This is a genomic window from Promicromonospora noduliphila (assembly GCF_056951025.1).
The window spans coordinates 3,141,855-3,253,786 of the sequence record NZ_CM167806.1; the positions used below are offsets into that span (position 1 = coordinate 3,141,855).

General features: G+C 73.3%; 106 protein-coding genes (2 of these 106 cut by a window edge). 54 read left to right on the forward strand and 52 right to left on the reverse strand.

Features of this window, described 5'->3' with window-relative positions; genetic code table 11:
- From AC0QU1_RS13755 to AC0QU1_RS13765, 3 genes are all read left to right on the forward strand, one after another.
- On the forward strand, positions 1-171 hold the 3' portion of the coding sequence (locus AC0QU1_RS13755; protein ID WP_483569938.1) for a DUF6841 family protein. It extends 225 nt beyond the left edge of the window; the window shows 171 of its 396 coding nt (coding positions 226-396); the start codon falls outside the window, past its left edge; the stop codon is at positions 169-171.
- A 240-nt stretch (positions 172-411) separates the two neighbouring features.
- Entirely contained in the window at positions 412-1,056 is a 645-nt protein-coding gene (locus AC0QU1_RS13760; protein WP_483569940.1) for an SRPBCC family protein, read from the forward strand.
- Positions 1,057-1,626 carry an ArsR/SmtB family transcription factor gene (locus AC0QU1_RS13765; protein WP_483569942.1) on the forward strand — a complete coding sequence of 190 codons (570 nt, stop codon included), beginning with the start codon at positions 1,057-1,059 and terminating at the stop codon, positions 1,624-1,626.
- Between the two features lie 157 nt (positions 1,627-1,783).
- On the opposite strand, the gene AC0QU1_RS13770 is transcribed toward AC0QU1_RS13765, so the two are convergent.
- Positions 1,784-2,890 carry a glycerophosphodiester phosphodiesterase family protein gene (locus tag AC0QU1_RS13770; RefSeq protein WP_483569944.1) on the reverse strand — a complete coding sequence of 369 codons (1,107 nt, stop codon included), beginning with the start codon at positions 2,888-2,890 and terminating at the stop codon, positions 1,784-1,786.
- Between the two features lie 299 nt (positions 2,891-3,189).
- On the opposite strand from AC0QU1_RS13770, the gene AC0QU1_RS13775 reads away from it, so the two are divergent.
- Together AC0QU1_RS13775 and AC0QU1_RS13780 are read left to right on the forward strand one after the other, a co-directional pair.
- Positions 3,190-3,654, forward strand: a complete 465-nt coding sequence (locus AC0QU1_RS13775) for an HtaA domain-containing protein (protein ID WP_483569946.1) — start codon at positions 3,190-3,192, stop codon at positions 3,652-3,654.
- Positions 3,655-3,706: 52 nt separating this feature from the next.
- The gene (locus AC0QU1_RS13780; protein WP_483569948.1) at positions 3,707-5,914 is read left to right on the forward strand and encodes a serine/threonine-protein kinase; all 2,208 of its coding nucleotides are present in this window, start codon (positions 3,707-3,709) and stop codon (positions 5,912-5,914) included.
- A 38-nt stretch (positions 5,915-5,952) separates the two neighbouring features.
- Here AC0QU1_RS13780 and AC0QU1_RS13785 read toward each other — a convergent pair whose 3' ends face one another.
- The 5 genes from AC0QU1_RS13785 to fabG (AC0QU1_RS13805) all read right to left on the reverse strand — a co-directional run bounded on the left by AC0QU1_RS13785 (position 5,953) and on the right by fabG (AC0QU1_RS13805) (position 14,481).
- Positions 5,953-9,933, reverse strand: coding sequence for a PHP domain-containing protein (locus AC0QU1_RS13785; protein ID WP_483569950.1), 3,981 nt, complete (start codon positions 9,931-9,933; stop codon positions 5,953-5,955).
- 161 nt (positions 9,934-10,094) lie between these two features.
- The gene (locus AC0QU1_RS13790; protein ID WP_483569952.1) at positions 10,095-11,930 is read right to left on the reverse strand and encodes a DNA polymerase Y family protein; all 1,836 of its coding nucleotides are present in this window, start codon (positions 11,928-11,930) and stop codon (positions 10,095-10,097) included.
- Positions 11,927-12,982, reverse strand: coding sequence for a DnaE2-dependent mutagenesis accessory factor ImuA' (locus AC0QU1_RS13795; RefSeq protein WP_483569954.1), 1,056 nt, complete (start codon positions 12,980-12,982; stop codon positions 11,927-11,929). The genes AC0QU1_RS13790 and AC0QU1_RS13795 overlap by 4 nt, the downstream gene beginning before the upstream one ends.
- Before the next feature lie 288 nt (positions 12,983-13,270).
- On the reverse strand, positions 13,271-13,735 hold the full coding sequence (locus tag AC0QU1_RS13800) for a MaoC family dehydratase (protein ID WP_483569956.1): 465 nt from the start codon (positions 13,733-13,735) through the stop codon (positions 13,271-13,273).
- Positions 13,732-14,481: a 3-oxoacyl-ACP reductase FabG gene (fabG, locus tag AC0QU1_RS13805; RefSeq protein WP_483569958.1), complete on the reverse strand. Its 750-nt coding sequence runs from the start codon at positions 14,479-14,481 to the stop codon at positions 13,732-13,734. Before fabG (AC0QU1_RS13805) ends, AC0QU1_RS13800 begins: the two co-directional genes overlap by 4 nt.
- Positions 14,482-14,554: 73 nt before the next feature.
- Here fabG (AC0QU1_RS13805) and AC0QU1_RS13810 point away from each other — a divergent pair, with 73 nt between their 5' ends.
- Together AC0QU1_RS13810 and AC0QU1_RS13815 are read left to right on the forward strand one after the other, a co-directional pair.
- The gene (locus AC0QU1_RS13810) at positions 14,555-15,199 is read left to right on the forward strand and encodes a QsdR family transcriptional regulator (protein ID WP_483616216.1); all 645 of its coding nucleotides are present in this window, start codon (positions 14,555-14,557) and stop codon (positions 15,197-15,199) included.
- A gap of 26 nt (positions 15,200-15,225) precedes the next feature.
- On the forward strand, positions 15,226-15,762 hold the full coding sequence (locus AC0QU1_RS13815) for a YbhB/YbcL family Raf kinase inhibitor-like protein (RefSeq protein ID WP_483569962.1): 537 nt from the start codon (positions 15,226-15,228) through the stop codon (positions 15,760-15,762).
- Positions 15,763-15,784: 22 nt separating this feature from the next.
- Here the strand turns inward: AC0QU1_RS13815 and AC0QU1_RS13820 are convergent, their stop codons facing one another.
- Complete coding sequence (locus AC0QU1_RS13820) at positions 15,785-16,762, reverse strand: siderophore-interacting protein (protein WP_483569964.1); 978 nt, start codon at positions 16,760-16,762, stop codon at positions 15,785-15,787.
- Between the two features lie 253 nt (positions 16,763-17,015).
- On the opposite strand from AC0QU1_RS13820, the gene AC0QU1_RS13825 reads away from it, so the two are divergent.
- Entirely contained in the window at positions 17,016-17,852 is an 837-nt protein-coding gene (locus AC0QU1_RS13825) for an MHYT domain-containing protein (RefSeq protein ID WP_483569966.1), read from the forward strand.
- A gap of 46 nt (positions 17,853-17,898) precedes the next feature.
- Here the strand turns inward: AC0QU1_RS13825 and AC0QU1_RS13830 are convergent, their stop codons facing one another.
- Both AC0QU1_RS13830 and AC0QU1_RS13835 read right to left on the reverse strand, forming a co-directional pair.
- Positions 17,899-18,726: a TrmH family RNA methyltransferase gene (locus tag AC0QU1_RS13830; RefSeq protein ID WP_483569968.1), complete on the reverse strand. Its 828-nt coding sequence runs from the start codon at positions 18,724-18,726 to the stop codon at positions 17,899-17,901.
- Positions 18,727-18,763: 37 nt separating this feature from the next.
- The gene (locus AC0QU1_RS13835) at positions 18,764-19,846 is read right to left on the reverse strand and encodes a DNA polymerase IV (protein WP_483569970.1); all 1,083 of its coding nucleotides are present in this window, start codon (positions 19,844-19,846) and stop codon (positions 18,764-18,766) included.
- Positions 19,847-20,049: 203 nt separating this feature from the next.
- Between AC0QU1_RS13835 and AC0QU1_RS13840 the strand changes: the two genes are divergently transcribed.
- Positions 20,050-20,769, forward strand: coding sequence for a sigma-70 family RNA polymerase sigma factor (locus AC0QU1_RS13840; protein WP_483569972.1), 720 nt, complete (start codon positions 20,050-20,052; stop codon positions 20,767-20,769).
- Here AC0QU1_RS13840 and AC0QU1_RS13845 read toward each other — a convergent pair.
- Positions 20,744-23,590: a hypothetical protein gene (locus AC0QU1_RS13845; RefSeq protein ID WP_483569974.1), complete on the reverse strand. Its 2,847-nt coding sequence runs from the start codon at positions 23,588-23,590 to the stop codon at positions 20,744-20,746. The two genes, AC0QU1_RS13840 and AC0QU1_RS13845, sit on opposite strands and share 26 nt — an antisense overlap.
- Before the next feature lie 154 nt (positions 23,591-23,744).
- On the reverse strand, positions 23,745-24,413 hold the full coding sequence (locus AC0QU1_RS13850) for a hypothetical protein (RefSeq protein ID WP_483569976.1): 669 nt from the start codon (positions 24,411-24,413) through the stop codon (positions 23,745-23,747).
- Positions 24,414-24,599: 186 nt separating this feature from the next.
- On the opposite strand from AC0QU1_RS13850, the gene AC0QU1_RS13855 reads away from it, so the two are divergent.
- Both AC0QU1_RS13855 and AC0QU1_RS13860 read left to right on the forward strand, forming a co-directional pair.
- Positions 24,600-25,895: a sensor histidine kinase gene (locus AC0QU1_RS13855; protein ID WP_483569978.1), complete on the forward strand. Its 1,296-nt coding sequence runs from the start codon at positions 24,600-24,602 to the stop codon at positions 25,893-25,895.
- Positions 25,892-26,503, forward strand: coding sequence for a response regulator transcription factor (locus AC0QU1_RS13860; protein ID WP_483569980.1), 612 nt, complete (start codon positions 25,892-25,894; stop codon positions 26,501-26,503). Before AC0QU1_RS13855 ends, AC0QU1_RS13860 begins: the two co-directional genes overlap by 4 nt.
- A gap of 26 nt (positions 26,504-26,529) precedes the next feature.
- Here the strand turns inward: AC0QU1_RS13860 and AC0QU1_RS13865 are convergent, their stop codons facing one another.
- Both AC0QU1_RS13865 and AC0QU1_RS13870 read right to left on the reverse strand, forming a co-directional pair.
- Positions 26,530-26,931: a YchJ family protein gene (locus tag AC0QU1_RS13865; RefSeq protein WP_483569982.1), complete on the reverse strand. Its 402-nt coding sequence runs from the start codon at positions 26,929-26,931 to the stop codon at positions 26,530-26,532.
- A 58-nt stretch (positions 26,932-26,989) separates the two neighbouring features.
- Entirely contained in the window at positions 26,990-27,823 is an 834-nt protein-coding gene (locus AC0QU1_RS13870; protein WP_483569985.1) for a helix-turn-helix transcriptional regulator, read from the reverse strand.
- Positions 27,824-27,924: 101 nt separating this feature from the next.
- Between AC0QU1_RS13870 and AC0QU1_RS13875 the strand changes: the two genes are divergently transcribed.
- Positions 27,925-28,695 carry an SDR family oxidoreductase gene (locus AC0QU1_RS13875; protein ID WP_483569987.1) on the forward strand — a complete coding sequence of 257 codons (771 nt, stop codon included), beginning with the start codon at positions 27,925-27,927 and terminating at the stop codon, positions 28,693-28,695.
- A 319-nt stretch (positions 28,696-29,014) separates the two neighbouring features.
- Here AC0QU1_RS13875 and AC0QU1_RS13880 read toward each other — a convergent pair whose 3' ends face one another.
- From AC0QU1_RS13880 to AC0QU1_RS13905, 6 genes are all read right to left on the reverse strand, one after another.
- A complete protein-coding gene (locus tag AC0QU1_RS13880; protein ID WP_483576687.1) occupies positions 29,015-30,940 on the reverse strand; it encodes an ABC transporter ATP-binding protein in 1,926 nt (641 codons plus the stop codon).
- A 137-nt stretch (positions 30,941-31,077) separates the two neighbouring features.
- Positions 31,078-32,931 carry an ABC transporter ATP-binding protein gene (locus tag AC0QU1_RS13885; protein ID WP_483569989.1) on the reverse strand — a complete coding sequence of 618 codons (1,854 nt, stop codon included), beginning with the start codon at positions 32,929-32,931 and terminating at the stop codon, positions 31,078-31,080.
- On the reverse strand, positions 32,931-33,887 hold the full coding sequence (locus AC0QU1_RS13890) for a TetR/AcrR family transcriptional regulator (RefSeq protein WP_483569991.1): 957 nt from the start codon (positions 33,885-33,887) through the stop codon (positions 32,931-32,933). The genes AC0QU1_RS13885 and AC0QU1_RS13890 overlap by 1 nt, the downstream gene beginning before the upstream one ends.
- Positions 33,888-34,149: 262 nt before the next feature.
- Entirely contained in the window at positions 34,150-35,322 is a 1,173-nt protein-coding gene (locus tag AC0QU1_RS13895) for an SPFH domain-containing protein (RefSeq protein WP_483569993.1), read from the reverse strand.
- A 114-nt stretch (positions 35,323-35,436) separates the two neighbouring features.
- Complete coding sequence (locus tag AC0QU1_RS13900) at positions 35,437-35,868, reverse strand: NfeD family protein (protein ID WP_483569995.1); 432 nt, start codon at positions 35,866-35,868, stop codon at positions 35,437-35,439.
- 206 nt (positions 35,869-36,074) lie between these two features.
- A complete protein-coding gene (locus tag AC0QU1_RS13905; protein WP_483569997.1) occupies positions 36,075-36,860 on the reverse strand; it encodes an ABC transporter ATP-binding protein in 786 nt (261 codons plus the stop codon).
- A gap of 43 nt (positions 36,861-36,903) precedes the next feature.
- Between AC0QU1_RS13905 and AC0QU1_RS13910 the strand changes: the two genes are divergently transcribed.
- Positions 36,904-37,662 carry an Rv1486c family protein gene (locus AC0QU1_RS13910; RefSeq protein WP_483569999.1) on the forward strand — a complete coding sequence of 253 codons (759 nt, stop codon included), beginning with the start codon at positions 36,904-36,906 and terminating at the stop codon, positions 37,660-37,662.
- Between the two features lie 2 nt (positions 37,663-37,664).
- On the opposite strand, the gene glgA is transcribed toward AC0QU1_RS13910, so the two are convergent.
- Positions 37,665-38,927, reverse strand: a complete 1,263-nt coding sequence (gene glgA, locus AC0QU1_RS13915; protein WP_483576688.1) for a glycogen synthase — start codon at positions 38,925-38,927, stop codon at positions 37,665-37,667.
- Between the two features lie 143 nt (positions 38,928-39,070).
- On the opposite strand from glgA, the gene glgC reads away from it, so the two are divergent.
- Both glgC and serB read left to right on the forward strand, forming a co-directional pair.
- Positions 39,071-40,312 carry a glucose-1-phosphate adenylyltransferase gene (glgC, locus tag AC0QU1_RS13920; RefSeq protein ID WP_483570001.1) on the forward strand — a complete coding sequence of 414 codons (1,242 nt, stop codon included), beginning with the start codon at positions 39,071-39,073 and terminating at the stop codon, positions 40,310-40,312.
- A gap of 38 nt (positions 40,313-40,350) precedes the next feature.
- Positions 40,351-40,971: a phosphoserine phosphatase SerB gene (serB, locus tag AC0QU1_RS13925; protein WP_483570003.1), complete on the forward strand. Its 621-nt coding sequence runs from the start codon at positions 40,351-40,353 to the stop codon at positions 40,969-40,971.
- 139 nt (positions 40,972-41,110) lie between these two features.
- On the opposite strand, the gene AC0QU1_RS13930 is transcribed toward serB, so the two are convergent.
- The 3 genes from AC0QU1_RS13930 to fabG (AC0QU1_RS13940) form a co-directional block, all read right to left on the reverse strand.
- Entirely contained in the window at positions 41,111-41,650 is a 540-nt protein-coding gene (locus AC0QU1_RS13930) for a SixA phosphatase family protein (protein WP_483570005.1), read from the reverse strand.
- Between the two features lie 17 nt (positions 41,651-41,667).
- Positions 41,668-42,438, reverse strand: coding sequence for an enoyl-ACP reductase FabI (gene fabI, locus AC0QU1_RS13935; RefSeq protein ID WP_483570007.1), 771 nt, complete (start codon positions 42,436-42,438; stop codon positions 41,668-41,670).
- A 160-nt stretch (positions 42,439-42,598) separates the two neighbouring features.
- Positions 42,599-43,348 carry a 3-oxoacyl-ACP reductase FabG gene (gene fabG, locus AC0QU1_RS13940; RefSeq protein WP_483570009.1) on the reverse strand — a complete coding sequence of 250 codons (750 nt, stop codon included), beginning with the start codon at positions 43,346-43,348 and terminating at the stop codon, positions 42,599-42,601.
- 249 nt (positions 43,349-43,597) lie between these two features.
- Between fabG (AC0QU1_RS13940) and AC0QU1_RS13945 the strand changes: the two genes are divergently transcribed.
- The 3 genes from AC0QU1_RS13945 to AC0QU1_RS13955 are packed head-to-tail and all read left to right on the forward strand — an operon-like array spanning position 43,598 to position 45,362.
- Positions 43,598-44,164 (forward strand): DUF3099 domain-containing protein, encoded by a 567-nt coding sequence (locus tag AC0QU1_RS13945; RefSeq protein ID WP_483570011.1) that lies wholly within the window; start codon positions 43,598-43,600, stop codon positions 44,162-44,164.
- Positions 44,164-44,415 (forward strand): hypothetical protein, encoded by a 252-nt coding sequence (locus AC0QU1_RS13950; RefSeq protein ID WP_483570013.1) that lies wholly within the window; start codon positions 44,164-44,166, stop codon positions 44,413-44,415. The genes AC0QU1_RS13945 and AC0QU1_RS13950 overlap by 1 nt, the downstream gene beginning before the upstream one ends.
- Positions 44,412-45,362 carry an SURF1 family cytochrome oxidase biogenesis protein gene (locus tag AC0QU1_RS13955; RefSeq protein ID WP_483570015.1) on the forward strand — a complete coding sequence of 317 codons (951 nt, stop codon included), beginning with the start codon at positions 44,412-44,414 and terminating at the stop codon, positions 45,360-45,362. The genes AC0QU1_RS13950 and AC0QU1_RS13955 overlap by 4 nt, the downstream gene beginning before the upstream one ends.
- A 290-nt stretch (positions 45,363-45,652) precedes the next feature.
- Here AC0QU1_RS13955 and AC0QU1_RS13960 read toward each other — a convergent pair whose 3' ends face one another.
- Complete coding sequence (locus AC0QU1_RS13960; protein ID WP_483570017.1) at positions 45,653-47,251, reverse strand: ABC-F family ATP-binding cassette domain-containing protein; 1,599 nt, start codon at positions 47,249-47,251, stop codon at positions 45,653-45,655.
- A 205-nt stretch (positions 47,252-47,456) separates the two neighbouring features.
- Between AC0QU1_RS13960 and AC0QU1_RS13965 the strand changes: the two genes are divergently transcribed.
- The 3 genes from AC0QU1_RS13965 to AC0QU1_RS13975 all read left to right on the forward strand — a co-directional run bounded on the left by AC0QU1_RS13965 (position 47,457) and on the right by AC0QU1_RS13975 (position 50,907).
- The gene (locus tag AC0QU1_RS13965; protein ID WP_483570019.1) at positions 47,457-48,113 is read left to right on the forward strand and encodes a hypothetical protein; all 657 of its coding nucleotides are present in this window, start codon (positions 47,457-47,459) and stop codon (positions 48,111-48,113) included.
- Between the two features lie 125 nt (positions 48,114-48,238).
- Complete coding sequence (gene ypfJ, locus AC0QU1_RS13970) at positions 48,239-49,129, forward strand: KPN_02809 family neutral zinc metallopeptidase (protein WP_483570021.1); 891 nt, start codon at positions 48,239-48,241, stop codon at positions 49,127-49,129.
- Positions 49,130-49,284: 155 nt separating this feature from the next.
- Complete coding sequence (locus AC0QU1_RS13975) at positions 49,285-50,907, forward strand: aminoacyl--tRNA ligase-related protein (protein WP_483570023.1); 1,623 nt, start codon at positions 49,285-49,287, stop codon at positions 50,905-50,907.
- Between the two features lie 22 nt (positions 50,908-50,929).
- Here AC0QU1_RS13975 and AC0QU1_RS13980 read toward each other — a convergent pair whose 3' ends face one another.
- Positions 50,930-52,387: a serine hydrolase domain-containing protein gene (locus AC0QU1_RS13980; RefSeq protein ID WP_483570025.1), complete on the reverse strand. Its 1,458-nt coding sequence runs from the start codon at positions 52,385-52,387 to the stop codon at positions 50,930-50,932.
- Positions 52,388-52,394: 7 nt separating this feature from the next.
- On the reverse strand, positions 52,395-53,072 hold the full coding sequence (locus tag AC0QU1_RS13985) for a DedA family protein (protein WP_483570027.1): 678 nt from the start codon (positions 53,070-53,072) through the stop codon (positions 52,395-52,397).
- Positions 53,073-53,201: 129 nt separating this feature from the next.
- Between AC0QU1_RS13985 and AC0QU1_RS13990 the strand changes: the two genes are divergently transcribed.
- Together AC0QU1_RS13990 and AC0QU1_RS13995 are read left to right on the forward strand one after the other, a co-directional pair.
- The gene (locus AC0QU1_RS13990) at positions 53,202-54,500 is read left to right on the forward strand and encodes a sensor histidine kinase (RefSeq protein WP_483570029.1); all 1,299 of its coding nucleotides are present in this window, start codon (positions 53,202-53,204) and stop codon (positions 54,498-54,500) included.
- Positions 54,500-55,129: a response regulator transcription factor gene (locus AC0QU1_RS13995; RefSeq protein WP_483576689.1), complete on the forward strand. Its 630-nt coding sequence runs from the start codon at positions 54,500-54,502 to the stop codon at positions 55,127-55,129. The genes AC0QU1_RS13990 and AC0QU1_RS13995 overlap by 1 nt, the downstream gene beginning before the upstream one ends.
- A 3-nt stretch (positions 55,130-55,132) precedes the next feature.
- Here the strand turns inward: AC0QU1_RS13995 and AC0QU1_RS14000 are convergent, their stop codons facing one another.
- Positions 55,133-56,239, reverse strand: coding sequence for a serine hydrolase domain-containing protein (locus tag AC0QU1_RS14000; protein WP_483570031.1), 1,107 nt, complete (start codon positions 56,237-56,239; stop codon positions 55,133-55,135).
- A gap of 222 nt (positions 56,240-56,461) precedes the next feature.
- Here AC0QU1_RS14000 and AC0QU1_RS14005 point away from each other — a divergent pair, with 222 nt between their 5' ends.
- The gene (locus AC0QU1_RS14005; RefSeq protein ID WP_483570033.1) at positions 56,462-57,106 is read left to right on the forward strand and encodes a LysE family translocator; all 645 of its coding nucleotides are present in this window, start codon (positions 56,462-56,464) and stop codon (positions 57,104-57,106) included.
- A gap of 44 nt (positions 57,107-57,150) precedes the next feature.
- Complete coding sequence (locus AC0QU1_RS14010) at positions 57,151-58,062, forward strand: ketopantoate reductase family protein (protein ID WP_483570035.1); 912 nt, start codon at positions 57,151-57,153, stop codon at positions 58,060-58,062.
- A 313-nt stretch (positions 58,063-58,375) separates the two neighbouring features.
- Here the strand turns inward: AC0QU1_RS14010 and AC0QU1_RS14015 are convergent, their stop codons facing one another.
- The 4 genes from AC0QU1_RS14015 to AC0QU1_RS14030 are packed head-to-tail and all read right to left on the reverse strand — an operon-like array spanning position 58,376 to position 61,924.
- Positions 58,376-59,635, reverse strand: coding sequence for an ABC transporter permease (locus AC0QU1_RS14015; RefSeq protein WP_483570037.1), 1,260 nt, complete (start codon positions 59,633-59,635; stop codon positions 58,376-58,378).
- A complete protein-coding gene (locus AC0QU1_RS14020) occupies positions 59,632-60,330 on the reverse strand; it encodes an ABC transporter ATP-binding protein (protein ID WP_483570039.1) in 699 nt (232 codons plus the stop codon). Before AC0QU1_RS14020 ends, AC0QU1_RS14015 begins: the two co-directional genes overlap by 4 nt.
- Positions 60,327-61,382, reverse strand: coding sequence for a peptidoglycan-binding protein (locus AC0QU1_RS14025; RefSeq protein ID WP_483570041.1), 1,056 nt, complete (start codon positions 61,380-61,382; stop codon positions 60,327-60,329). Before AC0QU1_RS14025 ends, AC0QU1_RS14020 begins: the two co-directional genes overlap by 4 nt.
- Before the next feature lie 2 nt (positions 61,383-61,384).
- Positions 61,385-61,924 carry a hypothetical protein gene (locus AC0QU1_RS14030; protein ID WP_483570043.1) on the reverse strand — a complete coding sequence of 180 codons (540 nt, stop codon included), beginning with the start codon at positions 61,922-61,924 and terminating at the stop codon, positions 61,385-61,387.
- Positions 61,925-62,242: 318 nt separating this feature from the next.
- Here AC0QU1_RS14030 and AC0QU1_RS14035 point away from each other — a divergent pair, with 318 nt between their 5' ends.
- Positions 62,243-62,899 (forward strand): response regulator transcription factor, encoded by a 657-nt coding sequence (locus AC0QU1_RS14035; protein ID WP_483570045.1) that lies wholly within the window; start codon positions 62,243-62,245, stop codon positions 62,897-62,899.
- Positions 62,896-64,221, forward strand: a complete 1,326-nt coding sequence (locus AC0QU1_RS14040; RefSeq protein WP_483570047.1) for a sensor histidine kinase — start codon at positions 62,896-62,898, stop codon at positions 64,219-64,221. Before AC0QU1_RS14035 ends, AC0QU1_RS14040 begins: the two co-directional genes overlap by 4 nt.
- A gap of 179 nt (positions 64,222-64,400) precedes the next feature.
- Here AC0QU1_RS14040 and AC0QU1_RS14045 read toward each other — a convergent pair whose 3' ends face one another.
- The gene (locus AC0QU1_RS14045; RefSeq protein WP_483570049.1) at positions 64,401-65,693 is read right to left on the reverse strand and encodes a GTP-binding protein; all 1,293 of its coding nucleotides are present in this window, start codon (positions 65,691-65,693) and stop codon (positions 64,401-64,403) included.
- Positions 65,694-65,837: 144 nt separating this feature from the next.
- On the opposite strand from AC0QU1_RS14045, the gene rpmB reads away from it, so the two are divergent.
- From rpmB to rpmF, 6 genes are read left to right on the forward strand one after another with little or no spacing between them, the layout of a single operon-like run.
- Positions 65,838-66,074, forward strand: a complete 237-nt coding sequence (gene rpmB, locus AC0QU1_RS14050) for a 50S ribosomal protein L28 (RefSeq protein ID WP_483570051.1) — start codon at positions 65,838-65,840, stop codon at positions 66,072-66,074.
- On the forward strand, positions 66,074-66,379 hold the full coding sequence (gene rpsN / locus AC0QU1_RS14055) for a 30S ribosomal protein S14 (protein ID WP_483570053.1): 306 nt from the start codon (positions 66,074-66,076) through the stop codon (positions 66,377-66,379). The genes rpmB and rpsN overlap by 1 nt, the downstream gene beginning before the upstream one ends.
- Before the next feature lie 15 nt (positions 66,380-66,394).
- Complete coding sequence (gene ykgO / locus AC0QU1_RS14060; protein WP_020013141.1) at positions 66,395-66,517, forward strand: type B 50S ribosomal protein L36; 123 nt, start codon at positions 66,395-66,397, stop codon at positions 66,515-66,517.
- Between the two features lie 16 nt (positions 66,518-66,533).
- Complete coding sequence (locus tag AC0QU1_RS14065; protein WP_483570056.1) at positions 66,534-66,836, forward strand: type B 50S ribosomal protein L31; 303 nt, start codon at positions 66,534-66,536, stop codon at positions 66,834-66,836.
- Complete coding sequence (gene rpmG / locus AC0QU1_RS14070) at positions 66,836-67,003, forward strand: 50S ribosomal protein L33 (RefSeq protein WP_483570058.1); 168 nt, start codon at positions 66,836-66,838, stop codon at positions 67,001-67,003. The genes AC0QU1_RS14065 and rpmG overlap by 1 nt, the downstream gene beginning before the upstream one ends.
- Before the next feature lies 1 nt (position 67,004).
- Entirely contained in the window at positions 67,005-67,175 is a 171-nt protein-coding gene (gene rpmF / locus AC0QU1_RS14075; protein ID WP_483570060.1) for a 50S ribosomal protein L32, read from the forward strand.
- A gap of 67 nt (positions 67,176-67,242) precedes the next feature.
- Here rpmF and AC0QU1_RS14080 read toward each other — a convergent pair whose 3' ends face one another.
- Positions 67,243-68,514: an ATP-grasp domain-containing protein gene (locus AC0QU1_RS14080; RefSeq protein ID WP_483570062.1), complete on the reverse strand. Its 1,272-nt coding sequence runs from the start codon at positions 68,512-68,514 to the stop codon at positions 67,243-67,245.
- A gap of 197 nt (positions 68,515-68,711) precedes the next feature.
- Between AC0QU1_RS14080 and AC0QU1_RS14085 the strand changes: the two genes are divergently transcribed.
- On the forward strand, positions 68,712-69,986 hold the full coding sequence (locus tag AC0QU1_RS14085; protein WP_483570064.1) for a hypothetical protein: 1,275 nt from the start codon (positions 68,712-68,714) through the stop codon (positions 69,984-69,986).
- A 167-nt stretch (positions 69,987-70,153) separates the two neighbouring features.
- Here the strand turns inward: AC0QU1_RS14085 and AC0QU1_RS14090 are convergent, their stop codons facing one another.
- Positions 70,154-71,041 (reverse strand): LysR family transcriptional regulator, encoded by an 888-nt coding sequence (locus tag AC0QU1_RS14090; protein ID WP_483570066.1) that lies wholly within the window; start codon positions 71,039-71,041, stop codon positions 70,154-70,156.
- An 81-nt stretch (positions 71,042-71,122) separates the two neighbouring features.
- On the opposite strand from AC0QU1_RS14090, the gene AC0QU1_RS14095 reads away from it, so the two are divergent.
- The 3 genes from AC0QU1_RS14095 to AC0QU1_RS14105 are packed head-to-tail and all read left to right on the forward strand — an operon-like array spanning position 71,123 to position 73,824.
- Positions 71,123-72,472, forward strand: coding sequence for an MFS transporter (locus AC0QU1_RS14095; protein ID WP_483570068.1), 1,350 nt, complete (start codon positions 71,123-71,125; stop codon positions 72,470-72,472).
- Positions 72,473-72,523: 51 nt separating this feature from the next.
- On the forward strand, positions 72,524-73,036 hold the full coding sequence (locus AC0QU1_RS14100; protein ID WP_483570070.1) for a PadR family transcriptional regulator: 513 nt from the start codon (positions 72,524-72,526) through the stop codon (positions 73,034-73,036).
- Positions 73,033-73,824, forward strand: coding sequence for an alpha/beta fold hydrolase (locus AC0QU1_RS14105; RefSeq protein WP_483570072.1), 792 nt, complete (start codon positions 73,033-73,035; stop codon positions 73,822-73,824). Before AC0QU1_RS14100 ends, AC0QU1_RS14105 begins: the two co-directional genes overlap by 4 nt.
- A 196-nt stretch (positions 73,825-74,020) precedes the next feature.
- On the opposite strand, the gene AC0QU1_RS14110 is transcribed toward AC0QU1_RS14105, so the two are convergent.
- From AC0QU1_RS14110 to AC0QU1_RS14120, 3 genes are all read right to left on the reverse strand, one after another.
- On the reverse strand, positions 74,021-74,521 hold the full coding sequence (locus tag AC0QU1_RS14110) for an SRPBCC family protein (RefSeq protein WP_483570074.1): 501 nt from the start codon (positions 74,519-74,521) through the stop codon (positions 74,021-74,023).
- Position 74,522: 1 nt separating this feature from the next.
- Positions 74,523-74,984 (reverse strand): ArsR/SmtB family transcription factor, encoded by a 462-nt coding sequence (locus AC0QU1_RS14115; RefSeq protein ID WP_483570076.1) that lies wholly within the window; start codon positions 74,982-74,984, stop codon positions 74,523-74,525.
- Positions 74,985-75,316: 332 nt separating this feature from the next.
- Positions 75,317-76,369, reverse strand: a complete 1,053-nt coding sequence (locus AC0QU1_RS14120; RefSeq protein WP_483570078.1) for a LacI family DNA-binding transcriptional regulator — start codon at positions 76,367-76,369, stop codon at positions 75,317-75,319.
- A 113-nt stretch (positions 76,370-76,482) separates the two neighbouring features.
- Between AC0QU1_RS14120 and AC0QU1_RS14125 the strand changes: the two genes are divergently transcribed.
- From AC0QU1_RS14125 to AC0QU1_RS14155, 7 genes are all read left to right on the forward strand, one after another.
- Complete coding sequence (locus AC0QU1_RS14125; protein ID WP_483570080.1) at positions 76,483-77,712, forward strand: amino acid ABC transporter substrate-binding protein; 1,230 nt, start codon at positions 76,483-76,485, stop codon at positions 77,710-77,712.
- A gap of 4 nt (positions 77,713-77,716) precedes the next feature.
- A complete protein-coding gene (locus AC0QU1_RS14130; RefSeq protein ID WP_483570082.1) occupies positions 77,717-78,601 on the forward strand; it encodes a branched-chain amino acid ABC transporter permease in 885 nt (294 codons plus the stop codon).
- Positions 78,585-79,676: a branched-chain amino acid ABC transporter permease gene (locus tag AC0QU1_RS14135; RefSeq protein ID WP_483570084.1), complete on the forward strand. Its 1,092-nt coding sequence runs from the start codon at positions 78,585-78,587 to the stop codon at positions 79,674-79,676. The genes AC0QU1_RS14130 and AC0QU1_RS14135 overlap by 17 nt, the downstream gene beginning before the upstream one ends.
- Positions 79,673-80,425, forward strand: a complete 753-nt coding sequence (locus AC0QU1_RS14140) for an ABC transporter ATP-binding protein (protein ID WP_483570086.1) — start codon at positions 79,673-79,675, stop codon at positions 80,423-80,425. The genes AC0QU1_RS14135 and AC0QU1_RS14140 overlap by 4 nt, the downstream gene beginning before the upstream one ends.
- 58 nt (positions 80,426-80,483) lie before the next feature.
- Positions 80,484-81,197 (forward strand): ABC transporter ATP-binding protein, encoded by a 714-nt coding sequence (locus AC0QU1_RS14145; protein ID WP_483570088.1) that lies wholly within the window; start codon positions 80,484-80,486, stop codon positions 81,195-81,197.
- Between the two features lie 122 nt (positions 81,198-81,319).
- Entirely contained in the window at positions 81,320-82,375 is a 1,056-nt protein-coding gene (locus AC0QU1_RS14150) for a ThuA domain-containing protein (protein WP_483570090.1), read from the forward strand.
- Positions 82,376-82,476: 101 nt separating this feature from the next.
- A complete protein-coding gene (locus AC0QU1_RS14155) occupies positions 82,477-84,792 on the forward strand; it encodes a PQQ-dependent sugar dehydrogenase (protein WP_483570092.1) in 2,316 nt (771 codons plus the stop codon).
- Between the two features lie 314 nt (positions 84,793-85,106).
- On the opposite strand, the gene AC0QU1_RS14160 is transcribed toward AC0QU1_RS14155, so the two are convergent.
- Entirely contained in the window at positions 85,107-85,577 is a 471-nt protein-coding gene (locus AC0QU1_RS14160; protein WP_483570094.1) for a winged helix-turn-helix transcriptional regulator, read from the reverse strand.
- A gap of 117 nt (positions 85,578-85,694) precedes the next feature.
- Between AC0QU1_RS14160 and AC0QU1_RS14165 the strand changes: the two genes are divergently transcribed.
- Positions 85,695-86,402 (forward strand): SDR family oxidoreductase, encoded by a 708-nt coding sequence (locus AC0QU1_RS14165; protein WP_483570096.1) that lies wholly within the window; start codon positions 85,695-85,697, stop codon positions 86,400-86,402.
- 357 nt (positions 86,403-86,759) lie between these two features.
- The gene (locus AC0QU1_RS14170) at positions 86,760-87,389 is read left to right on the forward strand and encodes a M15 family metallopeptidase (protein WP_483570098.1); all 630 of its coding nucleotides are present in this window, start codon (positions 86,760-86,762) and stop codon (positions 87,387-87,389) included.
- Positions 87,390-87,447: 58 nt separating this feature from the next.
- On the opposite strand, the gene AC0QU1_RS14175 is transcribed toward AC0QU1_RS14170, so the two are convergent.
- Positions 87,448-88,014 carry a TetR/AcrR family transcriptional regulator gene (locus tag AC0QU1_RS14175; RefSeq protein ID WP_483570100.1) on the reverse strand — a complete coding sequence of 189 codons (567 nt, stop codon included), beginning with the start codon at positions 88,012-88,014 and terminating at the stop codon, positions 87,448-87,450.
- Between the two features lie 38 nt (positions 88,015-88,052).
- Between AC0QU1_RS14175 and AC0QU1_RS14180 the strand changes: the two genes are divergently transcribed.
- A complete protein-coding gene (locus AC0QU1_RS14180) occupies positions 88,053-88,667 on the forward strand; it encodes an SDR family NAD(P)-dependent oxidoreductase (protein ID WP_483616218.1) in 615 nt (204 codons plus the stop codon).
- A 38-nt stretch (positions 88,668-88,705) separates the two neighbouring features.
- Here AC0QU1_RS14180 and AC0QU1_RS14185 read toward each other — a convergent pair whose 3' ends face one another.
- On the reverse strand, positions 88,706-90,160 hold the full coding sequence (locus tag AC0QU1_RS14185) for a BadF/BadG/BcrA/BcrD ATPase family protein (RefSeq protein ID WP_483570102.1): 1,455 nt from the start codon (positions 90,158-90,160) through the stop codon (positions 88,706-88,708).
- Positions 90,161-90,313: 153 nt separating this feature from the next.
- Here AC0QU1_RS14185 and AC0QU1_RS14190 point away from each other — a divergent pair, with 153 nt between their 5' ends.
- Positions 90,314-90,964 (forward strand): UdgX family uracil-DNA binding protein, encoded by a 651-nt coding sequence (locus tag AC0QU1_RS14190; RefSeq protein WP_483570104.1) that lies wholly within the window; start codon positions 90,314-90,316, stop codon positions 90,962-90,964.
- Positions 90,965-91,056: 92 nt separating this feature from the next.
- Here AC0QU1_RS14190 and AC0QU1_RS14195 read toward each other — a convergent pair whose 3' ends face one another.
- The gene (locus tag AC0QU1_RS14195; RefSeq protein ID WP_483570106.1) at positions 91,057-92,343 is read right to left on the reverse strand and encodes an ABC transporter permease; all 1,287 of its coding nucleotides are present in this window, start codon (positions 92,341-92,343) and stop codon (positions 91,057-91,059) included.
- On the reverse strand, positions 92,340-93,035 hold the full coding sequence (locus AC0QU1_RS14200; RefSeq protein ID WP_483570108.1) for an ABC transporter ATP-binding protein: 696 nt from the start codon (positions 93,033-93,035) through the stop codon (positions 92,340-92,342). The genes AC0QU1_RS14195 and AC0QU1_RS14200 overlap by 4 nt, the downstream gene beginning before the upstream one ends.
- Positions 93,036-93,245: 210 nt before the next feature.
- Here AC0QU1_RS14200 and AC0QU1_RS14205 point away from each other — a divergent pair, with 210 nt between their 5' ends.
- The gene (locus tag AC0QU1_RS14205) at positions 93,246-94,526 is read left to right on the forward strand and encodes a sensor histidine kinase (RefSeq protein ID WP_483570110.1); all 1,281 of its coding nucleotides are present in this window, start codon (positions 93,246-93,248) and stop codon (positions 94,524-94,526) included.
- Entirely contained in the window at positions 94,523-95,191 is a 669-nt protein-coding gene (locus AC0QU1_RS14210; protein ID WP_483570112.1) for a response regulator transcription factor, read from the forward strand. The genes AC0QU1_RS14205 and AC0QU1_RS14210 overlap by 4 nt, the downstream gene beginning before the upstream one ends.
- A gap of 136 nt (positions 95,192-95,327) precedes the next feature.
- On the opposite strand, the gene map is transcribed toward AC0QU1_RS14210, so the two are convergent.
- On the reverse strand, positions 95,328-96,137 hold the full coding sequence (map, locus tag AC0QU1_RS14215) for a type I methionyl aminopeptidase (protein WP_483570114.1): 810 nt from the start codon (positions 96,135-96,137) through the stop codon (positions 95,328-95,330).
- A gap of 65 nt (positions 96,138-96,202) precedes the next feature.
- Between map and AC0QU1_RS14220 the strand changes: the two genes are divergently transcribed.
- The gene (locus AC0QU1_RS14220; protein WP_483570116.1) at positions 96,203-96,502 is read left to right on the forward strand and encodes a helix-turn-helix transcriptional regulator; all 300 of its coding nucleotides are present in this window, start codon (positions 96,203-96,205) and stop codon (positions 96,500-96,502) included.
- A 372-nt stretch (positions 96,503-96,874) separates the two neighbouring features.
- Here the strand turns inward: AC0QU1_RS14220 and AC0QU1_RS14225 are convergent, their stop codons facing one another.
- The 8 genes from AC0QU1_RS14225 to AC0QU1_RS14260 form a co-directional block, all read right to left on the reverse strand.
- On the reverse strand, positions 96,875-99,298 hold the full coding sequence (locus AC0QU1_RS14225) for a glycosyl hydrolase family 28-related protein (RefSeq protein ID WP_483570118.1): 2,424 nt from the start codon (positions 99,296-99,298) through the stop codon (positions 96,875-96,877).
- 88 nt (positions 99,299-99,386) lie between these two features.
- On the reverse strand, positions 99,387-100,415 hold the full coding sequence (locus AC0QU1_RS14230) for a carbohydrate ABC transporter permease (protein WP_483570120.1): 1,029 nt from the start codon (positions 100,413-100,415) through the stop codon (positions 99,387-99,389).
- Entirely contained in the window at positions 100,405-101,292 is an 888-nt protein-coding gene (locus AC0QU1_RS14235) for a carbohydrate ABC transporter permease (protein ID WP_483570122.1), read from the reverse strand. The genes AC0QU1_RS14230 and AC0QU1_RS14235 overlap by 11 nt, the downstream gene beginning before the upstream one ends.
- Positions 101,293-101,294: 2 nt before the next feature.
- Positions 101,295-102,611: an ABC transporter substrate-binding protein gene (locus AC0QU1_RS14240; protein ID WP_483570124.1), complete on the reverse strand. Its 1,317-nt coding sequence runs from the start codon at positions 102,609-102,611 to the stop codon at positions 101,295-101,297.
- Positions 102,612-102,702: 91 nt separating this feature from the next.
- Positions 102,703-104,325, reverse strand: coding sequence for an FAD-dependent oxidoreductase (locus AC0QU1_RS14245; protein ID WP_483570126.1), 1,623 nt, complete (start codon positions 104,323-104,325; stop codon positions 102,703-102,705).
- The gene (locus AC0QU1_RS14250) at positions 104,322-105,428 is read right to left on the reverse strand and encodes a LacI family DNA-binding transcriptional regulator (protein ID WP_483570128.1); all 1,107 of its coding nucleotides are present in this window, start codon (positions 105,426-105,428) and stop codon (positions 104,322-104,324) included. Before AC0QU1_RS14250 ends, AC0QU1_RS14245 begins: the two co-directional genes overlap by 4 nt.
- A gap of 251 nt (positions 105,429-105,679) precedes the next feature.
- Positions 105,680-106,390: a GntR family transcriptional regulator gene (locus AC0QU1_RS14255; RefSeq protein WP_483570130.1), complete on the reverse strand. Its 711-nt coding sequence runs from the start codon at positions 106,388-106,390 to the stop codon at positions 105,680-105,682.
- Between the two features lie 97 nt (positions 106,391-106,487).
- Complete coding sequence (locus AC0QU1_RS14260; RefSeq protein ID WP_483576690.1) at positions 106,488-107,516, reverse strand: DUF808 domain-containing protein; 1,029 nt, start codon at positions 107,514-107,516, stop codon at positions 106,488-106,490.
- A 201-nt stretch (positions 107,517-107,717) separates the two neighbouring features.
- Between AC0QU1_RS14260 and AC0QU1_RS14265 the strand changes: the two genes are divergently transcribed.
- Positions 107,718-108,230 carry a mycothiol transferase gene (locus tag AC0QU1_RS14265; RefSeq protein WP_483570132.1) on the forward strand — a complete coding sequence of 171 codons (513 nt, stop codon included), beginning with the start codon at positions 107,718-107,720 and terminating at the stop codon, positions 108,228-108,230.
- Position 108,231: 1 nt separating this feature from the next.
- Here AC0QU1_RS14265 and AC0QU1_RS14270 read toward each other — a convergent pair whose 3' ends face one another.
- Positions 108,232-108,840 (reverse strand): helix-turn-helix domain-containing protein, encoded by a 609-nt coding sequence (locus AC0QU1_RS14270; protein ID WP_483570134.1) that lies wholly within the window; start codon positions 108,838-108,840, stop codon positions 108,232-108,234.
- Between the two features lie 48 nt (positions 108,841-108,888).
- Between AC0QU1_RS14270 and AC0QU1_RS14275 the strand changes: the two genes are divergently transcribed.
- Together AC0QU1_RS14275 and AC0QU1_RS14280 are read left to right on the forward strand one after the other, a co-directional pair.
- Positions 108,889-110,466, forward strand: coding sequence for an MFS transporter (locus tag AC0QU1_RS14275; RefSeq protein WP_483570136.1), 1,578 nt, complete (start codon positions 108,889-108,891; stop codon positions 110,464-110,466).
- A gap of 154 nt (positions 110,467-110,620) precedes the next feature.
- Positions 110,621-111,932 carry the 5' portion of a zf-HC2 domain-containing protein gene (locus AC0QU1_RS14280; RefSeq protein WP_483570138.1) on the forward strand. 1,052 nt of this gene lie beyond the right edge of the window, so the window shows 1,312 of its 2,364 coding nt (coding positions 1-1,312); it begins with the start codon at positions 110,621-110,623; its stop codon lies off the right edge, out of view.

The following is a 111,932-nucleotide window of genomic DNA, read 5'->3' on the forward strand; positions in this document are numbered from 1 at the left end:
CCGGAGGTGCGCGCCGTCGAGCAGGTGGGTGACGCGCTGCTGTGGGTCGACGTGCGCTGGAGCTACAAGGACGAGAACGCCTCGGAGGCGGCCGCGGACCGGGCCCGCTACCTGCTCCGGCGGGGCCGGGACACGTTCGAGCTGTGCGTGGTCGTGCCGGTCGCGGAGTAAGACCCTGCTGTGCAGGGCCTCGCTGTGTCGGTCCGGACCCCGCCGTTGGTCTGCTCCAGGTGGTCGGTAATCCGTCAGGTGATCGGTAGTCCGGAATACCGACCACCTGACGGATTACCGACCACCCTGCACTCGCAGAGGCCGCGCTTGGCACACTTTTTCTACGCTCCCGTCAGAACCGCTTGCCCTTACGCCCACGCTGTGGCATAATATAAGTATCCACTTATAGAAGGAGTCACCATGCCCACGATCGTCGACCCTGCCGCCACCGCCGGTCTCGTGACCCGCGAGGTCCGCGACAGCAGCCGCGACGGCACCCCGACCAAGATCGCCGTCGCCCGCCGCACGTACGCCACCGAGCCCACCGACCTCTGGGACGCCCTCACCTCACCCGAACGCCTCCCCCGCTGGTTCATGCCCATCAGCGGCGACCTCACGGTCGGCGGCCGCTACCAGCTCGAGGGCCACGCCGGCGGCGTGGTCGAGCGCTGCGCGGCGCCGGAGAGCTTCGCCGTGACGTGGGAGTCCGGCGGCAGCGTCTCGTGGGTAGCGGTCTCCCTCGTCCCCGCCGACGGCGGCACCACCCTCGAGCTGGTGCACGAGGCCCCCGTGGACCCCGACTTCTGGGAGCAGTACGGCCCGGGCGCCGTCGGCGTCGGCTGGGACCTCAGCCTCATGGGGCTCGACCTGCACCTCGCTTCCGGCGCCAGCCTGGACCCGGCTGAGGTCGAGGCGTGGTCCATCTCCCCCGAGGGCGTCGAGTTCGCCCGGGTCGCGAGCACGAGCTGGGCCGACGCCGCCGTCGCCGCCGGGGAGGACGCCGACCGGGCCCGCGCGGCCGGTGAGCGCACCCTCGCGTTCTACACCACGCCGCCGGAGTCCTGAGTGCGGCCGGCCGCTGCGGCCGCGGACGGCGGGCGGGGGCTGGACGGTGGGGCCGGGCCGGACGGCACGGGCAGACCGGGCGGCGGCGGGCGCGGACCGAACGACAGTGTGCGCGAGCCAGATCCCGGTACGAGCGGGCCGAACTACGGCGGGCGCGAGCCGGGCGGCAAGTCCGTCGAGCGGCCCGACTCGGCGCCGGACGGCGTGTTCGAGGCGCTCGGCGACCCGGTCCGGCGTCGGCTGCTGGAGCTGCTGGTCCCGGGTGAGCAGCCCGCCGGCGCCCTGGTCACCGCGCTGCAGGCCCGGGTGCGCATCACCCAGCCGGCGGTCTCGCAGCACCTGAAGGTGCTGCGGGACGCCGGCCTGGTGCGGGTGCGCGCGGAGGGCACGCGCCGGCTGTACGCCGTCGACGACGCGGGGACGGCCGCCGCACGCGCCTGGCTCGCCCGGTTCGAGGACACGTTCGCCCAGCCGCTCGACGCCCTGGCGACGGAGCTGGCCCGCGGGCGCCGCGAACGCCGTCGGGCAGCCGGACGCGACGCGGCCACCCACGACGAGGCCGCGGGCTGATCAAGCCGGGCTCGATCCCCTTCGAGACCGAGGTTCCTTGGCTTTTGGAGCGTCCCAAAGCGAAGGAACCTCGGTCCCGAAGGGATCAGAGCTCACGTGAGCTGACCCGCACGAGGCACCGGGCACGAGCGTCGCCGTCGCGCCGGGCCCGGTGCGGTCAGTAGCGCTTGGGGAGCTTCAGGTGGCGCTCCGCCATGATCGTGCGGAGCAGGTCCGGGCGGTCGGTGATGATGCCGTCCACGCCGATGCCCATCAGGGACTCGATGGTGGCGCGGTCGTCGATGGTCCACGGGATCACGGTCATGCCCGCACGGTGCGCGGCCCGGACGAGCTCCGGCGTGGTGAACGGGACGTAGCCCGGATCGTTCACGCCGCCGCCCTGGGGGTCGCCGTGCACGGGCGAGACGGCGTCGGCGCCGAACGAGGCGGTGGCGGCGACGAACTTCTGCTGGATCGAGCCGGGGAAGTCGTCGATGTCCAGGCCACCGAGCCACGGCGATGCGCCGGCCACGCCGACCTGGAGGAACTGCTGGCCGTTGGTCAGTGCCACCAACGGGAACCGGGGCTCGACCTCGCTCATCCGCATCAGGGCGCCCCAGTCGAAGCTCTGGATGGTGACCTGGTCGACCAGGCCGGCCTTGCGCACCTCCCGCGCGACGACCTGCACGAACTGCTCGCGCGGCGCCGTCTGCTCGGGGGCTCCGGCCTCGACCTTTGTCTCGATGTTGAGCGTGACCTGGTGCGCCCGGTGCCGGTTCACCAGCCGCAGCACCTCGGACAGCAGCGGCATGCGCTCGCCCGGGTGCAGCTCCTGCTCGGGGAACTGTGGCTGGCGCAGCGAGCCGCAGTCGATCGTGCGGACCTGCGCGAGCGTGAGGTCCTTGATGTACGTCCTGTTGGGGACGTACGGGAACTCGGGGTCGCCGGGGAACGCGGGCTCGGTGTCGACGCACTTGGCCGGGTTCGGGTCGCGGTCGTGGGTCACGACGGCGTACCCGTCCTGCGTGATCTGCACGTCGAGCTCGAGCGTGCTGACCCCGAGCGCAAGGGCGTTGTCGAAGGCCGGCAGCGTGTTCTCGACGGTGAGCGCGACGCCGCCGCGGTGCGCCTGGAGGTCGAAGGTGCGGTGGTGACCGGCCGTCCGAGCGCCCTCGGCGTCGTCCGGGGTCTGCAGCGCGGAGGCGGGCGCTGCGCCGAGGGCGAGCGCGCTCGCGAGGGTCACGGCGATGGCTGTGGTGGTACGGCGTTGCTGGGTGGTCCTCATGGGTCCGAGCGTGGTCACGCACCGTGGCCGCGGCGTGACCCGGCGTCGTCAGCGGGGCGACGTCCGGGTGAACGGAGGGCGCCGGCGCTCCGTCCGGGCAGGACGGCCGGGCCGGGTAGGACGGCGGGGCGGGCAGGACGGCGGGGCGGGCAGGACGGCGGACGTGTCCTCACGCAGCTCCGTTGCTCTGCGTGGACGATGTCTACACCGAGCAACGCACCTCCGCGACGCGCTCGTCCCCGCCAACCGCATGGCGGTCGCGAAGCATACGAATCGGCAGGTAGGGGTACGGTTCTCGGGTGGCTCATCTGGAGTGGGAGATCAAGGCAAGCCTGCTGATGTACGTGATGGGGGCGCCGGGCGGCCGCATCGTGCAGGACGACGCCGTCGGCGGCAGCGGTGCCTCGTTCCACTTCCCGCTCGACCCGGAACGCAGCCCAGATCCCTCAGCCGACGCCGCCCAGTTCGCGTTCACGGGTTCCGTGGTCTTCATCGGGCACTTCGGCTCGTTCGTCGGCGAGATCGCCGACATCGAGGTCGTCTCCCCCGCCGACGGTGCTCTCGACTGGACCCTGTCCATCCGGGACCGCGACGCCGACGTGCGGACCGTCGCGTTCCGCCTGGTCGGTGCGCCCGAGCGGTCCGACGACGGCCGCCGTCTGACCTGGCAGCAGGTCGAGCTGACGGAGGACGGCGCGAAGCTCTGGGGCGGCAACTACCCGGTGGGCACGGCGTTCGAGCCGGTGTCGATCGACCTGTCCTGACGCGCCCTGGACTTTCCTCGGACGGGGACGACGCCGCTGGTAGGTTCTCGGTATGACGTCACCAGCGCCAGGCGTCGGCGAGGTCACACCAGAGGCCGTCGGCCCCGATCCGGTCCCGTCAGCCGATCCTGAGCCCGCGGCCGCGGCCACTCCGCCGTCGGCTCCGGAACTCCTCGCGGCGGTACCTCCGCCGCCTTCTCCGGAACTCACGGAGGCAGCAACTCCACCACCTCCAGAACCCCCGGCGGCAGCAGCCCCGCCGTCCGAACCTGCGGAGGCGGCAGCCCCGCCCTCTCCTGAACTCCAGGAGGCTGCACCCCCTCCGGAGCCCGAGCCCGCGCGGGCCGCAGCACTCCCGGTCCGCCCGGTCCGGCGGATCCCCGCCAGTGGGGAGCGCCTGGGCCGGTTCACGCTCGCCGAGGCGCTGGGCCACGGCGGTTTCGCGCACGTGTACCGGGCACAGGCCGACGACGGCGCCGAGGTGGCCCTCAAGGTCCTGACCGGTCTGCACGAGGACGCCCGCGAGCGCTTCGTCCAGGAGGCGGACCTGCTGGAGCGCCTGGAGGGCCGGGGCTTCCCGTACTTCGTCGAGGCCGACCTGGACGCGACCCAGCCCTGGTTCGCGATGGAGCTCGTGCCGGGCACCACGCTGCGGGACCGGGTGCGTGAGGAGGGGCCCCTGTCCGGGCGCGAGGCGCTGCGCCTCGCCGAGCAGGTCGTGGACGCGCTGCTCGTGCTGCAGGAGCAGCGCTGCCTGCACCGCGACCTCAAGCCGGCCAACATCATGGTCGACGGCGACCGCGCGGTGCTCATCGACCTGGGCATCGCAAAGGTCTTCGACGCCGCGACGTCGACGCAGCCGGCCGGGACCTTCTCCTACATGGCCCCCGAGCTGTTCGGACGCCGGGTGCATCCGCGTTCCGACGTCTACAGCCTCGGGCTGCTGCTCGTGTACGCGAGCACGGGCTCGCTGCCGCTGGACCTGAACTTCCTGGGCCGGGACCTGGTGGCCACCGACCTCGTGGACGAGGAGCCCGCCCACCTCGCCCCGGACGAGGACCCACTACCGGAGCCGCCGTCCATCGACCGGCACGTGCAGTCGCTGGTGCTCGCCATGACCCGGTACCAGCCCAACCACCGGCCGCCGCTGGAGAACATCGCGAGCGTGGTGCGCGCCCGCCTCGCGAGCACGACGCCCGACCCCACGCTGCTGCTCACCTCGCAGCTCCTCAGCGACGGCGTGACGGAGGCCGAGGCGGCGGCGCTCCCCGCGACCGACCTGCTGCCGGGCCCGGGCCTGCGGTCGACCAGGGTGTTCCCTCGGGACCCGTCGGACGAGGTCACGCCCGCCCGCACGCCGGAGCCCTGGCACGCCCTCGTGTACGACCGCGCGCTCATGAGCGTCCTGGCCGAGGTGCACGCGGACGGTTTCGACGGCGCCGCTGAGGAGGTGGTCGCGGACCACGTCGCGGAGCTCGGCGCGCACGTCGCCGGCGGCGCCACCCCGGCCGAGATCAAGGACTGGATCTGGCAGGCGATGCGCTGGCGGGTCACGTCCCCCGCCGACGGCCACGCGGACACGCTGCGCGGCTGGCGCGCCTTCCGCAACCCGGAGCCCGCCCCGGCGAAGGCGGCACCGGGCGGCGCCGGACCGAAGTCCGTGCCACCGGCCCCCGCCTCGTCGGCGCCGGCCACGCCGCCGTCCGCCCCGCCGCCGTCGGCCGCCGCGACGCAGGTCGTGCTCAAGGCCGTTCCGCGGCCGCAGTCCTACGAGCCGCGCAAGAGCCCCGTCAAGCATCTCGGCCCGACGCCGCCGCAGGCGCGGCCGAACCCGTCCGTGCGCGACACCCGGCCGATGCCGCCGGTGCGGCCGCCCGTCGCGCGGCAGGCCCCCGCGAGCCGGCCGCCGAGCGTGCAGCCGGGCAGGCAGCCGGCGCTGCCGCCACAGCCTGCGGCCCGCCCCGCCGTCCCGCCGCGCAGGAGGCCGTGGCCGGTGCGCCTGCTCGGCGCCCTGCTGCGCTGGGTTCCCCGGCTGCTGCTCCTGGGCGCGGTGTACCTGCTGGTCACGCGGGACTCCCAGGCGGGTGACCCGGTCCTCGCCGCGCCCGCCCTCGCCGTCGCCGCGCTCGGGCTGGCCGTGCTCCTGCGCATCTTCGGGCACGCCATGTGGCTCTGGGTCTACGTGGTCTCCGCGCTGCTCATCGGCGCGGGCGCGGTGGCGCTGCGCCTGACCGGCGCCACCCTGCTGAACCTGGGCTGAGCCGTCATCCCCGAAGGTGACCGCTGACCACAGGTCCCCTAGCGGAAGTCTCGGGAGCGGGCCGGTACCGCCAGGGACAGCGGGGAGAGGTGCTCCGCCAGGAGGTTGACGGCGTTGTCCGCCGACTCGATCCGCCCGCGCACCACCATGGCCGACGCCGACCGCGCCACCTTCCGGAACCGCTGCCACAGCCCGACGGTGCAGATCACGTTGAGCAGCCCCGTCTCGTCCTCCAGGGACAGGAAGGTCACGCCCCCCGCCGTCCCCGGCCGCTGCCGGTGCGTCACCACCCCGCCGACGGCGACCCGGCGACCCGCCTCGGTCACGAGCGCCTGCGCCACGGTGAGCACCCCCGCCGCCGTCAGCCCCGGCCGCACGTGCTGCGTCGGGTAGGAGTCGGGCGTGATGCCCGTGGCCCACGCGTCGGCCTGGGACAGCTCGACCTCGGTCATCCCCGGCAGCACCGGGGCGTCGACGCCGACGCTGACGCCGGGCAGCGTCGTCGGCCCCTCCTGGCCCAGCGCGCCCGCCGCCCACAGGCCCTCCCGGCGCTCGACGCCGAGCGACTCCAGCGCGCCGGCCGTCGCGAGCGCCTCGAGCTGCGCCGTCGACAGCTCGACCCGGCGCACGAGGTCCCGCAGCGATCCGAACCCCGCCGGGCCGGCGGCGGCACGGGCCGTGACGATCTCCTCGGCCTTGTCCTTGCCGATGCCTCGCACGGACTCCAGTCCCATGCGGACCGCGAGCGCCGGGTCGGCCCGGACGAGCCGCGCCACGGAAGGGACCACCTCGGTCGAAGGACCGGCAGGGGCGCCGTCGGCCGAGCCGCCGCCAGCGCCGTCGGCCCGGTCGTCGCCGTCCGCCTGGTCGCCGCCGTCAGTCAGGTCGCCGCCGTCGGCCAGGCTGTCACTGTCGGCCAGGCTGTCATCGGACGACGGCGCGCCCGGGGCGCCGTCGGCGGGGACCCGCTCCACGCTCGCCAGCACGCGCGACGCCGTCACCGAGGGCCGCAGCACGCGCACCCCGTGCCTGCGCGCGTCGGCGACCAGGGACTGCGGTGAGTAGAACCCCATGGGCTGTGCCGCGAGCAGGCCCGCGTAGAACGCGGCGGGGTGGTAGACCTTGAGCCACGAGCTCGCGTACACCAGGTAGGCGAAGGAGTAGGCGTGCGACTCGGGAAAGCCGAAGTCGGCGAAGGCCCTGAGCTTCTCGTAGATCTCGTCCTGCTTGTCGGACGGGATCTTGTTCTTGGCCATCCCCGCGTAGAACCGCCCGCGCAGCGCCTCCATGCGCTCGGCCGACCGCTTGGATCCCATGGCGCGCCGTAGCTGGTCGGACTCCTTGGGCGTGAACCCGGCGACGTCGATCGCCATCTGCATGAGCTGCTCCTGGAACAGCGGCACGCCCTTGGTGCGCGACAGAGACCTCTCCAGCAACGGGTGCAGGTACTCCACGTCCTGGCGATCCCGCGCCCGCTCGATGTACGGATGCACCGACCCGCCCTGGATGGGCCCGGGCCGGATGAGCGCGACCTCCACGACGATGTCGTAGAACTTCTTCGGCCGCAGCCGCGGCAGGGTCGCCATCTGGGCGCGCGACTCCACCTGGAACACGCCGACGGTGTCGGCGGCGCACAGCAGCTTGTAGACCTCGGGGTCGTCGTCGTCCAGGCTGTGCAGCTCGAAGCGCTCCCCGGTGTGCTCCTCGATGAACTCGAACGCGTACCGGATAGCGGTCAGCATGCCCAGGCCCAGCAGGTCGAACTTCACCAGGCCCGCGTCCGCGCAGTCCTCCTTGTCCCACTGCAGCACCGTGCGGCCCTCCATGCGGGCCCACTCCACCGGCACCACCTCGATCACCGGACGGTCGCACATCACCATCCCGCCCGAGTGGATGCCCAGGTGCCGGGGCAGGCGGAGCATCCGGTCGGCGAGGTCGAGCACGTCGTCGGGGATCTCCCCCTCCTCGGCGGCCGACGGCGGCGTCCGGAACGGCACGACGTCGTGGGCGTCGTCGGCGCGGGTCGGCCGCGGCTCCCCCTGGACGCGCTGGTCCTCGGCGAGCACGTCGAGGAAGATCCCGGGTCTGTCGTCGTTCGCGCGCCCCACGCTCGTGTGCCCGACGTGCGGCCGCGCCTCCCGCGGGCCCCACAGCGCCGCGAGCCGGGCATCCTTGGCGGCGGTCTTGTTCGGCAGTCTCGGTGGCGTGTCCGACGGCGCCGTCGGCCCGTCTGCCGCTGTCTCACCTGCCGTCGACCCACCCACCGCGGCATCGCCCGACGCCGTATCGCTTGCCGTCTGCCCGCCCGGGCTGCCCGCCGTCATACCGCCCACCGCTGGGCTCCCCGCTTCCCCATTGACCGGCATGCCGCCCGACGCCGCCGGGGTCTCCCTCGGCTTCAGCGATCCCCAGCGCTCGATCGACTTGGACCACGCGTCCTGCTGCCCGATGTCGTAGCCGAGCGCGCGGGCGGCGTCGCGCACCGCGGACCGCGGGCGGTAGGAGATGACGTTCGCGACCTGCGCCGCGTGCGTGCGCCCGAACTTGTCGTAGACGTACTGGATCACCTCCTCGCGGCGTACCGACTCGATGTCGATGTCGATGTCCGGCGGGCCGTCTCGCTCCGGCGCTAGGAACCGTTCGAACAGCAGGTCATGCTTGACGGCGTCCACCGCGGTGATGCCGAGGGCGTAGCAGACCGCCGAGTTGGCGGCGCTGCCCCGCCCCTGCGCGAGGATCCCCTGCTTGCGGCAGAACCTCACCAGGTCGTAGACCACCAGGAAGTACCCGGGGAATTCCAGGTCGATGATGATGTCCAGCTCCCGGTCGATCTGGTCCCAGGCCTTCTTGTTGCTCTCCCGAAGGCCGTAGCGTCCGGTCGCGCACAGGTAGGTGAGCTCGCGCAGCCAGGTCTTCTCGTTGTGTCCCTCGGGGACGGGATACGGCGGCAGCTCCGGCTTGATGAGCTTCAGGTCGAACGCGCACTCCTCCCCCAGCGCGGCCGCCGTCGGCACGGCCTGCGGGTGGCGGTGGTGCAGGCGCGCCATCTCGGCGCCGCCGCGCAGGTGGGCGGTGGGCGCGCCGGGCAGCCAGCCGTCCAGGTCGTCCAGGCTCGACCGGGCCCGGACGGCGGCCAGCGCCCCGGCCAGGTCGCTGTCCCGGGGGTGCGCGTAGTGCGCTGCGGTGGTCGCGACCAGCGGCAGGCGTGCGTCGGCGGCCAGCAGCGCGAGCGCGTCGTGCAGGTCGGCGTCGCGCGGGTCGCCGGTCGCGGTGATCTCGACGGCGACGTTGTCCCGCCCGAAGGTGTCCGTCAGCAGGTCCAGCTCCCGCCGCGCGGCAGCGAGCCGGTCGGTACGGTTCTGCCCGACGCCGACGTCCTGCCCGGCCACGCCGCCTCGCCCGCCGGCCGCACCGGAGCCGGACACGAGCGCCCGCCGGACCGCGCCCTTGCGGCACCCGGTGAGCACGAGCCACTCGCCGCCCGACGCCTCGCCCAGCCCCTCCATCGTGTACTGCGCCGCGCCCTTGACCTCGGTCTTGAGGTGGGCGGTGGCGATGGCGCTCGACAGGTTGCGGTACCCCTGCGGGCTGCGCGCCAGGACGAGCAGGTGCGTGGCGCGCGGGTCGGGGATCCCCGTGGGCGGATCGAGCACGGGAACGCCCCGGACACCGGCCGAGCCGGGCCGGGCGGCTGGACCGTGCCCGCCTGAACCGTGCCCGGCCGAACCGTACTCGGCCGGGCCCGCCGAGGGCACCGGCAGGTGCAGCTCGGCCCCGAACGCGGTCTTGAGCACCGTCCCGACTTCCTTCAGCCGCTTCGCGGCCTCCGCGAACCGCACCACCCCGTACAGGCCGTCGTGGTCGGTGAGGGCGAGCGCCTTGAGCCCCAGGCGCGCGGCCTCCTCGACAAGTTCCTCGGGGTGCGAGGCGCCGTCGAGAAAGCTGAACGCGGAGTGGGCGTGCAGCTCGGCGTACGGGACGACCTGGTCACGCCGTCCTCGCGGCGTACGCCTATCCACGGCCCGCTCCGGTGAAAGTCGGCACTCCCCTGCGGAGTCGGCACTTGGCATCGAGATCGGTCCAGCGCTGAGCCGATCTCGATGCCAAGTGCCGACTTCGTGCTGCAAACTGCCGACGTCGGGGCGCCAGCCCAGGAAGTTGCCGGCCTGCCGAGCGCGACTCAGTCATAGAGCGCCTCCAGTGCCCATTCCCCGGTCGACGACGACAGCAGCAGCCCCACGTCACCGGGGAGATCGGTCACCACCTGGAAGAACACGCGGCGCTTGCCCCGGGGGGTCCACCACCGCTCGGCGACGGGCCACGGGCCCGCCCAGTCGACGACTGCGGCGTCGAGGCCGGGCCACGCGTCGCCGCCAGTTCCACCGCCCCGGCCATCGCCGGCACGTCCACCGCCAGCATGACCACCACCTCGTGCGCCGTCCGCTCCACCACCTCCCGCATGACCACCGCTGTCCGCACGACCGTCACCTCCCGCACGACCGCCACCACCTCCCATGCGACCACCACCGCCCTCCGCACCGTCCCCCGGCACCACCACCCGGGCGGGCTCACCGCTGACCGCCAGCCGCACGTCGACGACGACGGGGCGCCCGGCGGCATCGAGCACGTGCGCCGGTACGGGTTCGGGCAGCACGACCGACGGCGCCGGGGGCGGCAGGGCGCCGGGCCAGGGCCGGTCCGGCTCGCGCTCGGGCGGGACGTGCTCGCCGTAGGGCACGAGCTGGACGCGGTCGCGAGGGTCGCGCCCGCCCTGGAGGCGGACGGTGAGCACGGCGTCGCCCCCGAGCAGGGCCTGCACCCGCTCGACGGCGCGGCGGGCGCGCAGGTCCTCGCCCGCACCCGGTCCCCAGAGGCGCGGCTGCAGGGCCCCCGCGGGGGCCACCTCCTCCGCGGCCAGGGTCAGGCCCGCGATCGGCGCGGGCGCCGCACCCTCCCCGAGCGACGACGCCGTCAGCCAGCCCTCGAGCTGCCAGCGCACCCGGTCGGTGATCCGGGCGGCCGACAGCCCGCCGAGCGCGTCGTCGGTGCGCCACAGCCGTTCCAGGGTCCTGGCCTCGCCCGTGACCGGGTCGACGGCGCGCGCCGTGATCCGCAGCCGACCGCACGCCACGCCGCGCCGGTGCAGGTCGTCGTGCAGGCGCTCGGCCAGGCGGCGGGCGGCGAAGGTCGCGACGTCGACCCGGTGCGCCGGCGGGTCCAGCTCCTCGGTGACGGTCAGGTCCTCGGCGAGCCGGCGCCGGGCCGGGGGCCGCACGTCCTGCCCGCGCGCGAGGCGCTGCGCCCAGACGCCGAGGTCGCCGAACCGGGCGGCGACGGCGTCGTCCGGCAGGGCCGCCAGGTCGGCCAGCGTCCGCACGCCGAGGCGGCGCCACAGGTCGACCAGCTCGGCCAGGGCCCGGTCGGCGGGGCGGGCGTGCACGAGCACGGCCGCCGGCCGCGGCGCGAGATAGTCCCGCGAGAGGCCCGGCGGCACGACGGCGTCGTCGCGGGCCGCGAGGACCGCCGCCAGGTAGCCGTCGGCGACCCCGACCTGGCACTCGTGACCGGTCCGGACGGCGACCTGCTCGGTCAGCTCGCGCGCGAGGTCGTGCTCGGAGCCGTGGTACCGGGCCGCACCGCCCGACGGCAGCAGGAGCAGGCCGGGGCGGGCGATCTCCAGCCCGGAGACCACGGTCTCGGCTGCCACGGCGACGGGCTCGAACTCGCGGGCGTCGCGGGCGTCGTCGGCGGCCCAGAGCTGCAGGTCGGGACAGCGCCCCTGGGCCTCGCGCCGGCGCATCCCGCGGCGCACCCCTGCGCTGCGCGCGGGCGCGGACACCGCGACGATCCGCCCGCCTGGACCGCCCGTGACGGCGGCGGGCACCTCCGGGCCCAGGCCGGCGACGACCAGCGCCGCGACGACCGGCCAGTCGGGCACCCAGAGGCAGGCGGTGCGCGTGGTCGTGTCGGCCGCGGCGAGCGCGGCGGGGACGGCGCCGCCCGTGCGGGCGGTCATCCGACGAGCTCCAGCCGCGGCCGGGCAGAGGCTTCGCCTGGGTCCGCGTCTTCACGTACGAGGCTCGGCCCTCCGGCGAGGTTCGTGCTCCCAGGCTTCCCGCCGGCGAGGTCCGCGCCCATGGTGGTCGCCCGGCACACCGGCACCTCCACGTCCAGGTGCAGAGGCCGCGCCGCGTTGCCCCGCCCGGTGCGCCGCACCCGCAGGGTCCGACGCCGCAGCCAGCCCGCGCCGCGTTCGACTCCCGCCCAGGTCCCGGCGGTGGCCTCCAGCACCACCTGGGCGCCGGGCCAACCGCCCGCGCCAGCACTCGCGCCACCACCAGCACCGCGCGCGCCACCACCGCCGGTACCGCCCACGCCGTCGAGCGGTGACCCCGCCGCCACCAGCACGGTCCCCCGCTCGCGGGCGCGTGCCGTGAGCCGGCGCCGGTCGTGCCCCAGCAGCGCAGCCCCCGGCCCGACCACCACCACGTCCATACCGTCGATCAGCGCCGCGAGCACGGCTGGCGCATCCACGGCCGACCCGCTCAACGGCACCACCAGCGTGCGCGACAGGTCGCACCCGGCGTCGGCCGCCGCGGCCAGCCCCGCGGCCGGGAACCCGACCAGCACGGTCCAGGCCCCGGCGCGGGACGCCTCGGCGAGCAGGGTGAGCAGGAGCGACGTCGAGCCCCTGACCACCACGGCGGTGCCGGCGCGCAGGCCGCCGTCGGGCAGGAGGGCCGCGAGGTGCGGGTGGACGGGCAGCACACGCGCGCCCTCGTCCGGGCCGCTCTCCGGCGCCGGCCGGGTCGCGACCACAGCCGCAGGCACGACCGCAGCCGCAGCCGCGGACTCAGGCGACGCAGCCGCAGACTCAGGGGCGGACTCAGCGATGGGCACCGCCGCCGGCCTGCTCCGCAACGCCCGGACCTGCACCGGCGCGACCGTCGCCCGCTTGCGCACGCCGGTGCGCGCCTCGGCGGACCGCAGGGCCGCGAGCGCCTGTGCGTGCCTCGGGTCGACGGTGGTCTCGGTGCTGGTCGGCGAGGGAGTGGGTGCGACGGTCATGTCCCTCCAGCGATGGTGCCTGCCGGCGAGACCGGTTGGAGCGTTGCGAACATATGTTCGATCAAATCCAGTACACACCGCACGACGGTGCCTGTCAAACCTCCTGCTCGCAGCGTCGGCACGGTCCGGGAACCAACGCCTCGCGGGGGTGTGTTGCCGTGTGTAGACGTCGTACACGCACAGCAACACACCCCCGCGAGGCACTTTCTCCGGGACACCCTCGCCGCCGAGATCACACCCTCTCGGGTCACGTCGCCGGGACCACATCCCCGGATCACGCCACCGAGATCACGCCTCCGGCACGTAGACGGACAGCGTGTGCGCCACCAGGGCCGGCCGCTCCGAACCCTCGATCTCGACGGTGACCTTCGAGGCGAGACGCACGCCGGTCGACGTCGGCTCGGCGGACAGGAGCTCGGTGACGGCGCGCACGCGCGAACCAGCGGGCACCGGGGCGAGGAACCGCACCCGGTCCATGCCGTAGTTCACCACCATGCTGGCGCCACCCACCTCGACGAGGGCTGACGCCAGGCGCGGCAGCAGCGACAGGGTGAGGTACCCGTGCGCGATCCTGACGCCGAACGGACCGGCGGCCGCCCGCTCGGCGTCCACGTGGATCCACTGGTGGTCCTCCGTGGCGTCGGCGAACGCGTCGATCCGCTCCTGCGTCACCTCGAACCACTCGCCGGTCGCGGTCCGGCCGACGGCGTCCGCGAGCGCCGCGGGCGAGCCAACGGCGATGACCCGGCTCACGCCTTCGGCCCACCCGCCACGTACAGCACCTGGCCGGACACGAAGCCCGACTGCTCGGAGCAGAAGAACGACACGGCGTTGGCGATGTCCTCGGGCTGGCCCACGCGGCCCACCGGGACGTCCTGCGCGGCGGTGCCGAGGTAGTCGGCGAAGGTCATGCCGATGCGCTCGGCGGTCTCGGCGATCATGTCGGTCTCGATCACCCCGGGGGCGACGGCGTTCGCGGTGACGCCGAACTTGCCGAGCTCGATGGCCAGGGTCTTGGTGAAGCCCTGCATGCCCGCCTTGGCGGCCGAGTAGTTGACCTGACCGCGGTTGCCGAGCGCCGAGGTGGAGGAGAGGTTCACGATGCGGCCGAACCGCGCCTCCACCATGTGCGCCTGCACGGCCCTGGTCATGAGGAACGCGCCCCGCAGGTGCACGCTCAGCACGGCGTCCCAGTCGGCGGCGGACATCCTGAACAGCAGGTTGTCGCGCAGGATGCCCGCGTTGTTCACCAGCACGGTGGGCGCGCCCAGCTCGGCGGCCACACGGTCGACGGCGGCGCCGACCGACTCCTCCGAGGCGACGTCGACGCCCACGGCGAGCGCGCGGCCGCCGTCGGCCGTTATGGCCTCCGCTGTGGCCGTGGCCTGGTCCTCCAACAGGTCCAGGACGGCGACGGCGTAGCCGTCCTGCGCGAGCCGGCGGGCGGTGGCGGCGCCGATGCCGCGGGCCGCGCCGGTGACGATCGCTGTGCGGGTCATGAGGTTTCCTTTCGGTACGGATGATCGGCATCATTCTGCATCTTGTTGCACCGGGTACTCGGGTAGCGGTTGGATGACCCGCATGATGACGACGTCGGGCATCGCGACCGTCGGACTGGAAGCGGCGCCGAGCCGTCTCTCCGTGCGGCTGGCGACGCACCCGGAGGCGCGGCACGTCCTCGACCTGGCGCGCAGCACCTTCATCGAGGGCTACCGCATCGACATGGCACCGCTGGCCGCGCAGCTCGGCGTCGACCGGACGTCGGTGTTCCGCTGGGTCGGCAACCGGGACGCGCTGCTGTCCGAGGTGCTGTGGTCGCTCGCCGTGCCGACGCTGGTGCAGGCCGAGCGCGCGTCCGAGCACCTCACCGGCGCCGAACGGGTGGCGGACCTGCTGACCGCGTTCACGCGCGACCTCATCGTCGCCGACTACTTCCGCGCGTTCCTGCGCCGCGAGCCCGCCCGCTCCCTGCGCCTGCTCACCACCGCGGAGAGCCCGATCCAGCGCCGCTTCGTCGCCACCGTCGAGTGGCTCGTGACGCGCGAGCTGGGCGACGCGCCGTTCGGCGGCACCATCCCGCCGGGCGAGCTCGCCTACCTGCTGGTGCGGGTCTCGGAGTCGCTCACCTACGCCGACCTCATCACCGGCGACGAGCCGAGCCCCGCGCGGGCGCGCACCGCGTTCCGCCACCTGCTCCGGGTCGGCACTGGCACCTGACCCGGCGATTCGGCAGAGTGGGGCGCATGGATTTCACTCGCCCCTACCCGCCGGACCCGTACACGCTGCTGCCGGCTCCCGCGACGTTCTCGCTCACGAGCACCGACCTGACCGACGGCGAGCGCATGCCCGACGCGCACGCCGCGCACGACCAGAACATCTCCCCCGCCCTGGCCTGGAGCGGGTTCCCCGAGGAGACCAAGTCGTTCGTGGTGACCTGCTACGACCCCGACGCGCCGACGCCCATGGGGTACCACCACTGGACGGTCGTCGACCTGCCCGCCTCCGTGACGTCGCTCGACACCGGTGCGGGCGCCCCCGACGGCGCCGGCCTGCCCGCCGGGGCGTTCCACACGCACACCGACGGACACACCCCCGGCTTCGAGGGCGCGGGCCCGCCGCCCGGCGACCACCCGCACCGGTACATCTTCGCCGTGCACGCCCTCGACGTCGCACCCGGTGAGCTCGGGCTCGGCCCGGACAACACCAACGCGCAGGTGGCGTTCAACGTCTACTTCCACCTGCTGGGCCGCGCCACGCTCACGGCGACGTACAGCCGATGAGCGAGAACACGACCGAGCCGCGTCAGCTCTCCGCGCGGCCCTTGCGCCAGTAGCCCATGAACGCGACCGACTTGCGGTCCACCTGGCACTCGTTCACGAGGTAGCGGCGCAGCGTCTTGATCACGCCCGCCTCGCCCGCCAGCCACGCGTACAGCACCGTGTCCTGCGCCAGAGGGCGGCCCGCCTCGTCGACCGGCACCTCCCAGAGGATCTCCTCGTCGACGTCGACGTCGTGCGCCTCGGCCGACAGGTCCACGCCTGCGGCGGTGAGGGCGGGCGCGGTGTCCGACGACGGCCGCACGCCCATCGCGAGCAGCCGGTCCGCCGCGGCCTGCACGGCCGGGACCAGCACGTCGCCGTGCTCGCGCCCGTCGCGGGCCAGCCAGTGCACCCGCACGCCGTCGGGCGCCGTGAGCGGCCAGCCGTCCTCGGGGTGCGGCACCTCGAGGAAGACCTCGCCCACCGCGTCGCCGGGCAGGGACTCGCAGATCGCCGCGATGGCCGGGACGGCGGTCTCGTCACCGGCCAGCAGCAGCGCGTGGCTGGACGCCGGCGGGGCGAACTCGACACCGCCGTGCACGCCGTCGTACTCCGCGTTGGGGCCCATGATGACCAGCGGGTCGCCCGCCGCCGCCGTCAGCGCCCAGCGCGACGCGGGGCCGGAGTCGCCGTGCATGACGACGTCCACGTCGACCTCGCGCATCTCCTGGCGCACCGTGCGGACCGTGTAGGTGCGCATCGGGTTGCGGTGCTCGTCGGGGAGCGAGCGCCAGGCGGCGTACCAGTCGGGGTCGTCGCGGCGCAGGGCGTCCCAGCCACCCTGGGGCGACGGGAGGAGCAGCTTGATGCGCTGGTCGCGGCCGTTGTCCGCGAACTTGTCCAGGTCCGGACCCGTGAAGGTGAAGCGAACGAAGGACGGGCACAGGCGCGTCACGCGCGCGACCTGGACATCGAACATTCGCGAGGGCTTGACGTCGAGCCCCTCGGTCTTGGTGGTCACGACGGTGAGCCTAACCTAACTTTGCCGGGCCTGTTCCACCTCGCCCGAACGGTGGAAAGCGGCGCCGGAGCGGCCCGGCAGGGAACCGGAAACGGAGCGGAAACGGACCGTTCCGGAAGTCAAAAGATCACCCCTTCGCACCTACAATTAACCCGGTACAAAGAGTGCATCTCACCCGGCAAACCCCTTTACTTGTCATCGATCGAGCCCCGTCATCGATCGAGTGTTCCGACGTACTCGCTGGAGAGCCCCCATGATTGACCACTTCGCGCTCGGCTGGGTCACCCCCATCCTCTCGTTCGTGCTCTCGTGCGCCGGGTGCGCCGTCGGCCTGACCTGCACCGCCCGGGCACGCGTCGCGCGCGGCTTCGCCAGCACCGGTTGGCTCCTGCTCGGCGCGATCTCCATCGGCGGCACGGGCATCTGGGTCATGCACTTCGTCGCGATGCTCGGGTTCCACATCCGCGGCACCGAGACGCGCTTCGACGTCCCGCTGACCATCGCGAGCGGCGTGCTCGCCATCGTCGTCGTCGGCCTCGGCCTGTTCATCGTGCGGGCGGCCGGGGTCGGGCCCTTCGCACTGCTGGCGGGCGGCATCGTCACCGGCCTCGGCATCGCCGCCATGCACTACCTCGGCATGCGGGCGCTGCACGTGGGCGTCGAGATCACCTACGACGCGCTCACCGTGGTCATGTCGGTGGTCATCGCCGTCGTCGCGGCGACGGCGGGCCTGTGGCTCTCCGCCAAGGTGCACAACCTCGCCGCGGGCGCCGGCGCCACGCTGATCATGGGCATCGCCGTGTCCGGCATGCACTACACCGCCATGGCGGCCATGCGGGCGCACCCCACCGACGAGCTCATCCCCTCGACCGACGCAGGCATCAGCGTCGCGGCGCTCCTCGGCCCGCTCATCATCGGCGTGACCGTGAGCACCATCCTGATGCTCCTGGTCGTCGGCCTGGCGCCGAGCGCGCAGGAGATGGAGGCGCAGCAGAAGTTCGAGGGCTGGCAGGGCCGACAGGAGCAGAGCTGGCAGGAGCAGGCACGGCACGCCGACGCCGCGCCCCGCCGCCGGTCCCAGCTCCGCTAGGCCCCCACGACGTCACCCGGGCCCGACGCCGTCAGCGTCGCCGTCGTCAGACCCGGGTGGCCCAGAAGGCGACGGCGGACGCCGCCGCGACGTTGAGGGAGTCGACGTCGCCGGCCATGGGGATGCGCACCACCAGGTCGGCCGCCTCGACGGCGCCGCGGCTCAGGCCGTCGCCCTCCGTGCCGAGCACGAGCGCGAGCTTGTCCGGCGGGTTCGCGACGAGGTCGTCGAGCGTGATCGAGTCGTCGGACAGGGCCAGCGCCGCGACGGTGAACCCGTCCTCGCGCAGAACGTGCAGGCCATCGGGCCACGCCTCGATGCGCGTCCACGGGACCTGGAACACCGTGCCCATCGACACGCGCACCGAGCGCCGGTACAGCGGGTCCGCGCAGCGCGGCGAGACGAGCACGGCGTCCACGCCGAGGGCGGCGGCGCTGCGGAAGGCCGCGCCGACGTTCGTGTGGTCGACGACGTCCTCCAGCACCGCCACCCGGCGCGCCCCCGCCCCGTCGCGGGCGCCCGCGAGCAGCTCGTGCACGGCCGGCAGCGCGGGCCGGCGCATCGCGGCGAGCGCGCCGCGGTGCAGGTGGAAGCCCGTGATCTCCTTCAGCACCGGCTCCTCGGCGACGTAGACGGGCACGCCGGTGCCCGTGATCACGTCGGCCATCGAGTCCAGCCACTTGGGCGCCATGAGGAACGACCGCGGCCGGTGGCCCGCCGCCAGCGCCCGCCGGATCACCGTCGAGCTCTCGGCGATGTACAGCCCCTTGGCCGGCTCGTGCCTGGAGCGCAGGACGACGTCGGTGAGGCTGGTGTAGTCGGCGAGGCGCTCGTCGGCGGGGTCGTCCACCCGGACGACGTCGAGGTTGGTCACCGCCCCATTCTCGCCGACGGGCCGGCCCAGATCCGCCTCAGATCCGCCCGCGGACGGGCGTGCGCTCGAGAGGGTCACCGCCGTCGGGCATCACCAGCTCGGCGCGCACGCCGAGCAGGCGCACCTCGCGGCCGGGCTCCATGCCCGCGGCGAGGGCGAGGACGGCGGCGGTCATCTCGTCGAGCGACCGCGTCGGCGCCGGGAGCTTCTTCGAGCTGTTCCTGGTGAAGAAGGGCGCGTAGCGCACCTTGAGGCCCATCCGGAAGACCGGCCGGTCCTCCGCCTCCGTGTCGGCGTGCACCTGCGCGACCAGGTCCCGCAGCGCCGCCTCCACCTGCTCGGGCGTGGTGAGGTTGCGCTGGTAGGTGGTCTCGCGGCTGTGCCCGCGCGCCACCCACGGCGTGTCGTCGACGACGGCGGAGCCGCGCCCCTGGCCCAGGTCGCCGTACCAGACGCCCATGCGCGGCCCGAACTCGCCGACCAGCACGTCGCCGTCGGCCGCGGCGAGCTGCGCCACGGTGTTGATGCCGTGCGCGGCGAGGCGCTTGGACACCTTCGCTCCGACGCCCCACAGGTCAGCCGTGGGCCGCTGCCCCATCACGTCGAACCAGTTCTGCTCGGTGAGGCGGAAGACGCCGGCGGGCTTGCCGAACCCGGTGGCGATCTTCGCGCGGATCTTGTTGTCACCGATGCCGACGGAGCAGTGCAGCTCGGTGGCGGCCAGGACCGCCTCCTGCACGCGGCGGGCGACCGCCTCCGGGTCGTCGGCGTCGCAGCCGAGGAACGCCTCGTCCCAGCCGAGCACCTCCACCACCATGCCGAGCTCGCGCAGGGCGTCCATCACACGCCCGGAGGCCTCGAGGTAGGCCTCGTGGTCGACTGGCAGCACGATCGCGTCCGGCACCTTGCGGGCCGCTATCCGCAGCGGCATGCCGGATCCGACGCCGAACTCACGCGCCTCGTACGAGGCCGTCGAGACCACCGCGCGCTCGGTCGGGTCGCCGCGCCCGCCCACGATCACGGGTTTGCCGGCGAGCTCCGGGCGCCGCAGGACCTCGACCGCGACCAGGAACTGGTCGAGGTCGACGTGCAAAACCCAGCGGGAGGCACGCGGGCCCATGGACACGAGTCTCCCGGGGCGGGCCCGTGGTGTCACGCGGTGCGGCCGCCGTCTGGAACTCGTGTTGCCGGCGGGCGGCTGTCTGGCACGCCGTTATCGTCCCGTTATCTCTCACAGCGAAATCCTCCCCGCTTCCCCAAGAGGGCCAAGACTCCATATGCTCCGGGCAAGGAAAGTTCGTCTCACTCATGAGGAGAGTTGCGATGAGAACTACCCGAAATCCTCGGTCGTCCCGTGCGCGGCGCGGCAAGGAACCCGTTCCGCATCCGGCCCTGCCCCAGTCCTACGCAGCGATGATCGAGCGCACGCCCACGCTGGACGACGCGCAGCTCGAGTCCCTCCTGGAGCGGGCAGTCTCCGGAGCGGACGCCGCTCGCACCCTCAACGCCACGGCGGTCTCCCCCAGCCTCCGCCTCCAGCTCGAAGCACGGGTCAAGGACGGGCAATACGCAAAGGAGCGTCTCGTCCTCGCCCACCTCCGCCTCGTGCCGGCCATCGCGACCACGTACTCGGGCCGCCTGCCGTTCATGGACCTCGTGCAGGAGGGCAACGTCGGCCTGGTCCGCGCCGCCGACTCGTACGACCCCGCACACGGTACGTTCGCCGCCTACGCCCACCGCTGGGTGCGCCGCTCCATCGTCCGCGCGGTCGCCGCGGCGGAGCAGGCCGAGCACACCGGCTCGGGCGGCCCGACCCCTGAGCAGACCATGCTGCGCCGCCGCGTCCGGCAGGCCCTGCGGCACCTCGACGCCGTGGAGGCCCGGGTGCTGGAGCTGCGCTTCGGGCTCGTGGACGGCACCACGCGCACCCTCGACGAGATCGGCCGCCGCCTCGGCGTGACCAAGGAGCGCGTGGCGCAGATCCTCGAGACGGCGCTGGCCCGGCTCCGCGACGTCGTCAGTCCGGCTCCGCTCGCCGCGTGACCGCCGGCTGGGCACCCGACGGCCCAGCCGGCGTCAGCCGTCCGATGACCTCGTCCAGCGCCTCGTGGTACGCCCACGACGTCTGGTACCCCGAGTGGGCCGCCACGGCGAAGAGATAGGCCGCCCGGTCCATCTCCTCGGCCCCGCGGTCGACCTCGTTCACCCCGTAGCCCACCACCGGGAAGCCCAGGAAGTCGGTGCGCCGCCACAGGTTCACCCACGCGGGCTTCGCACCGCAGGTCAGCAGGGACATCAGCGTGACCTGTTCCCCCGGACCGGGCTCGGGGCCCTCCGGCGTCAACGGCGCCGCCGGGGCAGCCCCGGGTCCGGAACCCTCCACCGGCCGCACGTCCGGCCTGCTCCCGTTCCTGACCTGCCCGCCCCACGGGTCCGCCGACCAGGCCGGGCCGGTGCACGGCGGCGTGCCGGTCGTCGTCGGGCCCAGGAGGTCCGGGAAGAACCGGCCGAAGAACGGGCGGAGCTGCACGCCGTAGGTCAGCAGCCCGAGGCGGCCGTCGGCGGCGTCCGGCGAGTCGCCCGACACCGGGTTGCCCGCGCGGATCAGCACCACGGCGGCGGCCAGCACGCCGCCCATCGAGTGCGCGGACAGCACCACGCGCCGGGTGGGCGCCACGCGCTCGCGCTCGGCGTCGTCGGCGATGTCGGCGCCGGTGAGCCAGGCGTCGACGCGGGACCGCACCTCCGGCACCACGCGCTCGGCGTAGCTCGGCGGGCCGAACGGGTGCGCGCTGCGCGGCAGGAAGCACAGGAGGTCCCACAGCAGGCCCCAGGGCCGGGCCAGGCCGCCCGCCGCACCGCCGCCCGCCAGGGCGCTGACGACAAGGGTGGCCGCGAGCGCCCCGAGGGCGGGCACCGCGAGCCCGGACAGCCACGGGGGCACCTGGACGAAGCCGGTGTCGTCGTGCTGGGCGATCAGCGGGATGTGGGCCACGAGGGCCGCGACGTAGGCGGCGGCCGCCAGGGCGCCGCCCGCGAGCTCCACCCGGTGCGACATCGCGGCGACCTGCCGGCCGCGCAGCACGCGCTCCAGCACGGGGTTCGGGCCGCCGTCGGGGTCGGGGGCGTCCGCGACCGCGCGCCAGGCGGGCACCGCAGGGCCGTAGGGCGGGCCGAGGGTGCGCGGCGCGCGCGGGATCCACAGCGCCCGGGAACGGAGGGTGTCCACGACGTACGGCCCGGCCAGCGCCACCACGATGAGCACGAGCGAGACCAGGACGATCACGACGGACGACGTGCCGAACTCCGTGTAGACGGGCGGCACGCGCACCAGGTCGGGGTCCGGCACGCTGCGGACGACGCCGACCAGGCCGTTCCCGAGGGGTTCCGGTGCGGGCTGTTCGCCGTCGCGCAGGAACCACTGCACGCCGAGCACGAGCAGGCTCGAGTACACGGCCGCCGACGCCGCCGACACCAGCAGGAACACGCCGGGCCCCGCGCCGTTCCAGCCCTCGTGGGCCCGACGGCGCAGCAGCATCGCCGCCAGCACCACCGCGGCGGGGCTCAGCACGGCGAGGACGGCGACCGCGACGAGCAGGTACCGCAGGGACGCGTCCGGGTCGGTCACCAGCACCACCGCCACGCACGCGGTGGCGATCACCGGCACGGCCGTCCAGGCGCCGATGGCCCAGGCGCTGCGCGCCGTGCGCCAGGCCAGGCCCGTCGCGGCGATGCCGCCGAGGCCGACGCCGAGCAGCGCCGGCACGAGGTCCAGGCCGATCAGCGAGGGCATCTGCTGCGGCTGCGGCCCGGCGAGGCACGCGTAGCAGGCGAGCAGCCAGACCAGCAGGCCGGCCACGAACACGCCGAGGCCGGCCCGGCCCTTCCAGCGGGTGGTGACCGCCTGCACGCCGTCGTCGTCGGTGCGCAGGGCGACGAACACGCACGCGCCCAGCATCACGACCATGGCCGTCAGGGGCAGCCAGGGCATCGGCAGGCCGGCGTCGGCGTAGCGCGTCCAGGTGAGGAACTGCCCGGTCAGGGCGAGGGACGCGCCCAGGTGCGCCCACAGCAGGCCCGAGCCCGAGCGCTGCGACCAGAACCCGGCCCGGTACAGCGGCGGGCCCGACGGCGCCACCGTGCGGCCCGCACGCATCACCGAGAACTTCGACTCGAACCGGACCTGGCCGCTGCGCGCTATCACCACCAGCACCACGATCAGCAGCACCGGGGCCAGGGACAGCAGCGCCAGCCGGTCGCCGACGTCCATCCGCGCCAGGCCGTACAGCGCGGCGGGGATGCGCGCGCAGACCGGGACCACGGAGTCGGGGCCCGGCGTGGCCAGGCCGATGCAGCGCGTGCCGATCATCGACAGCGCGACCGTCGCGACGGCCGACACGAACAGGAGCGTGAGCCCGAGCGCGAAGACGCGGGTCAGCGCTGCGGTTGCCTCCGGGCGCAGGCGGCCCGACGCCGGTGTGCCGTGCGCCCCGGGCTCGGGGTCGGGGATGCGGCGGGCCCAGTACGCGGCGTTGGCCAGGCCGAACGGGACCATCGCTGCCCACAGGAGGCGCACCGCCGCCGTCCCCACGACGCCGAGCACGCCGCCGAACGGGAGGCGGCCGAGCCGCGCCATCGCGCCCCAGGAGTAGGCCTCGCGGCGCACGTCGGGCCGGATGGCGTGGACGTCGCCCGGCGGGAGCGCCTTGTCCCGCGCCTCGGCGGCCGGGGTCGGGGCCCAGAAGCTGCCCAGGCCGTCGCCGTCGGACTGCGTCACCTCCGCGCGCGGCAGGTCGAGCGAGCCCTGCGGGGGTGTGTTCGCGATGCCGTGGATCCGCAGCTCGAGGATGCTGGGTTCTTCCATAGCGCCCCAAAGTAGAGGTACCCGACGGCGACGCGCCCGCCGCCACGCGGGCCGGACCTGCAGGTTGCATCGTGACGTCGGCAGTTCGCATCGAGATCGGTCCAGGCCTGGACCGATCTCGATGCCAAGTCACGACTTCGCTGCCCGCCGCGGATCAGTGGCGGGCGTGGGCGTGGTTCATGTACTCACCTCGGCGCAGGAGCATCGCTCCCGCCATGGCCGGCACCATCAGCACGTGGCCCCAGAGCATCAGGCCGCCCGCGGTGACCGCACCGGCCCAGAACAGCACCACCAGCACGGCGAACGGCGCCGCCATCGCCGCGTTCATCTCCCAGATCGCGGCCCAGCCGTGCCGCCGGACCCGCATCCAGGCGGTCATCGCCACCACCATGTCGAGCACCATCACCGCCGCGCCGACGTCGGGGCGGGCCAGCACGGCCTGGATCCCGAGGGCCGCGCCCGCCCAGTCCCAGACCGGCGCCAGCAGCATCATGCCGAGCATCATGACCACGACCATCTCGGCCAGGTGCAGGAGGAACCTGCCGACCTTGCGCCTCGGCGTCGCGGGCGGGTTGGTGTGCGCCGCCGCGCGGTTCGCGCTGTCGGCCGTTCCGTCGCCTGCGGCGCGTGCCGCCGTGTGGCCCACACCGTGCCCCGCGCCGCCCGCCGTACCGTCGCCCGCGGTGTGAGCCACCGCGTGGCCCGAGCGCGCCGCCGTGTCTCCCGCCACGCGTACCGCGCCCACCGCCGTCCGGTCTCCCGTCGAGTGTCCCGCACCGCGTGCCGCGTGCGCCGCCGCGATCCGACCCGTCGTCCTCGTCATCGTTCCGTCTCCTCGCTCCGGGCGGCGCTCCTCGCCGCGCTGGTCTCCACGCTGTCCGGCGGCGACGGCGGCCTGTAGTGCCGGACCGCACCTCGGGGCGGGCACCTGTCACGACCTGGCATGACAGATGTCATCAAGGTCCGGCGGGTCGCCCCCGTCGTGCCCGGCCGCTGGCAGGATGGCGTCATGAGCACCGCACGGGCCGTCGCGGACGACGGCGGCAGCGGCCTCGTGAGCTTCCGCCGCAACACCTGGTGGGCCCTCGCGGGGACCGTGGCGTGCGTGCTGGGCTTCGCCGTCGGCGACTGGGTGCTCGACCCCGACGTCCCCGCCGGCCCGCGCGCGGTCACGGGCCTCGCGACGGCGACGACGATCGTGGCCTGCGGCGTCCTGCTGGAGCGGCGGATCGCGGACGAGCGGCCGTCGGCCGCCTGGTTCGCGACCGCCTGCTGCGCGGGCGCCGTCGCCGCCGCCGTGCCGCTCGCCCTGGGCAACTTCGGGCTCTGGTCGCTCGCGCCCGCCGCCACGATCTCCGTGCTCGTCCTGTTCCTGCGCGTCCGCGCGGCATGGCTGGTGCTGGGCGCAGCGCTGGTCGTCCTGCCGGCGGTCGGCCTGGTCACGGCCCTGGCCATGGGCGAGCCCAACGTCGCGCACGCGACGTGGATGCCCGCGCTGATGGTCGTGGCGTTCGGCCCGGCGATGCTCGGCATGCTCCACGGCTGGCAGGTCGCGGCCCGGCTCGACCACGCCCGGCGCCTCGCCGGACAGCTCGCCGTGGCGGACGAGCGCCTCCGGTTCGCCGCCGACCTGCACGACATCCAGGGCCACCACCTTCAGGTGATCGCTCTGAAGAGCGAGCTCGCGGCGCGGCTGGCGCAGGCCGATCCGGCGCGGGCGGCCGCGCAGATGCGCGAGGTGCAGCAGCTCGCCGGGGACGCCCTGCGGGAGACCCGCGCGCTGGTGCACGGCTACCGGCGGACCACCCTCACCGCCGAGATCGCCAACGCGTCCAGGGTGCTCGCGGCCGCGGGCGTCGCCGTCCACGCCGACGTCGACGCCGACCTCGCCGCATCCCTCCCCCAGGGCCCGCGCAGCCTGCTCGGCCTCGTCGTGCGCGAGGCCACCACCAACGTGCTGCGGCACAGCCGCGCCACGCGCGCCGCGATAGTCCTGGTGGCCGACGACGGCGGGGCGCGCCTCGTGATCGACAACGACGGGGCGGGGCCGGTGCGGGCCGGAGGGTCGGACGGGCCGAACCGACCAGGCGGCAGAACGGGCGCGCTCGGCCGGTCGGCCGGGCCGGGCGAGGCCGTCGGGTCAGCCGGACTGGACGGGCCGGACGAGCCAGGCGAAAGAACCGCGGCGACCGGCGACGGCACGGGGCTCGTCTCCCTGGCGGAGCGGCTGGACGCCGTCGGCGGGCGCCTGTCCTGGGCCGCCGAGGACGGCCGGTTCGTGGTCACCGCGACGGTGACCGGATGATCCGCCTCCTGCTGGCCGACGACGAGGAGCTGCTGCGCGGGGCGCTCAGCGCCCTCCTCGACCTCGAGGACGACCTGCAGGTCGTGGCAGAGGCCGCCACCACCACCCACGCCGTGCGGCTCGCCGAGCAGCACCGGCCCGACGTCGCCGTGCTCGACCTGGAGATGCCGCCCGCCGACGGGCTGCACGCGGCCGGGCAGATCCTGGCCCGGACCGACGGCACGCCGCCGCGGGTCATCATCGTCACGCGGCACGCGCGCCCCGCCGTCCTGCGCCGGGCCCTCGCCGCGGGGGTGAGCGGGTTCGTACCCAAGTCGACGCCGGCGGCGCGGCTCGCGCAGATCGTGCGCGACGTCGCGGCGGGGCACCGGTACGTCGACCCGGAGATCGCCGCGTCCGCGCTCACCGAGAACGAGTGCCCGCTCACGGACCGCGAGCTGGAGGTGCTGCGTGCGGCGCGCACCGGGGCGCCCGTCGCGGACATCGCGGCCACCGTGCACCTCGCGCCGGGGACGGTGCGCAACTACCTGTCGTCGGCGATGGCGAAGCTCGACGTCGCCACCCGCCACGCGGCCGCCCACCGCGCCTGGGAGGAGGGCTGGATCTGAGCGGTCGCGCCGGGGCGCGGTGCGGGTCAGTCTCGGCGGGCCTCCCGCTCGCCGTCGACGTAGTACCAGCGCCCGCCCTCGCGCACGAACCGGCTGGTCTCGCGCAGGCTCCCCCGGGCGCCCGTGGCCGGGTAGCGGTAGTACGCGGTGAACTCGACGACGCCGGTGGTGTCGAACGGCCCGCCCCGCTCCGTGCGGTGGATGTCCAGGCGGCGCCACTGCTCGTCGCCGATCCCCGCGCTGTCGGGCCGGGTGCCCGGTGCCCAGGTCGCCAGGAGGTAGGCGTCGTCGCCGACCGCGAACGCGGAGTAGCGCGAGCGCATCAGCGCCTCGGCGGTCGGAGCCGTTGCGGCGCCGGAGTGATAGCGCCCGCAGCAGGCGCCGTAGGTGTCACCGGAGAGGCAGGGGCAGCGGTCGTCGTCGTGCACCGGACGATCCTCGCACCTTGCGCCCGCACCCCCGCCCAAGACACCCACCGCCGCCGAACTAGGCGAACGTCTCGTGGCCCAGGACGGCCAGCAGGCGGATCTTCTCCTCCGCCTCGCTGCCCGGCGCCGGGGTCAGCACCAGGAGCGCCTGCGACTGGTCCTCGGTGAACAGCGCCTGGCAGTCCACCTCGATCCGGCCGAGCTCCGGGTGCACCAGCGTCTTGTGGTCCTCGAACCGGCGCGACACCTCGTGCAGCTCCCAGACCCGGGCGAACTCCTCGCTCTCCCGCAGGAGGGCGCGCAGCATCTCGTCGGCGAAGGAGCCCGGGCCGGCGGCGGCGTACGCGGCCCGGAGGGAGGCGACCTGGCTCCTGCCCTGCCGCTCGTGGTCCTCCGGCGGGTACACCTTCCGGGAGTCGGGGTCCGTGAACCACCGGTAGACGGTGCTGCGGGCCAGGCCGGTAGCCGGCGGCTCACCGAAGATCGCCCCGGCAAGGCGGTTCTGCACCAGCACCTCGCCCAGGCCCGAGAGGATCAGGGCCGGGGCGTCCTCGAGCCGGTCGAGCACGCGCAGCAGGGCCGGCGCCACGTGGGAGTCGAGCGGCGCGCGCCGCGGCACGCCGTGCCCGGCGAGCCGGAACAGGTAGTCCCGCTCCTCGACGGTCAGGCGGAGCGCCCGGGCGAGCGCGGCGAGCATCTGCTCGGACGGCTGCGGCCCACGCTGCTGCTCCAGCCGCGCGTAGTAGTCGACGGACATCCCGGTGAGCGCGGCGACCTCCTCGCGGCGCAGGCCCGCTGCCCGACGGCGCGGCCCAGGCACCAGTCCGACGTCGGACGGACGCAGGGCCTCCCGGCGTCGGCGGAGGAAGTCGGCGAGGGCTGCACGGTTCATGCTCCTATCGTGCGCCGCGCCGCCCGGGCCAACCAGGGACCGCGGGTCCCTGGTTCGCCGGGTCTCTCCCGCCGTCGGTGCGCCGGGCGCACGGTGGTGACATGAACATCACCGGTAACACCATCTTCATCCCCGGCGGGACGCGCGGCCTCGGCCTCGCGCTCGCCGTCCGGCTCCAGACCAAGGGCAACACCGTGATCGTCGGCGGCCGCAGTGCCGCCGCGCTGGACGCCCTCGCCGCCGAGCACGGTTTCGGCACCGTGGTGGTCGACACCAGCGACCCCGACTCGATCACCACGGCGGCCGCCGACGTGATCGAACGGTTCCCCGCGGTGAACGTGCTGGTCGCGATGGCGGGCATCATGCGGGCCGAGGACTGGCGCAGCCCGGCCTTCCTCCAGGACGCCGAGGCGACCATCACGACCAACGTGCTGGGCCCGATCCGGCTGGTCGCGGCGTTCACCGAGCACCTGCAGAGCCGGCCGGACGCGACGATCGTCACCGTGTCGTCGGGGCTCGCCTTCACGCCGCTGGGCATCACGCCGTCGTACAACGCGAGCAAGGCGGCGATCCACATGCTGTCGGAGACGCTGCGCCTGCAGTTCACCGGCACGAGCGTGTCGGTGATCGAGCTGGTGCCGCCGTCGGTGCAGACCGAGCTCATGCCGGGCCAGGAGACCAACCCGCACGCCATGCCGCTCGACGAGTTCGCCGACGAGGCGATGGGCCTCCTGGAGTCGCAGCCGGACGCGCACGAGATCCAGGTCGAGCGCGTCAAGTTCCTGCGCTACGGCGAGGTCAGGGGCGACTACGACCAGGTCGTGGCGACCCTCAACGCGACCGACCCGCACGCGGCGGCCGACGCGCGGTAGCGGGACGGTCCGGACGCCGGACCCTGAACCACCGGGATCTGGGCCGCCGGGGTCTGGGCCGCCGGGGTCTGGGCCGCCGGGGTCTGGGCCGCCGGGGTCTGGGCCACCTGGGTCTGGCGTCCGGAGACAGGACGTCCGGAGACAAGAGCCCCGCGGGGGTGTGTTGCTCCGCGTAGACACCTTCTACGCAGAGCAACACACCCCCGCGGGGCGGTTCTCACCGCACACCGTCGCCGCGCGGCGCCGCGCCGCGCCGTGGCGCCTTCCCGGCGCACCGTCGCCGTCGGACCGGGGCGCCTTCCCGGCACGACGGCGACGGTCACGCCACCGGCTCCTCCACGACCGGCGCCGCGAACTGGCTCGCGTACAGGCGCGCGTACGCGCCGTTCGCCGCGAGCAGCTCCTCGTGGGAGCCCTGCTCCACGATGTCGCCGTGCTCCATCACGAGGATCACGTCGGCGTCGCGGATGGTGGACAGGCGGTGCGCGATGACGAACGACGTCCGGTCCTTGCGCAACCGGTTCATCGCCTCCTGCACCAGCACCTCGGTGCGGGTGTCCACGGACGACGTCGCCTCGTCGAGCACCAGGATCGCCGGGTCGGCGAGGAAGGCGCGCGCCAGCGTGAGGAGTTGCTTCTCACCGGCCGACACCGACGAGCCCTCCTCGTCCACCACGGTGTCGTAGCCGTCGGGCAGGGTCCGCACGAACGGGTCGACGTGGGTGGCCCGGGTCGCGGCGAGGAACTTCTCCTCGTCCACCGTCTCGCCGTCCGGCACGCCGTACCGCAGGTTCTCCTCGATGGTGCTCTTGAACAGCCAGGTGTCCTGCAGCACCATCCCGACCGAGGAGCGCAGGTCGTCGCGCGACATGTCGCGCGTGTCGACGCCGTCCAGCGTGATGCGGCCGCCGTCGACCTCGTAGAACCGCATGAGGAGGTTGACCAGCGTCGTCTTGCCGGCGCCCGTCGGGCCCACGATGGCGATCGTCTGCCCGGGCTCGGCGACCAGGTTCAGCCCGGTGATGAGCGGCTGGTCGGGCGTGTACGAGAACGTGACGTCCTCGAACGCGACCCGGCCGCGCACCGGCTCGACCTTCTGCGACTCGGCGGGGTCCGCCGACTGCTCGGGCGCATCCAGCAGGTCGAAGACCCGCTCGGCCGAGGCGACGCCCGACTGCAGCAGGTTCATCATCGAGGCCACCTGCGTGAGCGGCTGCGTGAACTGGCGCGAGTACTGGATGAACGCCTGCACGTCGCCCAGCGACAGCGTGCCCGACGCGACCCGCAGGCCACCGATCACCGCGACCACCACGTAGTTCAGGTTCGCGAGGAAGCCCATCGCCGGCTGGATGGTGCCGGAGATGAACTGCGCCTTGAAGCTGGAGTCGTACAGCGCGCCGTTCTCCTTGGCGAACGCCTCCGCCGTCGCCTCCTGGTGCCCGTAGACCTTCACCAGCGCGTGGCCAGTGAACGACTCCTCGATGTGCGCGTTCAGGCGCCCCGTGGCCGCCCACTGCTCCACGAACTGCGGCTGGCTGCGCTTGGCGATCTGCGCCGTCAGGATCACCGACAGCGGCACCGTCACCAGCGCCACGAGCGCCAGGATCGGCGAGATCCAGAACATCATGAACAGCACGCCGATCACCGTCAGCACCGCGGTCACGAGCTGCGCGAGGGTCTGCGTGGTGGTCTGGGCCACGTTGTCGATGTCGTTGGTGACGCGCGACAGGATCTCGCCGCGCTGCTGCTTGTCCACGTACGACAGCGGGATGCGGTGCAGCTTCGCCTCCACCTGGTCGCGCAGGTCCCGCATGGTCCGCTGCACGACGCCGGTGGTGATGCGGGCCTGCAGCCAGCCGAACAGGAACGCCCCGAGGTACGCCGCCACGACCCAGCCGAGGGTCTGCATCAGCAGCGTGAAGTCGATGCCCGCGCCGGGCACGAGGCCAGGGACGCCGGACAGCAGGTCGGCGATCTGGTCCTGGCCCGCAGCGCGCAGGCCGGCCTCCGCCTCCTCGACGGTCTGGTCCGCGGGCAGCCCTGCGCCCACCACGCCCGCGAAGATCACGTTCGTCGCGTTGCCCAGCAGCTTGGGGCCCAGCACGGTGAGCGCCACCGAGCCGATGCCGAACAGCATGAGCACCACGATGTTCAGGCGCTCCGGCTTGAGCGCGCTCGCGAACCGGCGCATCGAGCCCATGAAGTCCATCGGCTTCTGCACGGGCATGCCCATGCCCATTCCCATCGGCCCGCCGCCACCCGGTCCGCGGCCTGGGCCACCCGGCCCTCGGCCGGGCGCTCCGCCCGGCCCACGTCCCTGTGCCGACGGCGCGGCCGTCGTCGCCCCGCCCTGGTTCTCGCCCTGGGGCTTCTCGTCCGTGCTCACGCCGCCTCCTCAAGGCTCATCTGGGACGTCACGATCTCCTGGTACGTCGGGTTGTCGGCCAGCAGCTCCGCGTGCGTGCCGCGGCCCACGATGCGGCCGTGGTCGAGCACCAGGATCTGCTCGGCGTCGCGGATGGTGGCCACCCGCTGCGCGACGATGATCGTCGTGGCGGACGCGGTCCGCGGCCGCAGCGCCGCCCGCAGCCGCGCGTCGGTCGCGTAGTCGAGGGCGGAGAAGCTGTCGTCGAACAGGTAGATCCGCGGGTCGCGGATCACGGCCCGCGCGATGGCGAGCCGCTGCCGCTGCCCGCCGGAGAACGTCGCACCGCCCTGCGCCACGACGGCCTCCAGGCCGCCCCCGTTCTCGTCGTTGCCCAGCGCCTCGACGAAGTCGCGGGCCTGCGCCACCTCGAGCGCCGCCCACATCTCCTCCTCCGTGGCGTCCGGCTTGCCGTACCGGAGGTTGTCCGCGACGGTCCCCGTGAACAGGAACGCCTTCTGCGGCACCAGCCCCATCAGGGAGCCGAGGTCGCGCTGCGCGAGGTCGCGCACGTCGACGCCGTCCACGCGAACCGTGCCCGCCGTCGCGTCGAACAGGCGCGGCACCAGGTTGAGCAGCGTCGTCTTGCCCGAGCCCGTCGAGCCGATGATCGCGGTGATCTGGCCCGGCTCGGCCGTGAACGTCAGGTCGTGCAGCACGGGCTCCTCGGCGCCCGGGTAGCGGAACTCGACATTCTCGAAGGCGACCCGGCCGCGGGGGCCCGCACCGTCGCCGTCGGCCGAGACCGCGCCGGGCGAGACCGCGCCGGCGGTCGCGCCGTCGCCGTCCGCGGGGCCGACGGCGGCGGTGGCGCCCGGCGAGACTCCCAGCAGAGCGACCGGCGACTCCGGGTCCACGACCGACGACTCGGTCTCCAGGACCTCCCCGATCCGCTCCGCCGCGACGGAGGCGCGCGGGATCATCATGAAGATCATCGTGGACATCATCACGGCCATGAGGATGTACATGATGTAGCTCAGGAACGCCGTCAGGGAGCCGATCTGCATGCCCCCCGTCTCGATCTCGCGCGCGCCGAACCACAGCACGAGCACGGACGCCATGTTCATGATGAGCATGACCACGGGGAACGTGAGGGCCATGAGGCGGCCGGCGCGCAGCGAGGTGTCGAACAGCTCCTCGTTCACCTGGCCGAAGCGCTCCTTCTCCCGCCGCTCGCGCACGAACGCCCGGACCACCCGCAGACCGGTGATCTGCTCGCGCAGCACGCCGTTGATGGCGTCGATGCGCTTCTGCATGCGCCGGAAGTGCGGCACCATGCGCCACACGATGACGCCCGCCGTGCCGGCCAGCACCGGCACGATGATGAGCAGCAGCCCCGACAGCGTGACGTCCTCGGCCAGCGCCAGGATCACGCCGCCCACCAGCATGATCGGCGCCATCACCATGATCGTGAACGTCATGAGCACGGTCATCTGGACCTGCTGCACGTCGTTGGTGCTGCGCGTGATCAGGGTCGGCGCGCCGAACCGGGCCATCTCGCGCGCGGAGTAGGTCTGCACGGTGTGGAACAGGTCGCGCCGCAGGTCCCGGCCGAAGGCCGTGGCGACCTGCGCACCGAAGTACACCGCGACGACGGAGGCGACGACCTGGCCCAGCGAGACCAGCAGCATCCACCCGCCGGTGCTCCAGATGTAGCCGATGTCGCCGAGCACCACGCCTTCGTCGATGATGTCCGCGTTCAGGCTGGGCAGATACAGGGCGGCGAGCGTCTGCACCAGCTGCAGGACCAGCACCGCGACCACCGCCCAGCGGTACGGGCCCAGGTACTTCCGGGCGAGCGTGACTAGCATCAAGAGTTCCCTTCGGGGCTGGGGGTTGGAGAACCGAGAGCTGACGAGCCGGTGGCCGGAGCGCCACGGGCCGAGGTGCCGGGTCCCGCAGTGGAGGCTGCACCGTCCGCTGCACGAGGGCCAGGCATTTTTCCGGGTCCGGCGATCCCGTTCACGAGGGCGTCGGCCAGGACGTCGGCCGGCACCGTGGGCTGCAGGTGGTCGATCCGCAGGTGCGCGCCCGCGATGGCGGACTCCACCAGCGAGATCGCCACCTCGACCGGGACCCGCAGCCGGTGCGCATCCGGAGCGAGGACGGCGGTGATCCCCTCGACCGTAGCCGCACGCTGGCGGGTGCGCTGGTCCAGGAACACCTTGCGGTAGGTGCGCATGCGCTCGTGCTGGTCGGCGGCCGTTCCGGCGCCGGGCGGCGGCCCGGGCACGACGGGCTGACCGGGCACCGGCTGCGGCAGGACCGGGGGTCCGTCGCTCGAACCCGGCACGCCCGGGACGACGGGCCGACCGGGCACCGCGCCCGGTACGTACGGGGGCCCGTCCTTGGAACCCGGCACCCCCGGAGTCACGACCGGACCCTCCGGCGCCCCGGGCACCGGCGCCATGCGTCGCAGCACGGACATCCACCGCATGACCTCGGCCACCCGGTGCCGGCCCAGCTCGATCACGAGCTCCAGCCGCCGTTCGAGCGGCAGCCCCGGATCGATGCCGGTGAGTTCGGCGAGCGTCTCCTCCGGCCGGCCCGCCCGGGCCAGTCCCTCGACGGCGACGGCACCCACGAGCGCCGTCTTGTCGCCGAAGGCCCGGAACAGCGTGCCCTCCGCGACGCCGGCGGCCTGCGCCAGCTCGCGGGAGGTGACGTCGTGCCCGCGCTCCGCCACGAGCGGGAGCACCGCGTCGACGATGGCAGCCTTGCGGTCCTCCGGGGCCATGCGGGAGGCGCGGGGCCGTGCGTTGTCCATGCCGCCGACAGTAAATGAGTGAGCGCTCACTCCGAAACTTTTCTCCGGAGAGCGAATCCCGGCGCCAGACGGAGAGCGAACCCGCCGTGCGGCGGGGACCGTCCGGCACAAAGGGCGGGCGCCGCCCGGCACAACAAAAGACTGGCGCCGGAGTGCTTGTCAGCACTCCGGCGCCAGTTCTATCCCGCCAGTTGGCCCGCCGGCTCTACGCCAGCAGGCCGCCTATTGTCCCGCCGGCTCTACGCCGGTGGACCGCCTACGCTCAGCTGGCCGGCGGGGCCGGGGGCGCCGGGGGTACCGGCGGGGGCGGCGTCGAGCCCTGCGAGCCCTCGGGGCGCTGACCGCGCGTGCTGCCAGGGTCGAACGGCTCGCCCGAGCGCGTCCCGGCGCTCGTCGCGTCGGCCACCGCGGCCTCGGCCTGGCGCTGCGCCTCGGCGAGGGCCTCGGCCGGGTCCGGCAGCAGGGGCTCGTCGAGCACCGAGTCGCCGGGCTCACGCGGGCCGGACGGGCCCTGCGGGCCGTCGTCGGGCGGCGTGGGGGTGCCCGGCGTGCCGGGCCCGCCGAAGCCCTTGGCGATGTTGCCGAGGGCCGCCGTGAACTCGGTGGGGATGACCCAGGTGGTGTTGGAGGTGCCGTTCGCGATCTGCGGCAGCGTCTGGAGGTACTGGTAGGCCAGCAGCTTCGGGTCCGCGTTGCCGCGGTGGATGGCCTCGAAGACCTGCATGATCGCGCGCGACTCACCCTCGGCGCGCAGGATCTGCGCCTGCGCGTCACCCTCGGCCTTGAGGATCTCCGACTGCTTCTGACCCTCGGCGGTGAGGATCGCCGACTGCTTGACACCCTCCGCGGTGAGGATGGCGGCGCGGCGGTCACGCTCGGCGCGCATCTGCTGCTCCATGGAGCCCTGGACCGACGGCGGCGGGTCGATCGACTTGAGCTCGACCCGGTTCACGCGGATGCCCCAGCGCCCGGTCGCCTCGTCGAGCACGCCACGAAGCTGCCCGTTGATCTGGTCGCGGCTGGTGAGCGTCTGCTCCAGGTCCATGGCACCGATGACGTTACGCAGCGTGGTGACGGTGAGCTGCTCGATCGCCGTGATGTAGTTGGCGATCTCGTAGACAGCGGACTTGGCGTCCGTCACCTGGAAGTAGATGACGGTGTCGATCTCGACCACCAGGTTGTCGCTGGTGATCACGGGCTGAGGAGGGAACGAGACGACCTGCTCACGCAGGTCCACACCGGCACGGACTCGGTCGACGAACGGCACCAGCACGTGCAGGCCCGGGTCGAGCGTCTTCGAGTACCGACCCAGGCGCTCGACCACGAGCGCCACCGACTGAGGAACGATCCGCACGGCGCGGATCACCGCGACGATGCCGACGATCACGACCAGGGCAATGATCAGGTAGAGCAGGACTTGCCCGAATGACTCCACGACGTCTCCTTACGCGGGCACCTAGGCCCGCACGGACGATTCATGCTTCTGACTGGACTGTCTGGGACTTCTTCACGCTGAGAACTTCAAAGGCAGCGCCCAGGCGCCAGGCGGCTACGCCTCCGGCTCGACGACGGCGGTCGCGCCGTCGATCTGGACGACACGAACGCTAGTGCCGGCAGGCAGGAGAGGCGAACCGGGCACGGCCCGGGCGCTCCACACCTCACCGCTGAGCTTGATCAGTCCGGACGAGGTGCTGACCTCCTGGACCACCGACGCCGTACGCCCCACGTTCGCCTCCGCGTTGGTGGGCGCCTTGGGCGTGTTGTTGCGCAGGTGCCGGATCAGCGTGGGGCGCAGCGTCACGAGCAGCACCACCGAGGCCACCACGAACACGACGGCCTGGACCCACAGCTCGAGGCCTGCCCCGTTCGCGACGGCTGCGGCCAGCGCGCCACCCGCGAACATGATGAAGACGAAGTCCAACGACAAGAGCTCGATCAGCGCGAAGACCAGTGCCGCGCCTACCCACCACAACCACGCCATGGGTGCTCCCTCCGAGCGTCCACTCCGGCTGGCGGCCGGTCGCCGCCGGAACCGCTCCGACGGCGGGGCCTCGGTGATCTGTCGCCACCTCGGACCTTTGCGCGGACTTTACCAAGGACCACTGACACAGCGGTAGCAAAATCGGTGTGTCGAACGGTTCGGTTCGGCGGGCGGCACGTCGGGTCGGCGTGCGGCGGGTTCCGGGGTCAGCGGGCGGCGCGGGCGAGCCAGCGCCCGCCGCCGTGCGCGACGATCAGCGGCAGCCCGAACGCGGCCGAGAGGTTGTCCGCCGTGAGGACCTCCTCGATCGGCCCGGCGGCCTGGATACCGGCCTTCTTCATGAGCAGCAGGTGCGTGAAGCCCGGCGGGATCTCCTCGACGTGGTGCGTCACGTGGATCAGCACGGGCGAGGCCGGATCGCTCGCGAGCTCCGACAGCGCGCCCACCAGCTCCTCGCGGCCGCCCAGGTCGAGGCCGGCGCCCGGCTCGTCGAGCAGCAGCAGCTCCGGGTCGGTCATGAGCGCACGCGCGATCTGCACACGCTTGCGCTCGCCCTCCGAGAGCGTGCCGTACGTGCGGTCGGCGAGGTGGTCGACGTCGAACGCCGCCAGCAGGTCCTTGGCCCGCTGCTCGTCGAGCTCGTCGTAGCTCTCGCGCCAGCGGCCGGTCACACCGTAGGCGGCGGTCAGCACGACGTCCCGCACGGCCTCCGCCGTCGGCAGGCGCTCGGCGAGCGCGGCGCTCGACAGGCCCACGCGCGGGCGCAGCTCGAACACGTCGACCTTGCCCAGCGTCGAGTCGAGGATGGTGGCCGTGCCAGACGTCGGGTGCAGGCGGGCGGCGACGATCTGCAGCAGCGTCGTCTTGCCCGCGCCGTTGGGGCCGAGAACGATCCACCGCTCCCCCTCGTTCACCTGCCAGTCCACGGAGTCGAGGATGGTCGAGGTGCCGCGACGGACGGTGACGCCCGCTAGGTGGAGAACCGTGCTCATGACCACCGACCCTACCTGGTCGGCTGTCATTTACAGTGCTGCGGTGAACACCGAACAGGACCTCCCCCGGAGCGTGCTGCTCGCCCTCTGGCTGCAGGGCGTCGGCGACACCTCTGACGCCGTGAAGTCAGTGGTGGGCGACGACGAGCCGCACACGGTGGAAGGGCTGGCCGGCTTCGCCGACGGGACCGACCTGGGCACGCTCTTCACCGCCTGGACCCAGGGGCCACGCGAGGTCTGCGCGCTGCTGCCGGCGCCGGGCGACGCGGCGGGCGTGCCGGCCGCCGCCAACCACGAGGCCACGGAGGCCGGCGAGTGCGTGGTGGTCACGACGCCCGCCGGGAGCTGGGCCGCCGTGCCGCGGGTGCAGGCGTTCGGCAGCCACCTCGAGCCGGGGCACCTGGTGACGTGGCACGTGCTGGCGATCCCCGCGTGGACGACGCTCGTGCACGGCACCATCGGCTCGGTGGCCGACGCCGAGCGCGAGCTGCGCACCAGCCTGATGACCGCGACGGACGCCCTCGACCAGCTCGACGTCGCCCGCTGGCGCGACGACGCCGCCGACGCGATCGAGCGGATCCGCTCGGCCAGCACGTCGTCGTGGCCGGTGCCGCACCTGGACGGCCGCCGCGCCCGCGTGCTGGACCTGGCCACGCGCCTGCGCGCCATCGTGGCGCTGGGCGCCGTGGACGACGGCGGCGCGGTGAACACCTGGCAGGTCGACCAGCGCTCCACGGCGCTGCGCGAGGTGGACCGCACGGCCCGCCACGCCATGAGCGCGGCGACCTACGGCCGGGTCTGAGGTCAGGGCCGCGCGAGCACCTGGCGGTAGACGTCCATGGTGCGGTCGGCGATCGCCGTCCACGTGAAGTGCTCCTCGGCCCGACGGCGGCCCGCGGCTCCCATGGTTGCCGCACCCTGCGGGTCGGTCGCCACGCGGGTGAGCGCCGCCGCGAGGTCGGCGACGAAGCGGTCGGGGTCCAGCGGCGTGCCTGTGCCGTCGTCGGCCTGCTCGATCGGCACGAGCAGGCCCGTGGTGCCGTCGTCGACCACCTCGGGGATGCCGCCCGTGGCCGTGCCGACCACGGGCAGGCCCACGGCCATGGCCTCGAGGTTCACGATGCCGAGCGGCTCGTAGACGCTCGGGCACACGAAGACCGTGCACGCCGCGAGGACCGCGATCAGGTCCGGCCGCGGCAGCATCTCCTCGATCCAGACGACGCCGGTGCGGGTCTCCCGCAGGCCCTCGGTCAGGGCCCGGACCTCCGCCATGATCTCGGGCGTGTCCGGCGCGCCCGCGCACAGCACGAGCTGCACCTCCGGCGGGAGCTGCGCGGCGGCCCGCAGCAGGTAGGGCAGGCCCTTCTGCCGGGTGATCCGGCCGACGAACACCACGGCCGGCCGGTCCGGGTCGATCCCGTACCTGCGCACGGTCGCCTCGGCGGCGGCCTGCGCCGCCGCGTCGTCGGCTCCGGGACGCCGCCAGCCCGCCAGGTCGATGCCGTTGTGCACCACGTGCACGCGCTCGGGGTCGAGCTCCGGGTAGACGCGCAGGATGTCGGCCCGCATGCCCGCCGAGACCGCGATGACGCCCGAGGCGCCCAGGTACGCGGTGCGCTCGGCCCACGACGAGAGCGCGTAGCCGCCGCCGAGCTGCTCGGCCTTCCAGGGCCGCAGCGGCTCCAGGGAGTGCGCGGTGACCACGTGCGGCACGCCGTGTAGCAACCCGCCCAGGTGGCCGGCCATGTTGGCGTACCAGGTGTGGGAGTGGAGCAGGTCGGCGCCGGCGACGTCGTTGGCCATGAGGAGGTCGGTGCCGAGGGTGGCCAGCGCGGCGTTCGCGCCGGACAGGGCCGCCGGCGTGTCGTACCCCGTGACGCCGGACGCCTCGGTCGCGGCGTCGCGCGGGCCGTCGAAGCAGCGCACCCGGACGTCGGCGTGCGGGCGCAGCACCGCGGCGAGCTCGGTGACGTGCACGCCCCCGCCGCCGTAGACGTGCGGCGGGAACTCGCGGGTCAGCAGGTCCACGCGGAGCGTGTCCGCTGGTCGCGGAGCGGAGCCCGGCACCGGGCCTTGACCCGTGTCGGGACCGGGGACCGGGCTGTGGGGTGCGGGGGCGGCGAAGGCGTCGGACACGGGGCCAACCTAGCGCGCGCGAACTCTCCGCGCGCCACCTGACGTATCGGGCTGAAAGGCCCTAATCTCACCGTATGGCCTCCGCCCCTCGCGTCCTCGCGATAGTCCTCGCCGGCGGCGAGGGAAAGCGGCTGATGCCGCTGACCGCCGCGCGCGCCAAGCCCGCGGTCCCCTTCGGCGGCATCTACCGCCTGGTCGACTTCGCCCTGTCCAACATCGTCAACTCGCGTTACCTGCACGTCGTCGTGCTGACGCAGTACAAGTCGCACTCCCTGGACCGCCACATCTCCAAGACGTGGCGCATGTCGCCCCTGCTGGGCAACTTCGTGGCGCCCGTGCCCGCTCAGCAGCGCGTGGGCAAGCACTGGTACCTCGGCAGCGCCGACGCGATCTACCAGTGCCTCAACATCATCGACGACGAGCGCCCCGACATCGTGGTCGTGGTCGGCGCCGACCACGTGTACCGCATGGACTTCTCGCAGATGGTGGACGCGCACATCGAGTCGGGGGCGCGGGCGACGGTCGCCGCGATCCGGCAGCCGATCGGCATGGCCGACCAGTTCGGCGTCATCGACGTCGACCCGGGCGACCGCGCGTTGATCCGCCAGTTCCTGGAGAAGCCCACCGAGGTGGACGGCCTGCCCGACTCTCCAGGCGAGATCCTCGCCTCCATGGGCAACTACGTGTTCGACGCCGACGCCCTGGTCGAGGCCGTCACCAAGGACGCCGCCGACCCGGACTCGCGGCACGACATGGGCGGCGACATCATCCCGGCGTTCGTGGCCCAGGGCGAGGCGGGCGTCTACGACTTCATCCGCAACGACGTGCCCGGCTCGACCGACCGGGACCGCGACTACTGGCGCGACGTCGGGACCATCGACTCGTTCTACGACGCGAACATGGACCTCATCTCCGTGCACCCGGTCTTCAACCTCTACAACAACGAGTGGCCCCTGTACACGGGGTACACGGGGCTGCCGCCGGCGAAGTTCGTGCACGTGGGGTCCGGGCGCATGGGGCACGCCGTCGAGTCGATCGTCTCGCCCGGCGTGCTCATCTCGGGCGCGCAGGCCGCCGGGTCGGTGCTCTCCCCCGGCGTGCACCTGCACTCGTGGTCGAACGTGTCCAACTCGGTGCTCATGGACGACGTCCAGGTGCACCGGTACGCGCACGTGCACCGGGCGATCGTCGACAAGAACGTGATCATCAACGAGCGGGCGCGCATCGGCGTGGACCACGACGAGGACCGCGCACGGGGCTTCACGGTCACGGACTCGGGCCTGGTGGTGGTCCCGAAGGGCACCGTCGTCGACTGACCCTTGGCTTCGAAGGAGAGTCCGGCACACTGGTCCCCGTGAAGCGACTCATCGTGACCGACGTGGACTCGACCTTCTTCCGGCAGGAGGTCATCGAGCTCATCGCCGAGCACGCGGGCACCCGGGACGAGGTGGCCGCGGTGACCGAGCGCGCGATGCGGGGCGAGCTGGACTTCGCGGCGTCGCTCGCCGAGCGCGTGGCGACCCTCGCCGGCGTCCCGGTTGCGGCCCTCGACAAGGTGCGCGCGGCGGTCGAGCTGACGCCGGGCGCGCGCGAGCTGGTCGCCGAGTGCCAGGCCCGCGGCTGGGAGTTCGGCCTGGTGTCGGGCGGGTTCGAGGAGATCGTGCGGCCGGTCGCCGACGAGCTGGGGATCGGGCTCGTGCGGGCCAACCGGCTGGAGGTGGTCGACGGCGTGCTGACGGGCCGCACCGTCGGACCCGTGATCGACCGCGCGGCCAAGGCCGCGACGCTCCGCGAGTGGGCCGACCGCCTGGGCGTCCCGCTGGAGCAGACGGTCGCCGTGGGCGACGGCGCGAACGACCTCGGCATGATCGGCATCGCCGGGGTCGGCGTCGCGTTCAACGCCAAGCCGATCGTCCGCGAGCAGGCCCCGCACGCGATCGACGGGCGCCTGGACGGGGTGCTCGCGCTCCTCTGACGGGCCCTCGTGCGGTCAGAGACCGAACGAGGGCCAGACGTACGGATCACACGCCCGAGAACCTCCACCGGCGGGGCGGGCCGAGCGGGTCGGCCGGGCCGGGCGGGCCGAGCCAGGCGGGCAGATCACGCCAGGCGGGTCACGCCGGGCGGGTGACCTCCGTGAGGCGGGCGACCCTGCGGTCCCACTCGGCCCAGGCGACGTCGGCCTCCAGCACCGAGTACGTCGCCGTCGGGACGCCGACGCGCACCTGCGCGAGGGCGCCGTCCTCCGAGCCCGGGCCGGCCAGGAGCTCGGCCGTGCCCGCCATCGCGGGCTCGTGGCCGATCACCAGGACGGTCCTCGTCACGGGGTCGAGGCCGCGCACGAGCGCGAGGACCGCGCGTGGCATCGCTCCCAGCAGGTCGTCGGTGAAGACCACCGGCGGTTCACCCAGGTGCTTGCGTGCGAGGTCCCAGGTCTGGCGCGAGCGGACCGCCCCGGAGACGAGGACGGCGTCGGGCACGAGGCCGGAGGCGACGAGCGCCGCACCGACCTTCACTGCCTGGTCCCGGCCACGCAGGGCGAGGGGCCGCTTCTCGTCGGGAAGGTCCGACGGCGGCTCCGCCTTCGCGTGCCGGAGCAACACCAGCCGCCACAACGGCGACGTGGTGGGCTCCGTGCCCGACGCTCTGCCCATCAGTGCCTCCTGCCCATCTATTGGCCCATGGCGTGCACGCCGCCGTCGACGTGCACGATCTCGCCGGTGGTCGCCGGGAACCAGTCGGACAGGAGAGCGGCCACGGCGCGCGCGGCCGGCTCTGCGGTGGTCTGGTCCCAGCCGAGCGGGGCTCGGGTCGGCCAGGCGTCCTCCATCGTCGCGAAGCCCGGGATGGACTTGGCGGCGGTGGTCCGGATGGGCCCTGCCGAGACGAGGTTGCAGCGGATGCCTTCGGGGCCGAGGTCGCGCGCCAGGTAGCGGTTCGCGGACTCGAGACCGGCCTTGGCCACGCCCATCCAGTCGTAGACGGGCCAGGCGAACTGCGCGTCGAACGTCAGGCCGACGACGGCGCCGCCGTCGGTCATCAGCGGCCGCGCGGCCACGGCTATCGACTTGTACGAGAAGGTGGAGACGTGCAGCGCCGTGGCCACGTCCTCCCAGGTGCCCGAGAGGAAGTTGCCGCCCATGACGGACTGGGGCGCGAACCCGATCGAGTGCACGAGGCCGTCGAGCCGGTCGAAGCCCTCCGCGCGCACGGCGTCCGCCAGCGCGTCGAGGTTCTCCTGGCTGGTGGCGTCGAGCTCCACCACCGGTGCCTCGACCGGCAGACGCTTCGCGAAGGCCTGCGTGAGCTTCATCTGCCGCCCGAAGGAGGAAAGCACGACCTGCGCGCCCTCCTCCTGGGCGAGGCGGGCGGTGTGGAACGCGATCGACGAGTCCGTCAGCACGCCCGTGATGAGCAGCTTCTTACCTTCGAGGAGACCCATGATGTCCTTCCGATCGGGCGCAGGCGTGCCGAAGCAACCCCTGCGCTGGGTGCGAGCGTAATGCGGATTGCGGCGTGGAACGAAACTCCGCGCCGTGTTTCATGTCGAGAATGTTGGATATGTACGGGCGAAACCGCAGGTAGCGGGGGCTGAGGGTGAGTCAGTGACCCATTCCGAGCCCGCCGTCCACCGGGATCACCGCGCCGCTGATGTAGCCGGCGGCCTCGGACGCGACGAAGGTGACCACCGTGGCCACCTCGTCCGGCGTGGCGAAGCGGCGGGCCGGGATCGTCTTGAGGTAGCCCTCGCGCACGCTCTCGGACAGCGCGGCCGTCATGTCCGTCTCCACGTAGCCCGGCGCGACGACGTTCGCCGTGATGCCGCGCGCGCCCAGCTCGCGGGTGATCGAGCGGGCCATGCCCACCAGGGCCGCCTTCGACGAGGAGTAGTTGACCTGGCCGGCCGTGCCGGACAGGGCGACGATCGAGCCGAGCAGCACGATGCGGCCCTTCCGGGCCCGGATCATGCCCTTGGACGCGCGGCGCACGCAGCGGAACGTCCCGGTGAGGTTCACGTCGATGACCGACTCGAACTCCTCGTCGCTCATCCGCATGAGGAGCTGGTCCTTGGTCACGCCGGCGTTGGCGACGAGCACCTCGACGGGGCCGAGGTCCGCCTCGATGGCCGTGAACGCGGCGTCGACGGCCGCGGTGTCGGTGACGTCCGCCACATAGCCCTCGACGCCCTTGGGCAGGTCGCCACCCCGGTAGATCGTGGCGACGCGGTCGCCGTCCGCCACAAAACGCTCCGCGACGGCGCGGCCGATGCCGCGGGCGGCACCGGTCACGACGACTACGCGGCCGGTGGAACCTGCGGCAATGCTCTGAGTGGCGGGATCGGTGGTCGTCACCTGAAGCTCCTCGATGCTGGGTGGTGCTCGTTGCATGAGGCCGCGGGGCTGGGGGCAGCGGCCGGCACCTGGGTCGGCCCAGGTCCGCTGCGACGCTACCCCGCGCGTCTGACACACGCCGCGCGCGCCGGGCCACAGGGATCTGCCGGTCCTTGTCGGTTTCCTACAACCGCCCGCCGGCGGTCCGCGCGGACGTCGGCATGTGCGCTGACGTGCTCGGCAGGGTGCGGGCGCACGTAGACTGGCGGAATGAGCGAGCCCGTTCCCTCCATCACCTCGGCCCCCGAGCCGCTGGCGGTGGACCAGGCACGTCGCACGCGCAGCTATCTCATCCAGATGTCCATCCGCGTGGTCTGCATCATCGGCGCCGTCCTGGTGGACGGCTGGCTCCGGTGGGCGCTCGTGGCCGCTGCGGTCGTGCTGCCGTACTCGGCGGTGCTCATCGCCAACTCGGGGCGGGACAAGGTCACGCACGACGCGTCCCCCGTCACGCCGCCGGCCGCGCCGGCGCTGACGGAGCTGCCTGACTCCAGCGGCGGACCTGCTGGTGGGAACGGCTCTTCCGGCGGGTACGGCTTCGCGGGTGGGACCGGCTTCCCGGGCGGGACCGGCGGCGCGGGCTCCGGCCGCGTCATCGACCACGTGGACGATCCGACGGAGGACCGGGCGGAGGCGCACGCGGACGATCGGGCGCCCGCGAACGGCCAGGCGGACGCGCACACGCACGGCCGAGCGGACGACCACGCGCACGGCCGGGCGGACGACCACGCGCACGATCGGGTGGACAACCACGTGGACGGTCGAGCGGACCGCTGATGGACGTTCTCGGACTCTCGGGCGCCGCACCGGACCCCGTGCCGGACGGCGAGCTGATCTGCAGCGCCAAGGGCTGCCGCGAGCAGGCCGCGTGGGGCCTGCTCTGGAACAACCCGAAGCTGCACACGCCCGAACGGCGCAAGGTGTGGCTCGCGTGCGACGAGCACCGTGAGCACCTCGAGCAGTTCCTGGCGGCGCGGGCGTTCTGGAAGCAGACGGTGCCCGTGGCGGAGCTGGACCGGGCGTCGTGAGCGAGAACGCTGCCGCGGCAGACGGCGAAGGCACGCCGGACGACGCCCGCAGCCCGCGGACGACCCGCCAGTGGGTGGTCCTCGCCGTGGCCGCCGTGGTCCTCGCGGCCCTGTGCCTGGTGGCGGGCCGCTGGCAGTGGAACCGGGCCGAGGCGCGCAACGCCGAGATCGACCTCGTCAACGCCAACTGGTCAGCCCCTGTGGTGCCCGTGGACGAGATCTTGGACGGGCCGGGCGCCGTCGTACCGGACGACGAGGTGTGGCAGCGGGTCGAGCTGGAGGGCGAGTACGTCGCCGACGCGACGGTGCTGCTGCGCAACCGGCCGGTCGGCGGGCGCGGCGGGTACCACGTGCTGGTCCCGTTCGAGGCGCGGCTCCCGGACGGCCAGGACATCGTGCTGGTCGTGGACCGCGGGTTCGTGCCGCTCGGGTCCGACGGCTCCGCCCCGGACGCGGTTCCCACGCCGCCGTCGGGCACCGTGACCGTGGTGGCGTCGCTGCGGGCGGACGAGCCGCCGTCGGACCGTGGTGCGCCCGCCGGGCAGGTGCAGGCGATCTCGACCGCCCAGGTGCTCGCGGCGGGGCCGGACGGCGCCGCCTGGGCCGACGGGCGCACCGTCGGCGCCTACGGCGCGCTGCGCGCCGAGGAGCCCGCGCCCGAGACCGCGCTGGCCGCCCTGCCCAAGCCGGACACCGACCCCGGCTCGCACCTGTCCTACGCGTTCCAGTGGTGCATCTTCGCGATCGGCGCGATCGGCGGGTACATCCTCCTGTGGCGCCGCGAACGCGGCGCCCTGCGCGGCGAGACGGTCTCGGCGGGCGACCTGCTGCTGGCCTCGGGCGAGGCGGCCGACGCCGACGGCGTGCGGGCGCGCCGCCCGGCCCGGGACAGGCGGCAGAGCGCCGAGGACGAGGAAGACGCGCTGATCGAGGCACAGCTCCGCTGATTCGAGGCGCAGCTCCGCTGATCGAGGCCCGCCGAGGCAGCCTGAGACAGCGCTCCGTCGAGCGAACCGAGGGTCGCGAAGAGGGGGCTCCGGTGAAGCAGGATTCCGCGCTCCGGGTGGGCGACCTGGGGGCAGCGCGGTTCGTGGAGACACTGCGCCGGATGATTTGCCTCGCGGAGGTGTGTTGCTCAGCGTGGACACTGTCGACCCTGAGCAACACACCCCCGCGAGGGAAGTTCACCCGCGACCGGTCCTCGCCTCGGCGCGACCCCCAGATCAGGCGTCCCAGGTCAGGCCAGCGAGACCAGCTCCTGGTAGCTGTCGTTCCAGAGGTCCTCGTCGCCGTCGGGGAGCAGCAGGACGCGCTCGGGCTCCAGGGCCTCGACCGCGCCGTCGTCGTGCGTCACCATGACCACGGCGCCCTCGTACGTCTTGAGCGCTCCGAGGATCTCGGCGCGGGAGGCCGGGTCCAGGTTGTTGGTGGGCTCGTCCAGGAGCAGCACGTTCGCGCCCGACACCACGATGGTCGCCAGCGCCAGGCGGGTCTTCTCGCCGCCGGACAGCACGCCGGCGGGCTTGTCTGCGTCGTCCCCGCTGAACAGGAACGAGCCGAGCACCGAGCGGACCTGCGTGTCGGTGAGGTCGGGCGCGGCGTGCCGCAGGTTCTCGACGACGGTCGCGTCCATGTCGAGCGTGTCGTGCTCCTGGGCGTAGTAGCCGAGCTTGAGGCCGTGGCCGGGCACGACCTCGCCCGTGTCCGCCGCCTCGACGCCCGCCAGGATGCGCAGCAGCGTCGTCTTGCCCGCACCGTTGAAGCCGAGCACCACGACGCGCGAGCCGCGGTCGATCGCCAGGTCCACGCCCGCGAACACCTCCTGGGACCCGTACGCCTTGGACAGCCCGCTCGCCGTGAGGGGCGTGCGCCCGCAGGGCGCCGGCGTCGGGAAGCGGAGCTTGGCCACGCGGTCGGCGGCGCGCTCGCTCTCCAGGCCACCGAGCATCTTCTCGGCACGCTTGATCATGTTCTGCGCGGCGGTCGCCTTGGTCGCCTTGGCGCGCATCTTCTCGGCCTGGGCCAGCAGCGTGCCCGCCTTCTTCTCGGCGTTCGCCCGCTCCCGCCGACGGCGGCGCTCGTCGGTCTCGCGCTGCTCCAGGTACGCGTCCCAGCCCAGGTTGTACTGGTCGAGCTCGCCCCGGTTGGCGTCCAGGTGGAACACCTTGTTCACGGTGGCGCGCAGCAGCTCGACGTCGTGGCTGATCACGATGAAGCCGCCGTTGTACGCCCGCAGGTAGTCGCGCAGCCAGATGATGGAGTCGGCGTCGAGGTGGTTGGTGGGCTCGTCCAGGAGCAGCGTCTCGACGCCGCTGAACAGGATGCGCGCCAGCTCGATCCGGCGGCGCTGGCCGCCCGACAGGGTGCCGAGCGGCTGCCCGAGCACCCGCTCGTCCAGGCCGAGGTTGGCCGTGATGATCTGCGCCTCCGACTCAGCGGCGTACCCGCCCGCCGCCAGGAAGCGCGCCTCCAGCTTGGGGTACCGCTCCATCGCTGCGGCCTGCGTCGCCGGGTCCTCCGAGGCCATGTCGACCTCGGTCTGGCGCATCCGCGTGATGACGTGGTCGAGGCCGCGCGCCGACAGCACGCGGTCCATCGCAAGAGTGTCCAGGTCGCCCGTACGCGGGTCCTGCGGGAGGTAGCCGATGTCGGTGCCGCGCACGATCTGCCCGCCCGTCGGCTGGGTCTCGCCCGCCAGGGTCTTGGTCAGCGTGGTCTTGCCGGCACCGTTCCGGCCCACCAGGCCGATCCGGTCGCCCGAGGCGACCCGGAACGTGGCCTCGCTCAGCAGCACGCGCGCGCCGACGCGCAGCTCGACGCCATGGGCAGTGATCACGCAGGTATTCCTCACGTCGGGGGTGGCGAGTCTGGATGCCAACCCGCGGCGACGGGGGCTGCCCCAGTGTAGTTGGTGGGAGGACGGTGGTCGGCAGAATGTCAGGAGGTCGGCATTCCGAGGTACCGATCTCGTGACGTTCTGCCGACCACACGCATCACCGTTCCCGCGCGCGGGGATGGTGGGGGCGTCGTACCGTCGCGGCATGGGCACTGAGACCTCCAGCGTTCCCGTCACCGTCGCCGAGGCGCTGCCTCATCTCCGCAGCGGCCGGCTGGGCCGCGGGGAAGACCTCACCCACAACCGGCCCGCCAAGCACCTGCTCGCCCGCCGGCGCACGTACCGGCGGCAGCACTTCGGCTCCCTGGTGCGCGGCCGGCTGCGCGGGCGGTTCGACCCGGAGCACCGCGCCCTGAGCCGCCGGATCGTCGGCGCCCGCGCCGTCGCCCGGGAGCTCTGGGAGCTCGTGGCGCAGCACCCGACCTGGCGCGTCCTGCAGTCCGTCCAGGGCGACCGCGGCGCCCTGGAGCTCGACCAGCTCGTGCTCGGGCCCGGCGGCGTCTTCGTCATCCACACGGTGTTCCGCCCGCCGCGAGAGGTCACCGCCGACGTCGCCGCGTACGAGGCGCGCCGCACCCAGGAGATCCTGGGCCGGGCCACGAGGGTGCCGATCAGCGTGCAGCCGGTGATCGTCTTCGTCCGGACCGACGAGCCGCAGGTCGAGGGCCCGCGCGACGGCGTGGAGGTGCTCACGGCCGACGAGCTGGTGCCCTGGCTGGTCCGACGGCGGCCGGTGCTCACCGAGCGCGAGCTGGAGATCGTGCACCTGGCCGCACGGGACCGGCGCACCTGGGGGGCCTGACCCCCGGGTCGGGCGGCGACCGGCCCAGCACCGCCCGGTCCGGCACGGCACCGCCCGGCACACCACCGCCCGGCCGCAGGCTCTGGCGTCCGACGAGCGCGGCCCCGGCCCGGTAGCGTTGCCATGTGACTTTCAACGAGGGCGGGCAGTTCGAGGGCGGCCGGGTCCGCAAGGGTGGCGGACGCCGCGGCGCCGTCGTCGCGGGCGGAGGCGGCGGCGCGGTGCTCGTCGTCGCGCTGCTGTACATGCTGCTGACGGGCAACAGCCCCGCCGACATCCTCGGCGGCACCACCTCCGACGCCGGGGGCGGCGGCGAGCAGGGCTACGTCGGCGACTGCACGGCGGAGCAGGCCAACACCGACGCCGAGTGCCGGCTCAACGCGGCGGTCCAGTCGCTCGACGCGTACTGGTCGGACACCCTGCCGCAGCAGGGCGGCGTCGACTACGAGCTGCCGGAGGTCGTCAGCTTCACCGACGCCGTCGACACCGGGTGCGGTTCGGCGACGTCGGCGACGGGCCCGTTCTACTGCCCCGCCGACACCACCGTGTACGAGGACCTCTCGTTCTACGACCAGCTCTCCAGCCAGTTCGGGGCCGAGGGCGGCCCGCTCGCGGAGATGTACGTGACGGCGCACGAGTTCGGCCACCACATCGAGAACCAGCTCGGGCTGTTCGAGCGGGCCGACCGGTCAGGGACGGGGCCGGAGTCCGACTCCGTGCGGATCGAGCTCATGGCCGACTGCCTCGCGGGAATGTGGGCGGGCAACGCCGCGACCACCGAGGACCCCGACACGGGCGTGACCTTCCTCGAACCCATCACGCGGGAGGAGCTGGACCAGGCGCTGTCGGCGGCCGCCGCCGTGGGCGACGACAACATCCAGCGCCGGTCCGGCGGCGACGTGAACCCCGAGGCGTTCTCCCACGGTTCCAGCGAGCAGCGCGTGCGGTGGTTCTCGATCGGCTACGAGGGCGGCACCATCCAGGACTGCAACGCGCTGGACGCGTCCACCCTCTGACGTTACGGTTGCTCCCATGCACCTCAGCGCACGCACGACGACGCCGGATCCCTCCGGCGCGCGCTGACCCTGCACTCAGCAACCAGGCCCCGGAGCTCGCTCCGGGGCCTTTGTCATGGCCGGCGCCGGGCAGCTCCCCCATCGAAGGAGCAATCATGAACGTCCCCGCATCGCACCGACCGGCCCTTGACCGGCACGCCCCTGACCGGTTGGCGTCCGACGGACCTGCCTCCGGCCGACTCGCCCCTGACCGGTCGCCCGCTTCCGACCGGCCCACCCCCGACCGGCCCTCGGCGGACGACGCCCCGCCGGTCCTCGACCACCGCGAGCTCGGCCGCGACATGCGGATCTTCGACTCGAGCCCGCTGGTCGGCCCCGGCCTGCCGCTCTGGCTGCCCGCGGGCGCGGCGATCCGGTACGAGCTGGAGCAGTACGCGCGCGAGGTCGCGCTCCGCACCGGCTGCGAGCCCGTGTACTCACCGGTGCTCGGCAAGCGGTCGCTGTTCGAGCGGTCGGGCCACTGGGCGAAGTTCGCCGACGACATGTTCCCGCCGATGTTCGTCGGCGGGTCACGGGCCGACGACGGCGGCCCGGCCGCACGGGCCGACGGCGACGCCGACCCGGCCGGTCCGGCCGCAACCGCTGACCCTGGCGCACTGGCGCAGGCCGCTGCCGACCCGGCCCCCGGTGCCCACGCCGATGCCGCCGTCGCCCACGCCGATGCCGCCGACGGCGCAGCGGCCCACGCCGCCCCCGACGCGAACGCCGACCCCGACCCCCTGGTCCTGCGTCCCGCGAACTGCCCGCACCACGCGCAGATCTACGCGTCCGAGCCCCGCTCGTACCGCGACCTGCCCGTGCGGTACTCGGAGCTCGCGCCGATGTTCCGCGCCGAGCGCTCCGGCGTGCTGTCCGGGCTGAGCCGCGTACGCCAGATCAACCTCGACGACGCGCACGTCTTCTGCCGCCCCGACCAGGTGGGTTCCGAGGTGCGCACCGCGCTGGCCGCGATCCTGGAGGTGCTGGGCACCCTGGGGATCGAGGTGTCGTACCTGCGCCTGTCGGGCCGGGACGACTCCGACAAGTGGCTGGGCGCACCCGAGCAGTGGGCGTCGGCCGAGCAGGCGCTGCGGGAGGTGCTGGCCGACGTCGGCGGCGGGCTGCCCTGGCACGCCGAGCCCGGCGAGGCGGCGTTCTACGGGCCCAAGATCGACGTCCAGGTGCTCGACGCGCGCGGCCACGAGGAGACCCTCGCGACCCTGCAGCTCGACTTCAACCAGCCCGAACGGTTCGACCTGACCTACGTCGCCGCCTCCGGCGCGCGCGAGCGGGTGGTGATGATCCATCGCGGCACCGTGGGGGCGATGGAGCGGATGGTCGCGTTCCTCCTGGAGCGGCACGGCGGGCGGCTGCCGTTCTGGCTTGCCCCGGTGCAGGTCTGCCTGCTGCCGGTCTCCGGCGGCGCGTCCGGCGGCGCGTCCGGCGCAGGGGACGACGTCGAGGCGGGCACCGACGAGGCGGCGAGGATGGCCGCCGACCTGCGCGCCCGTGGCCTGCGCGTCCGGGTGCAGCGGGACGGGTCGCTCGGCAACCGGATCCGACTGGCCCGACGCCGGCGCGACGCGCTGCTGGGCGTGCTCGGACCGCGCGAGGTGGCGGCGGGCGTGCTCGCGGTGACCGACCCGGCGTCGGGTGCCGAGGCCTCGGTGCCGTTCGCCGAGCTCGGCGAACGGCTGGCCGAGGCCGCGCGGAACCGCGCGCACCGGGTGGCCCTCTGAGGACCGGGCCGGCGCGCCGTCGTCAGCCGGCGGCGCGCGCCCGGAACTCCTCGATCGGCCACGAGGTCATGGCGCTGAGCCGGACGGCGGTGACGGCGCCGTCGGCGTCGCGCTCGACCTGGACCGGCTCGCCGACCGTGCCGAACCCGGCGACGGGCTCCTGCACCAGGCCCCCGTCGGACACGACCATGCGCTGCGCCGCGCCGACCGGCTCCACCGCGCGGGGGTTGATCGCGTGCAGGATCCCGCCGAGGTCCACGACGTCGACCACACCCCAGAGGTTGGCGAAGCGCCCGACGGGCGCGTCCGCCGGGACGGGCGGCACGGGGCCGCTCCCCGTCCCGTCGCCGCCCTTCCCGGCGGCGTCGGCCCCCGCGCCGGCCGACGCCTCGGCCGCCGCGACCTCCTCGGCGGCCCGGAGCGCCAGGTCGACGAGCTGGATCACGCCCGTGGCGATCTGGTCGGCGATGCCGTCGACGGAGTTGGTCAGGGCCGACACGACGAGCCCGTCGACCGGGTCGATGTACGTGCGCGTGATGTGCCCGGGATACCCGCCGGAGTGCCCGACGAGCTCGCGGTCCCCGACCTTGCCGAGCCCCATCCCGACCCCGTACCGGCCCTGCTCCTTGCCGCGCACCACCACGCGGGACTCCTCGCGCTGCATGATCCGCTTGCTCGCGTCGCTGATCAGCGTGGTGTCGCCGAACACGTGCGCGCCGCCGTAGCGGACCATCTCGAGCGCCGTGGAGTACCAGCCGGTCGCCGCGGCCATGGCCCGGGTGTCGACGTGCGGGACGACGCGGCGCGCGTCGTCGTGCGTGATCCGGCCGGTGTGGCCGGCCGCGTACTCGGCGGCGCGGGCGGGGTCCAGCTCGGTCCCGGTCCGCGTCAGCCCCAGCGGTTCGACGACGGCGGCGCGCGCCACCTCGTCGTACGTCTTGCCGGTGACCCGCTCGACGATGATCCCGAGCAGGCTGTACCCGATGTTCGTGTACTTGAAGTGCTCGTTCGGCTCGAAGACGACGCCCTCGGCGCGCACGCACTCCAGCACCTGGTCGCGGTCGAGGAAGGGGCGGGAGTGCTGCCAGAAGTCGCCGTCGGACGAGTCGCGGATGATGCCACCCTGGTGGCCCAGCAGCTCGCGGACCGTCACGCCCTCGGCGCGCGAGCCGGCGAGCTCCGGCACGAGGGCGCCCACCCGGTCGTCCAGGCGCAGCTCGCCGCGCTCGACGAGCTGCAGCACGATCACGCCGGTGAACGTCTTGGAGTGCGACGCGACGCGGAACAGGTGGTCGCTGGTCAGGTCCTCGCCCGTCTCCAGGTTGGCCTTGCCCCAGGCGAGGTCCACGAAGACCTCCCCGCGGCGTCCGACGGCGAGCTGCAGGCCCGGCAGGCCGCGGTAGGCGGCCTGGAACGAGGCCCAGTCGGCGAGGTAGGGGGCGATCGAGCGAAGGGTCCGGGCGGTGCGGTCGTCAGTCACAGCCGCATCATGCCCGATCGACACTGTTGCGTGACTCGCCCTGCCGGGCGTGCCGGGGCGTGTCCTGGTTCCGGTTGCGCAGCGTGCCCACCAGCCACCACACCACCAGCAGCACCGCCACCACGATGACCACCCGCTGGAACACGCCGACACCCTCCTCGACGAGATGCCACTGCTCCCCCAGCAGGTAGCCGGCGCCGACCAGCAGCGTGTTCCACACGCCCGAGCCGAGCGTGGTGAACGCGAGGAAGCGCAGCATCGGCATCCGCTCCACGCCCGCGGGGATGGAGATGAGGCTGCGCACGATCGGGATGACCCGGCCGATCAGCACCGCCCAGTCGCCGTACCGGGTGAACCAGGCCTCGGCCTTGTCGACGTCCTCCAGCTTGACCAGCGGCATCCGGTCCACGATGCGGCGCAGCCGGTCGCGCCCCAGCCACGCCCCTAGGCCGTAGAGGGCGATGGCACCGACCACGGACCCCGCCGTCGTCCAGATGAGCACCTGCCACAGCACGAGGGTGCCCTGCGCGGCGGTGAACCCGGCCAGCGGGAGGATCACCTCGCTCGGCAGGGGCGGGAACAGGTTCTCCAGGGCGATCGCTACGCCTGCCCCCGGTGCGCCGAGCGTCTCCATGAGCCCGATGGCCCAGTCGGCGACGGTGGTGGCGAGGCTCTGTGTCGTCATGGGTCCTACGTTATTGGGCCGCGCGGGGGTCGGTGGACTGCGGTCCGCCGTAGCGTCGTGCGGGTATGCCGCAGGTCGGGTGTGGTTTTCCGCAGTCCGCGCGGGCGGCGGCGTCCTTATCCTGGCGAGGTGAGCCCCGCCCCCGCCGTCTGGCGCAGCACCCCTGCCCGCATGCTGTGGGGCGCCGCCCTCGGGGCGGTGACGTGGCCGGCGGATCTTGTCTGCTGCCTTCCCGCGCTGGTGACGGCGCGGCGCACCGCGCCGCTTCGGCCCGCTGCCGCTCTGGTCGCGTGGCATCGCCGTCGTACCGTGCGCTTTCTCGGGTGGGCCGACGACGGCGCGGTGCTCACCTCTCCCCGGGCCGCTGGGTACCTGCTGGTCCGGTCGGCCGTGGGGCTGCTGGGCGTGCTCGTCCTCGGGCTGCTGGTGTACGGGCTGTTCGGGGTGGTCGTGAGCCTGGCGTCGTGGCTGTTCGACGTGCGGCTCACGGTCGACGCGCCCCTGCAGGGCGACGGCGGGGGTCTGACCACCTCCGAGCTGCTCTCGATGGTGCCCCTCGGCGCGGTCCTGCTGTACCTCGACCTGATGGGCCTGTTCGGCGTGGGCGTGCTGGACCGGGCGGCAGCGTCTCGGTGGCTGGCGCCGAGCCGGAGCGAGCGCCTGGCGGCCCAGGTCGAGTCGCTGACCGTCAGCCGGGCGGAGCTGCTGGCGGCGCTGGACGCGGAGCGGGGCCGGATCGAGCGGGACCTGCACGACGGCGTGCAGCAGCGGGCTGTCGCCGTGGGGCTGCTGGTGAACCGGGCGCGGCGGGCGGTCGCGGGGGCCGCGGCCGGTGCTGGGGCCGCTGCCGGCGGTGAGGTCGCGGCCGGCCTGGGGACGGCGGCCGCCCCCGGGGTCACGGCTGGCACCGGGACTGCGGGCGGCGCTGGGGTCACGGCCGGGACCGCCGCGGTCAGGCTGCTGGATCAGGCGGCCCAGGAGGTAGAGCTGCTGGTGGGTGACCTGCGGGCGGTGGCGTGGCGGGTGCGGCCGACGACGCTGGACACGCACGGGCTGGAGCCGGTGCTGCGGGAGCTCGTGGGCCGGGCGGCCGTGCCGACGGTACTGGAGTGGGCGGTGGCCGGCCGGCTGCCCGGCGGGGTCGAGGTGACGGTGTACTACGTGGTGGCGGAGGCGTTGACCAACGTGGCGAAGCACTCCGGGGCACAGGCGGCACGGGTCGGTGTGTCGCTGGTCGCGGACCCCGAATCCACTGACGCCGTCGTGCGCGTGGTGATCAGCGACGACGGCGTCGGCGGCGCGCAGCCGCGACCCGGCCACGGGCTGGCCGGCCTGGCCGGGCGGGTGGCCGCCGCGGGCGGCACGCTGAGCGTGGTCAGCCCGGCGGGTGGGCCGACGAGGATCGAGGTGACGCTGCCGTGCGTGTGATGGTGGCCGAGGACTCCGCGCTGCTCCGGGAGGGCATCCGCAGCCTGCTGACGGACGAGGGACACGACGTCGTCGCGGCGTACGGTTCCGCAGAGCCCCTGCTGGCGCGGCTGGCCGCGGAGCGACCGGACGTCGTCGTGCTCGACGTGCGGATGCCGCCCACCCACACCGACGAGGGCGTGCGGGCGGCGGCGGAGATCCGGGAGCGGTGGCCCGACGTCGGGATCCTGGTGCTGTCGCAGTACGTGGAGCGGGAGTTCACCGGGGTGCTGCTCGGCGACGAGGCGCGCGGCGTCGGGTACCTGCTCAAGGACCGGGTGATGCGGGTGGACGACTTCCTGGACGCGCTGTCCCGGGTGGCCGCCGGCGGGCTCGTGCTGGACCCGGAGGTGGTGGGGCAGCTGTTCCGGTCGACCACGCACGCGCTGGGCGGGCTGACGTCGCGGGAGCTGGAGGTGCTCGGGCTGATGGCCGAGGGCCGGACGAACGCCGGGATCGCGGCGGCGCTGTACGTGTCGGTGTCGGCGGTGGAGAAGTCCGCCAACGCGATCTTCGACAAGCTCGTGCTGCGTGCCGAGGACGGGTACAACCGGCGGGTGCTGGCGATCCTGCGGTACCTGGAGGCGTGATGCTCACGTCAGGCAGTACGCCGCGGTCGCGGCCGCCGCGAACGGGACGAAGCCGTCGCCCGTGCCCGAGGCGAGCAGCAGGGTGAGGCCGCGGCCGTCGTCGCGCCGGTAGGCGTAGGTGACGTAGCCGAGCAGCTGCCCGCCGTGGCCCCAGAGGCTGCCGCCGCACGGCAGGTCGAAGCGCTCCAGGCCGAGCCCGTAGTGGAAGCCCATGCCCATCGGCACGGTCGTGCGCATCTCGGCCAGGGACTCCTCACTGATGAGGTCCCCGCCGAGCAGCGCGTCGAAGAAGGTCTGGAGGTCGCCCGCCGTCGAGACCATCTCGCCGGCCGCCCAGTCGAGGGAGACGTTCTGCTCGGTGACGTCGACGGCCGCACCGTCGTCGAGGGTCGTGGTGGCGTGGACGGCGGGCTCCGGCAGACCGGCGTCGTCGCCGGGGAACGTGGTGCCGTGCAGGGCCAGCGGCTCCAGTATCCGGTGCCGGACGACGTCCTCGTACGGCCGGCCCGTGACCGCCTCGACGATCCTGCCCGCCACGATGTAGTTGGTGTTCGAGTAGCGGAAGTCCGTACCCGGCGGGAAGTAGGGCTCGTGGCGGAACGCCTCGGCGAGCAGGTCGTCCGGTGTGTAGGCGGTGAGGCGGGCGTCGCCGCGCCAGCGGTTGGTGGACCAGCCCTCGCCCTTCATGTAGTCGTACAGACCGCTGGTGTGGTTGAGGACCTGGCGAACGGTGATGGCGGCGCCACCCGGGACCATGCCGGGCAGGTAGGCCTCGACGGGGGCGTCGAGGTCCACGCGTCCCTCGTCGACGAGCTGGAGGATCGCCGTCGCGACGAAGGTCTTGGTGATGCTGCCGATGCGGAAGCGCTCGTCGCCGGAGGGCGCCCCGGTGCGGCCGGGCCTGGCGTGGCCGGACGTCCAGATGCCGGACGGACCGGGCGCGGTGACCGAGAGGACGGCGGCGGAGGTGGACGTCGAGGTGCTCGCGGCGACAGCGCTCAGCACCTGCGGGCGGGCCAGGCTCACGGTGAGGGCGGCCCCTGCGCCGAGGGCCAGGCTCGTGACGAGGACGGCGCCGATCGCGCGGCGAGCGGTGGACGGTGCAGACATGACCATCAACATAGGAACCGGGACGATCCCACGGACTGCGGGAAGCCGCACCGGGTGCTGCGGGACACCGCCGGACCACATGTCGCAGGTCGTGGTCTTCTCCCACGACGACCGTCTGGCGGCGGCCGTGCCGGTCGACGGGGAGGCGGTACGGAAGCCCTCGACCGTGGCAAGGTCCACCGCCCCAGCACCGACCACGGAGCCGATGGCTACGATCACCCCATGCCTGAAGCACCCCAGCTAGTCGCCTTCCTCGCGGCATCCGTCGTCTTCATCGCTCTACCCGGACCCAGCGTCCTGTTCGCGATCGGCCGCGCCCTCACGGTCGGACGTCGCGACGCCCTTCTGTCGGTGAGCGGCAACGCGCTGGGCCTGCTCGTCCAGGTCGTCTGCGTGGCGGTCGGGCTCGGCGCGCTCGTCGAGGCGTCCGCCACCGCCTACACCGTGCTCAAGCTCGTCGGCGCCGGATACGTGATCTACCTGGGGATCCAGGCGATCCGGCACCGCGCCGACGCCCGGCTCGCCCTGGCAGCGCCCGACAAGGCACGCCCGGCGAGCGCGCGGCGCGCGGTCTGGACGGGATTCGTCGTCGGCGTGACCAACCCGAAGACCATCGTGTTCTTCGCAGCGTTCCTCCCGCAGTTCACGAACGGCGCCGCCCCGGCGACGCCGCAGCTCCTGCTCCTCGGGCTGCTGTTCAGCGCACTGGCCCTCTGCCAGGACTCGATCCTCGCGTTGATCGCCAGCCAGGCCCGCACGTGGTTCTCCCGCAACCCGAAGCGGCTCGACCACCTGAGCGTCGCCGGCGGCGTCGCGATGGTCGGCCTGGGCGCGGGCCTCGCCCTCGAGGGCAGGGCCAGGGCCTGACGACGGAGGGCGTCAGCGCGATGAGCCCCGCCTACCATGGCCCCATGGCTGACACCCTCATCGCCGTCATCGGACCCGGCGCGATCGGCGGCCTGGTCGCCGCCATGCTTCAGCAGGCGGGGCACGACGTCGTCGTGGTCGCCCGGGAGAGGACGGCCCGGCAGATCGCGGAGCACGGCATCGACGTCCAGACCGACGAGTTCGGCACCTGGCACGCCCCGCTCACCGCGGTCACGGAGGTGCCGCGGGGCGCGCGCGTCGTGGTGGCGGTCAAGGCCGAGGGCGTCGCGGACGCCGTCCGGCTCCTCGCCGATGCCGCGCCCGTCGAGGTGCTGTCCCTGCTCAACGGCCTGGACCACCTCGACGTGCTGCGAACGGCGCTGCCCGGCGTCCGGGTCGTCGGCGGAACCATCGCGGGCGAGACGCTGCGCACCGGCGCAGGCGGGTTCGGCCCGGCCCGGATCCGGCACCGCGGCACGCTGCTGCGGGTCGTCGTGCCCGACGGCGCCGCCGAGCTCGGCACCGTGACCGCGCTCCGGGACACCCCCATCGACGTCGTCGCCACCGACGGGACCGACGGCGAGGTGCTGTGGAAGAAGCTGCGCTTCCTCGCCCCGCTCGCACTACTGACCTCGGCATGGGGCACCGGTATCGGCGAGGCGCTCACCCGCGACCCCGACCTGGCCTCCGACCTCCTGGCCGAGATCGCCGCGACCGCGTCGGCCGAGGGCGTACCGACCACGGCTGAGGACCTGCACGGCATCCTGAGCGGCTTCCCCGCGACGATGCGCTCGTCCCTGCAGGCGGACATCGAGGCCGGCCGGCCGGGCGAGCTCGATGCCATCGGCGGCGCGGTGCGCCGCCGAGCCGAGGCTCACGGAATCGCCACACCGGTGCTGGACGACGTGATGGGCAGGATCAACGCGCGCCTGCCTGGCGCCGATCGCTCCGCCTGATCTCGGAAAAGGAAGACGGGCGGTTGTCCCGGTCACGCCGCTATCGTCCACCAGTGAACACGCTCAACACCCACTCTCAGACCAACCCGCCCGGTCCAGGGGAAGAGCGTGACAGCCGAGCTGTTGGCAGAAACCTCCTCACGAGGGTGCGTTGCCGTGAGTAGACGATGTCCACTGTCGGCAACACACCCTCGGAGGAAACTTCTCCCCCGAAGACCAGCCGGACTCCGGACCTCGAAGGCCAGCCAGGCGCCAGCCCTCAAGGCCTGCCTGGCACCAGCCCGCGAAAGCCAGCCCCAGCCAACCCCAAGGCTCACGGCACCCCCAGCGCCTCCGTCGGCGCCAGCCGGGACGCGCGCGTCGCCGGATACAGCCCGGCCAGCCCGCCGATCACCAACGTCGCGCCCAGCCCCAGCACCATGGCCCACGGCGGCACAACGGTCGGCCAGCCCTGCAGCGCGGAGTACAGCCCGGTCACCGCGATCCCGAGGAACAACCCGCCAACCCCTCCGAGCCCGGACAGCAGCAGCGCCTCTGCCAGGAACTGGTTCCGGATATCGCCCCGGGTCGCGCCCAGCGAACGGCGCAGTCCGATCTCACCCCTCCGTTCGAGCACGGAGATGACCATGGTGTTGGCCACCCCGATCCCGCCGACCAGCAGCGACACCGCACCCAGGCCCAGGAGCAGGGCGTTCAGCGTGGCATCGGCCGCGTGCTGTGCGGCGAGGGCGTCCGAGGGGCGTGAGACGTCGGCCTCGTTGGGCGCCGCTGGGTTGGCGGCCCGCGCGAGCATGCCCTGCACGGTCTCGACCTGGGCCTCGTCGGCCCGCGTGTAGACGGTGGTCGGGTACCCGTCGAAGCCGAGCAGGTCGGTCGCCGTCGGCCAACCGATCAGCGCGGCCGTGTCCAGCTCGGGCGCCAGCACCACGGGCGCCAGGATGCCGACGACGGTGAACCACTGCCCGCCGAGGTAGACCTGCTGCTCCGGACCCACCGAGCCGACGCCGAGCCGCTCAGCGGCTTCGGACCCGAGCACGACCGCCGGGTAGTGCGCGGTAGCGTCGTTGAGGAAGGCGCCGGTGAGCACCGTGCCGCCCACGGCGTCGAGCAGGTCGAGCTGCGCCGCCGTCACCGCGATGCTGCCCGACTCCGCCTCCGGCACGTGGTCGTTCCGGTACACGCGGGCGTCCGCGAGGACGCCGGTGGCGCTCACCGACTCGACGAGGTCGAGGTTGCCGATCATCGGCACGGACTCGGTGGGCAGGTGGGCCTCCTCGCCGAACAGGTCCTGGCCGGGGCTCACGGTGAGCAGGTTGGTACCGAGCTCGGCGATCTGCCGGTTGAAGTCCTCCCGGCTCGACGACGAGATGCCCACCACAGAGATCATCGCCGCGATGCCGATGGCGATGCCCAGCGCCGACAGGAAGATCCGCATCGGCCGCGAGCGCAGCCCCGAGCCGCCGACGCGGAGCAGGTCGCCGGCGGACAGCCGGGCCGGCCGGAGCCTGGGCGGCACGCCCGGCGGGAGCGAGACCGCCGGGAGAACGCCCGGATCGGTTGGCGTACCGCTCATGACAGTGCTCCGATCTGGCTGCTGTCGGCGACCTTCTCGCCGTCGCGCATCTCCACCTGCCTGGGCAGGGAGCCGGCGATGTCGCGGTCGTGGGTGATGATGACGACCGTGGTGCCGGAGCCGTGCAGCTCCCGCAGCAGGTCCATGACTCCGGTCCCCGAGGCGGAGTCGAGGTTCCCGGTGGGTTCGTCGGCCAGGAGCAGCTGCGGTTCGCCGACGACGGCGCGGGCGATCGCCACGCGTTGGCGCTCCCCGCCGGAGAGCTCGTGCGGGCGGTGCCCGACCCGGTGCGACAGGCCGACCCGGTCCAGCGACCGGCGGGCGCGGTCGAGCCGTTCGGGCCGCGCGACCCCGGAGTAGAGCAGGCCGTCGGCCACGTTCTCCAGCACGGGGACGCCGGGAGCGAGGTGGAACTGCTGAAAGATGAACCCGATGGTCTGCGCCCGCAGGGCGGAGAGCTCGGCGTCCGTCAGCGCGCCCACGGCGTAGCCGCCGATCGTCACGGTGCCCGAGGTAGGCCGGTCGAGCGTCCCGAGCACGTTGAGCATGGTCGACTTGCCCGAGCCGGACGGTCCGACGACGCCGACGAGCTCCCCCTGCTCGATGGCGAGGCTGACCCCGCGCAGCGCCGTGACGCCGCCCGGGTACTCCTTCGAGACGTCGTCGAGCGTCACGAGGCCGTGCGACGCGCTCACTCCGCGACCCCGACCGTGACGCCCTCGGCGATGCCGGAGCCGCTGACCTCGACCATGCCCTGCGCGAACATGCCGGTCTCGACGGGTACGAACGACGTGTCGCCGTCGGCCACGACCTCCACCGCGTACCCGCCGCCTGGCGCCGCCACCAGCGCCGTGACCGGCACGGTGAGCACGTCCTTGCTCTCGCCGGTGACGATGCGCAGGGTCACCGGCGCCGCGTCGAAGCCCCCTGCCAGCGCCTTCTGGTCCTTGATCTGCACCACGACGGTCACGAACGTCTCCTCCTCGATCTCCTGCGCGACCTTGCCCACGCTGCTCACCTCGCCGTCCACGACGACGCCGTCCGGGAGCGTCACCTCCGCCGGGTCGCCCTTCTCGACGAGGTGCTGCAGCTCGACGTCGAGGGGGATGCTGGCCACCGCCGTCGTGCCGGTGTAGGTGACGACCTGCTGGTTCGGCTCGACGCCGAGGTGGCTGCCCGGCGTGAGGCCTTCGAGGGCGACGCGGAGGTCGCCGTCGTGCACGAAGACCTGGCCGGGCTCGACGTAGCCCGTCTGCTTCCAGCCGAGCGACTTCTGCCAGTCGACGACGGCGGCGGCCGTGGCCGCGTCGTACGTGGTGTCGACGTCGAGGTCGGCGTAGCCGAGGTCGTGCAGGCTCTGCTCGAGCTGCTCGACGTCGCCGCCCGTCGAGCCCTCGCCGAGGGTCCGGTAGGGCTGGATGGTGCCGTGCAGGAGAACCACCGGTTTCCCGTCGACGGCGTAGATCGGCTCGCCCAGGCCCACGGTCGTGCCGGGGCCGGCGACCCAGGTCACCACCCCGGAGTCCTGCTGCGCGACCAGCCCGACCGGCTCGCCGTAGGAGATCAGGCCGCCCACCTGCTGGGTCTGGGTGAGCGTGCCCCTGGTCACCTCGGCGGTCGCGGGCGGCAGCCCGTCGGCGTCGGCGGACGGCGTCGTGCCGCCCCCGAAGCCGATCGCCGCAGCGACGACCACGGCGGCCGCGACGACGACGCCCGCGCCGACCAGGTACCGGCTCGTGTGCCGCATGGTCACTCCCCGCTCAGGATGTCGCCGCAGGCCTCGGCGGCCTGCTGGTAGGCGGGGTCGTTGCGGTCGACGCCGGTGTCCCCGAACAGGCCCTCCGCACCGGGCTGCGGATCGGGGAAGTCGGGCAGGCCGTTCTGGCGCATGCACTCGGCGAACGCGAGGTAGACGTCCATGTCCTGCTCGGTGGTCTCGCCCCGCAGGCCGGAGGGCATCAGGTCCTGGCACTCCTCCATCGCCGCCTGCACGGCGGCACTGCTCGGGTCGACCGAGTCGGCGAACTGGGGCAGGCCGGTCTCGGGGTCCGGGTCGGACACCTCGATGCCGTTGTCCCGCATGCACTGGGCGTAGGCCTGCGCGTCCGGCGTCGGCTGGGCGGCGCCGCCGTCGGCGTTGCTGCTGCCGTCGCCGCCGTCGGTGTCCGCGCTCGACCCGGCGTCCGGCGCCGTCGTGTCCGCCGTGCCCGGGCTGCCACACCCGGCCAGCAGCAGCGCGGCCAGGAGGGTGCTCGCCGCCGCTGCGGCGAGGCTCCGTCGTGTCCTCATCTCGTCCTCCAGACTGGGGCGGCGTGGTCCGCCGCCGGTGGGATCAGTAGACGAGGGCGCCCATAACCCCGCCGTAACCACCGGTCCGGCCGGTTACGCCGGCGTTATGCGCGATCGGCGACACTGGAGCTCAGGCGCAGAGGGATGCCGACGGCGGGGCGCCGGGACGCCGAGGAATGTCGGCGGTGAAGGGCGGCGACGCTGCCGGGCGACGAGGATGCGAGATGCCGACGGTGCGGGCCGCGGGGAATGCCAGCACCGCGGGACCGACGGCGAAAGGCAGCCCCGGAGCGCCGACGAGGAGCGAGGAGGTCGACGATGCGGGTACTGGTGGTCGAGGACGAGCCGCGCCTTGCCGCCGCGATCTCCGAGGGGCTGAGCCGCGAGGCGTTCGCCGTCGACGTCGCGCACGACGGCGGGCGGGCGCTGGAGAAGCTCGACGCCAACGACTACGACGTCGTGGTGCTCGACCGCGACCTGCCCGTGGTCCACGGCGACGAGGTGTGCCGCAGGATCGTCGAGAGCCCGAGCCACGCCCGCGTGCTCATGCTCACGGCCGCCTCCGCCGTGCGCGCACGCGTGGAGGGGCTCGCCATCGGCGCCGACGACTACCTGACCAAACCCTTCGCCTTCGCCGAGCTCTGCGCCCGGGTGCACGCCCTCGCCCGGCGTGCGGTCGCCGCGGTGCCCCCGGTGCTGGACCGCGCCGGCCTGCGGGTGGACCAGTCCAGCCGGAGCGTCGCCCGCGACGGCGAGCCGGTCGCCCTGGCGAACAAGGAGTACGCGGTGCTCGTCGAGCTGCTGCGCGCGGGCGGGGCGGTCGTGTCGCCCGAGGAGCTGCTGGAACGGGTCTGGGACGAGAACATCGACCCGTTCACCAACACCGTGCGGGTCACCCTCATGAAGCTGCGGCGCAAGCTCGGCGACCCGCCCGTGATCCGCACGGTGCCCGGCGCGGGGTACCAGATCCCATGAGCCGGCTCGGCCTGCGCGCTCGGCTCACCGTCCTGTACGGCGGCCTGTTCCTCGCCGCCGGCGCGGTGATCCTGACCCTCCTGTACCTCGTGGTGCAGGACCGGCTCGAACAGGAGCTCGGCAGCGACGCCGCGGACGACCGGATAGCGATGGTGCGCCAGGAGGCGGCCGAGTCCGGGCAGGACACGGTCACCCTGCCCGACGGGTCGACGGTCCCCGTCGAAGAGCTCGCCGCGCAGATCCAGCAGGGGCGCGAGGACATCAAGGACGCCGCCCTGGACTCGCTCCTCGTCCAGGGCTCGCTCGTCGTGCTCGGGATCGGGCTCGCGGCCGGCGCGGCCGGCTGGGTGATCGCGGGCCGCGGCCTGCGTCCGTTGCACACGATCACCGGCACGGCCGAGCGCATCGCGAACGCCCGCGGACCCGAGCGCGACCTGTCCGAACGGATAGCGATGACCGGCCGCAGGGACGACATCAAGCGCCTGGCCGACTCTTTCGACGCGATGCTCACGTCGCTCGACAGCGCGTTCGACGTCCAGCGCCGCTTCGTGGCGAACGCGTCGCACGAGCTGCGCACTCCCCTGGCCCTCGAACGAGCGCTCATCGAGCTGGAGATCACCAAGCCGTCAGCCTCCGCCGAGACCGTGCACTTCGGCAAGACCCTGCTGGAGCTCAACGAGAAGAACTCCGCCCTCATCGAGCGGCTCCTGATCCTCGCCGACAGCGGCAACCCGGTCGAGAGCCCGGTGCGCGTGGACCTCGCGGACCTCGCCCGCACCGCGATCGCCGTCACCACCGCGACGCCCGGGACAACGGCAGCGACCGGCAAGGACCGGAGAATCGACGTACGGGCCGACCTGCGCCCCGCGCCGACGACAGGCGACCCGGTCCTGCTCGAACAGCTCGTCCGCAACCTCGTCGAGAACGCCCTGCGCCACAACGTCGACGAAGGCTGGGCGATGGTGTCCACCGCCGTCGTCGGCGGCTCGGCCGAGCTGCGCGTGGTGAACACCGGGCCGCAGGTGCTGCCGCACGAGGTGGACGGCCTCTTCGAGCCGTTCCGGCGCAACCGCGCCGACCGCACGCAGGGCGGCCGGACCGGAGCCGACCACCGCGGAGGTGATCCAGGCCGCGCAGACGATCCCGACCGGACCGGCTCAGGGCAGGCCGGTCCGGAGCGGACTGGCTTCGGGCTCGGGCTCGCCATCGTCAAGGCCGTGACCGACGCCCACCGGGGAACGGTCGCGGCAACACCCCGGACCGACGGCGGGCTCGACGTCCGCGTCACGCTCCCCGCCACAGCACCGGCACAAGGACACTAGCCAGGAGACTCAAGGACGCTGCCGGGAGAAAGGTCCTCGCGGGGGTGTGTTGCGGAGACGGAACAATGTTCACTCTCCGCAACACACCCCCGCGAGGATTGTCTCCCCGGACCTCTCCTGGATCGGAAGCCACCCAGGCACGCACCGGCGCGGACCAGAGCGCCAACCGGCCCAGATGCTCAGACCGACCGCGCCCCCAGCCACGGCGCCAGATGGTCCTCGCGCCACAGCCACTCGACGCCGGCGGCCACCTCCTCCGGCGTGCACAGCGCCGCATGGAACGCCTCGCGCAGCCGCTGCCTGGCGTCGCCGCCGGAGTCCACCGCCCCCACGACCACGATCCGGGTGTGCGGCGTTGTCCCGGAGCAGACCTCCGACCACGGCCCCAGGTCCGCGACGGCGGTCTGCCCGCCCGCACCGTCCCAGAGGCACGCGAGGCCGGGGCGATCCGCGACATGGAACACGCCGCGCGCCCGCATCCCTCCCCCGCCGAGCGTCTCGATGTGCTCCAGCAGCCGCTCAGGATGGAACGGCAGCGGCGAGCGCAGCTCAAGTGTCCAGCTCCGGTCGCCGGGCACGCCACCAGGGCCGGCGATCACCAGCGCCCCGAGCGGATGCGCCCGACATTCGGCACGTGCGGGCGAGTGCTTCGCCGCCGCGAGGTCCGCGGCCGACAGCGTCTGCAGCCCGTCCACGCGCCGCGTCCCGGCACCACGCAGCCGGTCCACCAGCCCGGACGCCGTCGCCCACGCCGCCCCCGCGCTCGCCGCCTCACCACTCGCCGAACGGCCACCCGCCGACTCCGCGCCCATCGCCACTTCGCCCAGCGCCACCCTCCCACGCGCCGCCTCGTCACTCGCCGCCCCACCGCCCCCCGAACGACCGCCCGCCGGCCCCGCCCCCGCGCCCGTCGACACCGGTCCGGTCGTCACCACCAGGTCCGCCTGCTCGATCTGCGCCGCGAGCGCCTCGCCGACCGAGCGCTCGTCGTCGCCGGTCAGCGCCAGGCCGCGTTCGACGAGGGTGTCGTCGCCGAACAGGTCGTGCTGGAGGGTCTCGGCGTCGACGACGGCGAACGCGGTCGCGACACGGGTGTGCTCCAAGGCGCCTCCCGGCGCGGTCTCTGCGGCGAGCGCCCGCGCGGCGGGCAGGGGCTCGGCGCTGACGGGGAGGGCGAGGATCACCTGGGACCGGCGGTCGTCCCGGGCGAGGCGCGCGATGGTGGGCACGGCGTCCTCGCGGACGGCGCAGGACAGGCAGGCGTGCTCCAGCGGGACCAGCACGTCCTCGACGACGCCGGTGGCGTCCAGCACGACGCGCCGCAACCCGTCCTCGCAGATGTCGTGCCGCACGGCGACGACGCCCGGACCGTCCATGAGCAGGCCGAACAGCACGGAGTCCCGCAGCACGGGATCGAGGCCGGCCAGGACGCTGACCGGGATGATTCCGCGGCTCTCTCCGGTTCGGTACATGTTGCCTCCTTGCCCGGACCAGCCGGGAGTCGCGCCGGGTGCACCCCGGAATTTTTGATAACCGTTCTCAGTTCTGCTTCACTGTAGCGCGTTGTGAGAACCGTTCTCACCTACGACGGCGAGCCCGTCACCACAGGAGGTCTTGTGTCAGCCAGATGCCAGGTGCTGGGCACCGTGCCGGGGTTCGGTCACTCGGTCTCGCACTCCCACGTGCGGACCAAGCGCCGGTTCAACCCGAACATCCAGAAGAAGCGCTACTGGGTCCCGTCGCTCGGTCGCACGGTGACGCTCCGGGTGAGCGCCAAGGGCATCAAGACGATCGACCGCCGCGGCATCGACGTCGTCGTGGCCGAGATCCTGGCCCGAGGGGAGAAGGTCTGATGGCCAAGAAGTCGAAGATCGCCGCCGACGCCCGCCGCCGCGAGCTGGTGGCCCGGTACGCGGAGCGTCGGGCGGAGCTGCGCCGCACCCTGCGCAGGCTGGACCTGTCGCCCGAGGCGCGCCAGGACGCCGTCCGCGAGCTGGCCAAGCAGCCGCGCGACGCCAGCCCCACGCGGCTGCGCAACCGCGACGTCGTGGACGGCCGCCCTCGCGCCTACTCGCGGAAGTTCGGGCTGTCCCGCATCCGGCTGCGCGAGATGGCGCACCGCGGCGAGCTACCCGGCGTGACCAAGTCGAGCTGGTGAGAGAAGGAGCGGCACATGAAGGTTCGCGCATCCCTGCGGTCCCTCAAGGACAAGCCCGGCGCCAAGGTCGTGCGCCGGCACGGCAAGACGTTCGTGATCAACAAGCTCAACCCGCGCTGGAAGGCGCGCCAGGGCTGAGCGGAAGGAGCCAGCCATGAAGAACATCCACCCGACCTACGGACCCGTCGTGTTCCGGGACGCGAGCGCGGGCTTCGCGTTCCTCACCCGCTCCACGCTCGCCGGCGACACCGACTCCGGTCCGGGCCGCCCGACGGCCACCATCGAGTGGTCCGACGGCAACACCTACCCCGTGGTCGACGTCGAGATCAGCAGCGCCAGCCACCCGTTCTGGACCGGCTCGGCCCGCGTGGTGGACACCGCCGGGCGCGTCGAGAAGTTCCGGCAGCGCTACGGCAACCGCAACGGCAGCAACTCCACCAGCAAGGACGGTAACTGATGGCCTCGCGCACAGACCTGCGCCCCGTGATCAAGCTGCGTTCGACGGCGGGCACCGGCTTCACCTATGTGACCCGGAAGAACCGGCGCAACGACCCCGACCGGCTCGTCCTGCGCAAGTTCGACCCCGTGGTGCGCCGGCACGTCGACTTCCGCGAGGAGCGCTGACATGGCTGTCCCTAAGAGAAAGATGTCCCGTTCCCGTACCCGGTCGCGGCGCGCGCAGTGGACGGCCCAGGCACCTGAGCTCGTCCCGGTGACCACCCCGGACGGGCGGCAGGCCAAGGTCCCGGCCCGGCTCGTCCCCGCCGTCCGGCGTGGCCTGGTCGTCCCGGACTGACGCGGTCCGCGCGACACGAAAAGTGCCCCGGCGCTCTCGGCGCCGGGGCACTCTTCGTGTCGGTGGCTCAGCAAGCGGGCAGCGCCGCGTCGACGTCGACCTCCAGCCCTGCCACGATCTCGTCGGCCCAGGCCTTCGCCCGGTGCCCCGACGGGTCCGCGACCAGGACGTGCCCGATCCGCTCGTTGTTGTCGCCCGGCCGCACCACTCGGCCCGGCGACGGCGTCTCGTGGCCGAGCACGCGGTCGTCGTCGGCCAGGCGCCGCGCACCCCTGACCGCGCGCACGACGCCGTCGGCGGGCGCCAGCAGGAAGGCGACCGCCGCGCTCGACGCGACCACGGGGCCCGGCTGTGGCTCGCGGCCGAGCGCCAGGTCCACCAGGACCTGCAACGGGTTGAAACCCGTCACGAGGCGCAGCAGCTCGAAGATGTAGCCGCCGCCCTGGCGGGGGTTCAGCTCGACCAGCCGCGGCCCGGCCGCGGTGAGGCGCACCTCGGTGTGGCTGATCCCGTGGGTGAGGCCGACGGCGTCCAGCACCGCGACGACGTGCCGCTCGATCGACTCCCGGTCACCCTCGCCGAGCGGGGCCGGGAACAGGTGCCCCGACTCGACGTACCCGGACCCGCCCGCGACGTCCGGCTCGGCCACGGACTTGGCCGTGATCCCCAGCACCCGCGTGACGCCGTCCCTGGTCACGCACTCCACGCTGTACTCAGGACCCTCCAGGACGCGTTCGAGCAGCGCGAGCCGCTCCAGCGGCTGGTCGCGTGTGTTGCGTTCCGGCGCGGTCGCCTCGGTGAACGCCACGGCGAGCCCGGCCTCGTCCACCACCTTGCGCACGCCGGTGCCGGAGTTCAGGTCGACCGGCTTGACCACGAGCGGGTAGCCGAGGCTCGCGGCGGCCTTGCGCGCATCGTCCCAGGTGGCGGCCACCGCGTACGGCACGTCCGGCACCCCCTTGGCGGCCAGCGCCCGCCGCACGAGGTGCTTGCGGGTCGCGGTGTGCAGCACGTCGGCCGGCGCGCCGGGCAGGCCGAGCCGTTCGGCGACGAGGGCGACCGCGGGCAGGTAGTAGTCGCAGGTCGTCAGCACGCCGTCGACCGGCCGGCGCGCCGCGACCTCCCGCGCTGCGGCGACCAGCGCCTCGTCGTCGTTCGTCTCCGCGACGACCACCTCTGCGGCGAGCGCCAGGACGGGGTGGGGCGCGCCGTCGGGCAGGCGGTACAGGTTCGGGTCGCGGGTGACCAGGACGTAGCGGTGGCCGGCGTCGCGCAGCAGGGGCGGGAGCATCAGGCCGGTCGACTGGAGCCAGCTCTCGATCATCAGCAGGTCGGCCACGTCAGCACGCCCCGCCGACGAGAGGGCTAACGAGAGTCGTTCTCAACATGGCGCACAGCCTGCCACGGATCGCGCGGCCGTTCTCACCCGGCCTGCCAAGCCTGTGGAAAAGACCGCCCGGCCCACGACCGGAGGAGGGCGGCCTATAGTGCGTACCGGGTGAAATACGGACGACGACGCGACCGGGGTGCTGGAGCATGTCCGACTGGAACTGGGGCTCGTGGGCGGTCGAGGCCGCCGGCTCCGCCGCCGAGGAGCTCACGCTCGGCCTCATCTACGACTTCGAGCGAGAGCACGGCACCTGGGACGCGTCCGCGGGCACGGGCGACGCCGTGAACAAGGAGTACGCCGAGGTCCGGCGGGCGGTGGCCGGCGCTACCCGGATCGCGCGCGCCGAGTACGCGGGCGACCGCCACCGGGCCGACGGCACGTGGATGATGCGGGCGCAGCGGGAGGCCGTCGCCCACCTGTCCCTCGTGGACCCGGTGTTCGTGGACCTGATGGTCGAGGCGTGCGTGTGGTGCGTCGACCGGGAGGACTGGAGCCGGCTGCGGGGAGTCCTCGCGTCGTCGACCAGCGGCGCCGCGGTGGTGCACGGACCCGACAGTGACGCGGCGCACCGGCTCGGCCGCTGCTGGGATCGCGCCGGCGCCCTGTCGTACAGCCGCAGCGAGCGCGCGGTCGAGCGCGCCGACGAGCGGCTGTCGCGCGCCGAGGCGAAGTCCGGGCCGACGAGTGAGGCCGCGCTCAAGGCGATGTGGAAGCTGGCCGACCGGTACGAGGACGCGTTCAAGCCCGGGCTGCTCGTGCGGCTGATGAAGCGCAAGCACGCCGAGCTCATCGAGGCCCACGGCGCCGACGACGCCCGCGTGGCCAGGTTCGCGCGCGCGGCCGCCCAGGCGTGTCACCGCGTCGGGCGAGCCGACGACGCCGCCCGGCTGCACCAGGAGTACTACCAGTGGCGGCTGCGGGAGCTGGGCTCGGGAGTCGAGGCGCCGGGCGGGATGACAAACTCGGGCGAGCCGATACCGGCCGCGACGACGGCACCGGGCAGGACCGAGGCGCCCGGCCCGACGGACGCCGAGCGGTTCGACGCGCTCGAGAGCGAGATCCGGGCCGAGCTGGACATGTCCGAGATCCTCCAGCCCGTCGGGGACGCCGGGCGCGCGGAGCAGCACGCCCGCCGCGCCGTCCGGCGGTTGCAGGACCTGATGGACCGCACGCGGTCCCGCAGCGACTACCGGCGCGTCGACGCCCTGCGGCACGAGGCGCACTTCCAGCTCGGCGCGGCGCTCCTGCAGCACGGCCGGCGGGCCGAGGCGCACCAGACGTTCCGGGCGGCGTTCCACTACCTCTCCCCGGGCGGCCTGGAGCGACCGACGGCGTCGCTGTACTACAGCGCGATGGTCTACACGGGCGACCGCTGGCGCGAGTTCTACCGGGAGCCGGACGTCGGGCGCGAGTGGTTGTAGGGCGGCGGCGCGGCACAGCGCCAGGAGAAACTCCCTCGCGGGGCTGTGTTGCGGTGAGTAGACGCTGTCCACTCTCGGCAACACCGTCGGAGGGGCAAGTGTTTTCCAACTGGTCGGGCACCTCTACGCTCTTTGCTTGACGATGCGGCGGGCCGACTACCCCGGGGCTACCCCGCGTCCGGCCTACCTCGCTCCAGTGCGGCGGCGAGTGCCGCCGCTGCCGCCGAGAGCGGTCGGCTCGCGGACTGCGCCAGGCGCACCGTCCAGGTGAGCGCCGGGTCGACGGCGAGCGCCGTGAGCTGCGGGTCCACCGACACGGCCGACGCAGGGACGAACATCACCCCGAGCCGCTCTCGCACCAGCGCCTGGCCGAGCACGAAGTCCGTCGCCTCGGTGTGGATCGTGCGGCGCAGGCCGGCGGCGGCGAAGGCGCCGTCGACCACCGCGCGGTTGCCCCAGCCCACGGGCGAGTCGATGAAGGGCTCGTCGGCGAGCTGCGCGAGCCGCACCGTCCCGGCCCCGGCGAGCGGATGGGACGCGTGGCACACGAACAGGATCGGCTCGCCGTCCAGGTAGCGCAGGCGCACACCCGGGACGGTCTCGGCGGCCGTCGAGACGAGGGCCAGGTCGAGGTCACCGCGGCGGACGGCGTCGAGGCTGCCGCGGGACCCGGTCGCCGTCTGGCGGGCATGCACCACGACGGCGGGGTGCGCGCGCCCGAACGCCGCGAGCAGGCCGGCCAGGTCGAAGCGGGCGAGGTGGTTCATCATGCCGAGGCTCACGGTCCCGGCGACCTGCCCGCGGGTCGCGGCGACGGCGGCCCGCGCGGCCTCCAGCGCGGCCAGCACGTCACGCGCCCGGGGCAGGAGCGCCTCACCCTCCGGAGTGAGCGCGATGCGACGTCCGCGCGTGAACAGGGCAGAGCCCAGCTCCCGCTCGAGCTGCCGGACGGCGGTCGACGCCGCGGACTGCACCACCCGGGCCCGCTGCGCGCCGGCGGTGAAGCTGCCCGTCTCGGCCACCGCCACGAAGTACTGGAGCTGATGCGGCTGCATCCCTCAACTATCGCAGATCGCGATATCAGGGTTCACAGAGATTCGTTGGACACGATCGGTGGCGCTCGTCAGGATCGAGGCGTGCCACTCTCCACGAACACCACCGCGCCGTCCGACCCGCTCGCCCGGCCGAACGTCCCCGCCCAGTCCGCGACCCCTTCCCAGCACCAGACCGCCGACCAGTCAGCGGCCGCCAACCGCCCTGCCACCGTCAGCCGCCCCCGCCCCCACGCCGGCGCGTTCTGGATCGTCGCCTACGTCTTCGCCGTGACCATGGCGTTCGCCGGCGCCCCCGCCCCGCTGTACGTGATCTACCAGCAGCAGGAGGGCTTCGGGGCCGTGGCGGTCACGTTCGTCTTCGCCGCGTACGCGGTGGGCGTGATCGCCGCGCTGTTCCTGGCCGGCCACCTGTCCGACCGCTTCGGGCGCCTGCGCCTGATCGCCCCCGCGGTGCTGCTGAACGTGCTGGCCGGGCTGATCTTCCTGACCTCGACGGACCTCGCCCTGCTGCTCGTCGCGCGCCTCGTCTCCGGGCTCGGCATCGGGATGCTCACGGCCACGGCCACGGCGCACATGACCGAGCTGCACGCGGCCGGACGCGCCGCGGCGGGCAAGCCCGCCGGCCGGCACGCCGAGATGATCTCGACCGCGGCGAACCTCGGCGGCATCGGCGTGGGCCCGCTCGTCGCGGGCATCCTGGCCGACGTCGCCCCGGCTCCCCTGCGCACCCCCTACCTGGTCCTGCTGTTCGCGCTGGTCATCGGCCTGCTGCTGGTGACGCTGGTCCCCGAGACCGTCGATCCCGTGGACGAGCCCTGGCACTACCGGCCGCAGCGCGTCATGGTCCCGGCCGGATCCCGCGGCCGGTACGCGGGCGCCCTCATGGCGGGCTTCGTCAGCTTCGCGATGTTCGGCCTGTTCACCTCGCTCGCGGCGTCGTTCCTGGCCGGCGACCTGCACGTCACCTCGCACGCCGTGGCCGGCGTCGTCGCGTTCGCGGTGTTCGGCGCCGCGGCGCTCGGCCAGATCGCCACGGGCCGGCGCAGCACCCGCACGCAGCACACACTCGGGATGACGCTCCTGGTCACCGGCCTGGTGCTGATCGTCGGCGCGATGCTCACGGCGGCCTTCCCGGCGTTCGTGGCCGGCGGGATCGTCGGCGGCGCCGGTGCGGGGACGCTGTTCAAGGCAGGGGTCGGCACGGTCGTCTCGGTCGCGGCGGGCCGGTCGCGTGCCGAGGCCCTCGCCGGGCTCTTCCTCGCGGCGTACGCCGGCATGTCGGTCCCGGTCGTGCTGCTCGGCATCCTCCTGCGCCTGGTCCCGACGTCGGCCGCCGTACTCGCCTTCGGCGCGCTCATGCTCGCGCTCCTGGCGGGGGCGTCCCTCCTGCTCCGCGCGGACCACCGGCGGACGGCGGACGGCGCGGCGTGACCCGTGCTTCATATGTGCACAGTCTTATATGTGTGCTGTACCATATGAAGCATGGCACTCGACGCACTGATCCTCGGGCTGCTCGACCTGCGCCCCATGACCGGCTACGACCTCAAGAAGACGTTCGACAGCACCGTCGCCCACTTCTGGTCCGCCGACCAGTCGCAGATCTACCGCACCCTCGCCCGGCTCGAGCAGGACGGCCTGGTCGACGTCCGCGTCGTACCGCAGCCGGGCAAGCCGGACCGCCGCGAGCACCGGCTCACGCAGGACGGCCGGAGCAGGCTCGCGGCCTGGCTGCGGTCCCCGCTGCCCGAGGAGAAACCCCGCGAGCCGTTCCTCGGCCGGCTTTTCCTGGTCGGCAGGGAGCAGGACCCGGAGCTGGTCCGGGCCCTGCTCGCGGAGCGCCGCGAGGCGGCACGGCGTCAGCTCGCCGTTCTGGAGGCCATACCCATCGCCGACGACGGGCTCGCCGCCCGGCTCCGGTCCGCGACCCTGCGCAACGGCATCCTGCACGTCCGGGCCGAGCTCGCGTGGCTCGACGAGCTGGAGGCGGCCCTGTGAACCTCTACGTCGCCGAGACCCACCCGGACGCCGCGGAGACCGTCCTCTTCCTGCACGGCGGCAATGTCGGGGGCTGGATGTGGACCGCGCAGGCGGCCGCCCTCCCGGACCACCACGCCCTGGTCCCCGACCTACCCGGGTTCGGCCGCTCGGCGCAGCAGCCGTGGACGGACCTCGCGACCGTGGCCGATACGCTTGCGGACATCGTCCGCCGGCGCGCCCACGGCGGGCGGGCCCACGTCGTCGGACTGTCGCTCGGCGCCGTCCTGGGCACCCTGCTCGCCGCACGCCATCCGGAGACCGTGCGCAGCGTGTTCGTCACCGGCGCGCCGCTGCGCGGCGTGACGGGCCCGGTCCGCTGGAGCGGGCTGGCCCAGCTCCGCTTCTGGTCCAGCCGCGGCTACTGGGAGGTGCTCGCCCGGACCTACGGCCTGCCGGCCGACTCCGTCGACGTCTTCGTCACCACGGGCCTCGGCATCGACCGCACGCCCGCCCGCCGGATCCTCACCCAGGTGTACGACGGCGTGCCGGCGGCCGAGCTCGACGGGCTCCGCCGCCTCGACGCCCCCGTGCTGGCGATCGCGGGCGAGAGGGAGCCGCGCATGATCCGCCGGTCGCTCGACGACATCGTGTCCCGGGCGCCCCGCGCGGTCGCCCGGCTCGCGCCGCGGATGCACCACGTCTGGAGCGCCGAGGACCCGGAGCTGTTCCACCGCACGCTGGCCCACTGGCTGGCCACCGGCGAGCCGTCGCCGGCCCTGCTCCCGGTCGGCACGGTGCGCACCTGAGCCGACGCGCGGTCGCGGTCGCGGTCGGTGCGTCCGGTCGTCGACGCACGGTCGCCGTCGGCCCGCGGCCGGTCCGCTCGCCGATGCACCGTCGCCGTCAGCCCGCCGCCGGCTGCCGGGCCGGCAGGCCGCAGCCAGTCCAAAAGGCCGCAGCCAGTCCGGCAGCCCGCGTGCGCCAGGCCCGGCCTCCGACCCGTCAGGCGGCGGCCAGCTCGACCGCCAGCTCCTCGACCAGGTCGTAGCCCTCCTGCATGCCGCCCTCCATGCCCGTCGCGATGATCGCGTCGCGGACGTCCTTGCTGGAGACCACGCTCCGGACGGTGAGCGTCGTGCGGCCGTCGTGCTCGGTGAGCGTGTAGTGGTTCAGGCTCGGCTCGGAGTCGCCGTCGGGCATCCCCTCGAACACCTCGGTGTGCACCAGGCGCTCGGGCGCCTCGACCTCGCGGTACTCGCCGTGGAACGCGACCTCGAAGCCCTCGTTCGCGGTCATGACGTACCGCCACGTGCCGCCCACCCGCAGGTCGACGGCGACGTCCGTCACGGTCCCGCGCTGCCCGGCCCACCAGCGCCTGATCAGGTCGGGCTCGGTGAGCACCCGCCACACGTGCCGGCGCGGCGCGTTGAACTCCCGGGTCACCAGGATCTCGGTATCGGTCGGCAGCGTCAGGACGGCGCTGCCCTTGGTCGTCGTGGTCATGTCAGTCTCCTTGTCCGGTTCCTTGGTTCCCGTCTCGGTTGTCGGCTCGACTGCCGGTTCGGCCGGGTTCGTCCGTCGGCTCGGCCGTTGGCTCGTCCACCGGTTCGACCACCGGTTCGACCACCGGCTCGGCCGGCGCCTGCGCCAGCTCGTCGAGCACGTCGTCGACCAGGTCGAACCGCTCGTTCCAGAGCCGCTCGTACCGGGAGACCCAGGCGTGCACCGCGCGCAGCGGCGCCCCGTTCACCCGGTACAGCCGACGGCGCCCGTCGTCGCGCACGTCGACCAGCCCGACCTCTCGCAGGACCCGCAGGTGCTTGGACACCTGCGGCTGGGCGAGCCCGAGCAACTCGGTCAGGTCGCTCACCGCGAGCTCGCCACCCGCGAGGGCGTCGAGGATCTCGCGGCGACGCGGCTCAGCCACCGCGTTGAACGCGTCGGTCGTGGTCGCTGCTCGTGCCATGCCTCAAACATATACCCATATGGGAATGCGTCAAGGGATGATGGTGCCCCGCCTGTTCAACCCGAACCGGCTCGCCTCGCCTGATACGTCGCTCCCGAGGGTGTGTTGCGGTGTGTAGACCGTGTCGACACACCGCAACACACCCTCGGGAGCAAAGCGCTTCCCCGGCCGATCAGGTCGTCCACCTTCGGCAATGTCACCGAGCACCCAGCAGCGTCAGGCTGCGTGCCGCCGCGTCAGCTCCGCCCTGCCGCGTCAGCTCCGCCCTGCCGCGTCAGCTCCGCCCTGCCGCGTCAGCTCCGCCCCGCTGCGTCAGCTTCACTTTCGCGGCGTCAACCCCGCTCGCGCACCGCCGCCGTCGACGCGCGCACCATGAGCCGCTGCTCCGCCGTCCGCCGCCGGGGCCGCGCGGCGCGCGGGAGGAGGGCGAGCTCGAGCGCCTGCCGCCCCATCTCCTTCATCGGCAGGTGCACCGTGGTCAGGGCGGGCGACAGGTGGCCGGCCACGGTGACGTCGTCGAACCCGGTGACCGAGACGTCCCCCGGCACCGACAGGCCACGCTCCCCCAGCACCGACAGCACGCCCACCGCCATGTCGTCGTTGAGCGCGAGGATCGCCGTGACGTCCGGGTGCGCGTCCAGGATGCGGCGGGCGGCCTCCTTGCCGCCGTCGAGCGTGAACTCCGCCTCGACCAGGGGCAGGTCGGCGAGCGTCAGGCCGTGGTCGCCCAGCGCCTGCTCGACGCCGGCGAGCCGGTCGGCCATCGTCGCGAGCCGGCGCGACCCGGACGCCACGCCGATGCGCCGGTGCCCGAGCCCGAGCAGGTGCTCGGCGATCGCCCGCCCGCCCGCCACGTTGGCCGGCACCACCGCGTCGACGCCGAGGTGGGGGTGCCTGCCGATGACGGCGACCCGGCCCCCGACCGCCTCGAAGCCCTGCACCTGCGCCTTCATCTGCGACTGGACGTCACGGTCGAGGTGCCCGGACCCGGCCACGACGATGATCCCGACCCGGGCGTTGACCAGCGCCCGGAGCTGCGCGACCTCCGCGTGCGGGTCCCGGCCGGTGTGGCAGATCTGCACCATGCGCCCGTGCGCCCCGGCCACCTCCAGCACGCCGCTCGCGATCTCGGCGAAGTAGGGGTCGCCGATCTCGTGCACCACGAGTCCGACGCCCGGACTGGCGCCGCTCGCGAGCGACCGCGCGTGGACATTCGCCACGTAGCCGAGGTCGGCGGCCACCGCGCGCACCCGCTCGGCCAGCTCCTCGGACACCCCGCTCGCCCCGGACAGCGCGCGCGACGCCGTGGCGATGGACACGCCGGCCTGCTCCGCGACGTCGACCAGGCGCAGCGCTGCGCCTTGCCCTGCGGTGTGCTTCCGCATGAGATTCCCTCCCCCGCCATTAATGGATCATGCCCAGGCCCTTGTCACCTGACGCCCCAGTTCCTAGAGTGCCGTAAGCGGTTACGGAAGCGCTTGCCACAAGGGAGTGGAGCATGAGAGCAACCCGAGGACTGACGGTAGCGGTTATCGCCGCGACCACGGCACTGACCCTGTCCGCCTGCCTGGCCAGACCCGACCAGGGCGGCGAGACCGCAGGTCCCGACGACCCCATCACGATCGGCATCTCGCTCCCCCTGACCGGCGACTTCGCCGAGCCGGGCAAGGGGGTGCAGCGCGGCTACGAGGCGTGGGCGGCGCACGTCAACGAGAACGGCGGGCTCCTGGGCCGCCAGGTCGAGCTGGTCATCGTGGACGACCAGTCCAACGCGGACCGTGTCGCCTCCGACTACGAGCGGCTGATCAACCAGGACGGCGTCGACCTCGTGTTCGGACCGTTCTCGACCCGCCTCGTGGTGCCGGCGGCGCAGGTGGCGCAGGACTACGGCTTCCTGTTCGTCGAGCCGGCGGGCGCGGCGGCCGAGGTGTTCACGCAGGGGTTCGACAACCTCTTCTACGCGGCACCGGCAATCGCCGACGACCACTACAACCACCTCACCGAGTACATCCTCGGCCTGCCGGAGGACGAGCGGCCCGAGACCATCGCGGTGGCCTCGATGGACGACCCCTTCGCCCAGGGCACCGCCTACGGCCTGCGCGACGCGCTCGCCGAGGAGGGCATCGAGGTGCTCGTCGACGAGGTGTACCCGCCGAACACCACCGACTTCAGCGGCATCGCGGCCAAGATCGCCGACTCGCAGGCCGACCTGCTCATCATCGGGTCGCAGTACCAGGACGGCGTCAACCTCATCGTCGCCCTGCAGCAGCAGGGCTATCAGCCCCAGATGGCGGCGGTCTCCGGCGCGCCGACGAATGCGGAGTTCCCCGCCGCCATCGGGGACAAGACCGAGGGCATCATCGCGCCCACCGGGTACACGCCGTCGGCGCCCTACCCGTCCAACCAGGAGTTCGTGGACTTCTACACGGCCGAGCACGACGCCCCGCCGGCCGAGGACGAGGCGAACGCCTGGACCACCGGGCAGGTCGTCGCGGCGGCGGTGGAGGCCGTCGGCTGCGCCGACCCCTCGCCGGAGTGCCAGCAGCAGCTCATCGACTGGCTCCACGAGAACGAGGTGGAGACCGTGGTCGGCACGCTGAGCTGGGACGCGGAGGGGCGCCCGCAGAGCGCCCACCTGATCCAGCAGTACGTGGACGGCGAGATCAAGATCGTGCTGCCGGAGGACGTCAAGGAAGCCGACATCATCCACCCGAAGCCCGAGTGGTGATCGCATGACCGGTGCCCTGTTCGCGCAGAGCCTGGTGCTCGGCGTCCTCCTGGGCGGGCTGTACGCCCTCCTGGCCGCGGGCCTGACGCTGTACTTCGGCGTCATGCGGGTGGTCATGATCGCGCACTCCGCGTTCCTGATCCTCGCGGCGTACCTCGCCTGGTTCTTCCACGAGCGCACGGGGATCGACCCGCTGCTGTCCCTCGTGGTCACCGTGCCGCTGTTCTTCGTGGTCGGGTACGGGATGCAGCGGTTCCTCGTGTCGCGACTGCGGCCCATCAGCCTGACCACCATGTCGGTGCTGCTGACGTTCGCCATCGCGCTGGTGATCGAGGGCATGCTCGGGTTCGTCTGGACCGGCACGCAGCGCAAGATCCAGCTCGACTACTCGAGCGCGAGCATCGAGATCGGCGGCGTCAGCATCGCCGTCGTCAAGCTGATCGCGTTCGGGCTGGCCGCCGCGTCGCTCGGGGCGCTCTACCTGGTCCTGCGCAAGACCTCGTTCGGCCGGGCCCTGCGCGCCACCACCCAGCACCCGGAGGCCGCCCGGCTGGTGGGCATCAACACCGACCGCGTGGCCGGGCTCGGCTTCGGGCTGGGCCTGGCCACCGCCGCCGTCGGCGGGACGGCGCTCGCACTGGACTACACGATCTACCCGTCGCTGCACTGGCACTGGATCGGGCCGCTCATGGCGATCATCGTCGTCGGCGGGCTGGGCAGCATCCCCGGGGCCGCGATCGCGGCCCTCCTGCTCGGCATCGCCGCGAGCCTGCTCCAGGTGCCGCTCGGCACCACCTGGGCGCAGACCGTGTTCTACCTGGCCCTGTTCGTGACGCTCATGATCCGCCCGCAGGGATTCTTCGGAGGTCGTCTTGCGCAACGCTTCTGAACAACCCGCTGCGCGGCCGACGGCGGCGGCGTCCCCCGCCCGTACCGGCGGCTGGACGGCGGCACGCGTGGCCCGCATCGCCGCCCTGCTCGCGCTCGCCGCGGTCGTGCTGCTGTTCCCCAGCCTCGCACCCGACCCGTTCATCCTGTCCGTCGGCGTGGTGATCATGAGCTACGCCGTGCTGGCCACCTCCTGGAACCTGGTCGGCGGGTTCACGGGGTACATCTCGCTGGGCCACGCGGCCTACTCGGGGCTCGGCGGGTACGCGACGGCGCTGCTCGTCCTGCGCACCGGGATGGACCCGTGGCTCGCGCTCGTGGCGGGCGCCCTCGTCGTGGCCGTGATCGCCGTGCCGGTGGGCATCGCGTCGCTGCGGGTGCGCGGCGCGTCGTTCGTCATCGTGTCCATAGCGCTGGTGCTGATCCTGCAGCTCACGTTCCAGAGCTGGCACACGTTCACGGGCGGCTCGGACGGGCTGCGCGTGCCGCGGCCGTTCGGCACCGAGGTGCTGCGGCCCGAGCAGCACGAGCGGTTCTTCTACCTGCACGCCGTGCTCCTGGCGCTGGCCCTGCTGACCTGGTGGCTGATCGAGCGCTCGCGGCTCGGCGCCGGGCTCAAGGCCATCCGCGAGGACGAGGACAAGGCTCAGGCCCTCGGCGTGCCCACCTTCGCCTACAAGCTGACCGCGCTCGTGGTGAGCGCGTTCTTCACCGCGCTGGGCGGCGGCCTGTACGCGCTGTGGTTCGGCTACCTCGACCCGATCTTCCAGTTCTCGATCCTCGTGGGCACCTACATGGTGCTCATGTCGCTGCTCGGCGGGGTGCGCAGCCTGTTCGGGCCGCTGCTGGGCGCCGTCGTCGTCGGGTACGCCGTGGAGGTGTTCAAGTCGCAGTACGGCGACACGCAGTTCCACCTGGTGGCGACCGGCCTCCTGCTCGGCCTGGTCGTCCTGTTCATGCCGGACGGCGTGCTGCCCGCCCTGACCTCGCTGGTGAACCGGCGCCGCCAGGCGGCGTCGATCCGCGAGGTGACGGCGGAGGAGCTGGCCAGGCAGCGCGAGGAGGCGACCCCATGAGCACACCGACCGGCACCCGGAGCTCGCTGACCACCGAGGGCCTGACCAAGTCGTTCGGCGGCGTGCGCGCGGTCGACGGCGCCACGGTCGCTTTCCACGACGGCGAGATCAACGCCCTCATCGGCCCCAACGGATCCGGCAAGACCACCTTCTTCAACTGCGTGACCGGCATGATCCGGCCCGACGCCGGCACGGTGGCCTACCGCGGCCGGGACGTGACCGGGCTGGCGCCGCACCGGATCGCCCGGTCCGGCATCGGCCGCAGCTTCCAGCTCTGCCGCGTCTTCCCCCGGCTCACCGTGCTGGAGAACGTGCTGGTCGCGGTGCAGCCGCACGGGCTGCTGCAGCGGCTGCGCGGCATGCGCAACCCGGCCGACGTCGGCCGCGCGCGCGAGCTGCTGACCCGCGTCGGCATCGACCACCTGGAGCACGCCGAGGCGCGCGACATCTCCTACGGCCAGCAGAAGCTCCTGGAGCTGGCAGGCGTGCTCATGGGCGACCCCGACACGATCATGCTCGACGAGCCGGCCGGCGGCGTGAACCCCGCGCTGGTGGACCGCATCGCCGACCTCGTGCGCGAGCTCAACGCCGAGGGCCGCACCTTCATCATCGTGGAGCACAACATGGAGCTGGTCATGGGCCTGAGCGACCACGTGGTGGTGTTCGACCGGGGCCGGCCGATCGCGCAGGGCGCCCCCGCCGTCGTGCAGGACGACCCGCTGGTGCTGGAGGCATACCTTGGCGTCTGAACTCGCACCCGGGCCGGGCCCCGGGCCGGCGGCCGAACCCCTCCTGAGGCTCACGGACGTGCAGGCCGGCTACGGCCGCGCCGCGCTCGTGCTGCGCGGGCTGTCCGTGACCGTCGCGCCGTCCAGCGTGGTCTGCCTCGTGGGGCCGAACGGCGCGGGCAAGTCGACGGTGCTCAAGGTCGCCAGCGGCCTGCTCAAGCCCCGCTCGGGCCAGGTCGTGGTCGACGGCGAGGACGTCACCGGGCGTACCCCGCAGCAGCTCCTGGCCGCCGGGCTGTCCCACGTGCCGCAGGGGCACAGCGTGTTCCCCGAGATGACGGTGGCCGAGAACGTGCTGCTCGGCGCCTACACCGTGCGCGACCGCACGGAGATCGCGGCCCGCACGGACTTCGTGACGGAGCTGTTCCCGCTGGTCGGCGAGCGCTGGACGGCGCTGGCCGGCGCGCTGTCGGGCGGCCAGCAGAAGCAGGTCGAGTTCGCCCGGTCCCTCATGGTGCGGCCCAAGGTGGTGCTCCTGGACGAGCCGTCGATGGGGCTGGACCCCAAGGCGACGGCCGTCGTCTTCGAGCAGGTGCAGCGCATGCGCGACGCCGGGACCGCGGTGCTGCTCGTCGAGCAGAACGCGCGGCGCGCCCTGGAGTCCGCCGACGTCGGCTGCGTGCTGGACCTGGGCCGCGTGCACATCACCGGCCCGGCCCCCGACCTGCTGGCCGACCCCCGGCTGGCCCAGCTCTACCTCGGCGGCCGCCCGAAGGAGGTGCCGAACCCCTGACTCCCTGCGTCGTGGGTGCGGTCGCCGCCGTCGCGGGCGTGACCGCCGTTCCCGCGCCGGGCACGTAGGCGCGACGCCAGCGCCCGCAACGAGAACCAGTGGCTGTTCAAAGGAGAACTGTCATGTCGCTCAGGACCACGCTCGGAAAGTCGCTCGGCGGTGCGGGGCAGGTCGTGCTCGGCCTCGCCATCCTGGCCGCACTGCTGGCCGGCCTGCACCTCGCACCGGCGACGCGCGGCGCGCCGTCGTCCGGCGGAGGGGCTGACGCGGCGGGCCAGGCCGCCTCGGCGGACCAGACCGGCGGCGCCGCCGGCCGCGGCACCTCGCCCTACCAGGACAAGCTGGCCGACTACGGCGTCTGCCGGGGCCCGGATCCGGCCTGCTACAACGACTGGGACCTCGCGCGCACGAACGACGGCGAGGTGCGCGTGCTCGTGTTCACGGCCACCGGCGTCTCGCGGCACGCCCACCTCGGGCCGCTGCTGCCCGCCGGGATGAACCCGCCGCTCACCGACGCGCACCTCGCGCAGAACGCCATGCTCCGCTGGGGCCAGGAGTACGGGTTCGACGTGGACTGGACCGAGGACGTGCGCCAGCTCGACGCCCCGGCCAGGCTCGCGCCGTACGATGCCGTCGTCTTCCTCAGCAACTCGCGCACCATGCTCGACGACGCGGCCCAGACGGCCCTGCTGCAGTACGTGCGGTCGGGCGGCGGCTTCGTCGCGATCCACAACACGCTCGGCGCGATGTACCACTGGCCGTGGTTCCAGGGGCTGCTGGGCGGGACCAACTTCTACGACCACGGCCCACACCGCGACGGGCAGGTCGTCACGGTGGACCGGCGCGACGCCTCGACCAGGGACCTGCCGCGGCGGTGGGACTTCCGCGACGAGTGGTACAACCTCGAGCCGTTCCCGTCCGGCGTGCGGGTGCTGGCCGAGGTGGACACCGGCACGATCGGCGACCACGCCGGGTTCAACGGGCACCCGGGGCACGCCGGGAACCACCCGGTCTCGTGGTGCCAGTACTACGACGGCGGCCGCGCGTGGGTCACCTCGCTCGGCCACGACCCGGCGGCCTGGACCGAGGGCTCGACGCTCGTGGGCGCCGAGTCGTTCGAGACGCACGTGGTGGGCGGGATCCTCAGCGCGGCCGGCGCGCGGCCGTTCTGCCGGTGACGGTGCCGACGGCGCGCGGCCGGGCCCGGCGCTGAGGTCGGCCCGGGCCCGGGCTCCACACGAACTCCGTAATGACGACGACGACATCTGGAGGACGCACCATGAGCACAAGACGATGGCGGTCGGTGGTCGCGGCGGTGGCGATCACGGCGGCCGCGCTGACCCCGCTGACCGCTGCGACGATGACGGCGGCGGCCGACCCGGGCCCGATCGTCGACCCGGCGCCGGAGGAGATCCAGTCCACGCTGGGCCTGGTCCTGGAGGAATACGCCCAGTTCCCGAAGACCGAGCCCATCCCGGCGCCCACCGACCGCCGGCTGATGCGGCACGCCCGCATCAACGGCATCGGCGAGCTGCCCGACGGCTCGGGCCGCATGTATGTGCCGGACCTCAACGGCCCGCTGTACTTCGTCGAGGACGGCGAGCCGCAGGTCTACCTGGACGTCGCGGCCCGGTTCGCCCCCGAGTTCTTCTCGGGACGCGGCATGGGCAGCGGGTTCGGGTTCGCGGCGTTCCACCCGGACTTCGCGGACAACGGCACGTTCTACACGGTGCACAGCGAGCGCCCCGGCAACGCCGGGCCGCCGCCGGACCCCACCACCTATCCGCCACAGACCCCGACGTTCCTGCACGCCGTGGTGACGGAGTGGGTGGCGGACGACCCGTCGGCTGACGTGTTCTCCGGGACGAGCCGCGAGGTGATGCGGCTCGGCTTCGGCGGCCAGGTCCACGCGATCCAGCAGATCGACTTCAACCCGACGGCGCGTCCGGGGGACGAGGACTACGGCCTGCTCTACCTCGCCGTCGGCGACGGCGGGCAGGGCGTCGGCACCGGCGTCCCGCAGGACATGGGCACGCCGGCGGGCAAGATCCTGCGCATCGACCCGGCGGGCACCAACGGTCCGGGCGGGGCGTACGGCATCCCGGCGTCGAACCCGTTCGTGGACACGCCGGGCGCGCTGGGCGAGATCTACGCCGTCGGCATGCGCGACCCGCACCGGTTCAGCTGGGACCAGAGGACCGACCGCATGTTCCTCGGGCACATCGGCGAGCACGCGATCGAGGCCGTGTACGACGTGCAGGCAGGGGACAACTTCGGCTGGGGCGACCGGGAGGGCAGGTACGTCTTCGACCCGGCCGACCGGTGCAACCTCTACCCGCTCCCGGAGAACGACGACGAGCTGGGCTTCACCTATCCCGTGGTGGCCTACGACCACGACCCGCCGCCCGGCTGGTCGTGCACGTCGGACAGCGGGTACGCGATCAGCGGCGGGTTCGTCTACCGCGGGCGCGACCTGCCGGCCTTGTACGGCAAGTACCTGTTCACCGACCTGGTCGAGGGGCGCGTGTACTACGCCAAGGAGTCGCAGATGCGCCGCGGCGGCCCCGAGGCGCAGATGTACGAGCTGGCGCTCTACGACACCGACGGCACCCGCAAGCGGATGCCCGACTTCACGGGCGACGAGCGGGCCGACCTGCGGATGGGCCGCGACCGCTCGGGCGACCTGTACCTGGTGGCCAAGGCGAACGGGAAGATCTGGAAGGTGGTCGACACGAAGTACGCCCCGGTGCCGCAGGACGTGCCCCGCTCGATGCAGGGCAACTCGGTGGGCTTCTACGACTTCGAGCACCCGTTCCAGCAGGACGGCGCGGTGGAGGTCGACCGCGGCGCGTCCCGCACCTACATCAACCTGGTCAACGGCGGCGAGCAGATGCGGGTGGCGGACGGCGCCTACCCGGGCAGCAACAACTCGATCCAGCTCGGCCAGGTGAACCCGCTGGCCGCGGGCAACGACGACTGGAAGGCGGGCGTGTACAAGCCCGAAGGAGTGAGCACCCTGTCCGCCTTCAGCGGGGTGGACGGCATCACCGTGATGGGCTGGGTCAAGCTGACCGGCCAGAACCCGAGCCCGAACACCACGACGCCCGCTCCGGACGACGTCTACAACGCCGTCGGCCTGGCGGGCGTGCTCAGCGGTGACTCCGACGGGCACGGCGTCCGCGCCCTGCTGGAGGTGATCGAGGTGGACGGCGAGCTGCGGCTGGTCGCCCTGGGCCGGCGGGTCGACGGCGGCGCGTCGCAGACCTTCGCCGCGCACGAGGACTGGCGCACCCTGCTGCCGCAGGACGAGTGGGTGCACCTGGCCGCGACCTTCGACTACACGACCGGGAAGATGGCCCTGTACCGCAACGGCGAGCGGGTGCCCGGCTTCTACGTGGTCGACGGCGACCCGTGGCAGGTGGACGGCTCCGGCACGTCGGCCACCACGCCCCGGGGCATCAAGATCGGCGGCAGCTTCCCGCAGGACACCGCCGAGCGGAACCCCTGCAACTGCCGCATGGACACGATCCAGCTCCTCGACCGGGCGGTCACGGCACGGGAGGTGGCGCAGCAGTACCGGCTGATGACGCGGTGACCCCGGTGCCGGCACCGGCCAGGGCCTCGCGTTCGGCAGTTGGCACCGAGATCGGCACAGGCCTGTGCCGATCTCGGTGCCAACTGCCGAACTGAACGGGCACGCGGGAGTACCGGCTGATGACGCGGTAGTCGGGTAGGGCGCTCGCCCGGCTCGGCGCCGGCGGGCGTGACTCCGGCTGGGCGCAGTGCCGACTGGGCGGGGCAGTGGCCGCGGTGCTGGCCGGGCGGTGGTAAGAGTCCGCTTCGACCACGCGATTGCGCATGCTTGCGGGTCCAACCGCATGCGCAATCACGTGGTCGAGGCGGACCTTCTCATGCCGGTACGTCGACGACGCCGGGACCGGGCACCGTGGTCACCGCCTCGGCCGCGAGCTCCCGCCCGTCGTCGGTCAGGAAGGCGAGCCGCACGGGCGCCTGCGTGGCCTCCTCCACGTACGTGACCGAGGGCCCGAACCCGGACGGCCGGTGCACGTCCCCCCACGCGACGAACGCCGCCAGGACGGTCTTGAGCTCGGCTCCCGCCGCGGTGAGCACGTACTCGTCGCGCTGCCGCTGACCCTGGTCGCGATAGGGCCTGCGCTCCAGGACGCCGCCGTCGACCAGGGTCTCCAGCCGGGCCGTGAGCACATCGGGGGCGATGCCGAGCCGCGCGCGGAAGTCGGCGAACCGGGTCACGCCGAAGAAGGCCTCGCGGACGACCAGCAGCGTCCACTTCTCCCCCAGCACCTCCAGGCTCCTGGCCACGGAGCAGCGGGCGTTGCGTTCGCGCGGTGTTGTGCTCATGCCCACATCCTACGAGGCTGGGTTGTCAGTTCCAATCCAGATGCTAAGTTGGTTATCCGTACTCAGGTGGTCACGCCGTGACCCCGTGTCCCGTACGGATGAGAGCGAGCAACCCCCATGACCACCCTCCGCGATGCCGTCGTCCTGATCACCGGCGCGAACGGCGGCCTCGGCCGCGCGTTCGTGGCCGAGGCCCTCCAGCGGGGCGCCGCGTCGGTCTACGCCACGGCCCGCACGCCCCGGGAGTGGACCGACCCGCGCGTCGTGCCGCTGCCGCTGGACATCAGCTCGGCCGAGTCGATCGCCGCGGCGGCCGAGCGCGCCGCCGACACGACGGTCCTGATCAACAACGCCGGCATCTCCGACGGCGGACGGCCCGTGCTGGCCACGCCGCTCGACGACGTCCGCTCGGTGTTCGAGACCAACGTGTTCGCCCAGCTCGCGGTGACCCAGGCATTCGCCCCCGTGCTCGCCCGGAACGACGGCGGGGCCATCGTCAACATCCACTCGGCCCTGAGCTGGCTCGCCCTCGGCACCTACTCGGCCACGAAGGCGGCGTTCTGGTCGTTCAGCAACGCGCTGCGCGTGGAGCTGCTGGAGCAGGGCACGCAGGTGCTCGGAGCGCACCTCGGCTACACCGACACGCCCATGATCGCCCGCCTCGACGTGCCCAAGGAGGACCCGCGCGACATCGTGGCGGCGATCTACGACGGGCTGGAGGCCGGCGAGCCGGAGGTGCTCGCCGACGACACGAGCCGCCAGGTCAAGCAGGCACTGTCCGGCCCCCTCTCGGCCCTCTACCCGCAACTCGAGGCCACTCGCTGACCGAGCCGGTCGTCGTCAGGTCCGCTTCGAGAACGGTCTTGCGCATGCCCCTGGGCTTGAGCCCATGCTCAAGACCATTCTCGAAGCGGACTCGCTGACTTATCGCCCGTGTATCGAGAAACGTAGACGCCCTGGCAACAGCGTCCTCGCTGGGCTGGGGGTATGCCTCGACACGAGTACGCCCAGCCCCCGGCCGCCGTCCGCCCGCCCGCCCAGCCCCCCGCCGCCCGTCCGCCCTCCTATCCCCCGTCCTACCCACCCGCCCGGCACGCCGGTCCTCGCCCCGGCTCCCCGCACGGCCCCCGCACCAGCTCCCCCACCGGCCGCCGCACCGGTCCCCGCCAAGGCCGACATCCCGTGACGTTCGGCATCGTCGCGGCCGCCGTCACGTTGACCGTCCTCTTCGGCGTCTGGCCCCTGCTCGACCGCGCCGACTCACCTGTGGTGCAGGCCGTCGACGACGTCCGCGACCTTGCGCAGGACGTCGCGGTCGAGCCGGAGCCGGCCGACTCCGGCTCGACCGGCGTGGCCGGTGGCGACATCCCCGGCGGCAGGGCGAACCTCGACGACGACCTCCCAGCCATCACGCAGCTCGACCCCGCGCTCGCAGCGGCGGTCCGGGCCGCCGCCGACGACGCGGCGGCCCAGGGCATCGACCTCTGGATCACGAGCGGGTGGCGCAGCCCCGCCTTCCAGCAGCACCTGCTCGACGAGGCGGTCCAGGAGTACGGCAGCCTAGACGAGGCGCGGCGCTGGGTCAGCACGCCCGAGCTGTCCGCGCACGTCAGCGGCGACGCCGTCGACGTCGGACCGACCGAGGCCGACTACTGGCTCATCCGGTACGGCGCCGACTACGGCCTGTGCCAGGTGTACGCCAACGAGATCTGGCACTTCGAGCTGCTGACCGAACCCGGCGGCACGTGCCCCGCCCTGCTGGAGGACAGCTCGGCGGGTGCGGGCACCGCCGGGCGGCCCCTGAGCCGGTAGGGCCGGCGGGGCTCTCGACCGCGTCGTCAGGCAAGCAGGGCGTCCAGCAAACGGGTCGTCAGGAACCCGGCTCGTCACCCACGGAAGGCAAGAGCTGGCCCGCGAGCGAGCGGGCCGTCGCCGCCAGCGTCTCGACCTCCACCCCGCTGCGCCCCATGAACGTCAGCCCCTGCTGCGCGGCGAGCAGCGCGCGGGCCGTGCCGACCGGGTCGGCGGACGCCGGCAGGTCGCCCTCGGCCTGTGCCCGCGCCGCGCACTCGGCCAGGACCGCCGTCGTCCCCTCGTACGCCTGCCGGGCCACGGCCGCGACGACGGGGTCGGCGGACGCCAGCTCGGTGGTGCTGTTCGCCAGCAGGCAGCCGCGCCGGGCGGACACACCGTCCGGGTCGCCCACCGGCGTCATCAGGAAGGACCGGAGCGCGTCGACGGCGCGCGGCGCGGAGTCCACGGACCGGCGCAGCCCGCGGTCGAGCGACGCCACGTAGCGGCGCAGCACCCGGAGGAAGAGCTCGTGCTTGTCCCCGAAGGCGGCGTAGAGGCTGCCCTTGCCCAGGCCGCTGACCCGCATGAGGTCCTGGAGCGAGGTGGCGGCATAGCCCGCGTCCCAGAACTGGTCGCAGACCACCCGGCCGGCGCAAGCCGGAGCTCGACGCAGCGGCCGAGATGCTGGGCGACCGGGCCATCGCCGTCCAGAACGACGTCTCCGACCTGGACGACCTCGACCGGCTGTTCCAGCGGATCGCCGACGACGGGGCCCGGCTCGACGTCCTCTTCGCGAACGCCGGCGGCGGCGAGGCGCTCCAGCCCCTGGACTCCCTCACCCCGGAGCGCTTCGACCACGCCTTCGGGATCAACGTGCGCGGCACCGTCTTCACGGTCCAGAAGGCGCTCCCGCTGCTCAACGACGGCGGCAGCATCGTGCTCACGGGTTCCAGCTCGGCGAGCCGTGGCGTGCCCGGCTTCGGCGTGTACTCCGCCACGAAGGCCACCCTGAGCCAGTTCGGCCGGGTCTGGGCGGCCGAGCTCGCGCCCCGCCGCCTGCGCGTCAACACGGTGGTGCCGGGACCCACGGACACCCCAGGGCTCCGCGGCCTCGCCGGTGACCCGAGCGAGGTCGCCGAGATGCTCGACGGCCTGGCCAGGAGCACGCCCCTGAACCGGCTCGCCGACCCCGCCGAGATCGCCAACGCCGTGCTCTTCCTGGCCTCCGACCAGTCGAGCTTCATGACGGGCAGCGAGCTCTTCGTCGACGGCGGGGAGGTGCAGGTCTACCCCTGACCCGAGCCGCCCCCGGCCCCGGCCAGGACCGGGAACGGTCAGGTCGGCCGGACGCTCGCGCTCACCACCCGCGCCGTCAGGCAGGTCCAGCCGCCCACGTAGATGCGGTCGCCGTCGGCCAGCCAGCGGCGCTCCCCGGGGCGCAGGGGCTCGGTGGGCAGGGCGTCGCCGCGTGCGGCGACGTAGGTGCCGTTGGCCGACCCGAGGTCGACGACGCTCCAGCCGCCCTCCAGCCAGGCGAGCTCGCAGTGCCTGCGCGACACGCCGGTGTCCTCGCAGACGATGTCGGGTACCACGCCGCGGCTGCGCGACGCCCGGCCGACCACGAGCCGCTCGCCGGTCAGCGGCACCACGGTGGTGGTCGTGCCGGACGGCGTCAGGCGGTCCTCCGGGGCCTGGTCGGCGGACCACTCGTAGTCCGAGCTGACCTCGACGGCCCACGCCGTCGGCGGGTTGTCCGCCCGCGTGCCCTGCCGCACAGTCGGGAGCACCACCTTCGGCATGGTGATGGAGTCGTCCATCCGGGCCGACGACGCGCCGATCCGGACGCCCAGCAGGGGGACGTGCTCCTGGACCACGTGCGGGTGCGCGGCCAGCATCCGCGCCAGGACCAGGGCGCCGTCGAGCGGCAGGCCCGCGCTGGGCTGCACGCGCACGTCGTCCCGCTTCTCCATGAGGTGCCGGATCACCATCGACCGGAACATCGGCGCGTGCATCAGGAGCTTGCCGGTAGTGACCGCCAGCGGCTCGACGCCGGGATGGCTCAGCACCGCGCACAGCCCGTCGGCCAGGGACCTGGCCGCCTCGTCGAGGATCTCCCGGCACGCCAGGTCCCCGTAGTCCGCCGCCTGGATGACCTGCGGCGCGAAGCCCGCGAACAGCGACACGTCGTTGACCGCCGTCCACCGCTCGCGCCGGCCGAAGTGCTGCTCGGCGGCCCGGACCAGGCCCGGCGACGCGCCCATGCGCCGGCCGTCCATGGACCGCGCGGCCGCGTCCAGACCGCGCCTGCCGATCCAGGCGCCCCCGCCGTTGTCCCCCACGTGCGGTCCCATCCCGTCGGCGAGATGCCACCTGCCGACGTCGTCGCACGCCACCGCAACCGCGCCCGTGCCGACGGCGAGCGTGGCGCCCGGCCCGGAGCCGACGGCGCCCAGGTGCGCGGTGACGGCGTCGCTCGCGACGGCGGTCGAGCCGGTGCGCAGCTCTTCGGCGAGGATGTCGTGCACGCGGTTGGGGTCGAGCGTCCCTGCCTGCGTCATGGACCGGAACCCGCGCATCCCGACGGCAGCCGCCGCCACCCGGGGCCGCCCGCCGAACTGGGCGGCGAAGCCGCGGCACAGGTCACGCACCACCTCGGGCACGGTCGAGCGACCGTTGACCGTGGTCGCCGGCGGCCCCGTGACCTCGTACGACCTCCCCGAGTGCCCGATGGTGACCCGCAGGCGCGAACCCGTACCGCCGATGTCTACACCGGCTACCCCGGCGCTCATCTCCGATGCCCTTACCCCACCCTGCTGACCAGTCACTATCGGCACCGGGACATAGTGACGCCGGTTGCCCCGATCCGCACACGTCAGGCGTCATATGCGGTAGCGAGCGGGCCGGGGTCGGGACAGCCTGGTGGGGAGCGAGGAGGTGACCGCGTGCCACGTGCCGGAACGTCCCGGTCCGCACCCGCCCGCCCCGGCGCCGGTGAGTGGGTGCCCGCGAGCGCCGACGTCGCGAGCCTCGCCGAGGCCGTGCACGCCTGCCGGGGCTGCGAGCTGTGGGCGCCGGCGACCCAGGCGGTGTTCTCGTCCGGACCCGGCGACGCCGCGGTGGTGCTGGTCGGTGAGCAGCCCGGCGACCGCGAGGACCGGGAGGGTGAGCCGTTCGTGGGCCCGGCGGGGCGGGTCCTTGCCGACGCGCTGCATGCCGCCGGCCTGGACGCCGAGCAGGTGTACGTGACCAACGCGGTCAAGCACTTCCGGTTCACCGAGCGCGGCAAGCAGCGGCTGCACAAGAAGCCGGACGTCGCGCACATCCGGGCGTGCGTGCCGTGGCTGGAGGCGGAGCTGGCCGCGGTGCGGCCGCGCGTGGTGGTCGCGCTCGGGGCGACGGCGGCGCGCGCGGTGCTGGGCCGCGAGGTCCGGATCGGCGCCGAGCGCGGGCAGGTGCTCGACGGCGGCGCGTACGACGTGGTGATCACCACGCACCCGTCGGCGCTGCTGCGGCTGCGGGACCGGTCGGAGTTCGACGAGAAGTTCGGCGCCCTGGCCGCCGACCTGCGGACCGCCGCGGAGGCCGCGGGCTGACGCCGTCCGCCGGCGTTCTCCCGGGGAAGGGTAACGCTGCGTAGACGTTGTCCACGCAGTGTTACGCCGTCGGCCTCAGCCCGCCCTCTCCGTCACTCGTACCGCAGCGACGAGATCGGGTCCTGCCGCGCGGCCCGCAGCGCGGGCAGCGTGCCGGCGAGGAACGCGATGACCATGACGCCCAGCACGACGGTCGCGACCGACACCGGGTCGAACGCGACGAGCGTCAGCCCAGGGAGGTCGGCCAGCAGGTCCCCGGCCACGCCCGTGACGAGCTGGCCGACGCCGATCGCGCCGACCACGCCCAGGGCGCTGCCGAGCAGGCCGATGACCACCGCCTCGATGCTGAACAGCGAGAACACGCGCGGGCTCGACAGCCCCATCGCCTTCATGAGGCCCACCTCGCGGGTGCGCTCCTGGACCGCCATGAAGAGGGTGTTGACGATCCCGATGCCCGCCGCGATCAGGGCGATCACCGCGAACCCGTTGAGCACGAGCACTATCCCGTCGATGACGGAGGTGACCGTGCCGAGCGTGTCCTCGAGCGTGCTGGCGGTGTAGCCGGCGTCCTCCAGGCGGTCCTGCAGCGCCTGGGTGGACTCCTCGCCGGCGTCGGGGTCGAACCAGACGGAGGCCTGGGCGTACTGCGTGGCCTGCGACTCCGGCGCGCCCTCGCTCTGCAGGTCGTAGAGCGTCTCGGTGAGCGTCTCGTTCGGGATGGCGCCGCCCATGGTGAGGATGCCGGGCTCGGCCACGCCGACGACCGTCGCCTCGGTGGTCACCTGGGTCCCGGTGCCGTCGGTGACGGCCAGCGTGACGGTCTGCCCGACGGCGTCGGCGGCGCTGCCCAGGCCCAGCGGCTCGACGTAGTCCTCCGGCAGCACGAGCTGTGCCTCGTCGGCGTCGAGGTCGACCTGCTCGCCGGACGCGAGCTCGACCGACATCCCGGGCACGAACTGGGACAGCGTGAGCTGGTACCTGGTCCCGTCGTCGTGCTGGACGTAGTCGGTCAGCACGTTCTTGTCGGGCCGGATGTCCAGCACCCCGTCGATGTCGGCGATGGTGTCGATGTCGTCCTCGGTCAGCGCCGTCGTCGTCATGCCGGGCGGGCCGTCGGTCTGGGTGATCTGGTTGGGGTCGTACTCGGTGGGGCCGCCGTCGGCGGGCGCCTCCTCGCTCGTCTTGGTCACGGTCATGACGTCCTCGACGCCGACCGAGGCCACCGTGTCGTCGATGTACTGGTTGATGCCGGTGCCCAGGCCGTTGGTCAGGGACAGCGTGAAGGCGCCGATGAAGATGGCCAGCACGGTCAGGGTGGTGCGCAGCCGGGACCGGAACGCGTTGCGGAACGCGGTCCCCACGACGTCGACGCCCCTCATGCCGCCACCCCCTCGCGCGCCGCGACCAGGCCGTCGCGCAGGTGGATGCTGCGGTCGCAGCGGGAGGCGAGCTCCTCGTCGTGCGTGACGACGACCAGGTTGATGCCCTGGCGCCGGTTGAGGTCGAAGAGGATGCCCTCCACGACGGCGCCCGTCGCGGAGTCCAGGTTCCCGGTCGGCTCGTCGGCGAAGATCACGCGCGGCTGGTTGATCAGCGCCCGCGCGATGACCACCCGCTGCTTCTGCCCGCCCGACAGGTCGTTGGCCTTGTTGCGCGCCTTGTCGTCCAGCTCGAGCTGGGCGAGGGCCGCCATCCCGCGGGCGTGGCGCGCCCGTCGGGGCACCCCGGCGATCTTCAGCGGGAGCGTCACGTTGTCCAGCACGCTGGACTGGGCGTTGAGGAAGAACTGCTGGAAGACGAAGCCGAACGTGCTGTTGCGTGTCTGGTTGAGCTGCTTGGCCGACAGCCGGGACGTGTCGGTCCCGTCCAGGGTGATGGTTCCCGCCGTCGGCCGGTCGAGCAGGGCGAGCAGGTGCATCAGGGTCGACTTGCCCGACCCGCTCTTGCCGACGACGGCGAGCGACTCGCCCTCGGCGATGTCCAGGTCCAGCCCCTTGAGCGCCTCGAAGGCGCTCGGGCCCGACCCGTAGGTCTTGCGCAGGTTGCTGACGGAGATCAGTGGGGATGCCACCTCGGCCGCCTCCCTCGTGGTACCGGAGATGTTGACGTGACCAACCCTCCGCGACTTTGCTCCCGAGCGAATCGTCCTGGCGATGACTCTTGTGTACCGCGCTCGTAGTACATCCGGATACCGCCCGGGCGGGACGCGCGGGGTGCAGCGTGTGCGGGATGCTTGGTACGGCGCGAACAGCTCCCGAACGGGACGCGGACAGGGGGCGAGATGCAACGAGTCGAGGACCTGCGGTTCGGCCCCGGGCGGCGCGTCCCCGCCTGGGCCGGCCACGTCGTGGCGACCGTCGCGGTGGTGGGCGCCAGCCCGCTCCCGGTCAGCGAGCACGGCGAACCCGACTGGCGGGCCGACGTCGCCGCGCTCGCGCTGGTCGCGGCCGCGCTGCTCCTCGTGCGCCGCCGCCTGCCCCGCACCACCGTGGCGACGACGGTGGGCCTGGCCTGGCTCAGCGTGCCGCTCGGACTGGTCAACCCGGGGGTCGTGCTGGCGGTGGCGGTCGCCGCGTTCACGGCGAGCGACCGGCTGCCGCGCCGGCAGTCCCTCTGGGTGGTCCTGCCCGCGGCGGTCCTGGTCGGGGCCGCTGGCGTCGTCGCCGTCGGCCGCGGGTTCGGGCAGTTCCTGCTCCTGGTCCTGCTCTTCGGCGCGCTCGGCGACCTGGTCCGGGTGCAGCGCGAGCAGTTCCGCGCCATCACCGAACGAGCCGAGCGCGCCGAGGCCACGCGCGAGGCCCTCGCCCACCAGCGCGTCGCGGAGGACCGGCTCGCGATCGCCCGCGACCTGCACGACGCGGTCGCGCACCAGATCGCCGTCATCAACCTGCACGCGGGGGTCGCGTCCTCCGCGCTGCGCGAGCGGCCGGACGACGCCGAGCACTCGCTCGCCGTCATCCGCGGCGCCTCGCGGACCGTGCTCGCGCAGATCGGCGACCTGCTGGCCACGCTGCGCGACCCCGGCTCGCCCGGCACCGGACCCGTCGGCCTCGCCCAGCTCGACGACATCCTGCGCGAGTTCCGCCGCCACGGCCTCGACGTGACGGTGCGGCGGCTCGGCGACGCGCGCGAGCTGCCCGCCGCCGTCGACGTCGTCGCCCTGCGCGTGATCCAGGAGGCGCTCACCAACGCCCACAAGCACGGCGGCGAGCACCGCGCGCACGTCGTGGTCGAGTACCTGCCCGGCAGCCTGCGCGTCACCGTCAGCAACCCGGTGCCCGCCGTCGTCGGGCCGACGGCGGACGGCGCGGGGGCCGGGTCCGTTCGCGGTGCCGGCGCCGCTGCCGGGGCCGGCGGCGGAGCCCGCTCCGACGACGCGGCCCGGGCCGACGGCGCAGCCCGGGCCGACGGTGGAGCCCGGCTTGACGGAGAGGCGGCCGGCCACGGCCTGGTCGGGGCGCGCGAGCGCGTGGAGTCGGTGCGCGGCACGCTCACGTACGGCCCGACCGGGACGGGCTTCTGGACGCTGGACGCGAACCTGCCGACGGGAGAGTTCCCATGATCTCCGTGCTCGTCGCCGACGACCAGGCGCTCATCCGCTCGGCGATCGCCGACCTCATCACGCACAGCGGCAACCTCACCATCGCGGGCGAGGCCGCCGACGGGCACGAGGCGATAGCCCTCGCGCGCGAGCGCCGCCCCGACCTGGTGCTGATGGACATCCGCATGCCGGGCCTGGACGGTATCGCCGCGACCCGCGAGATCTGCGCCGACCCGGACCTCGCGGCGGTCCGGGTGCTGGTGCTGACCACGTTCGAGGAGGACGAGTACATCGTGGCCGCCCTGCGCGCCGGGGCGAGCGGGTTCATCGGCAAGGGGGCGGAGCGCGACGAGATCGCCGCCGCGATCCGGGCGGTCCACCGAGGCGACGCGCTGCTGTCCCCCGTGGCCACCCGGACGCTCATCGACCGGTACGTGCGCTCGACCCGCCTGCGGACCAGCGAGCCGCCGCGGGAACTGCACGACCTGACCGAGCGGGAGTCCGAGGTGCTCGCCCTGGTGGGCACCGGGCGGTCCAACGGCGAGATCGCGGACCTGCTGTCCATCTCACCGCACACCGCCAAGACGCACGTCAACCGGATCATGACCAAGCTGAGCGCCCACGACCGCGCGCAGCTCGTGATCGCGGCGTACGAGAACGGGCTGGTCGAGCCGCGGGGGCGGTAGGGCACGGGCGTGTCGGCCGGCCCAGGTGGGGGCGACCGCGGGTCAGGCGATCCGGTCGGGCGACGGCAGCCGCCCCGGGCACGGCGACCCGCTGGACAGGCGACCGCGGTCAGCCCGATCCGCTCGAGCGATCCGGTCAGGCGACGGCAGTCGCGGCCTCCGCCCCACGAGGGCGCCGGCTCGGCAGGGTGAGGATCTCGGCGCCGTGCTCGGTGACCGCTACCGTGTGCTCGCTGTGCGCGGTGCGGCAGCCGGTCGCGCTGCGGAGGGTCCACCCGTCGGCGTCGACGACGAGCTCGTCGGTGTCCGTCATGGCCCACGGCTCCAGCGCGAGCAGCAGCCCGGGACGCAGGCGGTAGCCGCGGCCGGGGCGTCCGGTGTTCGGGACGTGCGGGTCCTGGTGCATCGTCGACCCGATGCCATGCCCGCCGAACTGCGTGTTGATCGGGTACCCGGCCGCCCGCAGGACCGTGCCGATGGCGTAGGAGATGTCGCCGAGATGGGCACCGGGCCGGGCCGCGGCGATCCCCGCGCGCAGCGCCCGCTCGGTCGTCTCGATCAGCGCGGTGCTCTCCGGCCGCTCCGCGCCGCCGACGACGAAGCTGATGGCCGAGTCCGCCGCGATCCCGCCCAGGGAGACGGCGAGGTCGAGGGTCAGCAGGTCGCCGTCGGCCAGCGTGCGGTCGTGCGGCTTGCCGTGCAGGACGGCGTCGTTGACCGCCGTGCAGATGTAGTGGCCGAACGGCCCGCGGCCGAAGGACGGCGCGTAGTCGACGTAGCAGGACTCCGCCCCCGCCTCCTCGATCATGGTCCGGGTCCAGCGGTCGATGTCCAGGAGGTTGGTGCCGGGGCTGCTGCGGCCCTTGAGCGTCTGCAGGATGTCGGCGACCAGGGCGCCGGACTCGCGTGCCCGGGCCAGCTCGGTGGGGTTCAGGATCTCGATCATGTGGCGCCCTTCTCGCTCTCCAATAACTATCCCGGCCATATTATCCCGGTACTAGTATCGGAGCCATGGTCAGGTTGCCGCTCACCCCCGCAGAGGTCGAGCGCGGGCAGCGCCTCGGCGCCCTCCTCCGTCGGGCCAGGGGTGAGCGCCCGATGCTCAAGGTCGCGCTCGACGCCGGCGTCTCGCCGGAGACCCTCCGCAAGATCGAGTCCGGCCGCGTGGCGACCCCCGCGTTCCCGACCATCGCGGCGATCGCCGACGTCCTCGGCCTGTCCCTGGACGAGGTATGGGCAGAGATCAGCCGCCCGGCGGCCGCCGATCTCGAACCGAGCGGCCGCGGGGCCCACGAACGCCTGGCGTCGTAGGCCCTCCACCGACGTCGAACCGCAAGCTGGCCACGACGCCGTCCGCCGAACCGCGGGTTGATCACGGCGCCGGACGCCGAACCGCAAGCTGGTCACGACAGCGAACGCCGAACCGCAAGTTCGTCACGACAGCAGACGCCGAACCGCAAGTTGCTAGCGACCGCGGACGCCGAACCGCAACCCGCACGTCGATACGGGCGCTCGGTGACACCTACTTTGCGGCTCGAGCCCGGTGGTGACGATCAACTTGCGGTTCGACGTCGGTGGACTCGGCGTGTCGTTGCGGTTCGACGCCGGGAGACGACGTCAGGGACCCAGAGACCCCCGGGGGACGACGGCTGGGGACACAGAGACCCCGGGGACACAGACGGCCTAGTCCCCGATTCCCAGGTAGGCGACCTCCAGATCCCGGACCTCGCGGCCCGTGCCCACGTCGCGGACCGTCGCGCCCCAGCGGGTGTTGGCCGGGTTCAGGTCCCGGTACCCGCGGGTGCCGCGCACGGTGATGTCCGTCGAGCGCTCGACGCCGATCGCGTACGGATAGGGTCCCAGCACCGTGGCCACGCGGAAGAACACGGTGTTGCCGAACAGCACGTCGCGGCTGTCGGTGATCTCGACCGCCTGCGAGCGCCAGCCGTAGATGTGGTCCTCGGTCTGCAGGGCGTGCAGCTCCCAGCCGGAGACGCCGCGCAGCACCACCTCGCGCTCCTCGTGGTGCTCCACCGAGATCTCGTACATCCGCCCGGGCACGTCGGTGTCCTCGATCAGCAGCCCGTTGTCGGCGTAGCCGGCGATGGCCCAGAGGTTCACGAAGGTGCCGCCCCCGCCGTCGACCCAGAAGTTGTACTTGGTGCGGCCGCGGTACGCGTAGCCGGGGTCGCCCGCCGTGGGGTTGCCGGGCTCGGTGACCTCGGGCGCCCACTTGACGAACTCGGTGGTGACGTCGGACAGCAGGCTGTGCGGGCCGGACCGCCACCGCACGTGCGCGGCGCCCGGGTTCTGCCGCTCGGTGTCGAGGCCGATGCCGGAGACGACGTTCCGCCCGCCCGGCGCCGTGGTGAGGATCGCCCGCGGGTGGTCGGCGTCGGCGAACGCGGGGGCCTCGTCGGGGATCGCGAGCCAGGTCTGGCGCGGGTGCAGGCCGACGAGGTTGTCGCTCGGCCCGAGCCGGAGCGTGTCGGACAGGAGGTAGCGGCCCATCGGCACGTAGACGGTGTCGTGCTCGGCGAGGGCGGCCCGGAACACGTCGAGGTCGTCCTCGCCCTGCCCGACGGTCTGCCCCCGCTCGGCCGCGAACTCGACGATGCTGACCCAGCCCCTCGTGTCGGGCGGCAGGGCGACGTCGGTGGTCAGCCGCCGTTCGAGCGACTCGACGCTGCGCGGCACGGCGTCGACGACGACGTCGTCGGTGCGGGACTCGTGGTCGCCGAGCGCGTCGGTGACGCGCCGGCCGAGCGTGGCGTCGCGCACGAGCGCGGAGGCCGCGGGCACGGTCCAGGTGCGCCCGCTCGGCACGGTACGCAGCAGCGCGCCGACGTCGGAAAGGCCCGTGTCGACGACGTTGAGCTGGTTCTGGCCGCGCACGAGCTCCGGCTCGGACGGCGCCGGGATGGACTCGGTGTCGTTGAGCGAGATGGCCGCACCGGTGACGCGCTCGAACAGCGAGTCCTGGAGGTAGAGCCGCTGCGCCTGTGCGGGCGTGGCCTCGATCCCCCGCGGCAGGTCGGCGAACCGGGCGCGCACGATGCTCAGCTTCGCGTCGGTGTGCAGCCGGATCGCGGTCTCGGTCTGCCCGGTGAACGAGCTGTCCAGGACCGTGGTCTGCCAGCCGGGCGTCGCGGCGAACGCGAGCATGCCGACCCGGCCGCCGCGCACGTTGACACGCTGGATCAGGTTCGCGTTGTGGTCGATGCCCGCGTAGCCGTCGCCCATGTCGATGTCGACGTCCTGCAGCAGGAACATCTGCGCGCCGCTGAACCGCACGCCGACCGCGCCCGGGTTGCCGTCGGCGACGGTGAGGTCGACGTTGACCAGGCCGGTGCCGAACGTGTCGTTGTTGCCGAACGACACGGCGCCGTCGTAGTCGACCGGACGGCGGGTGGCAGCGAAGACGAACTGGGGGTCGCCCGCGTACGCCGCGGTGCCCGGCGCCACGTAGAACTCGGGCCGCTGCCGCCCGAACCCGATCAGCCGGACGCTGGCGTGCAGGTTGATCCGGCCGGTGACCCGGTAGCGGCCCTCCGGCACGAACACGACCCCGCCGCCGTCGCCGACGTCGAGGTTGCGCGCCCCGCCCACGATGTTGCCGAGCCAGTTCGCGCCGCCGCGGCGGGACGCCTCGTCGACGGCGGCCTGGATCGCGGCGGTGTCGTCCCCGATCCCGTCGCCGTGCACCGGGAACTCCTCGCTGCCGAGCACGACGGCGGTGTCGTCGTGGGGCATGGTGCGGTAGACGGAGCGGCCGGTGGGGTGCCGGTCACCCGTGGTGGCGGCCAGGTCCGTGGCGGCGGGTTGGACGACGGCGGGTTCGGCGACCGCGGGTTCGGCGACCGCGGGTTCGGCGACCGCGGGTTGGACGACGGCGGAGGGCGGGGCGCTCGGGTACGCGGCGGCCGCTGCCGACGTCGTCCCGCCGGTGCCGGATGCTACGCCGGCGCCGGGTGCCGTGCCGGCGGCCAGGGCCGCCGGCGCGACGGACCCCGCGAGGCAGACGGCGAGCGCCGCCAGGACCGCGAGCACCGCGCGGGCGCGGGTGACCGCGAGCACCGCGCGGGCGCGGGTGGGGGCTGTGTGCATGACCGATCCACTCCTTCGTGAGACGGATGCCTTGCTGGGACGGGCGCTCGGGAGACGGGCCCCCGCCGCGACCGTGAACCGGGCGGGCTCAGCCCTTGAGCCCGGTGTGCGCGAGCCCCTGGACGAACTGCCGCTGCGCCAGCAGGAACACGACCAGCACCGGCAGCACGGTCAGGGTGGTCGCGGCGAGCTGGACGTTCCACATGGGCCCGCCGTAGGCGTCGACGTACTGCGTCAGGGCCTGCGGCAGCGTGAAGTTCTCCTTCGAGGACAGGTACACGATGGGTTCGAGGTACAGGTTCCAGGACTTGAGGAAGGTGAAGATCGCCACCGCCGCCACCGCGGAACGGGACAGCGGGAACGCGATCCGCCAGAACAGGCCCCACCGGCCGAGGCCGTCCATCCGGCCGGCCTCCTCCAGCTCGACGGGCAGGCCGAGGAAGAACTGCCGCATGATGAACGTGGCGAGCACGCTCGGCGCCCCGAGGATCGGCACCACGATGAGCGGCCAGTGCGTGTCGATCAGGCCGAGCGAGTTGACCATGCGGAACAGCGGCACGATCGTCACCTCCGACGGCACGAGCAGGCCGACGAGCACGAGCACGAAGAGCGCGTTCGCGCCGGGCAACCGGATCCGCGCGAAGGCGTAGCCGGCCATCGCGGAGACCAGGATCGTGCCCGCGGTGACCAGGGCGGCGATGTACAGCGAGTTCCAGTACTGCTGGGCGAACGGCTGCAGGGTGAACACGTCGCCGTAGGCGGCGAACGACGGGTCCTGCGGCCAGAGCGTCGGCACGGCCTGGAGGATCTCGCTCATCGGCTTGAGGCTGGACGTCGCCATCCACCACGTGGGGAAGACGAACGGCACGCTCAGCAGGGCGAGCAGCGCGACGAGCCCGCCGCGCGTCCAGCGCTGCCGTGTGGTCGGTGGCCGCGGGCCGCGCCGCACCGTGGGCGCCGGCCCGCCCGCCGCCGTCGTCCTGCCGGGGCCGCCCCCTCCCATGCCGGACGGCGGCGCGGGCCGGACGCCGGAGCCCGCGCCTGCCGCGGACCGCAGGCCGGACGCCGTCCCGGACGTTGGCTCGGATGTCGTACCGAACCTCATGTCAGACCTCATGGAAGACCCACCTCCTGCGCGACTGCCACTGCACGAGGGTCAGCACAAGGACGATGACGAACAGCAGCACCGAGATCGCGCTCGCGTAGCCGAACTCGTTGAACCGGAACGCCTGCTGGAACAGGTAGTAGACGAGCACTGTGGTCGAGGTGCCCGGCCCGCCGCCGGTGAGGACGTCGATCTGGGCGAACACCTCGAGCGAGCCGACGATCGTGATGATCGAGACCAGCAGGATCGTGGGGCTGATCAGCGGCAGCGTGATGGACCGGAACCGCCGCCAGGCGCCCGCCCCGTCCAGGGTGGCGGCCTCCTGGAGCTCCGCGGGCACGCCCTGGAGCGCCGCGAGGAACAGGATCATGTTGAGGCCCACGTTCTTGAAGACCTGCACCACGATGACCGCGATCATCGCCGTGACCTCGCCCCGCAGCCAGTTCGGCCCCTGGACGCCCAGCAGCGACAGGAACCCGTTGATCCCGCCATCGGCCTGGAGCAGGAAGCTCCAGACGATGGTCCACGCGACCAGCGACACCACGACGGGCGAGAAGAAGAACGTGCGGAACGTGGTGGTGCCGGGCAGCCGCTGGTTCAGCAGCACGGCGAGCACGAGCGCCAGCGCGATGTTCAGCACCACCAGGCCGACCGAGAACCAGAGGCTGGCCAGCAGCGCGTCGTGCAGGCCGGGGTCGGCCGCCAGCCGCGCGTAGTTCTCCCCGCCCACGAACGTGAAGGTGTTCGCGAGCACGTTCCACTCGTGCAGCGAGTACCAGACCACCATGACCAGCGGCGCGATGACGAACGCGAGCGAGCCGAGCACGGCGGGCGCCACCATCGCGGCGCCCGCCGCCGAGTCCCGGCGCGCCAGCGCCGATGCCGCCACGGTCACTCCTCCAGGAGGGGCTGGGCGGCGGCGCACGTGTCGGCGAGCACCGCCTCGACGTCCGCGTCCGGCGTCCAGAGTGCGTCGAGCTCGGCGCGCACGGTCTCCGCGAGCTGGGCGAAGTTCCGGTGCGCCGGCTTGGTCTCGGCGTCCTGCACGCCGTCCACGACGACGGCCTCGAGCTGCTCGCCGCTCAGCAGCGGGTTGGCCGCTGCCATCGTCTCGGCGTTCAGGAGCGACTCGCGCGGCGGCGGGAAGTACGCCGCGAGCTGCTCGGCGTTCTCCGGGTTGGTGAACCAGGCGAGGAAGTCGGCCGCGACGTCGGGGTTCTCCCCCGCCGCGAAGACGCCGATGCCCGCCTGCCCGATCACGTTCTGGTGCCCAGCGGGGCCGTCGGGCAGCGGCACGACGTCCCAGTCGAACGAGCCGTCCAGCGACGACGCGCGGCTGATCTGGGTGATCGTCATGGCGGCGTCCCCGGCGAAGAAGTCGGCGGTGGTGCCGGGGCCGGGCAGCGCGCCGTCCTCGAACGTCGCATCGTGCAGCCAGGTCATGGCCTCGACCATCTCGGGGTCGGTGAACGTGCACTGCGTGCCGTCCTCGCTCCAGGGCGCGGCGTCCCAGGCGGCCCAGACGGTCGCCAGGTTCTCCCAGAGCTGGTAGTCGAAGTCGCGCACGACGAGCCCCTGCTTGCCGGTCTCCTCGGCGGTCGCCGCCGCGATGTCCCTGGCGGCGTCGAACGTCCACTCCCCCGACTCCACGAGCTCGGCCGGGTCGGGCTGGCCCGCCTCCGCGAGCTGGTCGGTGTTGACGAACATCGCGAACGGGCTGTTCGAGAACGGGTAGGCGTACAGGCCCTCGCCGTCCTCCCAGAGCGTGAGCGCGCCCGGCAGGAGCTCGTCCAGCGCGTAGCCGTCGGTGCCCTCCAGCACGGGGCGCAGGTCCACCAGCGCGCCGCTGGAGACGAACTCGGGGGCGTTGCTCTCGAAGATCCAGGCCAGGTCGGGTGCGTTGCCGCCGGCGAGCTGGGTGGTCAGCGACGTCGTGTAGTCCTCGAACGGGATGGTCTCGAACGTCACGCCCGACACGAGCTCCGGGTTCTGGGCCACGTACTCGTCGGCGATCTCCTGGAACAGGTCGAGCTGCGCCTCGTCCGCCGTCCACACGGTCATGCGCAGCTCGACGGGTTCGGACGGCGTCTCTGGCTCGCCCGCGGCGGTGGTCCCGCCGCCGGCGCAGGCGGCCAGGGCGAGGGTGGTGGCGACGGCGGCGGTGCCGCCGGCGATCGCGCGACGGCGACGGGTGTGCTGGGAGTGCATCAGTTCTCCTTCGGACTGAAGACGGGCCGACGACGAGTCGGGCCGAAGACGGACAGGGCGATCGGGGTGACGATCGGGTCGGGGGTGACGGTCAGTAGGGGTGCACGCCGGCCGGCCACCGCAGCTCGACGCCCGCGGCGACGAGCTCCGCCTGGTAGTCGGCCAGCAGGTCGGGCTTGCTCTGCACCTCGTGCGGGGTCCTGGCGTTGGCCAGGCAGTACGCGGCCAGGTGGCCGGCCGCCTCGCCCGCGTTCCACTCCACGGGGTGCAGGCGGTAGCACCCGTTGGTGATGTGGGTGGTGCCGAGGTTCTTGTTCGCCGCGAGCAGGTTGGTCGTGCGGCGCGGCAGCAGGGCGCCGAGCGGGATCTCGAACGGCGTCGAGGGCACGTCGATGTAGGTGTCCCCGCCGGTCGAGGGGTGCAGGTCGATGCGGTACATCCCGACGCCCACGGAGTCCTCGTAGCGCGTGGCGCCCCGGTCGCCGCGCACCGCGTACGAGACGTCGTTCTCCGTGACCGTGGTGACGGCGCGGATGCGGCGCGACTCGCGGTGGTACGGCGCCTGGGCCAGCCCGTCGGCGTGTCCAACGACGTCGGGCCGCAGCCGCAGGCCGGGGTACCCGGTGCCGCCGTCGGGTCGCGGCGCCTCGGTCTGCATCCAGTAGAGCAGCGAGAGGCTGAGCTGCCGGGCGTCGGCGATGCGGGCCTGCTCGACGTCGCGCGGCACGTCCAGCACGGGGGCGAGAAAGTAGTCGACGCTCGGCCAGTTCACCAGGCACAGGTCGCTCGGGTAGTGGCCCGGCGCGTGCAGGTCGCGGGCGGCGATGCGGCGGAACAGCCACAGGTTGCCGTCGCCGGCGTGCTTCGACTGGTCGGCGTCCACGGCCAGCGCGTCGTCGCCCGGGTTGGGGGTGAACGTGCGCACCTCCATGTCGAGCGTGCGCGGGTTGGGCGCCGCCCACGACAGCAGCCGCTCGCCGTTCCACGCGGCGGGCGCGTAGGTGCGCCAGAAGTCGTAGCGCTCCGGCCGGTCGACCGTGTGGTCGCCGTCCACGTGCTCGACGGCGAAGCACACGCTGAACGCCTGGACGTTGTCGGGCTGCGCGACGTCGGGTGCGCTCGGCTCGCCCGTGTCCCGGTTCGACTCGAACCCGGTCACGTACTCGGTCCCGGTCAGCGGCAGGAGCTCGCCCGTCTCGGTCGCGTCCACCACGTAGGGGGCCGCGACGGTGGTCGCGGTGCCGTCGAGGACCGACGTGAGCGTCACCGAGGTGACCCGGTCGCCGTCGGTGGTCGCCGCCGTCGGCCGGACCCGTTCGAGCAGCCGCACGCGGCCGGCGGACCGCCACGGGGCGAGCAGCTCCTCCAGCACGCCCACCGCCACGCGCGGCTCGTGGCACAGCTTGGAGACCCAGCCGGCGCCCGGGTTCAGCGCCCGCCAGGCCCGCGCCTCGCGGGTGAGCGGGTAGCTGCGCCGGTAGACGCCCCTGATGCCGTCGCGCACCGCCCGGTACCGGGCGGTGACGCCGAACTCCTCGACCCACGGGTGCTCGTCCGGCGGCACCGCCTGGGAGGTGAGCTGGCCCCCGATCCACGGGTACTCCTCGGTGAGCACGACCCGGGCGCCGCGCTCGGCGGCGGCCAGCGCGGCGGCGATGCCGCCGAGCCCCGCGCCGACCACGAGCACGTCGGTCTGGATGTCCTGGTGGCTCACACGAGCTCCGTCCTGTCGGTGGGTACGTCGGTCTGGCCGGCCCGCGGCGGCGCGAGGGTGGCGCCCTCGACGTCCGCGCAGGCCAGGATCTGGTGCAGGTCGGCGTCGGGGACCCCCGGCGTCCGCCGCCCGTCGCGTGGCTTGCGCGTGCTGTCCGCCGCGACGAGCCGGGAGAGCAGGTGCAGCGCGCGGGCGCCCATCTCCTCCCGGGGGATCGAGAAGCCCGACCACCGCCTGCCGCCGCGCCGCGGGTGGTGCGGCTGGCCGAGCAGCATGACGGACAGGTCGGCGGGCACGCGCACGCCGCGCCCCTCGAGCTCGTCCACGAGCTCCTCCGGGTAGTTCTCCGGCGCCACGACGACGGCGGTGAAGCGCTGCTCGACCACCTCGGCCGCCGTCGCGCCGACGTCGTCCAGCTCGACGAACCGCGCCGTCAGCCCGTGCGCCTTCATCGCGACGCGGTACCCCTCGACGCGGTCGAGGTTGGGCTGGTCGGTCCCGCGCGGGCCCACGTAGCCGATGCGGGCGTGGCCGAGCGCGACCAGGCGGTCCACCTGGCGGGCCGCCGCCGCGACGTAGTCGGCGCCCACGTAGGGCAGCCGCCCGCCGTCGCTGCCGCGCTTGCCGATGAACACGAACGGGTAGTTGGTGTCCAGCAGGTGCTGCAGCTCGCCGCGGTTCTCCTGCTGCCCGAGCAGCAGGCAGCCGTCGGCGCGGCCGAGCCGCTGCCACCCGTCGCGCGTGAGCTGACGGCGCCCCTCCACCACGCGCGCGCTCGTGAACAGCAGGATGTCGACGCCGAGCCGCTCGGCGGCGCGCTCGATGCCGGCCAGGAACGGGCCGTAGAAGTCGTGGCCGGCGCTCGGGAACGTGCTTTCGTAGGTGAACACGCCGAGGATCTGGGTGAGCCCGCCCGCCAGGCGCTGCGCGGCGGGGTTGGCCGTGTACCCGGTGATCCGGATGGCGTCCTGCACGCGCTGCCGCGTCTCGGCGCTGATCCGGACGCCGGCCGGGGCGCTGTCGTTCAGCACGAACGAGACGGTCGCCTGGCTGACGCCGGCCATGAGCGCGACATCGGCCTGGGTGATGCGGCGTCGCGGCACGGTTCCTCCTCGAACGGCTCGTCGGTCGACGATGACGTGCAGGAGCCTCCCGGGCCGGCGCACGGCCGGTCAATGGGATGATGCGCATTATTAGCGGTTCGCCGACGGCGCGGGGCACGCCCGGGTTCCCGCGACCCGGCGCCCCAGCGTGGTCAGGTGGGACGCATTATCGACCGGGCGGCCGGCGCCGCTCCGCGCCGGTTCGGCCGCCGCTCCCGGCCGGTTCGCGGCCGCTGCTGCCGGCCGGGCCGCTACTCCCAGACGGCGATGCTGCGCCGCACCGGCACGGAGCCGTCGTCGGCCGCGAAGAGCTCGGGCGAGCGCCGGCGGGTCTTCTCGATGTCGTCGAACACCGCGCGCAGGTGGGCGCGCAGGCCGTCCCGGGCGCTCGGGATGTCGCCGGCCACCACGGCGTCGAGGATGGCGTGGTGCTCGTCCACGAACCGGCCCACGCCGTTCGTCTCGTGCAGCCCGAGGCGGCGCGCCCGGTCCAGGTGCCCCTTGGCCGCGACGACGGTGGACCACGCGTTGCCGTGCCCGCTGAGGCGCAGCAGCCCGTGGTGGAACGCCTCGTCGAGCCCGAAGAACGTCTCCAGGTCGAGGCCCGGCGCCCGCTGCTGCTCCAGGTTGGCCCGCAGCTCGGCGAGCACGTCGGGGTCGAGGTCGGCCGGGATGTCGTCGAAGGCTGCCAGCTCGACCGCCTCGCGCAGGAACTGCGCGTCGGCGACGCGCGCGGCGTCCACCCGGGACACGAAGGACCCGACCTTGGGGAACACCCGGACCAGGCCCTCCTCGCCGAGCAGGATCAGGCTCTCGCGGACCGGGGTACGGCTGACCCCGAGGGCGGCGGCGAGCTCGTTCTCCGAGAGGGAGGCGCCCGGCGGCAGCTCGAGCGTGAGCACCTTGCGCCGCAGCGTCTCGTAGACGACGCGGCGGTTGGACCGGTTCGCGGCTTGCCCCATGCGCAGGAGTCTCCCACACCGAGGCCGGTGGTCGACGCCGCTTACATACAAGTCCTGCCGCACGTCGGGGCGCCGATCAACGTGCTGCGCACGCCCGTCAGCTCTCCGCGCTTGCCTCTTCCGCCGTGCCGTCCGGCGTGCCCGACCTCAGCTCGCGCGCCCGCTGCTCGGCCACCTTCTCCTCGTGCTCCCGCTGCGCGTCCGCCTTCTTGCCGGACGGCAGCAGGTGCAGCACCGCCACCACGACGGCGCCGACCACGAGGCCGACGACGGCAGAGCACAGCGTGTTGAACAGCCAGCCCAGCGTGCCGCCGAGCGCGCCGGTGCCGTCGTGGATCGCCACCTCGGTGTGGTGCACCCACTCGTACGGCGCGGGCACCCAGCCGGTCCCGTCAGGCCCCAGGTTGACGAGCAGGATGTGCCCGCCCACCCACAGCATCGCGACCGTACCCACCACCGAGATGACGGCGAGCACGCGCGGCATCGCCTTGACGAGCCCGCGGCCCAGCGACTGGGATAACCCTGACTCCCGCTCGGCCAGGCGCAGGCCGACGTCGTCCATCTTCACGATGGCGGCGACGACGCCGTAGACGACGGCGGTGATGACCAGCGCCACGACCACGAGGATCGTCAGCCGGGACCAGAAGCCCTCGTCGGCCACCTCGTCGAGGGCGATCACCATGATCTCGGCCGACAGGATCAGGTCGGTGCGGATCGCGCCGGCGACCATCCTGTTCTCGGCCTCCGGGCTGATCTCCGTCGCGGGCACCTCGGCATCGTGGTGGCCGGAGATCCTGTGCCAGATCTTCTCGGCGCCCTCGTAGGCCAGGTAGGTGCCGCCGACCATGAGGACGATCGGCAGGAGCCAGGGCAGGAACTGGCTCAGCAGCAGGGCGACCGGGAGGATGAAGATCAGCTTGTTGCGGATCGACCCGAGTGCGATCTTCTGCACGATCGGCAGCTCACGCTGCGCCGCGATGCTGCGCAGGTACTGCGGCGTCACGGCCGTGTCGTCCACGACGACGCCCGCCGCCTTGGCGGTCGCGCGGCCGGCCGCCGCGCCGACGTCGTCGATAGAGGCCGCCGCCAGCTTCGCCAGCGCGGCGATGTCGTCCAGCAGTCCCATCAGGCCGCCCACGGCGCCCTCCGCTCGGGTCGGTGTGTCGTCGTCATACCCGCAGCCTATGCAAAGTGGGCTGATGCATGGGCATCGGTCGGACGACGCGCGGCGCGGCGCCCGGGGCGTCGGCCGGACGGCGTGCGCAGCGGCCCGGGCGTGGCATCGTGGCACTGCGATGTGACGGCACGGCTCCAAGGAGGACCAGCGATGCGTAGTACCGACCTGCTCGTGGACGCGTTCGGCCGGATCCGGGAGGCGGTGCACGGCGCGGTCAGGGGGCTGACGGCGGACGAGCTCGCCTTCCGCGTGGACGACGGCGCGAACTCGATCGCCTGGCTGGTCTGGCACCTGACCCGCATCCAGGACGACCACGTCGCCGACGTCGCGGGCACCGGCCAGGTCTGGTCCGACGACGGCTGGGACCGCAGGTTCGCCCTGCCGTTCCCGGCCGGGGACACCGGCTACGGGCACGACGCCGACGAGGTCGCCGCCGTCCGCGTGCCGTCCGGCGACCTGCTCACTGGCTACCACGACGCCGTGCACGCACGCACGGTCGAGTACGTGCGCACGCTGTCCGACGACGACCTGGCGCGCGTGGTCGACACCTCGTGGGACCCGCCGGTCACCCTCGCTGTCCGGCTGGTCAGCGTCGTCAACGACGACCTGCAGCACGCGGGCCAGGCGGCCTTCGTCCGGGGCATCGCCCGACGGCGGCGCTAGGTCACGCCCGCCGCGGCTGCCTGGCCGACCGCCTCGCCGCCCCGGAGTCGTCGCCGCGCTGGTGGCCACGACGGGCGTCGCGGTCGAACAGGCGGACGATCTCGCACGGTCCGCCCTCCGCGCCGATCGCATGCGGCAGCATCGTCGGGAACTCCGCCGCCTGGTTGGTCTCGACCCGCAAGCGCCGGTTGCCCAGGAGCAGGACCGCGGTGCCGGAGATGACGACGAACCACTCGCGGCCCGGGTGGGCGCGCATGCGCGAGAGGTTCTCCGGCGGCGGCTTCGTCATCCGCTGACGCACGACGGTCATGCCCGGCTCGGCCTTGATGTTCCAGCGCATCTGGCCGTGGGTCCCGTCGATCATCGGGTTGGAGACGACGTCGTCCGTGGCCGTCTCGACGAGCTGGTCGAGCGAGGTGTCCAGGGCGCGCGCAAGGGTGACGAGCTGGTCCAGGGCCAGGCGACGCTGGCCGTTCTCGATCCGGCTGAGTGTGGACTGGCTGACCTGGGCGCGCGTGGCCAGCTCCTCCAGGGACCAGCCCTGGGCCACGCGCAGGGCACGGATGCGCTTGCGCACGAGGCCGTCCAGCTCGCCATCTTCTTGCGTCATAGGCAAGAGTGTATGCCTCTGCGACAACCGGCGGTTAGCGTCGAGCGCATGACTACGTACCGCCCTCCCCTGGCCGCCGACCCGAGCGGCGTCCCCGCCGCGCCCGACGCCCGTCAGCGGCGCACGATCCTTGTCGCCGTGTGCGTCGCGCTGATGGCCGTCATCGCCTCGGTGTCCGGGCTCAACGTCGCCCAGCCTGACCTCGCGGTCACCTTCGGCGCCTCGCAGAGCACGATCCTCTGGATCATCAACGTCTACACGCTCAGCCTCGCCGCGCTCCTGCTGCCGCTCGGCGCGGTCGGCGACCGGTTCGGCCGCAAGCGGATGCTGCTGGTCGGCCTGGTCGTCTTCGGCGCGGCGAACCTGACGGCGGGTCTGGCGCCGTCGGCCGAGGTGCTGCTCGCCGCCCGCCTGGCCGGCGGGGTGGGCGCCGCGATGATCATGCCCATCACCCTTGCCGTCATCACCTCGACCTTTCCCGAGGAGGAGCGGGGGCAGGCCATCGGCGTGTGGACCGGCGTGGCGGGAGGCGGTGGCATCCTTGGCATGTTCCTCTCGGCCGTCCTGGTGGACCTGGTGAGCTGGCGGTGGCTCTTCGCCCTGCCCGTCGCCCTCGTCGTGGTCTCCCTCGTGCTGTCGCTGCGGTCCGTCCCGGACTCCCGCGAGACCCACCGGCACCCCTTCGACACCGTCGGCGCGTGGACGTCGATCGTCGCGGTGGCCGGGATCGTCTTCGCGCTCCAGGAGGGACCCGTCCGCGGCTGGTCCGCCCCCGAGACCCTGCTCGGCCTGGCCGTCGGTCTCGTCGCGGCGGTCGCCTTCGTGGTCTGGGAGCTCCGACGGCGGGACGGCGCGCTCCTGGACCTGCGGCTGTTCGGCGAGCGCGGCCTGGCCGGCGGCTCGCTCACCCTCGTGGTGATCTTCGGCGTGCAGGCGGGCATCTTCGTGGTCCTCTTCCCGTTCTTCCAGGCCGTCCTCGGCTGGTCGGGCCTGGTGTCCACGCTGGCGCTCATGCCCATGGCCGTGCTCATGATGGTGGCGTCCGGTCTCGCCCCGCGGCTGGCCACGCGCATGGGCCCCAGCGGGATCATGGCCACCGGCATCCTCCTGGCCGGCACCGGTTTGGCGCTCATGGCCACCGTCGTCTCCGTCGACGGCGGCTACCCGTCCGTCCTGCCGGGCATGCTCGCCATGGGCCTCGGCATGGGCCTGGCGATGACGCCGTCGACCGAAGCCATCACCAGCTCCCTCCCGCAGGGACGCCAGGGCGTCGCGTCCGCCCTCAACGACGTCACCCGCGAGCTGGGCACGGCGCTCGGGATCGCCCTGCTCGGCGCGCTCCTGTCCTCCGGGTACCGCGACGCCGTCGACGCACGGCTCGCCGCCGTCTCCGATGTTCCCGACGGCGCCGCCGACGCCGCGCGGGCGGGCGTGGCCAACGCCCTGGCTGCCGCCGACCAGGCCGGGCCGCAGGCGCAGGCGCTGGTCCGTGCCGCGCAGGAGTCGTTCGTCGCGGGCTGGCAGCAGGCCATGTGGGCGGGGGTGGCCGTCATGGCCGTGCTCTTCGTCTACGTCGTCGTCCGCGGGCCGCGGCGTTCCGGTCGCGTGCCGGGCGCGGACATTTGAGTCGGTGCGGTATTTCCGGCTTTCCCGAATTAATGCTGGGAAAGCCGGAAATACTGCTGACCGACTAATCGTGCGTTGACGCACATCGTGCGATTCATCGCGCGCGGCCCCGAACCCGGTGGAATCATCGCGGATCGGGAGGGGGCGGACGGGTATGACTGCCGCAAGCGAGGCACGGTTCGACGACTGGGTGGTGCATCGCCCGAATGTCGTGCGGTCCGTCCAGGCACGCGTGCCCGGCATCGACGCCGAAGAAGCCACCAGCCGCGCCCTGGAGAAAATGGTCCGCATCGTCTCCACCGGCGGCACCATCACCGAACCCGCCCCGTACTGGCGGCGGGCCGCGGTCAACGAAGCCATCACCATGACCAGGGAAGCCGGCCGGGCCCGGCCGGTCGAGGACGACACCCTGGACGGCCTGACCCCACCCGCCCCCGGCGCCGAACTCGACACCGAACGCCAGGCCGACGTGTCCATGCTGCGCACCGCGTTGGCGGATCTTGCCGAACCCGACCGGCAGCTCCTGCTCGACCGGCACGTCCACGACCACGCCGTCACGGATATCGCCACCCGCCTGGGCGTACGCCCCCACGCGGTCACCATGCGACTACGCCGCGCCGAGGAACGCCTGGCCGGGGCGTTCGCCGCCGCCCACGCGCACGCGGTCAACCAACCCGAATGCCGCACCACCCGCGCCGCCATGCACGACTACCTCAAGGACCGGCTGCTGCCCCGGCGTCGGCTTCGGGTCGAGGCGCACATGGACGGGTGCGCGGAGTGCACCCGGGCGTTCATGGATGTGCGCGAGGTGTCCTGGATGCTCCGGGACTACGGGCAGCACGTCGTGGCGGCGGCCGTGGCGACCGGGGCGCTCGGGGCGGGTGTTGCCGCGGGGGCTGGTGCGGCCGGGGCCGGGGCTGGCTCTGGTGCCGCGGGTGCCGGCGGGGCGGGGGCTGGTGGGGCGGGGGCGGCGAAGCCGCCGTCGTCGGGCAAGAAGCAGGCAGCCGTGGCCGCGGGGGTGCTCGCGGTGCTGGCGGTCGGTGGCGGTGCTGCGGCGCTGGTCGCGAACCAGCCGCAGGATCCTCCGGCGGCCGAGTCTGCGGCGGATCCCGGGGCGGGTGGCGGTGGTGGCGCCGGTGGTGGGGGCGGTGGTGAAGGCGGCGGGGGCGCTGGTGGTGGGGGCGGTGGTGAAGGCGGCGGGGGCGCTGGTGGTGGCGGCGGTGAGACCGGTGGTGGAGGCGGGGCTGGCGCCCGTGGTGAGGCTGGAGGTGGTGCCGGTGAAGGCAGCCCTGGTGGTGAGGGTGGGGCTGAAGGCGGTGCTGGCGAAGGCACTGCTGGTGGCGGTGGTGAAGGCGGAGGCGGTGAGACCGATGGTGGTAGCGGTGATGGCGGTGACAGCGGAGGCGATGGCGGAGGGACCGACGGGGTTGGCGGGCCCGGCGGCAGCGCCGGAGGCAGCGGTAACG

Bases quoted from the DNA above. Each gene is read 5' to 3' on its own strand.
- AC0QU1_RS13760 (WP_483569940.1), top strand. From the start codon at position 412: ATGCCCACGATCGTCGACCCTGCCGCCACCGCCGGTCTCGTGACCCGC.
- AC0QU1_RS13770 (WP_483569944.1), bottom strand. From the start codon at position 2,890: ATGAGGACCACCCAGCAACGCCGTACCACCACAGCCATCGCCGTGACC.
- AC0QU1_RS13780 (WP_483569948.1), top strand. From the start codon at position 3,707: ATGACGTCACCAGCGCCAGGCGTCGGCGAGGTCACACCAGAGGCCGTC.
- AC0QU1_RS13790 (WP_483569952.1), bottom strand. From the start codon at position 11,930: ATGACCGCCCGCACGGGCGGCGCCGTCCCCGCCGCGCTCGCCGCGGCC.
- AC0QU1_RS13795 (WP_483569954.1), bottom strand. From the start codon at position 12,982: ATGACCGTCGCACCCACTCCCTCGCCGACCAGCACCGAGACCACCGTC.
- fabG (WP_483569958.1), bottom strand. From the start codon at position 14,481: ATGACCCGCACAGCGATCGTCACCGGCGCGGCCCGCGGCATCGGCGCC.
- AC0QU1_RS13810 (WP_483616216.1), top strand. From the start codon at position 14,555: ATGACCCGCATGATGACGACGTCGGGCATCGCGACCGTCGGACTGGAA.
- AC0QU1_RS13815 (WP_483569962.1), top strand. From the start codon at position 15,226: ATGGATTTCACTCGCCCCTACCCGCCGGACCCGTACACGCTGCTGCCG.
- AC0QU1_RS13825 (WP_483569966.1), top strand. From the start codon at position 17,016: ATGATTGACCACTTCGCGCTCGGCTGGGTCACCCCCATCCTCTCGTTC.
- AC0QU1_RS13835 (WP_483569970.1), bottom strand. From the start codon at position 19,846: ATGGGCCCGCGTGCCTCCCGCTGGGTTTTGCACGTCGACCTCGACCAG.
- AC0QU1_RS13840 (WP_483569972.1), top strand. From the start codon at position 20,050: ATGAGAACTACCCGAAATCCTCGGTCGTCCCGTGCGCGGCGCGGCAAG.
- AC0QU1_RS13845 (WP_483569974.1), bottom strand. From the start codon at position 23,590: ATGGAAGAACCCAGCATCCTCGAGCTGCGGATCCACGGCATCGCGAAC.
- AC0QU1_RS13850 (WP_483569976.1), bottom strand. From the start codon at position 24,413: ATGACGAGGACGACGGGTCGGATCGCGGCGGCGCACGCGGCACGCGGT.
- AC0QU1_RS13855 (WP_483569978.1), top strand. From the start codon at position 24,600: ATGAGCACCGCACGGGCCGTCGCGGACGACGGCGGCAGCGGCCTCGTG.
- AC0QU1_RS13860 (WP_483569980.1), top strand. From the start codon at position 25,892: ATGATCCGCCTCCTGCTGGCCGACGACGAGGAGCTGCTGCGCGGGGCG.
- AC0QU1_RS13870 (WP_483569985.1), bottom strand. From the start codon at position 27,823: ATGAACCGTGCAGCCCTCGCCGACTTCCTCCGCCGACGCCGGGAGGCC.
- AC0QU1_RS13875 (WP_483569987.1), top strand. From the start codon at position 27,925: ATGAACATCACCGGTAACACCATCTTCATCCCCGGCGGGACGCGCGGC.
- AC0QU1_RS13880 (WP_483576687.1), bottom strand. From the start codon at position 30,940: ATGGGAATGGGCATGGGCATGCCCGTGCAGAAGCCGATGGACTTCATG.
- AC0QU1_RS13885 (WP_483569989.1), bottom strand. From the start codon at position 32,931: ATGCTAGTCACGCTCGCCCGGAAGTACCTGGGCCCGTACCGCTGGGCG.
- AC0QU1_RS13890 (WP_483569991.1), bottom strand. From the start codon at position 33,887: ATGGACAACGCACGGCCCCGCGCCTCCCGCATGGCCCCGGAGGACCGC.
- AC0QU1_RS13900 (WP_483569995.1), bottom strand. From the start codon at position 35,868: ATGGCGTGGTTGTGGTGGGTAGGCGCGGCACTGGTCTTCGCGCTGATC.
- AC0QU1_RS13905 (WP_483569997.1), bottom strand. From the start codon at position 36,860: ATGAGCACGGTTCTCCACCTAGCGGGCGTCACCGTCCGTCGCGGCACC.
- glgC (WP_483570001.1), top strand. From the start codon at position 39,071: ATGGCCTCCGCCCCTCGCGTCCTCGCGATAGTCCTCGCCGGCGGCGAG.
- AC0QU1_RS13930 (WP_483570005.1), bottom strand. From the start codon at position 41,650: ATGGGCAGAGCGTCGGGCACGGAGCCCACCACGTCGCCGTTGTGGCGG.
- fabI (WP_483570007.1), bottom strand. From the start codon at position 42,438: ATGGGTCTCCTCGAAGGTAAGAAGCTGCTCATCACGGGCGTGCTGACG.
- AC0QU1_RS13945 (WP_483570011.1), top strand. From the start codon at position 43,598: ATGAGCGAGCCCGTTCCCTCCATCACCTCGGCCCCCGAGCCGCTGGCG.
- AC0QU1_RS13950 (WP_483570013.1), top strand. From the start codon at position 44,164: ATGGACGTTCTCGGACTCTCGGGCGCCGCACCGGACCCCGTGCCGGAC.
- AC0QU1_RS13965 (WP_483570019.1), top strand. From the start codon at position 47,457: ATGGGCACTGAGACCTCCAGCGTTCCCGTCACCGTCGCCGAGGCGCTG.
- AC0QU1_RS13975 (WP_483570023.1), top strand. From the start codon at position 49,285: ATGAACGTCCCCGCATCGCACCGACCGGCCCTTGACCGGCACGCCCCT.
- AC0QU1_RS13985 (WP_483570027.1), bottom strand. From the start codon at position 53,072: ATGACGACACAGAGCCTCGCCACCACCGTCGCCGACTGGGCCATCGGG.
- AC0QU1_RS13995 (WP_483576689.1), top strand. From the start codon at position 54,500: ATGGTGGCCGAGGACTCCGCGCTGCTCCGGGAGGGCATCCGCAGCCTG.
- AC0QU1_RS14000 (WP_483570031.1), bottom strand. From the start codon at position 56,239: ATGTCTGCACCGTCCACCGCTCGCCGCGCGATCGGCGCCGTCCTCGTC.
- AC0QU1_RS14005 (WP_483570033.1), top strand. From the start codon at position 56,462: ATGCCTGAAGCACCCCAGCTAGTCGCCTTCCTCGCGGCATCCGTCGTC.
- AC0QU1_RS14010 (WP_483570035.1), top strand. From the start codon at position 57,151: ATGGCTGACACCCTCATCGCCGTCATCGGACCCGGCGCGATCGGCGGC.
- AC0QU1_RS14015 (WP_483570037.1), bottom strand. From the start codon at position 59,635: ATGAGCGGTACGCCAACCGATCCGGGCGTTCTCCCGGCGGTCTCGCTC.
- AC0QU1_RS14025 (WP_483570041.1), bottom strand. From the start codon at position 61,382: ATGCGGCACACGAGCCGGTACCTGGTCGGCGCGGGCGTCGTCGTCGCG.
- AC0QU1_RS14030 (WP_483570043.1), bottom strand. From the start codon at position 61,924: ATGAGGACACGACGGAGCCTCGCCGCAGCGGCGGCGAGCACCCTCCTG.
- AC0QU1_RS14035 (WP_483570045.1), top strand. From the start codon at position 62,243: ATGCGGGTACTGGTGGTCGAGGACGAGCCGCGCCTTGCCGCCGCGATC.
- AC0QU1_RS14040 (WP_483570047.1), top strand. From the start codon at position 62,896: ATGAGCCGGCTCGGCCTGCGCGCTCGGCTCACCGTCCTGTACGGCGGC.
- AC0QU1_RS14045 (WP_483570049.1), bottom strand. From the start codon at position 65,693: ATGTACCGAACCGGAGAGAGCCGCGGAATCATCCCGGTCAGCGTCCTG.
- rpsN (WP_483570053.1), top strand. From the start codon at position 66,074: ATGGCCAAGAAGTCGAAGATCGCCGCCGACGCCCGCCGCCGCGAGCTG.
- ykgO (WP_020013141.1), top strand. From the start codon at position 66,395: ATGAAGGTTCGCGCATCCCTGCGGTCCCTCAAGGACAAGCCCGGCGCC.
- AC0QU1_RS14065 (WP_483570056.1), top strand. From the start codon at position 66,534: ATGAAGAACATCCACCCGACCTACGGACCCGTCGTGTTCCGGGACGCG.
- rpmG (WP_483570058.1), top strand. From the start codon at position 66,836: ATGGCCTCGCGCACAGACCTGCGCCCCGTGATCAAGCTGCGTTCGACG.
- rpmF (WP_483570060.1), top strand. From the start codon at position 67,005: ATGGCTGTCCCTAAGAGAAAGATGTCCCGTTCCCGTACCCGGTCGCGG.
- AC0QU1_RS14085 (WP_483570064.1), top strand. From the start codon at position 68,712: ATGTCCGACTGGAACTGGGGCTCGTGGGCGGTCGAGGCCGCCGGCTCC.
- AC0QU1_RS14090 (WP_483570066.1), bottom strand. From the start codon at position 71,041: ATGCAGCCGCATCAGCTCCAGTACTTCGTGGCGGTGGCCGAGACGGGC.
- AC0QU1_RS14100 (WP_483570070.1), top strand. From the start codon at position 72,524: ATGGCACTCGACGCACTGATCCTCGGGCTGCTCGACCTGCGCCCCATG.
- AC0QU1_RS14110 (WP_483570074.1), bottom strand. From the start codon at position 74,521: ATGACCACGACGACCAAGGGCAGCGCCGTCCTGACGCTGCCGACCGAT.
- AC0QU1_RS14115 (WP_483570076.1), bottom strand. From the start codon at position 74,984: ATGGCACGAGCAGCGACCACGACCGACGCGTTCAACGCGGTGGCTGAG.
- AC0QU1_RS14120 (WP_483570078.1), bottom strand. From the start codon at position 76,369: ATGCGGAAGCACACCGCAGGGCAAGGCGCAGCGCTGCGCCTGGTCGAC.
- AC0QU1_RS14125 (WP_483570080.1), top strand. From the start codon at position 76,483: ATGAGAGCAACCCGAGGACTGACGGTAGCGGTTATCGCCGCGACCACG.
- AC0QU1_RS14130 (WP_483570082.1), top strand. From the start codon at position 77,717: ATGACCGGTGCCCTGTTCGCGCAGAGCCTGGTGCTCGGCGTCCTCCTG.
- AC0QU1_RS14140 (WP_483570086.1), top strand. From the start codon at position 79,673: ATGAGCACACCGACCGGCACCCGGAGCTCGCTGACCACCGAGGGCCTG.
- AC0QU1_RS14150 (WP_483570090.1), top strand. From the start codon at position 81,320: ATGTCGCTCAGGACCACGCTCGGAAAGTCGCTCGGCGGTGCGGGGCAG.
- AC0QU1_RS14155 (WP_483570092.1), top strand. From the start codon at position 82,477: ATGAGCACAAGACGATGGCGGTCGGTGGTCGCGGCGGTGGCGATCACG.
- AC0QU1_RS14160 (WP_483570094.1), bottom strand. From the start codon at position 85,577: ATGAGCACAACACCGCGCGAACGCAACGCCCGCTGCTCCGTGGCCAGG.
- AC0QU1_RS14165 (WP_483570096.1), top strand. From the start codon at position 85,695: ATGACCACCCTCCGCGATGCCGTCGTCCTGATCACCGGCGCGAACGGC.
- AC0QU1_RS14180 (WP_483616218.1), top strand. From the start codon at position 88,053: ATGCTGGGCGACCGGGCCATCGCCGTCCAGAACGACGTCTCCGACCTG.
- AC0QU1_RS14185 (WP_483570102.1), bottom strand. From the start codon at position 90,160: ATGAGCGCCGGGGTAGCCGGTGTAGACATCGGCGGTACGGGTTCGCGC.
- AC0QU1_RS14195 (WP_483570106.1), bottom strand. From the start codon at position 92,343: ATGAGGGGCGTCGACGTCGTGGGGACCGCGTTCCGCAACGCGTTCCGG.
- AC0QU1_RS14205 (WP_483570110.1), top strand. From the start codon at position 93,246: ATGCAACGAGTCGAGGACCTGCGGTTCGGCCCCGGGCGGCGCGTCCCC.
- AC0QU1_RS14210 (WP_483570112.1), top strand. From the start codon at position 94,523: ATGATCTCCGTGCTCGTCGCCGACGACCAGGCGCTCATCCGCTCGGCG.
- map (WP_483570114.1), bottom strand. From the start codon at position 96,137: ATGATCGAGATCCTGAACCCCACCGAGCTGGCCCGGGCACGCGAGTCC.
- AC0QU1_RS14220 (WP_483570116.1), top strand. From the start codon at position 96,203: ATGGTCAGGTTGCCGCTCACCCCCGCAGAGGTCGAGCGCGGGCAGCGC.
- AC0QU1_RS14225 (WP_483570118.1), bottom strand. From the start codon at position 99,298: ATGCACACAGCCCCCACCCGCGCCCGCGCGGTGCTCGCGGTCACCCGC.
- AC0QU1_RS14230 (WP_483570120.1), bottom strand. From the start codon at position 100,415: ATGAGGTCTGACATGAGGTTCGGTACGACATCCGAGCCAACGTCCGGG.
- AC0QU1_RS14240 (WP_483570124.1), bottom strand. From the start codon at position 102,611: ATGCACTCCCAGCACACCCGTCGCCGTCGCGCGATCGCCGGCGGCACC.
- AC0QU1_RS14255 (WP_483570130.1), bottom strand. From the start codon at position 106,390: ATGGGGCAAGCCGCGAACCGGTCCAACCGCCGCGTCGTCTACGAGACG.
- AC0QU1_RS14260 (WP_483576690.1), bottom strand. From the start codon at position 107,516: ATGGGACTGCTGGACGACATCGCCGCGCTGGCGAAGCTGGCGGCGGCC.
- AC0QU1_RS14265 (WP_483570132.1), top strand. From the start codon at position 107,718: ATGCGTAGTACCGACCTGCTCGTGGACGCGTTCGGCCGGATCCGGGAG.
- AC0QU1_RS14270 (WP_483570134.1), bottom strand. From the start codon at position 108,840: ATGACGCAAGAAGATGGCGAGCTGGACGGCCTCGTGCGCAAGCGCATC.
- AC0QU1_RS14275 (WP_483570136.1), top strand. From the start codon at position 108,889: ATGACTACGTACCGCCCTCCCCTGGCCGCCGACCCGAGCGGCGTCCCC.